The organism is Rhodopseudomonas sp. P1 (assembly GCF_039642825.1).
GTDB classification, from domain to species: domain Bacteria; phylum Pseudomonadota; class Alphaproteobacteria; order Rhizobiales; family Xanthobacteraceae; genus Rhodopseudomonas; species Rhodopseudomonas palustris_H.
This window is the reverse complement of the sequence record NZ_CP088006.1, coordinates 5,102,501-5,217,843: the sequence shown is the minus strand read 5'-3', so window position 1 is coordinate 5,217,843 and position 115,343 is coordinate 5,102,501. Positions and strand designations below refer to the sequence as shown.

At 65.4% G+C, this 115,343-nt stretch carries 94 protein-coding genes, 3 tRNA genes, 2 rRNA genes and 1 pseudogene (2 of these 100 running past the window's edge); 49 read left to right on the top strand and 51 right to left on the bottom strand.

The annotated features are described in order from the left end of the window. From LRC39_RS24115 to LRC39_RS24100, 4 genes are all read left to right on the top strand, one after another. On the top strand, positions 1-520 hold the 3' portion of the coding sequence (locus tag LRC39_RS24115) for a cob(I)yrinic acid a,c-diamide adenosyltransferase (protein WP_346295900.1). 53 nt of this gene lie to the left of the window's left edge; only the last 520 of its 573 coding nucleotides appear in the window; its start codon lies off the left edge, out of view; it ends in the stop codon at positions 518-520. A gap of 105 nt (positions 521-625) precedes the next feature. After that, the gene (locus LRC39_RS24110; protein WP_107346281.1) at positions 626-1,375 is read left to right on the top strand and encodes an electron transfer flavoprotein subunit beta/FixA family protein; all 750 of its coding nucleotides are present in this window, start codon (positions 626-628) and stop codon (positions 1,373-1,375) included. Further along, the gene (locus LRC39_RS24105; RefSeq protein ID WP_263989976.1) at positions 1,375-2,319 is read left to right on the top strand and encodes an electron transfer flavoprotein subunit alpha/FixB family protein; all 945 of its coding nucleotides are present in this window, start codon (positions 1,375-1,377) and stop codon (positions 2,317-2,319) included. The genes LRC39_RS24110 and LRC39_RS24105 overlap by 1 nt, the downstream gene beginning before the upstream one ends. 163 nt (positions 2,320-2,482) lie before the next feature. Beyond that, positions 2,483-3,364 carry a 3-hydroxybutyryl-CoA dehydrogenase gene (locus tag LRC39_RS24100; protein WP_346295899.1) on the top strand — a complete coding sequence of 294 codons (882 nt, stop codon included), beginning with the start codon at positions 2,483-2,485 and terminating at the stop codon, positions 3,362-3,364. Between the two features lie 140 nt (positions 3,365-3,504). Here LRC39_RS24100 and LRC39_RS24095 read toward each other — a convergent pair whose 3' ends face one another. Next, complete coding sequence (locus LRC39_RS24095) at positions 3,505-4,419, bottom strand: LysR family transcriptional regulator (protein WP_346295898.1); 915 nt, start codon at positions 4,417-4,419, stop codon at positions 3,505-3,507. 94 nt (positions 4,420-4,513) lie between these two features. On the opposite strand from LRC39_RS24095, the gene LRC39_RS24090 reads away from it, so the two are divergent. Both LRC39_RS24090 and LRC39_RS24085 read left to right on the top strand, forming a co-directional pair. Continuing rightward, a complete protein-coding gene (locus LRC39_RS24090) occupies positions 4,514-5,314 on the top strand; it encodes an NAD(P)H-dependent oxidoreductase (RefSeq protein ID WP_346295897.1) in 801 nt (266 codons plus the stop codon). A gap of 96 nt (positions 5,315-5,410) precedes the next feature. Beyond that, positions 5,411-5,611, top strand: coding sequence for a hypothetical protein (locus tag LRC39_RS24085; protein WP_041810112.1), 201 nt, complete (start codon positions 5,411-5,413; stop codon positions 5,609-5,611). A gap of 154 nt (positions 5,612-5,765) precedes the next feature. Here LRC39_RS24085 and tlpA read toward each other — a convergent pair whose 3' ends face one another. Beyond that, positions 5,766-6,452 carry a thiol:disulfide interchange protein TlpA gene (gene tlpA / locus LRC39_RS24080; RefSeq protein WP_346295896.1) on the bottom strand — a complete coding sequence of 229 codons (687 nt, stop codon included), beginning with the start codon at positions 6,450-6,452 and terminating at the stop codon, positions 5,766-5,768. Positions 6,453-6,547: 95 nt separating this feature from the next. Here tlpA and argH point away from each other — a divergent pair, with 95 nt between their 5' ends. Genes argH through lysA form a run of 3 tightly spaced genes read left to right on the top strand, consistent with a single transcriptional unit; the run spans position 6,548 to position 9,555 of the window. After that, entirely contained in the window at positions 6,548-7,945 is a 1,398-nt protein-coding gene (gene argH / locus LRC39_RS24075; RefSeq protein ID WP_264053676.1) for an argininosuccinate lyase, read from the top strand. 54 nt (positions 7,946-7,999) lie between these two features. Further along, positions 8,000-8,281: an LPS translocon maturation chaperone LptM gene (gene lptM / locus LRC39_RS24070; RefSeq protein ID WP_107346274.1), complete on the top strand. Its 282-nt coding sequence runs from the start codon at positions 8,000-8,002 to the stop codon at positions 8,279-8,281. Between the two features lie 8 nt (positions 8,282-8,289). Next, entirely contained in the window at positions 8,290-9,555 is a 1,266-nt protein-coding gene (gene lysA, locus LRC39_RS24065; RefSeq protein ID WP_346295895.1) for a diaminopimelate decarboxylase, read from the top strand. Positions 9,556-9,798: 243 nt separating this feature from the next. Here lysA and LRC39_RS24060 read toward each other — a convergent pair whose 3' ends face one another. After that, complete coding sequence (locus LRC39_RS24060; RefSeq protein ID WP_263989971.1) at positions 9,799-10,179, bottom strand: carboxymuconolactone decarboxylase family protein; 381 nt, start codon at positions 10,177-10,179, stop codon at positions 9,799-9,801. A 159-nt stretch (positions 10,180-10,338) separates the two neighbouring features. On the opposite strand from LRC39_RS24060, the gene LRC39_RS24055 reads away from it, so the two are divergent. Next, the gene (locus LRC39_RS24055) at positions 10,339-12,900 is read left to right on the top strand and encodes a TIGR02302 family protein (protein WP_346295894.1); all 2,562 of its coding nucleotides are present in this window, start codon (positions 10,339-10,341) and stop codon (positions 12,898-12,900) included. A gap of 182 nt (positions 12,901-13,082) precedes the next feature. Here LRC39_RS24055 and LRC39_RS24050 read toward each other — a convergent pair whose 3' ends face one another. Both LRC39_RS24050 and LRC39_RS24045 read right to left on the bottom strand, forming a co-directional pair. Then, the gene (locus LRC39_RS24050; RefSeq protein ID WP_346295893.1) at positions 13,083-13,460 is read right to left on the bottom strand and encodes a response regulator; all 378 of its coding nucleotides are present in this window, start codon (positions 13,458-13,460) and stop codon (positions 13,083-13,085) included. A gap of 59 nt (positions 13,461-13,519) precedes the next feature. Beyond that, positions 13,520-14,416 (bottom strand): MJ0042-type zinc finger domain-containing protein, encoded by an 897-nt coding sequence (locus LRC39_RS24045; RefSeq protein WP_346295892.1) that lies wholly within the window; start codon positions 14,414-14,416, stop codon positions 13,520-13,522. Between the two features lie 143 nt (positions 14,417-14,559). On the opposite strand from LRC39_RS24045, the gene ftsE reads away from it, so the two are divergent. The 4 genes from ftsE to LRC39_RS24025 all read left to right on the top strand — a co-directional run bounded on the left by ftsE (position 14,560) and on the right by LRC39_RS24025 (position 17,904). Then, positions 14,560-15,219 carry a cell division ATP-binding protein FtsE gene (gene ftsE, locus LRC39_RS24040; protein ID WP_011160268.1) on the top strand — a complete coding sequence of 220 codons (660 nt, stop codon included), beginning with the start codon at positions 14,560-14,562 and terminating at the stop codon, positions 15,217-15,219. Next, positions 15,212-16,198 (top strand): cell division protein FtsX, encoded by a 987-nt coding sequence (locus LRC39_RS24035; protein ID WP_199851776.1) that lies wholly within the window; start codon positions 15,212-15,214, stop codon positions 16,196-16,198. The genes ftsE and LRC39_RS24035 overlap by 8 nt, the downstream gene beginning before the upstream one ends. 157 nt (positions 16,199-16,355) lie before the next feature. Further along, positions 16,356-17,081 carry a YdcF family protein gene (locus LRC39_RS24030; protein ID WP_264053671.1) on the top strand — a complete coding sequence of 242 codons (726 nt, stop codon included), beginning with the start codon at positions 16,356-16,358 and terminating at the stop codon, positions 17,079-17,081. Between the two features lie 13 nt (positions 17,082-17,094). Further along, positions 17,095-17,904 carry a lysophospholipid acyltransferase family protein gene (locus LRC39_RS24025; protein ID WP_346295891.1) on the top strand — a complete coding sequence of 270 codons (810 nt, stop codon included), beginning with the start codon at positions 17,095-17,097 and terminating at the stop codon, positions 17,902-17,904. Between the two features lie 16 nt (positions 17,905-17,920). On the opposite strand, the gene LRC39_RS24020 is transcribed toward LRC39_RS24025, so the two are convergent. Further along, positions 17,921-18,499 (bottom strand): gamma-glutamylcyclotransferase, encoded by a 579-nt coding sequence (locus LRC39_RS24020; protein ID WP_346295890.1) that lies wholly within the window; start codon positions 18,497-18,499, stop codon positions 17,921-17,923. A 160-nt stretch (positions 18,500-18,659) separates the two neighbouring features. Here LRC39_RS24020 and LRC39_RS24015 point away from each other — a divergent pair, with 160 nt between their 5' ends. Together LRC39_RS24015 and LRC39_RS24010 are read left to right on the top strand one after the other, a co-directional pair. Continuing rightward, entirely contained in the window at positions 18,660-19,853 is a 1,194-nt protein-coding gene (locus tag LRC39_RS24015; RefSeq protein WP_346295889.1) for a DUF2125 domain-containing protein, read from the top strand. An 88-nt stretch (positions 19,854-19,941) separates the two neighbouring features. Beyond that, positions 19,942-20,865, top strand: a complete 924-nt coding sequence (locus LRC39_RS24010) for a DUF6615 family protein (RefSeq protein WP_346295888.1) — start codon at positions 19,942-19,944, stop codon at positions 20,863-20,865. 2 nt (positions 20,866-20,867) lie between these two features. Here the strand turns inward: LRC39_RS24010 and LRC39_RS24005 are convergent, their stop codons facing one another. The 4 genes from LRC39_RS24005 to LRC39_RS23990 form a co-directional block, all read right to left on the bottom strand. Further along, entirely contained in the window at positions 20,868-22,487 is a 1,620-nt protein-coding gene (locus LRC39_RS24005) for an ABC-F family ATP-binding cassette domain-containing protein (RefSeq protein ID WP_346295887.1), read from the bottom strand. Between the two features lie 219 nt (positions 22,488-22,706). After that, a complete protein-coding gene (rocF, locus tag LRC39_RS24000) occupies positions 22,707-23,690 on the bottom strand; it encodes an arginase (protein ID WP_346297550.1) in 984 nt (327 codons plus the stop codon). Positions 23,691-23,745: 55 nt separating this feature from the next. Further along, on the bottom strand, positions 23,746-24,579 hold the full coding sequence (locus tag LRC39_RS23995) for an acyl-CoA thioesterase (protein ID WP_264074902.1): 834 nt from the start codon (positions 24,577-24,579) through the stop codon (positions 23,746-23,748). Positions 24,580-24,859: 280 nt separating this feature from the next. Continuing rightward, on the bottom strand, positions 24,860-27,406 hold the full coding sequence (locus tag LRC39_RS23990) for a glycogen/starch/alpha-glucan phosphorylase (protein WP_164573206.1): 2,547 nt from the start codon (positions 27,404-27,406) through the stop codon (positions 24,860-24,862). A 285-nt stretch (positions 27,407-27,691) separates the two neighbouring features. On the opposite strand from LRC39_RS23990, the gene LRC39_RS23985 reads away from it, so the two are divergent. Further along, positions 27,692-28,123 (top strand): hypothetical protein, encoded by a 432-nt coding sequence (locus tag LRC39_RS23985; RefSeq protein ID WP_107357183.1) that lies wholly within the window; start codon positions 27,692-27,694, stop codon positions 28,121-28,123. Between the two features lie 202 nt (positions 28,124-28,325). Here LRC39_RS23985 and LRC39_RS23980 read toward each other — a convergent pair whose 3' ends face one another. Next, positions 28,326-29,069, bottom strand: a complete 744-nt coding sequence (locus tag LRC39_RS23980) for a DUF2865 domain-containing protein (RefSeq protein WP_346297549.1) — start codon at positions 29,067-29,069, stop codon at positions 28,326-28,328. Between the two features lie 156 nt (positions 29,070-29,225). Then, on the bottom strand, positions 29,226-29,789 hold the full coding sequence (gene pyrE, locus LRC39_RS23975; RefSeq protein WP_013504533.1) for an orotate phosphoribosyltransferase: 564 nt from the start codon (positions 29,787-29,789) through the stop codon (positions 29,226-29,228). A 419-nt stretch (positions 29,790-30,208) separates the two neighbouring features. On the opposite strand from pyrE, the gene LRC39_RS23970 reads away from it, so the two are divergent. Next, positions 30,209-31,171: an IS5 family transposase gene (locus LRC39_RS23970; RefSeq protein ID WP_264074900.1), complete on the top strand. Its 963-nt coding sequence runs from the start codon at positions 30,209-30,211 to the stop codon at positions 31,169-31,171. 272 nt (positions 31,172-31,443) lie between these two features. Here the strand turns inward: LRC39_RS23970 and polA are convergent, their stop codons facing one another. Further along, the gene (polA, locus tag LRC39_RS23965) at positions 31,444-34,512 is read right to left on the bottom strand and encodes a DNA polymerase I (RefSeq protein ID WP_346295886.1); all 3,069 of its coding nucleotides are present in this window, start codon (positions 34,510-34,512) and stop codon (positions 31,444-31,446) included. A 129-nt stretch (positions 34,513-34,641) separates the two neighbouring features. Between polA and LRC39_RS23960 the strand changes: the two genes are divergently transcribed. Further along, positions 34,642-34,977 carry a DUF6968 family protein gene (locus tag LRC39_RS23960; RefSeq protein ID WP_346295885.1) on the top strand — a complete coding sequence of 112 codons (336 nt, stop codon included), beginning with the start codon at positions 34,642-34,644 and terminating at the stop codon, positions 34,975-34,977. A gap of 198 nt (positions 34,978-35,175) precedes the next feature. Here LRC39_RS23960 and LRC39_RS23955 read toward each other — a convergent pair whose 3' ends face one another. Together LRC39_RS23955 and LRC39_RS23950 are read right to left on the bottom strand one after the other, a co-directional pair. Next, positions 35,176-38,010 (bottom strand): sulfide/dihydroorotate dehydrogenase-like FAD/NAD-binding protein, encoded by a 2,835-nt coding sequence (locus LRC39_RS23955; RefSeq protein ID WP_346295884.1) that lies wholly within the window; start codon positions 38,008-38,010, stop codon positions 35,176-35,178. After that, complete coding sequence (locus tag LRC39_RS23950) at positions 38,007-42,998, bottom strand: 2-oxoacid:acceptor oxidoreductase family protein (RefSeq protein WP_346295883.1); 4,992 nt, start codon at positions 42,996-42,998, stop codon at positions 38,007-38,009. Before LRC39_RS23950 ends, LRC39_RS23955 begins: the two co-directional genes overlap by 4 nt. A gap of 482 nt (positions 42,999-43,480) precedes the next feature. Between LRC39_RS23950 and LRC39_RS23945 the strand changes: the two genes are divergently transcribed. Further along, on the top strand, positions 43,481-44,050 hold the full coding sequence (locus LRC39_RS23945) for a DUF2478 domain-containing protein (protein ID WP_346295882.1): 570 nt from the start codon (positions 43,481-43,483) through the stop codon (positions 44,048-44,050). Positions 44,051-44,094: 44 nt separating this feature from the next. On the opposite strand, the gene LRC39_RS23940 is transcribed toward LRC39_RS23945, so the two are convergent. Then, entirely contained in the window at positions 44,095-44,304 is a 210-nt protein-coding gene (locus LRC39_RS23940) for a TOBE domain-containing protein (protein ID WP_110786639.1), read from the bottom strand. Between the two features lie 98 nt (positions 44,305-44,402). On the opposite strand from LRC39_RS23940, the gene LRC39_RS23935 reads away from it, so the two are divergent. From LRC39_RS23935 to LRC39_RS23915, 5 genes are all read left to right on the top strand, one after another. After that, entirely contained in the window at positions 44,403-45,194 is a 792-nt protein-coding gene (locus LRC39_RS23935) for a TOBE domain-containing protein (RefSeq protein WP_264074877.1), read from the top strand. 159 nt (positions 45,195-45,353) lie between these two features. Continuing rightward, on the top strand, positions 45,354-46,127 hold the full coding sequence (modA, locus tag LRC39_RS23930; RefSeq protein WP_107346251.1) for a molybdate ABC transporter substrate-binding protein: 774 nt from the start codon (positions 45,354-45,356) through the stop codon (positions 46,125-46,127). A gap of 178 nt (positions 46,128-46,305) precedes the next feature. Beyond that, positions 46,306-46,959 (top strand): molybdate ABC transporter permease subunit, encoded by a 654-nt coding sequence (gene modB / locus LRC39_RS23925; RefSeq protein WP_263989936.1) that lies wholly within the window; start codon positions 46,306-46,308, stop codon positions 46,957-46,959. Then, positions 46,956-48,077, top strand: coding sequence for a molybdenum ABC transporter ATP-binding protein (modC, locus tag LRC39_RS23920; RefSeq protein ID WP_346295881.1), 1,122 nt, complete (start codon positions 46,956-46,958; stop codon positions 48,075-48,077). Before modB ends, modC begins: the two co-directional genes overlap by 4 nt. Before the next feature lie 146 nt (positions 48,078-48,223). Further along, positions 48,224-48,826 carry a DUF2478 domain-containing protein gene (locus LRC39_RS23915; RefSeq protein ID WP_264053661.1) on the top strand — a complete coding sequence of 201 codons (603 nt, stop codon included), beginning with the start codon at positions 48,224-48,226 and terminating at the stop codon, positions 48,824-48,826. Here LRC39_RS23915 and LRC39_RS23910 read toward each other — a convergent pair. Then, positions 48,799-49,530, bottom strand: a complete 732-nt coding sequence (locus LRC39_RS23910) for a peptidase (protein ID WP_346295880.1) — start codon at positions 49,528-49,530, stop codon at positions 48,799-48,801. The genes LRC39_RS23915 and LRC39_RS23910 overlap by 28 nt on opposite strands. Positions 49,531-49,583: 53 nt before the next feature. On the opposite strand from LRC39_RS23910, the gene LRC39_RS23905 reads away from it, so the two are divergent. Beyond that, on the top strand, positions 49,584-49,901 hold the full coding sequence (locus LRC39_RS23905) for a hypothetical protein (protein ID WP_346295879.1): 318 nt from the start codon (positions 49,584-49,586) through the stop codon (positions 49,899-49,901). Positions 49,902-50,012: 111 nt separating this feature from the next. Then, positions 50,013-51,761 carry a tetratricopeptide repeat protein gene (locus tag LRC39_RS23900; protein WP_346295878.1) on the top strand — a complete coding sequence of 583 codons (1,749 nt, stop codon included), beginning with the start codon at positions 50,013-50,015 and terminating at the stop codon, positions 51,759-51,761. Between the two features lie 52 nt (positions 51,762-51,813). Here the strand turns inward: LRC39_RS23900 and LRC39_RS23895 are convergent, their stop codons facing one another. The 18 genes from LRC39_RS23895 to LRC39_RS23810 all read right to left on the bottom strand — a co-directional run bounded on the left by LRC39_RS23895 (position 51,814) and on the right by LRC39_RS23810 (position 67,107). Further along, a complete protein-coding gene (locus LRC39_RS23895) occupies positions 51,814-52,542 on the bottom strand; it encodes a hypothetical protein (RefSeq protein WP_346295877.1) in 729 nt (242 codons plus the stop codon). 123 nt (positions 52,543-52,665) lie between these two features. Beyond that, the gene (locus LRC39_RS23890) at positions 52,666-52,920 is read right to left on the bottom strand and encodes a hypothetical protein (RefSeq protein WP_107346244.1); all 255 of its coding nucleotides are present in this window, start codon (positions 52,918-52,920) and stop codon (positions 52,666-52,668) included. 189 nt (positions 52,921-53,109) lie between these two features. Beyond that, positions 53,110-53,883: a thioesterase family protein gene (locus LRC39_RS23885; protein WP_107346753.1), complete on the bottom strand. Its 774-nt coding sequence runs from the start codon at positions 53,881-53,883 to the stop codon at positions 53,110-53,112. 153 nt (positions 53,884-54,036) lie between these two features. Further along, the gene (locus tag LRC39_RS23880) at positions 54,037-55,005 is read right to left on the bottom strand and encodes an NAD(P)H-dependent flavin oxidoreductase (protein ID WP_107346243.1); all 969 of its coding nucleotides are present in this window, start codon (positions 55,003-55,005) and stop codon (positions 54,037-54,039) included. Between the two features lie 145 nt (positions 55,006-55,150). Beyond that, positions 55,151-55,825, bottom strand: a complete 675-nt coding sequence (locus LRC39_RS23875; RefSeq protein ID WP_346295876.1) for a hypothetical protein — start codon at positions 55,823-55,825, stop codon at positions 55,151-55,153. Between the two features lie 52 nt (positions 55,826-55,877). Next, positions 55,878-56,459, bottom strand: a complete 582-nt coding sequence (locus LRC39_RS23870) for a YqaA family protein (RefSeq protein WP_346295875.1) — start codon at positions 56,457-56,459, stop codon at positions 55,878-55,880. A gap of 101 nt (positions 56,460-56,560) precedes the next feature. Continuing rightward, complete coding sequence (hisE, locus tag LRC39_RS23865) at positions 56,561-56,956, bottom strand: phosphoribosyl-ATP diphosphatase (protein ID WP_346295874.1); 396 nt, start codon at positions 56,954-56,956, stop codon at positions 56,561-56,563. Between the two features lie 104 nt (positions 56,957-57,060). Continuing rightward, the gene (locus tag LRC39_RS23860) at positions 57,061-57,459 is read right to left on the bottom strand and encodes a hypothetical protein (protein ID WP_346295873.1); all 399 of its coding nucleotides are present in this window, start codon (positions 57,457-57,459) and stop codon (positions 57,061-57,063) included. 186 nt (positions 57,460-57,645) lie between these two features. Beyond that, positions 57,646-58,605, bottom strand: a complete 960-nt coding sequence (locus LRC39_RS23855; RefSeq protein ID WP_346295872.1) for a Gfo/Idh/MocA family oxidoreductase — start codon at positions 58,603-58,605, stop codon at positions 57,646-57,648. A gap of 1 nt (position 58,606) precedes the next feature. After that, the gene (locus LRC39_RS23850; RefSeq protein ID WP_346295871.1) at positions 58,607-59,461 is read right to left on the bottom strand and encodes a class III extradiol dioxygenase subunit beta; all 855 of its coding nucleotides are present in this window, start codon (positions 59,459-59,461) and stop codon (positions 58,607-58,609) included. Further along, complete coding sequence (ligA, locus tag LRC39_RS23845; protein ID WP_346295870.1) at positions 59,461-59,850, bottom strand: protocatechuate 4,5-dioxygenase subunit alpha; 390 nt, start codon at positions 59,848-59,850, stop codon at positions 59,461-59,463. Before ligA ends, LRC39_RS23850 begins: the two co-directional genes overlap by 1 nt. A 157-nt stretch (positions 59,851-60,007) precedes the next feature. Then, on the bottom strand, positions 60,008-60,922 hold the full coding sequence (locus LRC39_RS23840; protein WP_346295869.1) for an amidohydrolase family protein: 915 nt from the start codon (positions 60,920-60,922) through the stop codon (positions 60,008-60,010). 251 nt (positions 60,923-61,173) lie between these two features. Then, positions 61,174-62,109, bottom strand: a complete 936-nt coding sequence (locus LRC39_RS23835; protein ID WP_346295868.1) for a DUF1932 domain-containing protein — start codon at positions 62,107-62,109, stop codon at positions 61,174-61,176. Further along, positions 62,109-62,804 (bottom strand): 4-carboxy-4-hydroxy-2-oxoadipate aldolase/oxaloacetate decarboxylase, encoded by a 696-nt coding sequence (gene ligK, locus LRC39_RS23830; RefSeq protein ID WP_346295867.1) that lies wholly within the window; start codon positions 62,802-62,804, stop codon positions 62,109-62,111. The genes LRC39_RS23835 and ligK overlap by 1 nt, the downstream gene beginning before the upstream one ends. A 2-nt stretch (positions 62,805-62,806) precedes the next feature. Next, the gene (locus LRC39_RS23825; RefSeq protein ID WP_346295866.1) at positions 62,807-63,835 is read right to left on the bottom strand and encodes an amidohydrolase family protein; all 1,029 of its coding nucleotides are present in this window, start codon (positions 63,833-63,835) and stop codon (positions 62,807-62,809) included. 168 nt (positions 63,836-64,003) lie between these two features. Then, entirely contained in the window at positions 64,004-65,122 is a 1,119-nt protein-coding gene (locus tag LRC39_RS23820) for a 4-oxalomesaconate tautomerase (RefSeq protein ID WP_346295865.1), read from the bottom strand. A gap of 126 nt (positions 65,123-65,248) precedes the next feature. Further along, a complete protein-coding gene (locus LRC39_RS23815) occupies positions 65,249-66,151 on the bottom strand; it encodes a LysR family transcriptional regulator (RefSeq protein ID WP_346295864.1) in 903 nt (300 codons plus the stop codon). A 20-nt stretch (positions 66,152-66,171) separates the two neighbouring features. Further along, a complete protein-coding gene (locus LRC39_RS23810; RefSeq protein ID WP_346295863.1) occupies positions 66,172-67,107 on the bottom strand; it encodes a tripartite tricarboxylate transporter substrate binding protein in 936 nt (311 codons plus the stop codon). A gap of 228 nt (positions 67,108-67,335) precedes the next feature. Between LRC39_RS23810 and LRC39_RS23805 the strand changes: the two genes are divergently transcribed. Beyond that, a complete protein-coding gene (locus LRC39_RS23805; protein WP_346295862.1) occupies positions 67,336-68,499 on the top strand; it encodes an NADH:flavin oxidoreductase/NADH oxidase in 1,164 nt (387 codons plus the stop codon). Positions 68,500-68,686: 187 nt separating this feature from the next. Here the strand turns inward: LRC39_RS23805 and LRC39_RS23800 are convergent, their stop codons facing one another. Both LRC39_RS23800 and LRC39_RS23795 read right to left on the bottom strand, forming a co-directional pair. After that, complete coding sequence (locus LRC39_RS23800; RefSeq protein WP_107346226.1) at positions 68,687-69,064, bottom strand: hypothetical protein; 378 nt, start codon at positions 69,062-69,064, stop codon at positions 68,687-68,689. A 148-nt stretch (positions 69,065-69,212) separates the two neighbouring features. Next, on the bottom strand, positions 69,213-71,183 hold the full coding sequence (locus LRC39_RS23795; protein WP_346295861.1) for a methyl-accepting chemotaxis protein: 1,971 nt from the start codon (positions 71,181-71,183) through the stop codon (positions 69,213-69,215). A 733-nt stretch (positions 71,184-71,916) separates the two neighbouring features. Here LRC39_RS23795 and LRC39_RS23790 point away from each other — a divergent pair. Further along, a complete protein-coding gene (locus LRC39_RS23790; RefSeq protein WP_346295860.1) occupies positions 71,917-72,375 on the top strand; it encodes a hypothetical protein in 459 nt (152 codons plus the stop codon). A gap of 173 nt (positions 72,376-72,548) precedes the next feature. Next, positions 72,549-73,148, top strand: coding sequence for an SCO family protein (locus LRC39_RS23785; RefSeq protein ID WP_346295859.1), 600 nt, complete (start codon positions 72,549-72,551; stop codon positions 73,146-73,148). A gap of 1 nt (position 73,149) precedes the next feature. Here LRC39_RS23785 and LRC39_RS23780 read toward each other — a convergent pair whose 3' ends face one another. Beyond that, positions 73,150-75,201, bottom strand: a complete 2,052-nt coding sequence (locus tag LRC39_RS23780; RefSeq protein ID WP_346295858.1) for a glycosyltransferase — start codon at positions 75,199-75,201, stop codon at positions 73,150-73,152. Between the two features lie 76 nt (positions 75,202-75,277). On the opposite strand from LRC39_RS23780, the gene LRC39_RS23775 reads away from it, so the two are divergent. Both LRC39_RS23775 and LRC39_RS23770 read left to right on the top strand, forming a co-directional pair. Then, positions 75,278-76,198, top strand: coding sequence for a transporter substrate-binding domain-containing protein (locus tag LRC39_RS23775; protein WP_346295857.1), 921 nt, complete (start codon positions 75,278-75,280; stop codon positions 76,196-76,198). Positions 76,199-76,231: 33 nt separating this feature from the next. Then, on the top strand, positions 76,232-77,869 hold the full coding sequence (locus LRC39_RS23770; RefSeq protein ID WP_107357153.1) for a lysine--tRNA ligase: 1,638 nt from the start codon (positions 76,232-76,234) through the stop codon (positions 77,867-77,869). Positions 77,870-77,899: 30 nt separating this feature from the next. On the opposite strand, the pseudogene LRC39_RS24600 reads toward LRC39_RS23770, so the two are convergent. After that, a pseudogene (locus LRC39_RS24600) lies at positions 77,900-79,583 on the bottom strand (methyl-accepting chemotaxis protein). A 554-nt stretch (positions 79,584-80,137) separates the two neighbouring features. Here LRC39_RS24600 and LRC39_RS23755 point away from each other — a divergent pair. After that, on the top strand, positions 80,138-80,392 hold the full coding sequence (locus LRC39_RS23755) for a superinfection immunity protein (RefSeq protein WP_107357151.1): 255 nt from the start codon (positions 80,138-80,140) through the stop codon (positions 80,390-80,392). A 61-nt stretch (positions 80,393-80,453) separates the two neighbouring features. Here LRC39_RS23755 and LRC39_RS23750 read toward each other — a convergent pair whose 3' ends face one another. The 7 genes from LRC39_RS23750 to LRC39_RS23720 form a co-directional block, all read right to left on the bottom strand. After that, entirely contained in the window at positions 80,454-81,344 is an 891-nt protein-coding gene (locus LRC39_RS23750) for an efflux RND transporter periplasmic adaptor subunit (protein ID WP_346295856.1), read from the bottom strand. Between the two features lie 81 nt (positions 81,345-81,425). Next, positions 81,426-83,243 (bottom strand): AsmA family protein, encoded by a 1,818-nt coding sequence (locus LRC39_RS23745; protein ID WP_346295855.1) that lies wholly within the window; start codon positions 83,241-83,243, stop codon positions 81,426-81,428. A gap of 43 nt (positions 83,244-83,286) precedes the next feature. Then, a complete protein-coding gene (locus LRC39_RS23740; protein ID WP_346295854.1) occupies positions 83,287-86,439 on the bottom strand; it encodes an efflux RND transporter permease subunit in 3,153 nt (1,050 codons plus the stop codon). After that, the gene (locus LRC39_RS23735; RefSeq protein ID WP_346295853.1) at positions 86,439-87,326 is read right to left on the bottom strand and encodes an efflux RND transporter periplasmic adaptor subunit; all 888 of its coding nucleotides are present in this window, start codon (positions 87,324-87,326) and stop codon (positions 86,439-86,441) included. Before LRC39_RS23735 ends, LRC39_RS23740 begins: the two co-directional genes overlap by 1 nt. 159 nt (positions 87,327-87,485) lie before the next feature. Beyond that, positions 87,486-88,136 (bottom strand): OmpA family protein, encoded by a 651-nt coding sequence (locus tag LRC39_RS23730; RefSeq protein WP_346295852.1) that lies wholly within the window; start codon positions 88,134-88,136, stop codon positions 87,486-87,488. Positions 88,137-88,260: 124 nt separating this feature from the next. Then, positions 88,261-89,676 (bottom strand): caspase family protein, encoded by a 1,416-nt coding sequence (locus LRC39_RS23725; RefSeq protein WP_346295851.1) that lies wholly within the window; start codon positions 89,674-89,676, stop codon positions 88,261-88,263. A 178-nt stretch (positions 89,677-89,854) separates the two neighbouring features. Next, entirely contained in the window at positions 89,855-90,352 is a 498-nt protein-coding gene (locus LRC39_RS23720; protein WP_107357144.1) for a MarR family winged helix-turn-helix transcriptional regulator, read from the bottom strand. A gap of 126 nt (positions 90,353-90,478) precedes the next feature. On the opposite strand from LRC39_RS23720, the gene LRC39_RS23715 reads away from it, so the two are divergent. From LRC39_RS23715 to fahA, 6 genes are all read left to right on the top strand, one after another. After that, positions 90,479-92,095: an FAD-dependent oxidoreductase gene (locus LRC39_RS23715; RefSeq protein WP_346295850.1), complete on the top strand. Its 1,617-nt coding sequence runs from the start codon at positions 90,479-90,481 to the stop codon at positions 92,093-92,095. Next, positions 92,092-92,307 carry a DUF2783 domain-containing protein gene (locus LRC39_RS23710; protein WP_264074862.1) on the top strand — a complete coding sequence of 72 codons (216 nt, stop codon included), beginning with the start codon at positions 92,092-92,094 and terminating at the stop codon, positions 92,305-92,307. Before LRC39_RS23715 ends, LRC39_RS23710 begins: the two co-directional genes overlap by 4 nt. 227 nt (positions 92,308-92,534) lie before the next feature. After that, entirely contained in the window at positions 92,535-93,488 is a 954-nt protein-coding gene (locus LRC39_RS23705; RefSeq protein ID WP_346295849.1) for an MBL fold metallo-hydrolase, read from the top strand. Positions 93,489-93,545: 57 nt separating this feature from the next. Then, on the top strand, positions 93,546-94,892 hold the full coding sequence (hmgA, locus tag LRC39_RS23700) for a homogentisate 1,2-dioxygenase (RefSeq protein ID WP_346295848.1): 1,347 nt from the start codon (positions 93,546-93,548) through the stop codon (positions 94,890-94,892). After that, the gene (maiA, locus tag LRC39_RS23695) at positions 94,889-95,545 is read left to right on the top strand and encodes a maleylacetoacetate isomerase (RefSeq protein ID WP_346295847.1); all 657 of its coding nucleotides are present in this window, start codon (positions 94,889-94,891) and stop codon (positions 95,543-95,545) included. Before hmgA ends, maiA begins: the two co-directional genes overlap by 4 nt. Before the next feature lie 205 nt (positions 95,546-95,750). Further along, a complete protein-coding gene (gene fahA, locus LRC39_RS23690) occupies positions 95,751-97,019 on the top strand; it encodes a fumarylacetoacetase (protein ID WP_346295846.1) in 1,269 nt (422 codons plus the stop codon). A 130-nt stretch (positions 97,020-97,149) separates the two neighbouring features. Here the strand turns inward: fahA and LRC39_RS23685 are convergent, their stop codons facing one another. The 5 genes from LRC39_RS23685 to leuA all read right to left on the bottom strand — a co-directional run bounded on the left by LRC39_RS23685 (position 97,150) and on the right by leuA (position 104,271). Then, positions 97,150-98,265, bottom strand: coding sequence for a CaiB/BaiF CoA transferase family protein (locus tag LRC39_RS23685; protein WP_346295845.1), 1,116 nt, complete (start codon positions 98,263-98,265; stop codon positions 97,150-97,152). 186 nt (positions 98,266-98,451) lie between these two features. Then, positions 98,452-99,252, bottom strand: a complete 801-nt coding sequence (locus LRC39_RS23680; protein ID WP_114356765.1) for an FAD binding domain-containing protein — start codon at positions 99,250-99,252, stop codon at positions 98,452-98,454. Positions 99,253-99,360: 108 nt separating this feature from the next. Beyond that, entirely contained in the window at positions 99,361-101,715 is a 2,355-nt protein-coding gene (locus tag LRC39_RS23675) for a xanthine dehydrogenase family protein molybdopterin-binding subunit (protein WP_230762548.1), read from the bottom strand. A 110-nt stretch (positions 101,716-101,825) separates the two neighbouring features. Further along, on the bottom strand, positions 101,826-102,311 hold the full coding sequence (locus tag LRC39_RS23670) for a (2Fe-2S)-binding protein (protein WP_012497796.1): 486 nt from the start codon (positions 102,309-102,311) through the stop codon (positions 101,826-101,828). A 298-nt stretch (positions 102,312-102,609) separates the two neighbouring features. Further along, positions 102,610-104,271: a 2-isopropylmalate synthase gene (gene leuA, locus LRC39_RS23665; RefSeq protein ID WP_346295844.1), complete on the bottom strand. Its 1,662-nt coding sequence runs from the start codon at positions 104,269-104,271 to the stop codon at positions 102,610-102,612. 336 nt (positions 104,272-104,607) lie between these two features. Here leuA and LRC39_RS23660 point away from each other — a divergent pair, with 336 nt between their 5' ends. From LRC39_RS23660 to LRC39_RS23615, 10 genes are all read left to right on the top strand, one after another. Then, positions 104,608-105,375, top strand: a complete 768-nt coding sequence (locus tag LRC39_RS23660; RefSeq protein ID WP_346295843.1) for an AraC family transcriptional regulator — start codon at positions 104,608-104,610, stop codon at positions 105,373-105,375. Positions 105,376-105,472: 97 nt separating this feature from the next. Beyond that, positions 105,473-107,515 (top strand): methyl-accepting chemotaxis protein, encoded by a 2,043-nt coding sequence (locus LRC39_RS23655; RefSeq protein ID WP_346295842.1) that lies wholly within the window; start codon positions 105,473-105,475, stop codon positions 107,513-107,515. 179 nt (positions 107,516-107,694) lie between these two features. Continuing rightward, positions 107,695-109,185: an MFS transporter gene (locus tag LRC39_RS23650; RefSeq protein ID WP_346295841.1), complete on the top strand. Its 1,491-nt coding sequence runs from the start codon at positions 107,695-107,697 to the stop codon at positions 109,183-109,185. After that, a complete protein-coding gene (gene otsB, locus LRC39_RS23645) occupies positions 109,185-109,982 on the top strand; it encodes a trehalose-phosphatase (RefSeq protein ID WP_346295840.1) in 798 nt (265 codons plus the stop codon). The genes LRC39_RS23650 and otsB overlap by 1 nt, the downstream gene beginning before the upstream one ends. Before the next feature lie 156 nt (positions 109,983-110,138). Then, positions 110,139-111,632, top strand: a complete 1,494-nt coding sequence (gene otsA / locus LRC39_RS23640) for an alpha,alpha-trehalose-phosphate synthase (UDP-forming) (protein WP_346295839.1) — start codon at positions 110,139-110,141, stop codon at positions 111,630-111,632. A 200-nt stretch (positions 111,633-111,832) separates the two neighbouring features. Continuing rightward, positions 111,833-111,922: transfer RNA gene (locus LRC39_RS23635), tRNA-Ser, on the top strand. An 822-nt stretch (positions 111,923-112,744) separates the two neighbouring features. After that, a 16S ribosomal RNA gene (locus LRC39_RS23630) occupies positions 112,745-114,233 on the top strand. 200 nt (positions 114,234-114,433) lie between these two features. Further along, a tRNA-Ile gene (locus LRC39_RS23625) sits at positions 114,434-114,510 on the top strand. 33 nt (positions 114,511-114,543) lie between these two features. After that, positions 114,544-114,619: transfer RNA gene (locus LRC39_RS23620), tRNA-Ala, on the top strand. Between the two features lie 470 nt (positions 114,620-115,089). Next, positions 115,090-115,343: ribosomal RNA gene (locus tag LRC39_RS23615) — 23S ribosomal RNA — on the top strand; it runs 2,563 nt beyond the window's last position. Together the 16S and 23S rRNA genes with 2 tRNA genes alongside form the textbook arrangement of a ribosomal RNA operon.

Genomic DNA, 115,343 nt, shown 5'->3' with positions numbered 1-115,343 from the left:
CCTCGGCTCCGGCGAGCGGCGGCCGAAGTCCGATCCGCGGATCGCGGCATACGGCACGGTGGATGAGACCAATGCGGCGCTCGGCGTGGTGCGGCTGCATTTGTCGGAGTTGCCGGAACTCGACGCCATGATCGGGCGTATTCAGAACGATCTGTTCGATCTCGGCGCCGATTTGGCGGTTCCGGAACGCGAAGGTAAGGCCGAACGGCTGCGGGTGCTGTCGAGCCAGGTCGAGCGCCTGGAGCGCGATATCGATCAGCTCAACGAAGGCTTGGCGCCGCTCACATCTTTCGTGCTGCCGGGCGGCAAGCCGGCAGCCGCTTACCTGCATGTGGCGCGGACAATATGCCGCCGTGCGGAACGGGCCATAGTGGAACTGTTGGCCCTGCCGAACGAGAAAATCACCCCGGCGGCCGTCCAATACGTCAACCGGTTGTCCGACTTCCTGTTTGTCGCCGCCCGCACGGTGAACGACGGTGGCGCCCGCGACGTGCTCTGGGTGCCGGGCCAGAACCGCTAGGGAACAAGGCGGTTTTTGGCTTTGCCGCGTTGACCGCGGTTAGGAGGGGCTTTAGGTTCCGCCGCCACAATAAACAATTACCCACCGCAACACGAAAGAGGATCGATGAAGGTTCTGGTGCCGGTCAAGCGCGTGGTCGACTACAACGTCAAGATCCGCGTCAAGAGCGACGGGTCGGGCGTTGAACTCGCCAACGTCAAGATGTCGATGAATCCGTTCGACGAGATCGCCGTCGAAGAAGCGCTGCGCCTCAAAGAGGCCGGCAAGGCGACCGAAGTCGTCGTGGTCTCGATCGGACCGGCGCAGGCGTCGGAAACCCTGCGCACCGGCCTCGCCATGGGCGCGGACCGCGGCATCCTGGTCAAGGCCGACGGCGTCGTCGAACCGCTGGCGGTCGCCAAGATTCTCAAGGGCGTTGCCGACGAAGAGAAGCCGGGACTGATCATTCTCGGCAAGCAGGCGATCGACGACGACAGCAACCAGACTGGCCAGATGCTGGCCGCGCTGCTCGGCTGGGCGCAGGCGACCTTCGCCTCCAAGCTCGACGTCGACGGCTCCGACTTCACCGTCGCGCGTGAAGTCGACGGTGGCTCGCAGACCGTCAAGCTCAAGGGTCCGGCGATCGTCACCACCGATCTGCGGCTGAACGAGCCGCGCTACGCCTCGCTGCCGAACATCATGAAGGCCAAGAAGAAGCCGATCGCGGAGAAGACCGCGGCTGACTACGGCGTCGACGTTTCGCCGCGCCTGGAAGTTCTGAAGACCGTCGAGCCGGGTGGCCGCAAGGCCGGCGTCAAGGTCAAGGACGTCGCCGAACTGGTTTCGAAGCTCAAGAACGAGGCGGGTGTACTCTGATGGCCACGCTGCTGATTGCCGAACACGACAACGCCCACCTCAAGGACGCCACCAACAAGGCGATGACCGCCGCTGCCGCGCTCGGCGGCGAGGTGCATATCCTCGTTGCCGGCCAGGGCTGCAAGGCCGTGGCCGATGCGGCTGCCAAGCTGCAGGGCGCCACTAAGGTGCTGCTCGCCGAAGCGCCCGCCTATGAGCACGATCTCGCCGAGCCGCTGGCCGCGCTGATCGTCTCGCTCGCCGGCAGCTACGACGCGATCGTCGCCCCGGCGACCTCGCGGTTCAAGAACGTGATGCCGCGCGTCGCCGCTCTGCTCGACGTGATGCAGGTGTCGGAGATCATCAAGGTTGTCGCGCCCGACACCTTCGAGCGTCCGATCTACGCCGGCAACGCGATTCAGACCGTGAAGTCGAAGGACGCCAAGAAGGTCATCACCGTCCGCACCTCGACCTTCCAGGCGACGGGCGAGGGTGGCAGCGCGGCGATCGAGACCGTCGCGGCGGCGGCCGATCCGGGTCTGTCGAGCTTCGTCGGCGAGGAAGTCGCCAAGAGCGATCGTCCGGAACTGTCGTCGGCCAAGATCATCGTGTCGGGTGGCCGCGCGATGCAGAGCCGCGAGAACTTCACCAAGTACATCGAACCGCTCGCCGACAAGCTCGGCGCCGGTGTCGGCGCCTCGCGCGCCGCGGTCGATGCCGGCTACGCGCCGAACGACTGGCAGGTCGGTCAGACCGGCAAGGTTGTGGCGCCGGAGCTGTACATCGCGGTCGGTATCTCGGGCGCGATCCAGCATCTCGCCGGCATGAAGGACTCCAAGGTGATCGTCGCGATCAACAAGGACGAAGACGCGCCGATCTTCCAGGTCGCCGACTACGGCCTGGTCGCCGACCTCTACCAGGCGGTTCCGGAGCTGACCGAAGAGCTCGGCAAGCTCGGCAAGTAAACGCCTTCGCGGCGGACGAACCCGGCCCTCGGGCCGGGTTCGTTGCAGAAGCTTTAAGCGTTCACCGGCTAACTGTCCGGGCGCCGAACCACGGACAGCGGCGCGGGAATGTGCGAAGATGCACCGGCCGCGCGACGCGGCTGTGCTCCGAACGAGATGAGAGATGGCGGCAGCAATCAAAAAAGTCGGCGTAATCGGCGCGGGGCAGATGGGCAACGGGATCGCTCACGTGGCCGCTCTCGGCGGGTTCGACGTGATCCTGAACGATGTCTCCGCCGACCGGCTGAAATCGGCGATGGCCACCATCAACGGCAACCTGTCGCGCCAGATCGCCAAGAAGCTCATCACCGAAGACGCCCGTAAGCAGGCCCTGGCGCGGATCACCGCGACGGAGAAGCTGGACGGGCTGTCCGACTGCGACCTCGTGATCGAGACCGCGGTCGAGAAGGAAGAGACCAAGCGCAAGATCTTCAACGAGCTGTGCGCGGTGCTGAAGCCGGAGGCGATCGTCGCTTCCAACACCTCGTCGATCTCGATCACCCGTCTGGCCGCTTCGACCGATCGGCCGGAGCGCTTCATCGGCATTCACTTCATGAATCCGGTGCCGGTGATGGAGCTGGTCGAGCTGATCCGCGGCATCGCCACCGACGACGCCACCTTCGAAACCGCGAAGACGTTCGTCACCAAGCTCGGCAAGCAGATCGCGGTGTCCGAGGATTTCCCGGCGTTCATCGTCAACCGCATCCTGCTGCCGATGATCAACGAGGCGATCTACACGCTGTACGAAGGCGTCGGCAACGTCGAAGCCATCGACATGGCGATGAAGCTCGGCGCGCATCATCCGATGGGCCCGCTGGAGCTGGCCGACTTCATCGGCCTCGACACCTGTCTGTCGATCATGCAGGTGCTGCATGAGGGTCTCGCCGACTCCAAGTATCGGCCGTGCCCGCTGCTGGTGAAGTACGTCGAAGCCGGCTGGCTCGGCCGCAAGACCCAGCGCGGTTTCTACGATTACCGCGGTGACAAGCCGGTCCCGACTCGCTGAGCGTTGCGACGGCGGCATCGTAGTTACTTCCGTCATGGCCGGGCTCGTCCCGGCCATCCACGCCTTTTCCCTCGTTTCCGTCAGCAAGGCGTGGATGCCCGGGACAAGCCCGGGCATGACGAATTATCAGGGGGCATCGCTCATTCGATGCCCGGCACGCTCCGGATCTGCTCGGCCAGGAAGTCGATCAGTAGCCGTACGCGGGCGATGCCGGCGCGCTCCGGCACGATCAACAGATTGAGCGGCACCGGCGGCAGCCGATACTCCGGCAACAGCACTTCGAGCCGCCCCGCCGCCAGCAGATCGTCGACCAGCCAGCGGTGTGACGCCGCAATGCCGCACCCTGCGATCAGCGCTTCGCGCGCCGCGAGCCCATGGTCGACCCTGAGCCGGCCGCCGAACGGCACCCGGTGGGTCTCCTGATCCGGCCCCTGCAAGACCAGCATGTCGCTGCCGGCGACGTTCACCATGCGCACCCCTTGATGGTGCGACAGCTCCTGCGGCGATGCCGGCCTGCCATGCGCGTCCAGATAGTCAGGCGAGGCCACCAGCAGGCGATGGCTGTGGCCGAGCGTGCGCAGCTTCAGCGAACTATCGGCGAGCGGGGCCAGCCGGATCGCCAGGTCGACGCCTTCGCGCACCAGATCGACCCGATGATCGGTGAGGCCGAAGTCGATCCCGATCTCCGGATAGCGATCCTGGAACGCGAAGATCAGCCGGCTGGCATGCAGCACGCCGAACGAGGCCGTGCAGGAGATCCGGATGCTGCCGGCGGGTGCCCCCGACGCGCCGAGCGCCTCGTCGCCGGCCTGGTCGAGCAGACGCAGGATCTGAATGCAGCGCGCGTAATAGCGGCTGCCTTCCTCGGTGAGCGTTACCCGGCGGGTGGTGCGGCTCAACAGCGGTGCACCGACCGCGGCCTCGAGCTCCTGCAACTGCCGGGTGACGGTGGATTGGCCGACATTGAGGTCGCGCGCGACCGCCGACAGGCTGCCCCGCTCGGCAATGCGAACGAAGGTGCGGATGCGCTCGATCGTGACGGCTGATCTATCCATTTTTCGGAATAATCATATCGATACTCCGCGGCTACTGGAATAGTCGCCGCGGGGGTACCTGCAGGGTCTGATCATCACTGCAGGGAGCCTGGCCGTGAAAGTCCTTCTGGTATTCGCCCACCCCGAACCGCGCTCGTTGAACGGAGCGCTGCGCGACGTCGCGGTCGCGGAGTTGCAACGCCTCGGCCACGAGGTGCAGGTCTCCGATCTCTACGCCCAGGGCTGGAAGCCGGCGGTCGACCGCGCCGATTTTCCGGGCCTAGCACCCGGCGAGCGGCTGCTGCCGACCGTGGCGTCGAAGGCGGCGTTCGACGCCGGAGAGCTGACCCAGGACGTCCGCGACGAGATCGACAAGCTGCTGTGGGCCGACGCCGTGATCCTGCAATTCCCGTTGTGGTGGTTCACCATGCCGGCGATCCTGAAAGGCTGGGTCGAGCGGGTGTTCGCCTGCGGCTTCGCCTATGGGGTCGGCGAGCACAGCGACAAGCGCTGGGGCACTCGCTACGGCGAGGGCGTTCTGGCCGGCAAGCGCGCGATGCTGATCGTCACCACCGGCGGCTGGGAGCAGCATTACGGCCCGCGCGGCATCAACGGCCCGATCGATGACCTGCTGTTTCCGATCCATCACGGCATTCTGTTCTATCCGGGCTGCGAGGTGCTGCCGCCCTACGTGCTGTATCAGGCCGGCCGGCTGGACTCGGCCGGGTTCGAAGCCGCGGCCGAACGGCTGCGGCAGCGGATGCGCACGCTAGCCGAGACGCCGCCGATTCCGTACCGGCGCCAGAATGGCGGCGACTACCTGATCCCGACCATGGAGCTGCGGCCGGAGCTGGGCGTGCCCGGTGCCGAAGGCTTCGCGGTTCACCTGAGCGACGGGGCCGGCTCCACGGCTTGATCGCAGCCGTGCAGGCCGCGGCGCGATCGATGCAATTTCATCGAATCCGCGCCGCCTCGCTTCGGATTGTTAACGGTTTGCTGCCAGACTACGGCGATGGACATGAGCATGATCAGCGCGGCGCTCGCCATGCAGGCCAGCAGCACGCAGATGCAGATCTCGACGACGATTCAAGCGTCGGCCGCTCGCACCGAGCGTGAGACGGTGCAGACGCTGCTCGGCATCGGGCAGGGCGGCTCGCCCTCGCTCGCCAATGTCGGCCCCGGCGTCGGCGGCAACCTGAATATCAGCGCCTAATCCGAGCTCTTTAAGCAGTCATTGCCATTGAGCAGTCATTCCGGGGCGCGCCGTCAGGCGCGAATCCGGAATCTCTTTTTGCAACAACCTCTGGATTCCGGGTTCGGGCGCAGCTTCGCTGCTCCCGCCCGGAATGACCGCTGGTGGCTGCCGGTTACTTGCTGCCCGCCGCGACCGGCTTCACCGCGGCCTTGATCAGCGTGGTGGCGTCGTTGCTGTCCCACTCGGCCGGACCGGCGATCGTGGCAATCTCACAGCCTTCGCGGTCGACCAGCACGGAGGTCGGCATCCCGAGCGCGCGGCCGACCGCCTTCAGATCCTGAAACACCTTGGCGGAGGCGTCGGTGAACACCGACAGGTGGGTCAGCTTCTCGTCGTCGAGGAATTTCTTCGGCTTGGCCGGATCGCGGGTGTCGATGTTGATCGCCACCACTTCGAAATCCGAGCTGCCGAGCTTGGCCTGCAGGTTGTCGAGCGCCGGCATCTCCTTGCGGCACGGCACGCACCAGGTCGCCCACAGGTTGACCAGCACGGTCCGGCCGCGGAAGTCGGACAGCTTCTTGGCCTGGCCGGCATCGTCGGCGAACGTCAGGTCCGGCAGCCGCAGCGGCGCCGCTGCGGGCGTCAGCGCCGCGACTTCGCCGCGCACCAGAGGCTTGAGCTGCTGCGCCAGCGACACCGCCGGCCGGCACACCGGATCGCCACCTGCATTGCGCTGCAGCCCGCCAATCCCGTATATCCCGGCGGCGCCGGCGACGACGAGCACGGCCATCGTGGCCAACAGGATGGTCAGGCGGCCGGCACGGCGCGGCGGGACGGGATTCGGCTGGGATTCGGTCATCGAACAATCAGAAGACGGCAGGCCGCGCAGGTTCGCGGGCGGCTGCCGATGATGAGATGTGATTGGGACGCGAGCATGATCGTGAGCGGCGACAGATGAGCAACAAGATGTGGGGCGGCCGATTCACCGATCGCCCCGACGCGATCATGGAAGAGATCAACGTCTCGATCGACGTCGATCGCCATCTCTACGCCCAGGACATCACGGCGTCCAAGGCGCATGCAGCCATGCTGGCCGCGCAGGGCATCATCACCGCGAACGATGCGAAAAATATCGGCAAGGGTCTAGACACGATTCTGTCAGAGATCACCGCCGGCAAATTCACGTTCAAGCGTGCGCTCGAAGACATCCATATGAATGTCGAGAGCCGGCTCGCCGAACTGATCGGCCCCGCGGCCGGGCGCCTGCACACCGCGCGCTCGCGCAACGATCAGGTCGCGACCGATTTCCGGCTCTACGTCCGCGATGTGCTGGACGAGACCGACGCGGCCCTGGCGGCGTTGCAGCTGGCGCTCGCCGAACGCGCGCTCGAGCAGGCCGAGACGGTGATGCCCGGCTTCACCCATCTGCAGACCGCGCAGCCGGTGACCTTCGGCCATCATCTGATGGCCTATGTCGAGATGGTGGCGCGCGATCGCGGCCGGTTCCAGGATGCCCGCAAGCGGCTGAATGAAAGCCCGCTCGGCGCCGCGGCGCTGGCCGGCACCTCGTTCCCGATCGACCGCCACGCCACCGCCGCCAAGCTCGGCTTCGACCGGCCGATGGCGAACTCGCTGGATGCGGTGTCGGACCGCGACTTCGTGCTGGAGACGCTATCGGCGGCCTCGATCTGCGCCGTGCATCTGTCGCGCTTCGCCGAAGAGATCGTGATCTGGACCTCGCCGCTGGTCGGCCTGATCCGGCTGTCGGACAAGTTCACCACCGGCTCGTCGATCATGCCGCAGAAGCGCAATCCGGACGCGGCCGAGCTGGTCCGCGCCAAGACCGGCCGGGTGATCGGCGCGCTGAACGGCCTGTTGATCGTGATGAAAGGCCTGCCGCTCGCCTATCAAAAGGACATGCAGGAAGACAAACAGGGCGCGATGGAAGGCTTCGCTGCGCTGTCGCTGGCGATCCGCGCGATCACCGGCATGGTTCGCGACCTCGAGCCCGAGCCGGAGCGGATGAAGGCGGCTGCGGGCGAGGGCTACGCCACCGCCACCGATCTGGCCGACTGGCTGGTGCGGACGCTGAAGATGCCGTTCCGCGAGGCGCATCACGTCACCGGCCGGATCGTCGGGCTCGCTGCCAAGAAGGGCGTGGCGCTGCACGAATTGCCGCTCGCCGAGATGCAATCGGTCGAAAAGCGCATCACCAAGGACGTGCTGGCGGTGCTCAGCGTCGAATCCTCGGTGAAGAGCCGCACCTCGTACGGCGGCACCGCGCCGAAGAATGTTCGCAGCCAGGCCAAGGCCTGGCTCAAGCGGCTCGCCAAGGACAGCAAAACGCGCTGAGGGCGGCCGCCGTCCGGCGGTTTCGGGGGCTCGCCAGCGCGGCGCAATCTCGGTATGGTGCCGCGCCAATTGGGGATATTCGACGTGAATCGCGTGACCAACCCATCGCGATGGGCGCTTCTGGTGATTGTGGCGGCAACGCTGGCGCTGTCGGGCTGCGGCCGTAAAGCCGGCCTCGATCTGCCGCCGGGGGCTGCCGACACGCCGTCGGCCGCGCCGGCGACCAAACCGGAGGCCAAGGGCGACGTGTTCGATTCGTCCTACGGCACCAACGCGCCGCCCTCCGCCGCCAAGGGGCGGAAGCGAAGCATCATTCTCGATCCGCTGCTGGACTAAGCGCCAAGATGCGTCATTTCGACTATCGCGACGGCGTGCTGCACGCCGAAGGCGTCAGCCTTGCTTCGATCGCGCAAGACGTCGGCACGCCGTTCTACTGCTATTCGACCGCCACGCTGGAGCGGCACTACCGGGTGTTCACCGAGGCCTTCGCCGGCCTTGATACGCTGGTGTGCTATGCCATGAAGGCCAATTCCAACCAGTCCGTGCTGCGCACCCTGGCCAAGCTCGGCGCCGGCGCCGACGTGGTGTCGGGCGGCGAGTTGCAGCGCGCGCTGGCGGCCGGGATTCCGCCGAGCAAGATCGTGTTCTCCGGCGTCGGCAAGACCGAGGCCGAGCTGCGCGCCGCACTCGCCCACGACATCAAGTGCCTCAACGTCGAATCCGAGCCCGAGCTCGAACTGCTGTCGCGGCTCGCGGTCGAGACCGGCCGCACCGCGCGGATCTCGCTGCGGGTCAATCCGGACGTCGATTCCGGCACTCACGCCAAGATCTCCACCGGCAAGTCCGAGAACAAGTTCGGGATTCCGATCCGCCACGCCCGCGAAGTCTATGCCCGCGCCGCCAAGCTGCCGGGCATCCAGGTCACCGGCGTCGATGTCCATATCGGCAGCCAGATCATCGACCTGGCGCCGATGGAAGCGGCGTTCCGCATCGTCGCCGAATTCATTCACGTGCTGCGCGGTGACGGTCACACCGTCAGCCACGTCGATTTCGGCGGCGGTCTCGGCATCCCGTACTACGAGGATCGCGACGCGCCGCCGGAGCCGTTCGCCTATGCGGAGATGGTCAAGCGCGTCACCCACAATCTCGGCTGCACGCTGCTGTTCGAACCGGGGCGGATGATCGTCGGCAATGCCGGCATCCTGGTCGCCAAGGTGATCTATGTGAAGCACGGCGACGGCAAGACCTTCGTGATCATCGACGCGGCGATGAACGACCTGATCCGCCCGACGCTGTACGAGGCGTATCACGAGATCCTGCCGGTGGCGGAGCCTGCGCCCGGTGCCAAGATGATGGTGGCGGATGTCGTCGGTCCGGTGTGCGAGACCGGCGATTACCTCGCGCTCGACCGCAAGCTGCCCGAGCTGAAGGCCGGCGATCTGATTGCGATCATGACGTCGGGCGCTTATGGCGCCGTCCAGGCGTGTACTTACAACACCCGTGCGCTGGTGCCCGAAGTGCTGGTGAAGGACAATCAGGTCGCAGTGGTGCGTCCGCGCATCGAGGTCGAGCAACTGATCGCGATGGACAAACCGGCGCCCTGGCTGTGAGTCGGTCTCTCTCCTGAAACAAAGGGGTGGGACCGCCAGACGCGGCGTACAAAAATAACTGGCGGTCCCGATCGCGCTTAAAATCCGCAGCGGTGAACATGCGGCTTCACCGGCCACGCGCGCGACGGCCGACCGTAGCGAACCGGCAAATCCGAGCAATTTGAACTGTTTTTTAACCTAACCACTCAACCTTAACGCGGCGGCCCGAACCGCCGCGCCGGTTGGCTGGTACCAATTTTCGCCTCAGCCGTTGTCGATCTCTGCGAACACTTCGCGGGCGATCCGGAAGCTGTCGACGCCGGCCGGGATGCCGGCGTAGCAGGCGACCTGCATGAAGATCTCGCGGATCTCGTCCTTGGTGACGCCGTTGGTCAGCGCGCCCTTGATGTGCGCGCGCAGCTCGTGCGGCCGGTTGAGGATCGCGATCATCGCCAGGTTGAGCATGCTGCGGGTCTTCTTCGGCAGCCCGTCGCGTCCCCAGATCGCGCCCCAGCAATACTCGGTGACGAGTTCCTGGAACGGCTTGTTGAAGTCGTCGGCGTTTTTCAGCGCGTTCTCGACATAGGCCTCGCCCAGCACCGCCTTGCGGATCTCCAGCCCCTTGTCGTGCGTCGTCTTGTCCATTGCGCGTCCTCTGGTGGGAAGTTCGCCGGAACACTACGGGGCACCGGCTGTGGCGTCACGCGTTCGTGTCGCGGTGTGATGCGCGCAGTGGTGGCGCAGGGCGGTGCCTCATTGCCGCCGTTGTGCTACGCTCGTGTGAGCAGCAACCCGGAGAGATGGTTGAGCGGCAGCATTCCCGATCCGTCGCAGGCCCCGCACGATGAAGAGGCGGTCGCGCGGCTGCATCTGGACAAGGCGATCGGGCGGGCCACGCTGGCGATTGCCTGGGAGCGCGCGTGGCCGCATCTGGCGCGGCTGATGAGCGTCGTGGGCCTGTTCCTGGCGCTGTCCTGGGCCGGGTTGTGGCTGGTGCTGCCGTTCTCGGCGCGCATCGCCGGCTTGGTGTTGCTCGCCGCCCTCGCGCTCGGCGCGCTGATCCCCGCCATCAGGTTCCGTTGGCCGAGCCGCGACGAGGCGCTGGCGCGGCTCGACCGTAATACCGGCCTGAAGCACCGCCCGGCCACGGCGCTCGGCGACACGCTGGCGTCCGGCGATCCGGTGGCCCGCGCGCTGTGGCAGGCGCAGCGCGACCGCACCCTGGCGACGATCCGCGGCCTCAAGCCCGGCCTGCCGTCGCCGCGGCTGCCGATCCACGATCCCTGGGGGCTCCGCGCCCTGGTGGTGATCCTGCTGGTCGCGACCTTCTTCGCCGCCGGCGAGGAGCGCACCCCGCGGGTGATGGCGGCGTTCGACTGGAAGGGCGCGATGTCGCCGTCGACCGTCCGGGTCGATGCCTGGGTGACGCCGCCGGTCTATACCAACAAGCCGCCGATCATTCTCACCGCCGCCTCCAATAAGGACCTCGGCACCCCGGGCAGCGGCCCGCTGCCGGTGCCGGTCGGCTCGACTCTGCTGGTGCGCTCCAGCGGCGGTGATCTCGACATCGCGGTCGGCGGCGGCGTGGTCGAGGTCAAGCCGGACAGCGAAGCCCCCAAGGGCACCAGCGAACGGCATTTCCGTATCACCGGCGACGGCACCGCGCGGGTCCGAGCGCCGTCGAGCGAAGCGCCGTGGAGCTTCACCGCAACCCCGGACAAGGCGCCGGCGATTGCGCTTGCCAAGGAGCCGCAGCGCCAGGCGCGCGGTTCGCTGCAGCTGTCCTACAAGCTCGAAGACGATTACGGAGTGACCGAGGCCGAGGCGCAGTTCGCCGCCGCCCCGCCGGCCAAGGCTCCGGGCACGAAGTCCGCGGATGCGCCGCGGCCGCTGTTCGAAGCGCCGCAGTTCAAGCTGGTGCTGCCCAATGCCCGCACCCGCGCCGGCGTCGGTCAGACCGTCAAGGACTTCAGCGAAGATCCCTATGCGGGCGCCGAAGTCACGCTGACCCTCACCGCCAAGGACGAGGCCGGCAATCAGGGCCACAGCGAGCCGTTCGCGATGCGGCTGCCGGAGCGGCTGTTCACCAAGCCGCTGGCGCGCGCGCTGATCGAACAGCGCCGCATCCTGGCGCTCGACGCCAATGCCAATAGCCAAGTGTACGCCGCGCTCGATGCGCTGCTGATCGCGCCGGAAGTGTTCACGCCGGATGCCGGCCAGTATCTCGGGCTTTACACCATTGCGGATCAGCTCGAACGCGCCCGCACCGACGATGCGTTGCGCGAGGTGGTGAGCAATCTGTGGTCGCTGGCGGTGTTGATCGAAGACGGCGATGCGTCGGATGCCGAGAAGGCGCTGCGTGCCGCACAGGACGCGCTCAAAGACGCGCTGGAGCGCGGTGCGCCCGACGACGAGATCAAGCAGCTCACCGATAAGCTGCGCGCCGCGCTCGACGCCTATATGCGCCAGCTTGCCCAGCAGCTTCGCAATAATCCGCAGCAGCTCGCCCGCCCGCTTGATCCCAACACCAAGGTGATGCGGCAGCAGGATCTCGAGAACATGCTCCAGCGGATGGAGCGGCTGTCGCGCTCCGGCGACAAGGAAGCCGCCAAGCAATTGCTCGATCAGCTCGCCCAGATGCTGGAGAACCTGCAGATGGCGCAGCCCGGCCAGGGCGGCGACAGCGGCGACATGGAGCAGGCGCTCAACGAGCTCGGCGACATGATCCGCAAACAACAGCAGCTCCGCGACAAGACCTACAAGCAAGGCCAGGATCAGCGCCGCGACCGGATGCGCGGCCAGGACGGCGAGCAGAACCTCGGCGACCTGCAGCAGGATCAGCAGAACCTGCACGACCGGCTGCGCAAGCTGCAGCAGGAGCTCGCCAAGCGCGGCCTCGGGCAGAGCCCGCGCGGTGACAAGGGCGAGCAGGGTCAGCAAGGGCAGCAGGGCCAGCAAGGCGAGGGCGGTCTCGACCAGGCCGACTCCGCGATGGGCGATGCCGAAGGCCGGCTCGGCGACGGCAATGCCGACGGCGCGGTGGACTCACAGGGCCGCGCCCTGGAAGCGCTGCGCCAGGGTGCGCAGAAGCTCGCCGAAGCGATGCAGCAGGGCGACGGCGACGGTCAGGGCGATGGCCAGGGCAACCGCCCCGGCCGCCAGCAGAGCGGCGCCAATCAAACCGATCCGCTCGGCCGCCCGCTGCGCGGCCGCGATCTTGGTGATGATCTCACCGTGAAGATCCCCGGCGAAATCGACGTCCAGCGCGTCCGCCGCATCCTCGAAGAACTCCGCCGCCGCCTCGGCGACTCCGGCCGCCCGCAGATCGAACTCGACTACATCGAGCGGCTGCTGAAGGATTACTAAGTCGGCTTCTTTGCCTGCCACGTCATTCCGGGGCGCTCGCGCAGCGAGCGAACCCGGAATCCAGAAGTTGGAGCGCCGGGCGGCCCCCAAATAGGAAACTCACTGCCTGCGTCGCCCTCACCCCAGCCCTCTCCCGCAAGCGGGAGAGGGGGCGCGCTGCGAAGCGGGGATGGCGTTGGTGATTAGTTTCTCTTCTTCGCCGTCAGCGCATCCGCAACTGCGGTGCGGATGTCGGCCACCGAGAACGGCTTGGTGACGACGTCGTGCACGATGGCGTCGAGGCCGAAGGCGCGTTCGCGCTGATCGGCGAAGCCGGTCATCAGCAGGATCGTCAGCTCGGGGAAGTCGCGCGCCGCGGCGAGCGCCAGCGCGATGCCGTCCATGATCGGCATCTTGATATCGGTCAGCAGCAGGTCGAACTTGCCGTTCTGGCTGGTGAGAATTTCCAGCGCTTCGCTGCCGTCTTCGGCCGTGACGGTCTCGTGGCCGTCCATGCCGATCGCACGGGCGACCAGCAGGCGCATCGACTCTTCGTCGTCGGCGATCAGGATGCGCGCCATCGTGTTATTCCCTCGTCGCGGCCGGCACCGGGCCGCGCGCAACCACACTGATCATGATTTCAAGCCCCGCCGGCCGCAATGTCGCGCCGGTTGAAGAAGCGCACGTCGATCGCGCGCGCCTCCGCCGGCGGCGAGGCGAGGCGCGTTCTGAACCAGGCGATCTCGCCCGGCCGCAGCGCCTGTTGTTCGAGAACCGCGTTCCAGGCGTAGATCTCGGTGCCCTTGGCGTCACGCACCGAGAACCGCAGCCGCGGCACGTCGACGGGCTTCTTGGCTTGGCCGATGATCACGCCCTGGATCACCAGCACGGGTTTGGATTCCACGGTCTCGCGGCTGATCCGCACGTCCTTGATCGCCAGCCCGCGCAGGTTCACCTCGAAGCCGATCAGCCGATAGAACGCCGCCGTCTGCGGCATCAGCCGGACGATGTCGGCGCGCCAGATCAACAGACCGAGCGCCACCGAACCGAACACCGCGATCGCGAGCGGCGCGGTAAAGAGACCCTTGGCGGCTTTCAGCGGCTCCTTGCGGAATTCCGCCAGCCGCTCCTTCATGCTGCGCGGCTTGCGCTTGCTTCCGAACGACGGTTTGCGCTTGCGCCGTGGCGGCAGCGGCTCTTCTTCGTCGCCCGGCGCAGGCTCGTGGGCCAGCGCGCGCGTGAACGGATCCTGGTCGCCTTGACCCGGCAGGTCGGCGGTAATCGGTGGGCTCTCGACGACCGGGGTGTCCTGCTCGTCCTCGGTCACGCCCCATCCGGGATCGTTGGCGAGGTCGTCGGTGGCCGGCTGCTGTTCTTCGACCGTCATGGCGGCGACACGGACGTCGCTCTGCACGTCTTCGGGCCGCGCCAGCCAGACTTCCTTGCACCGGGAACAACGCACCGTCCGGCCGGCATCTCCCAGTTTGGCCGGATCGATCGCATAGGATGTCGTACAATGCGGGCAGACGATATGCATGGCGAATCGCTGGCTATAAGGTTCGTCCGATCGTACCGGCCGTCCGTTAACGAATCGGAAACCATAACCGCCTCACAACGGCGGCACGGGCAGATGGCGTGGCGTGCCCTTTCTCCCCGCGCCGATCGAAATCGGAGCTGAACGTGGTCCGCTTCGAAAATGTCGGCCTGCGCTATGGGCTTGGTCCGGAGATCCTCCGCGACCTCAATTTTGCAATTCCGGCGCACTCGTTTCAGTTCCTGACCGGACCGTCCGGCGCGGGCAAGACCTCGCTGCTCAGGCTGCTGTTCCTGTCGCTGCGGCCGACCCGCGGCTTGGTCAATCTGTTCGGCAACGACGTGTCGCTGCTCGGCAAAGACGAGGTCGCGGCGCTGCGCCAGCGCATCGGCATCGTGCTGCAGGACTTCCGCCTGCTCGACCACATGACCACCTATGAGAACGTGGCGCTGCCGTTTCGGGTCACCGGGCGCGACGAGTCGAGCTATCGCAAGGAGGTCATCGACCTGTTGAAGTGGGTCGGGCTCGGCGACCGCATGGACGCGCTGCCGCCGGTGCTGTCGGGCGGCGAGAAGCAGCGGGCCGCGATTGCCCGGGCGGTGATCGGCCGGCCGCATCTGCTGCTCGCCGACGAGCCGACCGGCAATGTCGATCCGACGCTGGGACGCCGGCTGCTGCGGCTGTTCGTGGAATTGAACAAGACCGGGACCGCGGTGGTGATCGCGACCCATGACATCAATCTGATGGACCAGTACGAAGCGCGCCGCCTGGTGCTGCACCAGGGCCGGCTGCACGTTTATGAATAGGCAGGGGCCGTTGCGCAGAGCCGACGAACGCGACGTCATGGTGGACCTCGGGCATGAACGCCCGCAGGTGCCGCCGAAGGCGCGCAATGCGTCGCCGATCGTGCCGCGCGCCTCGATCTCCGGCCGTGCGCTGGTCGCCGTGGTGGCGATCATGACGTTCCTGGCCTCGATGACCACCGGCGTGGTGATGCTGATCAGCGCTTCGGCGGCGGAGTGGCAGTCCGAAGTGTCGAGCGAGCTGACCGTGCAGGTGCGCTCGCTGCGCGGCCGCGATCTCGACCGCGATGCCGACCGCGTCGCCGACGTTGTGCGCAGCCAGCCCGGCGTGGTCGAGGTGCGGATCTTCACCAAGGACGAGTCCGCCAAGCTGCTGGAGCCGTGGCTCGGCACCGGACTGTCGCTCGACGAACTGCCGGTGCCGCGGGTGATCGTGGCGCGCGCCGCTCCGGGCAGCGGGCTCGATCTGGCCGAATTGCGCCGCCGCGTCACCGAGGCCGCGCCCAGCGCGACGGTCGACGACCATCGTGCCTGGATCGAGCGAATGCGGTCGATGACCGGCGCCACGGTGTTCGCCGGTATCGGCGTGCTCGGCCTTGTCATCGTCGCCACCATCATCTCGGTGTCGTTCGCCACCCGCGGCGCGATGGCGGCCAACCGGCCGATCGTCGAAGTGCTGCACTTCGTCGGCGCCAGCGACAGCTACATCGCCAACCGCTTCTTCCGCCACTTCCTGCTGCTCGGCCTGCAGGGCGGACTGATCGGCGGCGGCGCAGCGATTTTCGTGTTCGGCTTTTCGGAATCGGTGGCGACGTGGTTTTCCGGCACGCCGGTCGGCGACCAGTTCGCGGCGCTGCTCGGCACCTTCTCGCTGCGCCCCACCGGCTATCTGGCGCTGGCCGGCATGGCGGTGCTGATCGCCGGCATCACCGCCTTGGCCTCACGCCGTACGCTGTTCAGCACGCTGAACTCGATCGAATGAGCCGGAGATTGATCCGCGCGCTACCGCCGCACCGCTCCGGCCGTTCGACCATCCGGCGGACTCCCTTTCGCCCGAAATCGCATTAGAGTCCGGGCAGCTTCCGCAACCGCCGCCAGCGGTGCACAAGGCTCGTGAAACGAGGTCTATCGCACGTCCCATGTCGTCGTCGTCCGATCGCAGTGAGCTGTCTTCGTCGCCCGGCCGTCCGGCCGGACGCGGCGGGCGGCTGCGCGCCACCATCGTGGCGGTGCTGGCGCTCGGCTTCGTGATTGGTGCCGGCGGGTTCGTGGCGTTTCTGGCGCAGCTGCATGGCGCCGAGCAGCAGCCGCGGCGCAATGCCGACGGCATCGTGGTGTTGACCGGCGGCTCGTCGCGGGTGTCGGACGCGGTCGAATTGCTGGCGGCCGGCTACGGCAAGCGGCTGTTGATCTCTGGCGTCCACCGCACCAACGGCGCCCGCGACATCTCGCGTTCGGTGCCGGAGAGCCGCGACTGGTTCACTTGCTGCGTCGATCTCGACCGCTCGGCGGTCGACACCCGCAGCAATGCCTCCGAAACCCGGCGCTGGGTGCAGGAACGCGGCTTCCGCTCGCTGATCGTGGTGACGTCGAATTACCATATGCCGCGGGCGATTGCCGAAATGTCCCACGCCATGCCGGACGTCGAATTGATTCCGTTCGCGGTGATCGGCGACAAGTGGCGCGACGAGCCGTGGTGGACCAGTGGCGGAACGCTGCGGCTCTTGCTATCGGAATACGCCAAATACCTCGCGGTCGAGCTGCGGGTGCGCCTGTCCAAGCTCGGCATCGAGGTGATGCCCGAACCGGCCGATCAGGCCGAACCGACCGGCGCCCGCAAGCCGGCGACCGCTGCCGCCAACTGATCGGACCGTTCCGATGTTCGTGATCTTCCTGCGTTCGTTGATCTTCAACGTGCTGTTCTACGTCGTGCTGGTGGGCTGGGTGTTGGCCGCGACCGTGGCGGCGCTGTTCTCCGGCCGCGCGGTGGTGAAGGTCGCCAAGATGTGGGGCCAGAACAGCATCTGGCTGATGCGCCTGATCTGCGGCACCAAGGTCGAATTCCGCGGCCTCGAGAAGATCCCGCAAGGGCCGCTGATCGTCGCGCCGAAGCATCAGTCGATGTGGGAAACCTTCGCGCTGCTGCAGTTCTTCGACGAGCCGCTGTACATCCTCAAGCGCGAACTGACCTGGCTTCCGGTGTTCGGCCAGCTTCTGCTGCGCGGCGGCATGATCGCGATCAACCGCGCCGCCGGCGTCAAGACCCTGGTGGAGATGGCGCGCCGCGCCCGCGAGGAAGTGCGCCGCGGCAGGCAGCTGATCATCTTTCCGGAAGGCACCCGCCGGCCGGTCGACGCGCCGCCGAACTACAAGAGCGGCGTCGGCCAGATCTATGTCGATTGCGGCGTGCCGTGCCTGCCGGTGGCACTGAACGCCGGGCTGTTCTGGCCGCGGCGCCAGTTCATGCGCTACCCGGGCACGATCGTGGTCGAATTCCTCGATCCGCTTCCGGCCGGCCTCGATCGCCGCGAGTTCCTCAGGCAGCTCAGCGACGTGGTCGAAACCGCCACCAACCGCCTGGTCGCCGAAGCGCGCCTAGAGCAGGCACAGCTGTTCGGCCGCGTCCCCAGCGCCCAACCGCAGCAGGCGGAGCCGGCGCCGAAGCCGGAGAGCGAACAGGTCGGCTGATCCGTTTGCTGGCGCGTCAGCGGGGCGTCGGTGCTTCGTCGCGCAGCGCTTCGGCGAGTTGGTGCAGCGGCACGTCGCGGCAGCCCTGGGTTTCCAGTGCCTTCACGGTGGCGATCACGTAATCGCGGTTCGGGCCGGAGCGGCCGTGGCCCTGGCGGACATGGCGAAGCTGCTCGGCGTAAGAAAGCCGGCCGGCATATTGCGCGTGGCCGCGGTCGACCACGTAAGTGAGCGCGCTGATCCGGCGCCGGGCGTCGTCCTCCAGCCACACCGAGCGCTTGACCTCGCGATACACGCTGGTGACCTGCTCGCGCTCACGCAAATAAGCCACCGTCACCATCCGGTGCGCGTCGGCGACGCGGAACGCGATGCCGCGGCAGGCGCCACCGCGGTCGAGCCCGAGCACCAGGCCGGGCTGTTCCGGCGTGCCGCGGTGGACGAACGAATACACGCACAGCGCCCGGTGCTCGCCGATCAGCCGCGCCGGCACCCGCTCGACGAAGTCGAAGCCGGGATTCCACATCAGCGAGCCATAGCCGAACACCCAGAGGTCGCCCTCGGACAGTTCGGATTCAGTGAGCGTTTTGGCGGACATGCGTGCAGGCGGGCTATCGTGCAAATGACAAATTCAGTCCTTACCCCATCGGGCCATGAAGCGTGAGCGGTTTGCCGCGCGGGTCGGCCGCGTTCGCGGCATGGCGTGCGGCAGCCGGTCGCGGATTCCCTTTTCGGGCTTCTCCCCTTAAGTAGGCGCGATGGCAGATTTCCCAATTTCCTCCCGCCGCCCGTTGTGGCCGGTGCTGTTGCTCCCCGGCGTGGTGGTGCTGGCGGCGCTCGCCTGGAGCGCATTCTGGCTGTTCTCGGCAAGCCAGGTCGACCGCATCGTCGACCAGTGGCGCGCGCGCGAGGCGGCGGCCGGCCGCAGCTATGATTGCGGCCAGCGCTCGGTTGCGGGCTTTCCGTTCCGGCTGGAAGTTCGCTGCGAGAACGCCAGCGTCGCGCTGACCTCGCAGACCGCGCAGCAGGCCGCGACCCAGACCCCGGTGACCGCCAAGCTCGGCGAGATCCTGGTGGTGTCGTCGCTGTATCAGCCGAGCCTGCTGATCGCCGAGTTCAAGGGCCCGGCGAGCTTCGCCGACCGCGGTCAGCCGGTGTCGATGGAGCTGAACTGGAAGACCGCGCGCAGCAGCGTGGCCGGACTGCCGGGCACGCCGGAGCGCGTCGCCCTGGTGTTCGACGAGCCGGCGCTCGACGGTTTCCGCGGCGACACCCGCGTGCCGCTGGCGCGCGCCCGCCATGCCGAGCTGCACGGCCGGCAGCGTGAGGCCACCGGCGCCGAGCCCCGCCAGCTCGAAGTCGATCTCAGCCTCGACGGCACCTCGGTGCAGGACCTGCATCCGCTGCTCGCCGATCCGTTCGATGCGCATCTGCGTCTGTTGATCAGCGGCCTGAAGGATTTCCGCCCGAAGCCATGGCCGCAGCGCTTCCGCGAGATCCAGGCTGCCGGCGACCGCATTCAGTTCGAGCAGGCGCGGATCCAGCAGGGTGACATGGTGGCGGTCGCGACCGGTTCGCTCGGGCTGACCGCGCAGGGCTATGTCGACGGCGAATTGCAGATGGTGGCGACCGGGCTCGACCAGGTGATCCCCAAGCTCGGCATCGACAAGATGCTGGAGCAGGGCGTTTCGCAATCGACGCTCGACCGGCTGGCGCCCGGCGTCCGCGCCAAGGACGTCAACAACGTGCTCGGCGCGCTCGACCGCGCCATTCCGGGCCTCGGCCAGGTGGTGCGCAAAAATGCGAATGTTGCGGCCGTCGCCGGCATCGACGCGCTCGGCCAAGAGACCACGCTGGAAGGCCGTCCCGCCCGCGCCTTCCCGCTGCGCTTCGTCGAAGGCGCCGTGATGCTCGGCCCGCTGAAGGTAGGGCAGACCAAGCCTTTGTTTTGAGGCGCTCTCGGTTGATAGGCTGAAAGAGTATCGACAGCCCTGCTTTTGGAGTTAGTTTGAATATTTCTTGTCTAGAGTGGATTATCAGATGCTTTGTGAGTTAGCCTACGCATTTCCTCCTCGCGTTGCCGACTTTTTGGAGCGCGATCGAAATCTCAAGCGTAATTTTCGCGAAGAGTCTGTGACGGACCTATTGATAGCAAGTCTGACTGCCTTAGAGAAATTTGGAGTGAGGGTTGATTTGCCGGATGAGCCCACTACCGGTGGCGACATGGAGTGGATTTATGTCGCCCCGAAGGAGATCGGGGGCGGACGGTATCTTCGATTAATTATTCAAGCAAAACGGGCGCAATACTGTCGCAGTAATGGCGGCTATTGGTACTACCATCACCTTGATCACGGCGTTCCGCCGGGCAATCAGGCTCAAGTGCTGATGTCCTATGCGGCTAGTTCTGCGGTCGGAGCAGCTACACTCCCGCTCTACATGTTCTATCATCCGGCCAGCGCGCTGGTTGCAGCCCAGAATAATCGGCCAGCGATCGAGGGGGTCAATGTAGTTTTTGCTCGTCTGGTTGCGCCAATTGTGCAGGGCGGCTGTAAAAGGTCAGCGAAGAGAGTTGATTCTTGGCGAGACAATTTCATGCCATTGGCAGAACTGCTTTGTTGGCCAGTTCAGGTGCTGGGAGCGTCCGACCCAAAAGCCCCCTCAGCGACGAATTTCATGTTGGGGACACAGGATTTTCGACTACCCACGCTGGGTGCGGCTTTTCATCCCGACTTGGTGGCCGGGCGGATGAGAAGGCAGGCAAACCGATTCGGCGCTTCACGTTCCATGCCTCAAATCGAACCGGCCGAAGGATTGCCAGAAGATATTCGGCGTGGGGTCGAGGGAGTTAGTACAAAAGAAGATAGGAAGGTCCTTCACCGCCCTAGAGTCATTTTCACTACAGAAATATTACGGGGCAGTCCGGAGTTCGCGGCTGCGGACGAGATAAGCCGGCAAAGAGGCTAGGGCTAATGCAGCCCCGGCGCTTCATGGCCGGTGCGGGCGACGTATTCGGTGTAGCCGCCGCCGTATTTGTGCACGCCCTCCGGCGTCAGCTCCAGCACGCGGTTCGACAGCGCGGCCAGGAAGTGGCGGTCGTGCGACACGAACAGCATGGTGCCTTCGAAGTCGGCGAGCGCCTTGATCAGCATTTCCTTGGTGGCGATGTCGAGGTGGTTGGTCGGCTCGTCCAGCACCAGGAAGTTCGGCGGGTCGTACAGCATTTTGGCCATCACCAGCCGGGCCTTCTCGCCGCCGGACAGCACCCGGCAGCGCTTCTCGACGTCGTCGCCGGAGAAGCCGAAGCAGCCGGCGAGCGCGCGCAATGAGCCCTGGCCGGCTTGCGGAAACCACTCTTCCAGCGACTGGAACACGGTGAGTTCGCCGTCGATCAGATCCATCGCGTGTTGGGCGAAGTAACCCATCTTGACGCTGCCGCCGATGGTGACGCTGCCGTCGTCCGGCGCGGTGGTGCCGGCGACCAGCTTGAGCAGCGTCGACTTGCCGGCGCCGTTGATACCCATCACGCACCAGCGCTCACGGCGGCGGATCGCAAAATCGAGATCGTCATAGATGACGTGACTGCCGTAAGCCTTGCGGACATGGCTGAGGCTGGCGACGTCTTCACCCGAGCGCGGCGCCGGCGGGAAGTCGAACGCGATGATCTGGCGGCGGCGCGGCGGCTCGACCTTCTCGATCTTCTCCAGCTTCTTGACCCGGCTCTGCACCTGGGCGGCGTGCGAGGCGCGCGACTTGAAGCGCTCGATGAACGCCACTTCCTTGGCGAGCATCGCCTGCTGGCGCTCGAACTGCGCCTGCTGCTGCTTGTCGGCGAGTGCGCGCTGGCCTTCGTAGAATTCGTAGTCGCCGGTGTAGCTGGTCAGCGTGCCGGCATCGATCTCGACGATCTTGTTGACGATGCGGTTCATGAAGGCGCGGTCGTGCGAAGTCATCAGCAGCGCGCCCTCGAAGCCCTTGAGGAACTGCTCGAGCCAGATCAGGCTTTCGATGTCGAGATGGTTCGACGGTTCGTCGAGCAGCATCACGTCGGGCCGCATCAGCAGGATGCGAGCGAGCGCCACGCGCATCTTCCAGCCGCCCGACAGATTGCCGACGTCGCCGTCCATCATCTCCTGCGAGAAGGAGAGACCCGCCAGCACCTCGCGGGCGCGGCCTTCGAGCGCATAGCCGTCGAGTTCTTCGAAGCGGTGCTGCACCTCGCCGTAGCGTTCGAGGATCTGCTCCATCTCGTCGGCGCGGTCCGGATCGGCCAGCGCGTGCTCCAGCTCCTTCAGCTCGGCCGCGACTTCGCTGACCGGGCCGGCGCCCTCCATGGTCTCGGCGACCGCGCTGCGGCCGCTCATCTCGCCGACGTCCTGGCTGAAATAGCCGATGGTCAGGCCGCGATCGACCGACACCTGGCCCTCGTCCGGCTGTTCCTGGCCGGTGATCATCCGGAACAGCGTGGTCTTGCCGGAGCCGTTCGGCCCGACCAGCCCGATCTTCTCGCCCCGCAGCAGCGTCGCGGAGGCTTCGATGTAGAGGATCTGGTGGCCGTTCTGCTTGGAGATGTTGTCGAGACGGATCATGGGCTCACGCGGGGGGAGAAATGCTGCGGCGCGTTTAGCGGAAACAGACGCAATGCGCCAGACACGGCCAATCCAAGCCGGTCATTCCGGGGCGCGCAGCGAAGCTGCGCGAACCTGGAATCCCGAAGAGTTCTGCGATTCTGTCGTTCCACAACTGCAAGATTCCGGGTTCGCTTGCTAGCGCAAGCGCCCCGGAATGACGAGCGCGAGGGAGGGCACTCATCCCTCCGGCAGCACCGCGTTGCTCGGGGTCACCCGGTCGGTGATCTGCATGCCGAACAGGCTGCCGATCAGCTCCACCGCGACGCGGGCGGTGCGGCCGCGTTCGTCGAGGAAGGGGTTGAGTTCGACGATGTCGACCGAGCGCACCAACCTCGAGTCGTGCAGCAGCTCCATCACCAGATGCGCCTCGCGATAGGTGGCGCCGCCCGGCACGGTGGTGCCGACGCCGGGCGCGACCGAGGGATCGAGCACGTCGACGTCGAACGACAGATGCAGCACGCCGCCGGCGGCACGGACGCGGTCGATGACGCGGCGGATCAGCACCCCGACGCCGAATTCGTCGATTCCCCGCATGTCGACCACCGGGATCGCGCGGGCGCGCACCAGCTCTTTCTCCAATGGATCAATCGAGCGGATGCCGAACAGGTCGAGCCGGCTCGGCGGGACAGAGACCCGCGGCTCGTCGCCGAGCAGATGGTCGAGCCCCGGCTCGCCGCACAGGAACGCCGCCGACATGCCGTGCATGTTGGCGGTCAGCGTCGTTGCCGGGGTGTTGTAGTCGGCATGGGCGTCGAACCACAGCACGAACAGCGGCTTATTTTGCTCCTGCCAATAGCGCGCGACGCCGTTGACCGATCCCATCGACAGGCTGTGATCGCCGCCCATGAACAGCGGCACCGCGCCCGACTTTGCCAGCTCATAGGCGCGCGCTGAGATCGCCCCGACCCAGCTCTTCACCTCGCTGTAGTAATTAGCGTTGGCCGGCACCGGATCGTTGCCACCATCGAGCGCCGGGCGCATCATGTCGCCGTGATCTTCGACCGCAAAGCCGAGCTGATCGAGCACGCGGCCGATCCCGGCGGTGCGCAGCGCGGCCGGTCCCATCAGCGTGCCGCGCAGGCCGGCGCCGATCTCGATCGGTACGCCGAGCAGCGCGACGCGCCGCGCCGGCTCGCTGTGAGCGACTTCGGTCTGCGACATCGCCATGACGCCCCTTCAAATGCGCGCGTGACGCGCGCCGGAGCGCCGCGTCAGCTCAGGCTTTGAAATAGGTGATCTGATGCGTGGTCGCCAGCAGCCGCCCGCTCGGCGACCACAATTCGCCGGTCTGGTCGGAGAAGCTCTTGTGAAACACGTTGGCGTCGGCAACGCCGAGCACGGCGGTGATCGGCTCAGCGGCGAGATCGGCGGCGTCGACATGGAAATACGTCGTCATCGACACTGTGCCGATCGGCAACAATTCGCCGCGGACGTGGAAGATCCGCGCGAAGAACGCGTCCGCAATCGCCGACAGCGACAGCAAATCGAGCGTGCGCGGCACGGCGTGGCCGATCCACGCCTTGGTGTGCGGGCTCGCCGGCTCCGGCAGCGGGCCGTCGCCGAAGTTCGGCTCGTTCTCGACGAAGCGAAACTCGAACTGACGGATCCACGACGCCGCAACGGCGCCGCGCTCATACACCGGAGCCTCATCGTAGGTGGCGGTCTTCGGCATCTCGGCCGGGCGGTGCGTCCAGGTCTCGCGGCGCTGGGCGAACACTGCGGTGGCGAACACTTCGACGCCGGCGTCGCCTTGGCTGAGTTCAATGCCCCAATGCTGGGTCGAGCGCGTCGCCTTGATCAGCCGCGGCGTCAGCTCGAAGCTGCCGGCGCTGATCGGCGCGCAGAAGTTCACCGTGAAGGCCAGCGGATCGCCGGCGCGCTCCGGCTGCTGCATCAGGGCGCGCAGCAGCGTCGCCGCGGTGGCGCCGCCGAACTGGCCGACGAAGGCGTGGTAATCGTCGCTGGTCGCGCCCTGCCAGCGCCCGCCTTCGAAATCCACGCGCGTCGCCGCATCGAACGGATGCGGCGTTTGCTCGACCTTGGCGTCCATGGTGCGCTTCCCGTGTTGTTGCTCTTGTTGTGGCGCCAGCTTGCACCGCGGCGCAGCCGGGCGCAATGGCTGTCGGTCATCATGTGATGAGAGCAGGGCTGCGGCGGCGCGCATGCCACACGCGCTCGTCATTCCGGGGCGCCGCGCAGCGGCGAACCCGGAATCTCGGGGGTGTTGGAAAAACGTTCGCTACAAGCTCGGGATTCCGGGTTCGCGAGCTGCGCTCGCGCCCCGGAATGACGGGCTTGGGTCGGAGTGCGCTCGCTCCGCAGTACGTCGACTATCCCGCCTGCCGCGCCGGGGAGGGCTGGGTTGCCGGCTTGGTCGGCACGTTCCAGATCTCTTCGGCGTATTCGCGGATGGTGCGGTCGGATGAGAACCACGCCATCCGGGCGACGTTGAGGATGCCGGCGCGGGTCCAGGCGGAGCCGGCGCGCCAGCGTGCGTCGATGCCGCGCTGGGCCTCGTAGTAGCTGTCGAAGTCGGCGCTGACCATGTAGTGGTCGAGGTGGCGCAGCGCGTGCGCCACCGAGGCGAACCGGGCGCGGTCGTCGGGCGAGAACACGCCGGAGTCGATTGCGCGGATCGCGTTGGCGAGCTGCGGCGAACGGTTGATAACGTCGGTGGCGTCGAGGCCCTGGGCGCGGCGCGCCACCACTTCGAGCGCTTCCATGCCGAAGATCGCGATGTTCTCCGGGCCGACCAGATCGCGGATCTCGATATTGGCGCCGTCGAGCGTGCCGATCGTCAGCGCGCCGTTCAGCGCCAGCTTCATGTTGCCGGTGCCGGAGGCTTCCATGCCGGCGGTCGAGATCTGCTCCGACAGGTCGGCGGCCGGAATGATCACTTCGGCGAGGCTGACATTGTAGTCGGCGAGGAACACCACCTTCAGCTTGCCGCCGATCGAGGCGTCGTTGTTCACCACTTCGGCGACGTCGTTGATCAGCTTGATGATCAGCTTGGCGTAGCGATAGCTCGCGGCGGCCTTGCCGGCGAAGATCTTGACGCGCGGCACCCAGTCGCGGTTCGGCTCGTCCTTGATCGCCTGATACAGCGCGATGGTCTCGAGCACGTTGAGCAGCTGCCGCTTGTATTCGTGGATGCGCTTGATCTGGACGTCGAACAACGCACTCGGATCGATCCGGATGTTGTTGCGCTCACCGATCAGCCGCGCCAGCGCCACCTTGTTGCGATGCTTGACGGAGCGGAACTGCTGCTGGAATGCGCTGTCGCCGGCGAAGGCTTCGAGCCGCTCCAGCCGGGTCGGATCGTCCAGCACCTCGTCGCCGGCCACCGAGCGGACCAGATCGGTCAGGCCCGGATTGGCCAGCGTCAGCCAGCGCCGGAAGGTGATGCCGTTGGTCTTGTTGGTGATGCGGCCGGGGTAGAGGAAGTTGAGATCGTGAAACACGGTCTCCTTCATCAGATCGGAATGCATCGCCGAGACGCCGTTGACACGATGCGAGCCGATGAAGGCGAGGTGGCCCATCCGCACCCGGCGGCCGGCCTTCTCGTCGATCAGCGACACCGAGGCGCGGAATTCGATATCGCCCGGGCTGCGCGCCTCTGCGAGGCCGAGATGCGCCTCGTTGATCCGGTAGATGATTTCGAGGTGGCGCGGCAGCGTGCGCTGGAACAGGTCGAGCGGCCAGGTCTCCAGCGCTTCGGGCAGCAGGGTGTGGTTGGTGTAGCTCAGCGTCGCGACCGTGATGTTCCAGGCGTCGTCCCAGCGCAGCGCGTGGACGTCGACCAGGAGCCGCATCAGCTCGGCGACCGCGAGGCTCGGATGGGTGTCGTTGAGCTGGATCGCGGCCTTCTTGGCGAGGTTGCGGATCTGGCCGTCGGAATCCAGGTGCCGCTTGATCAGGTCCTGCAGCGAGGCGGAGACGAAGAAATATTCCTGGCGCAGCCGCAGCTCGCGGCCCGCCGGGCTCTCGTCGTTCGGATACAGGAATTTGCAGATTGCCTCGGCGCGCGCCTCGTGCGCGGTGGCGCCGAGATAGTCGCCGGTGTTGAACACGTCGATCAGCAGCGGGTCCGGCGCGCGCGCCGACCACAGCCGCAGCGCGTTGACGTGCTCGCCGCGCCAGCCGACGATCGGGGTGTCGTAGGCGATCGCCTGCACGGTCTCGCCCGGCGTCCACACCGCGCGGGTGTAGCCCTTGGCATCGGTGACCTGGTCGACATGGCCGCCGAACTTGACCTGATAGACCACCTCCGGCCGCTGCAATTCCCACGGGTTGCCGAAGCTCAGCCACTCGTCGGGGAATTCCTGCTGCCAGCCGTGGTTGATGATCTGGCGGAACAGGCCGTAGTCGTAGCGGATGCCGTAGCCGTAGGCCGGGATCTCCAGCGTCGCCATGCTTTCCATGAAGCAGGCGGCGAGCCGGCCGAGGCCGCCATTGCCGAGCGCGGCGTCGGGCTCGCATTTGCGCAGGTCGTTGAGGCCGACGCCGAGGTCGCCGAGCGCGGCGTCGAACTGCGCCAGCAGGCCCATATTGTTCAGCGAGTCGGTGAACAGCCGGCCGATCAGGAATTCGAGCGACAGGTAATACACCCGCTTGCGGCCGGCGTCGTAGCTCTCCTTCTCGGACACCAGCCAGCGGTGCACGATCCGGTCGCGCAGCGCCAAGGCGGAGGCCTTGTACCAGTCGTGCTTGGTGGCGTGCGCGGCTTCCTTGCCGATCGCCAGGGTCAGCTTGGCGAGGATCGCGCTCTTGATCTCCGCGAGCGCCAGCTCATCCAGAGGCGCCGACTGGGAGGAATTTTTTTCTGGTAACGACTGCACGGGCAAGTGACCATTCCAAGCGGATGAGACCACGACCATACAAACAATAGTCCCGGATCGAAACCCATGACGAGGGCATCGTTGCGGCGGGATGCCCGGCTTTTGTGCAAAGTCACGCGACTCGGGCTGCCTGCTCTGCAGGCGTGGTGCAGGTTTCAAGGCGGGAACACGCCTGATGGGCCAGAGGTGCGGGCCAAGGTTGCCGCCTCGTGCGCCATGCGATAAGAACAAATTTAGAACATTCTGCAAGATCTTGAGTTATCATCACGATTCGGCGCGGTGCGCCGTCTATATCTATGGTCTCAGCAAGCTTCCGAGGACGAGATGTCCACCATCGCCTTCGATCAGACGGCGCTCACCCGGATCGCCGATTTCGCCCGCTCCTTGTCGCGGCTGCATCAGCTCGCCCGCCGGCAATGGGTCGATGACGATCAGCTCGACCGCGAGTTCAACGCGGTGTGCGTGTCGATCTGGGGTTACTGCCCGGACGATCTGGTCGACGAGATGTTCGATCCTGCTGATCTGAGCTGGCTCGACACCCTCGACGAGGGCACCGCGCGGATCTTCGCCGCCGAGCACGGCTATGACCTGGTCGACGACACCGGCATGCTCAGCGACTGGTGGGGCTATTGCTGGATGATCCTGGCCGAAGCCCGCGGCCTGCTGACCGCCGAAAACCGCGCCGCCGCCCGCGCCCACCTCGAAGAATCCTACCGCGCCGCCCCGAACGTGATCGGGGTGATCGTCGGCAGGTAGGCGTCCGAGCATTGCGTGGGCAGCGTAGCGCTTCAGCCCCAGGTGTCATTCCGGGGCGCTCACGCAGTGAGCGAGCCCGGAATCTCGCGGTTGTTTGGTCGATAAGCCTCCCCGAGCCGCGCCGCCGCGGTGCCCTGAATCTCCGGATTCCGGGTTCGCGCCTGCGGCGCGCCCCGGAATGACGGGGAAGGAGGCGAACCTCTCAATTGACCGCGGCGCGGCGGCCGTGGGGGATGGGCTTCGGAGTCTCGACCGGCAGGGAGACGTCGCGGCCGAGTGCCGGGGGCGCCTGTTCGGCGATCTGCTCGTTGACCGGAGCGACCTTCATCTCGCCGAGGCGGGCGCGCAGGCTGGGAGTCAGGCCCGGATAGTCGGCGACCGGGGTGAAGTCCGGCGTCTGCTCGACGCCGAGACGGACGCCCGTATAGGCGGCGAGGCCATCGGCGGTGGCGACGATGTCACCGGCACGCAGCGAGGTGTCCTGCGACAGGTCGATCTGCGCAAGGCCGGCCGGATCGCGGCCGTTGCAGGTGCAGTCCGCCTTCAGCGCTTTGCGATAGGCGAACGCATTCGGCGAGTCGGCATAGCGCTCGCCGCTCGCCGAGCGGGCGCCGTCGATCTGGCTGCCGTAGTAAACCTTGGCATTGCCGGCCGGGCAGAACGCCTGGCACATCTGCGCCGGACTGGCGCCGGCGCGGAGTTGCAGCGGGAAGTACTTGCCGTCGCAGCTGCGCACGCAGAATGCCGGACCGCCGCCGGCGGAGGCCTGGCGCTGCGGTTGCGGCTGCTGGTTTTGCTGATTGAGGCCGAACGGGTCGGCGAAAAAGTTGGCCTGGGCCGGGGCGCCGTGCTGCGGCCGTTGCGGGCCGGCGCCGCCGAACAGGAACTCCAGCAGGTTCTGCGCCGAGGCGATCTCAGGAGCGGCGAGCAGCGGCAGAGCCAGCATCGCGCCGAGAGCGAGAACGCGGCGCCGCAGGCGTGAACTGGTAAGCACTTGACGCAAACGCCACTCCACCGACGCAACCACCCGCGGCAAGCCCGCTGTTGGTCGCGACTTTAGGATAGGATGGTAAACGCCGGGTTTCCGGCGGCGTCCGCGGCTTTAGGTGTTGAGGAACTCGCTGGCCTTGTACAGCGACCGGAACGGCAGCCCGGCTTCGGCGAAGGCTTCGGTGGCGCCTTCCTCGCGGTCCACCATGGTCAGCACCAGCACGATCTCGGCGCCGGATTCTTTCACGGCTTCGACCGCCTTGATGGCCGAACCGCCGGTGGTGGTGACGTCCTCGACGATGACGCAGCGTTTGCCGGCCAGGCTCTCGCCCTTCGCCAGGCCTTCGACCGACAGCCGCGCGCCGTGCTCCTTCGGCTTCTTGCGCACGAAGAACGCCGCGATCGGATGGTTCTTCAGCCACGACAGCTGCGCGATCGCGCCGGCCAGCGGCACCGCGCCCATCTCCAGCCCGCCGACATAGTCGACCTTCTCGTCGCGCAGCGCCTCGTAGGTCAATTCGGCCAGCAGCGCCGCGCCCTCGGGATCGAGCATCGTCGGCTTCAGGTTGAAATAGAAGTCGCTCTTGCGCCCCGACGCGAGCGTGATCTCCCCCCGGCCGAACGAACGGGTGCGGATGATGTCGGCAAGGCGGGCGCGGGACGCGGATTTGGACACGGGCGGACTCTCTGGGCTTTGGCTCTGCGAAAAACGCCGCAATCTAGCCCCGAGACCGCGCCGATGCCAGCGGCGCGGTGGAGGTATTAACCGCCGGACGCCTCACCTGCGCGGCATTCTGGATCGCAGCCGCCCCACCAAGCACAGCGCGCTCCCTCTCCCGCCCGCGGGAGAGGGTTGGGGTGAGGGCGCCCCGAGCAGTGCGTCCGCGTATTGTGGAGAGGAGTGCCCTCACCCGCCGCGCTTCGCGCGTCGACCTCTCCCGCAAGCGGGCGAGGTTGGGCAGTGCCCGCTGCGGATCAGTATTTCCCGACGAGCTACGGGTACAGCGCGCTCCCTCTCCCGCAAGCGAGACCTCTGCAAAACCTGACTGTTCTATCCAGATGTGATTCACTTGCGCTTAGTCGGAGGTGAACGGGATGGCGCAGGACAGTTTCATTGAGGCTTTGCTGCCGGCGGGCTTTGGGCGCAACGAGCGGCTGGAGCGCATTTCGGGCCTGCTCGATTGGGGCCGTCTTGCCGTCCTGATCCGGAAGGTGCGGCCGGGCGAGACCGGTCGGCCGCCCTACGAGCCGCTGACAATGTTCAAAGCCTTGTTGCTGCAGCAGTGGTACGGACTGTCCGACCCCGGTCTCGAAGAGGCCCTGCTCGACCGAGTTTCGTTCCGGCGCTTCTGCGGGTTCGCGCTGGATGCGCAGACACCCGACGAGACGACGCTTTGCCGGTTTCGCAATGCCTTGCAGCAGGCCGGCCTGGGAGACGCCCTGTTTCAGGAAGTTCTCCGGCAGCTCGAAGCGGCTGGATATGTCTTGAGGACAGGGACTTTGATCGACGCAACCCTGGTTCAAAGTTCAGGGCGGACGCCTGCCTCGGGATCGACCCCGCGCGAGGTCGAGAGCCGCTCGTCACACGATCCGGAAGCCAACTGGACAAGGCAGGGCCCCAAGCGCCAGCTGTTCTTCGGCTACAAGGCGCACATCGCAATCGATCAGGGATCGGGGCTGATCCGGGCCCGCAAACTGACCGGGGCGAAGACGTATGAGAGCCAAGTCGCCGACGATCTCGTCCTCGGCGACGAGAAGGCGGTCTATGCCGACAAGGCCTACGAGAAGCGTGCGCGCCGCCAAGCCCTCAAAGCTCGTGGCATCAAGGATCGCATCCAGCATCGTCGCAACAAACACCAGAAGACGCTGCCGCGATGGCAGGCCGTACGCAACAAGCTGATCGGGCGCGTGAGGCAGGCGATCGAACGGACCTTCTCGCAACTCAAAGGCCGCTACGGCTTCACCCGCATGCGCTACGCCGGCATCACCGCCAACGCATTCCACCTCGATCTAATCTCGATCGCCTACAACCTGCGAACCGCAGCCGCCATCCGCTGACCAATCTCCGGCCACGGCGGCCGAAACCGCCGCTCGCAGCCAAATCGCATCACGCCATCACCCCTCCAGCTGCCAACTCGCCAAATCAACAAGTTTCGCAGAGGTCTCGCTTGCGGGAGAGGGTTGGGGTGAGGGCGCTCCGAGCAGTGAGTTCGCGTGTTGTGGAGAGGAGTGCCCTCACCCGGATCGCTGCGCGATCCGACCTCTCCCGCAAGCGGGAGAGGTTACTCGGTGCCCGCTGCGGATCAGTGTTTCCCAACGAACGGCTGGTACTAATGCGCTTCGTCCCAATTATCCGCCGCCCGCGCATCGACCTGCAGCGGGACGTTGAGGATCACCGCCGGGAACGGCGCGTCCTGCATCACGCTGCGCACGACCGGGAGCGTCGCTTCGACCTCGGCTTCCGGCACTTCGAAGATCAGTTCGTCGTGGACCTGCAGCAGCATCTGGGCGCTGAGCTTCTTTTCGGCCAGCGCCTCCTCCATCCGCACCATGGCGCGGCGGATGATATCGGCGGCGGAGCCCTGTAGCCGGGCGTTGATCGCGGCGCGTTCGTTGAAGGCGCGGATCGACGGATTCGAGGCCTTGATGTCCGGGTAGTGGCATTTGCGGCCGAACAGCGTGGTGACGTAACCATGCGTGCGGCAGAAGTCGCGGGTCTCGTCCATATAGGCGCGGATGCCGGGGAAGCGTTCGAAGTAGCGCTTGATGTAGGCGCCGGCTTCCTCGCGCGGGATGCCGAGCTGATTGGCGAGGCCGAACGCCGAGATGCCGTAGATGATGCCGAAGTTGATCGCTTTGGCGCGACGGCGGATCTCCGACGGCATGCCTTCGACCGGGACGCCGAACATCTCCGACGCCGTCATGGCGTGAATGTCGATGCCGTCCTGGAACGCCTTGCGCAGCGCCGGGACGTCGGCGACTTCGGACAAGAGCCGCAGCTCGATCTGCGAGTAGTCCGCCGACACCAGCTTGTTGCCCGGTGTCGCCACGAAGGCGCGGCGGATTTTTCGCCCGTCCTCGGTGCGCACCGGGATGTTCTGCAGGTTCGGCTCGTTCGACGACAGCCGGCCCGTCGTCGTCGCGGCGAGCGCGTAGGTAGTGTGGACACGATGGGTCTGCGGATGCACGTAAGTCGGCAGCGCATCGGTGTAGGTCGAGCGCAGCTTGCTGACCTGCCGCCACTCCAGAATCTTCTTAGGGAATTCATGGCCCTGCTCGGCGAGTTCGTCCAGCACCTGTGCCGAAGTCGACCACGCGCCGGTCTTGGTCTTGCTGCCGCCCGGCAGGCCCATCTTGCCGAACAGGATATCGCCGAGCTGCTTCGGGCTGCCGATGTTGATGTCCTCGCCGGCGAGCTCGCGGATCTCGGCCTCGATCCGCGCCGCGGTCTGGGCGAAGTCGGACGACAGCCGCGACAGCACCTGCCGGTCGATCGAGATGCCGCGCCGCTCCATCCGCGCCAGCACGCCGACCAGCGGACGTTCCAGCGTCTCATACACCGCGGTCATGCCGCCTGCGACGAGGCGCGGCTTCAGCACGCGCGCCAGCCGCAACGCTACGTCGGCGCGCTCGGCCGCATAGGCGGTGGCGCGGTCGATTCCGACCTGATCGAAGCCGATCTTGTTTTTGCCGGTGCCGGTCAGCTCGGTCAGCGTGTGCAGCGTATGGCCGAGATTGCTCTCGGACAGCGCGTCGAGCCCATGGCTGCCGCGGCCGGCATCGAGCGCGTAGGACATCAGTTGCGGATCGTCGATGTTGCGCAAGGTCAGGCCATGCTGCGCCAGCAGCACTGCGGCAAACTTGATCGCGAAGCCGACCTTGGCGATTCCTGCGGATTCGAGGACCGGTTGCAGCGCATCGAGCGCGTCGCGGGTGCCGAGCTGATCGGGCGCGAGGCCGGCGGCGAACAGGCCGTCGCCATCGCCGGCCTGCTTGTGGCCGAGCGGGATGTAGCAGGCGTCGTTCGGGCCGAGCGCCAGCGCAACGCCGGTCAGCTCCGCCTGCATCGGATCGATCGAGGTCGCGACCGCTTCCAGCGCCACCACGCCGGTGTCGCGGATGCGGGAGATGACAGCGTGCAGCTCGTCCAGCGTGCGCAGCGTTTTGTAGGCGGTGCGGTCGACCGGGATCTTGCGGGCGGCTTCCGCCCGCGCGGCCACCAGCGCCTCCGGCGACAGCACGACGCCGGGCTTGCCGTCGCGGCCGCGTCCGGCATTGAGTGGCCCCGAGGCCGGCGCGCTCCCTCTCCCGCTTGCGGGAGAGGGCTGGGGTGAGGGCTCTTGCCCCGCAAACAAATCGTCGCTCGCGGCAACGCCTTTTGCCAGCGGCGGCACCGCCGACTTGAGCGCCGTCTCTGCCTCGACATCCGACGGATCGATCTGCGCATACTCCGCAACGCGCCGCGTCAGCGTGGTGAATTCCATCGCCTTGAGGAACGCCACCAGTTTTCGCGCGTCGGGCTCGTGCACCGCCAGCTCTTCCAGCGGCACCTCTAACCTCACATGGTCGTCGAGCAGCACCAGCTTGCGCGAGATCCGCGCTTTCTCGGCATTCTCGATCAGCGCTTCGCGCCGCTTCGGCTGCTTGATCTCAGGTGCGCGGGCGAGCAGGGTTTCGAGGTCGCCATATTCATTGATCAGCTGCGCCGCGGTCTTGATGCCGATGCCCGGCACGCCCGGCACGTTGTCGACGCTGTCGCCGGCCAGCGCCTGGACCTCGACGACCTTATTGGGCGGCACGCCGAATTTCTCGATCACCTCGGGCACGCCAATGCGGCGGTCCTTCATGGTGTCGTACATCACCACGCAGTCGGTCACGAGCTGCATCAGGTCCTTGTCGGACGACACGATCGTCGCCGTGGCCCCAGCCTCGCAGGCCTCGCGCACGTAAGTGGCGATCAGGTCGTCGGCCTCGAAACCGGACTGTTCCAGGCACGGCAGATCGAACGCCCGCACCGCCTCGCGGATCAGGCCGAATTGCGGGATCAGATCCTCCGGCGCCGGCGGCCGGTGCGCCTTGTATTCGGGGTAGAGCTCGTTGCGGAAGGTGACTTCCGACTTGTCGAAGATGATCGCCAGATGCGTCGGCCGATTCTCCGGCGGCATGTCGCGGAGCAGCTTCCACAGCATGTTGCAGAAACCGAGCACGGCATTGACCTGCAGCCCGTCCGATTTGCGGTTCAGCGGCGGCAGCGCGTGATAGGCGCGGAAAATGTAGGACGAGCCGTCGACCAGGAACACATGGTCGCCCTTGCCGGGCGGCTTGACGCCGGCCGGGGCAGGGGGCGTGGCGGAGGAAGCGGCAGGCGTCGCAGCGGCGGACTTGGTCGTTTTCGGCATGGCCGCAACTTAAGGCGTCCGGAGGCGTTTGGCACCCCTTCGTGGGGGAGCCGGGGTAAATTTCAACCCGAGGAATCGACCGACCAGCGCCTGTTTGAGCAGCCGACCGATTTTCATCGAGGCTTTGACATGGAAGAATTCGTAGCCCGCACATTGACGGTCAACGCGAAAGAAGGCTGCCAGACACTTACTGTCCGGATCTTTCGGCCCATGGTTGCACAGGTCTCCTGGGAGTGCCCGTGGCAGATCGAGTGGCCCGATCGAACGCGCACGAACTCGGGTCATGGCGTCGACAGCGTGCAAGCCGTCTTGCACGCCATGCAGATGGTCGGCTCAGAGCTCTATACGTCCGAAGAACATCGCTCAGGACATCTGACTTGGAAAGAGGGATACAGCGGATACGGCTTCCCCGTCCCGGCTCGCATCCGTGACCTGTTACTTCGCGACGATGCGAGGTTTTTGTAGGGGCGGGCGAGTAGCTCGGCCGAGTGGATCGGCGATGATCCGTGCCATCTAATAATCACTCTCTCGCCGCCCTGGCGAGGAGCGAAACGACGAAGCAATCCAGGGCCGATGAGAGACTGGATTGCTTCGCTGAGCGTGTGCCCGGACGGCGCGGGGCGCCGGTCCGGATGGTCGTGACGATCGGCTGCGACTTCGCGCTTACGCGAAGCCGTGCTTCTTCTTGCTCTCCAGTTCCTGCGTCTTGAAGGCGTTGAAGCGGGGCAGGAACTTGTCCCAGTCGATGATGTGGGCGTCGATTTCGGGGCCGTCGATGCAGGCGTGCTTGCGGACCATCTTGCCGTCGATGGTCACCGGCACCATGCAGGCGCCGCACATGCCCGTGGCATCCACCATGATCGAGTTGAGGCTCGCCACGGTCTTGACGCCGTAGGGTTTGGTGAGGTCGCTGACCGCCCGCATCATCAGCGGCGGGCCGATCGCCACCACCTCGGCGATGCTGCGGCCTTTGCCTTCCTGGTTGGCCTTCATCATCTCCTCGAGCGGGCCGGTGACGAAGCCTTTGACGCCGTAGGAGCCGTCGTTGGTGGTGTAGATCAGCGACAGCTGGTCGCCGAACTCCTGCTTGAGCTTGCCGACGCGCTCGTCGTCGCCGGTCCAGAACAGGAACTCCTTGGCGCGGAAGCCTGAGATCAGCGTCACGTGGTTGCCGAGCCGCAGGTGCTCGCGCATGATCGGATACACCGGCGGCAGGCCGACGCCGCCGGCGCAGAACACCACGGTCTGGTTGCCCTCGTAGCGGTGCAGTTCCGAGGCGCGGCCGAGCGGACCGGCGATGCCGGAGAACGCATCGCCGATCGCCATCCGGTTGATCTCCAGCGACGAAGTGCCCATGCCCTGCACGACGAGGTCGATGGTGCCTTTCTCGGCGTCCCAATCGGCCAGCGTCAGCGGGATCAGTTCGCCCTTCTCCCACGGCAGCACGCGGACGAATTGTCCGGCCTGGGCCGAGCGCGCCACCATCGGGGCCCGCACGGTGAACTCGACGATGCCGCCGGCCAGCGGCACCTTGTTGACGATGGTCTGCGCCACCTGGCCGAGTTCGGTGTACTTCGCGGCGCGTTCGACGCGGTCCTTGATCTCGGCCGGCGTGAACGGAATCTCGCCGACGATCTCGCGCGCCGCCGCCTGGCCGTCGCCGGCCGCGCGGATCGCGGTGGAGCCGCCGCGGGCGGCGTCGCCGCCGGTGTAGACGTCCTTGATCGAGGTCCGCTGCGAGCCTTCTTCGACCTCGATGGTGCCCCATTTGTTGGTCTTCAGGCCCGGCTCGGCGTCCTTCATGATCGGGTTGGCGGTGTTGCCCAGCGCCATGATCACGAGGTCGACCGGCACCCGCTCGATCTGTCCGGTCGGCTTCGGGCTGCGGCGGCCGGACTTGTCCGGTTCGCCGAGCTCGTTGACGTCGAGCAGCGCGTGGGTGACGAAGTGGGTGTGGTCGTCGCCGATGAATTCGCGCGGCGCGCGCAGCACCGCGAGATTGATCTCCTCTTCCAGCGCGTGATGCAGCTCCTCGACGCGGGCCGGCATCTCGCTCTTGGTGCGGCGATACACGATGGTGACGTTGCCGCCGAGCCGCTTGGCGGTGCGCGCCGCGTCCATCGCGGTGTTGCCGCCGCCGATCACGAACACGTTCTTGCCCTTCACCTCGGGCAGCGGCGTCTCGTAGCGGTCGTCCAGGCCGCGCATCAGGTTGACGCGGGTCAGGAACTCGTTGGCCGACATCACGCCGAGCAGATGCTCGCCCGGCACGTTCATGAAGGTCGGCAGGCCCGCGCCGGTGCCGACGAAGATCTTCCAGAAGCCCTCGGCCTTGAGGTCTTCGAGCGTCGCGGTCTTGCCGACCACGAAATTCTTCACGAAACGGCCGCCGAGCAGGATGATCTTTTCGACGACGTCGTCGATCAGCGTGTTGGGCAGGCGGAATTCCGGAATGCCGTAGCGCAGCACGCCGCCGAGGTCGTGGAACGCCTCGAAGATCGTGACCGGGAAGCCTTCGACCGCCAGCAAGTACGCGTTGATCAGACCCGACGGACCGGAGCCGACCACCGCGATCGGCGGCTTCACCGCCGCGGCCCACGGCGAGATCCGGCCGGCGAACCGCTCATTGGCGTTCGGATTGGTGAGCTTCTGATGCTCGGGCAGATACCATTCGAGCTGGCCGATTTCGATCGGCCGCTTGGTATGGGTGCAGACGCCCTGGCACTGCAGTTCCTGCGGGCAGACGCGGCCGGTGACGTTCGGCAGCGGGTTGCAGCTTTCGATCAGCTCCAAGGCTTCGCGATGCTTGCCGTTGCCGAGCAGGTCCAGCATCTCGGGGATGTGGATCTTCACCGGGCAGCCGCCCTTGGCTTCCTTCCGGCCCTGGATCAGCACGCCGAGCTCGCACGGCTTGTCGTCGCACTGCTTGTCGCGCATCACCTCTAACCAGACGAACAGCTCGCACTCTCGCAGCGAGTAGCCGATCGACTGGTAGCCGAGATAGCCCTGGTTCACGAGTTCGAAGTCGATCGCGCGCTCTTCGGCCGGACGGATGTAGGGCGGGATGAACGCTTCGCCCGGCCAGCCTTCCGACAGGTTCTCGAACATCGGGTAGCGACCGCGCAGGTGCACGTCGATCGCCTTGATGAACTTGCGCTTGAACTTCAGCGGCAGCGCCCAGATGAAGCGCTGCAGGATCGTCGACATGTCGTCGCCGCGGGCGAGCAGATTCCACAGCGTGGTGGTGAAGGCTTCACCGAGCTCCGGCTGCTGGAATTCCCAGATGATCGCCTGGGTGCCGTCCGCGATGAACATGTTGCGCAGCGACGCCGGGTCGTTGACCAGGCGCTTCTGCAAGAGCGCGAGCTGCTTCTGGAAGATGCCGACAGCTTCGCTGTTCTGCAGCTCTTCCAGCTCGCTCTTGGAGCTTTCCAGCGTGCTGCGCGCCTGCTGGTAGCGCAGCACGTCGCTGGAGACCGTTCCGGTGATGTCGCTCATCGAATGATCTCCGCATCGCAGTTGGCCGCTGCGCGGCTCAGTTTGGCCGACAGTTCAGGCGTGACCTTGAGCTTGCTGAACACGCCCGGGATGACGTGGGCGACGTCCTTCGGGGCGCCGTCGACGACGATCTTGGTGAGTTCGAACACTTCCGGCACGTCCTGGTAGCAGCTCTTGCAGTTGGTGCACTTGCCGAGGTCCGCATCGTCGATGTGGATCGGCTCGGCGCCGTTGCCGTTCGCCTGCTTGGCGCCGTTGGTCTGCGCCGCCGCGGCGGCCGGGGCGGGCGCCAGCCCGGCCATCAGGCCGGCGAGCCCACCGGCGGCCGGCGCGTTCGAAGAGGCCGCCAGCTCGCTCATGCCGCGCGCGATCTGATCGAGCGAGCTTTCGCGGGCCTTGACCTGTTCGTCGTACTGGTGCTGCAGCGCCGCCAGTTCGGCGCTATGCGCTTCGTCGAGCGCACGGACGTCGAAGCCGCCGAGATATTGCAGCGTGCGCCAGTACTTCCGCCGCTCTTCCACCAGCGCCACCACGGTCTCGCCGACCGACAGCTTGATCAGCTTCTTGTCGGCATCGGTGGCGTAGATGAACGGCGTCTTGCCGGCCCGCGCCGCCGGGTCGAGCGCGACATATTCGTCGATCGGCAGCGCGTCCGCATCCTTCTTCAGCGGCTTGAACTGCTTGCGGAAGCGGACTTCGGTGTGGGCGAAGTCGGCCGGCGTCAGCTTGGCCTTCAGAAGCTGCGGCTTGCCGTTCTCATCGACGTACTCGATCGTCTTGGTGGCCCAGTCCTGGTCGGCCTCGGGGTTGCCGTCGAGCGAGAACCAGTTGTTGAGCTTGCTGCCCTTGCGCGGGTCGTGGACGAACACCGGATTCATCCGGCTTTCGATTGCAAGACGCGCCTGGCGGTTGGCGACGGCGTCGCCGATGCCATGCTCGGCCTGGCACGGCGTATAGACGTCGAGCACCGCCGGCGACGAGGTGTGGTTCAGGAACTCCATCACGTTCTTCAGGAAGTGGCCCTGCAGCGCGGTCGCGGTCTGCACCACGAACACGTTGGGATGGAACGAGGCGATCAGGCCGAGTTCCTTGCGGGATTCCTGCTTGCCGTGCTGGGCGATGCCGAACCGCGACAGGTCGCTGTCCTGGCCGGTGAGGCTCGCCGTCGAGGTCTGGCCGCCGGTGTTGGAATAGGCGCCGGTGTTCAGCACCACGACCTTGATCGGGGTCTTGGTGGCGAGCAGACGCGACAGCGCGCCGAAGCCGATGTCGTAGGTGGCGCCGTCGCCGCCCATGCTCAGCACGGTCGGCAGCATCGAGCGCTCTTCCGGCGTGAATTCGCTCCAGCCGAAGTAGCGGAAGTAGCCGTCGTGCTTGGCCGCATCATAGGCGTCGGCCAGTTCGAGCTTGGCGACGCGCAGCGCTCGGAAGTCCTCCGAGGCCTTGGCGGTGAGACCTTCGAAGATGCCCTTCGCGACGGCAGGGGTGTCCTGGAACAGGCTGTTCACCCACGGATCGGTGTAGGGGTTGAACGGGAAGGTCGACGCATAGACGCTCGAGCAGCCGGTGGCGTTGGCGATCACCATGCCGGACGGGCCGTTGCCGGTCGGGCCGCTCTCATAGAGATACAGCCGCTTCTCCAGCGTCTTCAGGGTCTGGTCGATCCGGGCGGCGCGCGCCTCGTCGCCGGCCACCAGCGCCCGCTTGGCATTGAGCTGGTCGATCAGGGTTTCCAGCTCGCGGATGTGATCTTTGCGGCGCTTGTCGTGGATCGCGTGGTTGGTCGAGGTGACCAGACGGATCGCGGTGACTTCGCCGCAGCCGCGGCAGGCGCCGTGGCCGCCGGTGGTCGCGTAGTAGTTGGCGCGATCCAGCATCAGGCGCTTGGTCTCGCCTTCCGGCTTGGTCGCGCTCTCGGTGAATCGCGCCGGGGTGTTCGGAGTGCGGCTGAGGAATTCGAACCGCGCCTGGAGCTGCTCCAGCATCGGCTCGTCCTGCTCACGATCGACCAGCGCGCCGGGGCCGCAGACGTCGATACATTCGAGACAGCCCGAGCACTTCCACGGGTCGACGCTCACCGAATACAGGCCGCCGGTGCCCGGCTGGCTCTTCTCCATTGCGTCGAAGAACGGCCGGGTGCGGGCCACCGGATACACCGACAGCGCCGCCGCCAGCTTGCCGAAGTTGCGGTTCAGCGTGGCGTTGTCGAGCTTCAGCGCTTCGGCTGCCTGCGCCACGATGTCGTGGAACGGCTTGTCGTCCTTAGCCTGGCGATACACGTCACGGATCGCCTCGGTCAGCGCCGGCACCTTCTCGCGCAAGCTGTCCTGCTGGGCGGGCGCGATGTCGAGCTGCTTGATCGCGGTCAGCAGCAGTTCGTGGATGTCGTGCACCGCGTTCGGGATCGCGGCATCCGGGCAGACCAGCGCGCATTCCATACAGCCGGTGCAGAGGTCGGCCTTGAACTCCGGCACGTTGCGGCGGAACAGGCCCTTGTCCTTGGCGGCGGCGGAGCCGGCCGGCATGAACATGCCGATGCCCGGCAGCACCGGCGCTTCGGCGATGGTGCCGTCGCGGAACGGCGCGGCGAGCACGTCGTCGTAGTACTCCGGATCGAGGAAGCCCGCGGCCGAAGCCGGCGCCGCGACGCGGCACATCGAGGCCGAGATCGAGGCGTCGCGCTTGGCCTTCGGGGCGGCCTTGATGGCGTCCTCGCCGAATTCGGCGGCGTCGTAATCGACCTTGTGGGTGGCCTCGAGACCCTCGCGGATCACCGCCATGTTGCCCTCGACGATGTCGCCGCCCTTGGCGCCGAACTTCTTCGAGATCTGCTGGCGGATCTTGTTGAGCATCGCGTCCTGCGAGGCGTCGGCGACCACGCGGTCGACGTTGCCGCACACCGCGCCGATGAAGGCGATGCCCATCATGCGGGTTTCGAGTTCGGCGGTCGGCGCGTGGCGCTTGGCCACCGCGAAGGCGTCGATCACGTAGAACTTGATCTTCTTGTCGCGGATGGTCTGGCGCGCCTTGGCCGGCAGATCACGCCACACTTCGAGCGGCGACAGGTTGGTCTGCAGGATGAAGGTGCCGCCCGCCACCAGGCCGCGCAGCGGGTTGGTGTGCACGAACACCTTGTGGTCCGGCGAGATCACGATCTCGACGTCTTCCAGCTCGGCGTTGGTGATCTTCACCGGCTCCGGCGACAGCGTGATGTAGTAGTTGGTCGGCGCGCCGCTCTTTTCCGAGCCGTATTTCGGCGCCGACTTCGAATGCATGTCGAGCGCGCCGGCCAGGATGTCGGTGAGCAGCTTGCCGGACGCGATGGTGCCGTAGCCGCCGATCGAGTGGAAGCGGATGCGGAACGCGGAGGGCGGCAGCAGGTTCGGGTTCTGCCCCGTCGGCAACGCCATGAACTGGGTTTCCGGATACGCCGCCTTCAGCCGGTTCTGCAGCGCTTCCATCCGCGGCGACGGGTTCTCGGTGAAGAACTTGGTGCCGAGATACACGAACGGCGCCGAGTCCTGCTTCTCCATATTGGCGTAGCAGGCGATCAGGTCGCGCGGCTGCAGATCGTGGCCGCCGAGGCCGAAGATCGCGGTGGTGATTTTCGGCAGCTTGGTCAGCGCCGGGATGCCGGCGTGACGCACGCCGGCGTCGCCGTTCTCGCGGGCCTTGCAGAGCGCCTGGGTGACGAGCTGGGTCAGCGCGGTGACTTCCGAACGCTCCAGCACGGTGACGGCGGTCTTGCCCTTCAGCGCTTCGACCAGTTCGGCTTCCGGGAACGGCTGCAGCATCTTGACCGACACCACGCCGACCTTCTTGCCCTGCGAGCGCAGATAAGCCGCGACCGCTTCGGCGTCGTCGGTGACCGAACCGAGGCCGACCACGACGTGCTCGGCGTCGTCGCACATATAGGTCATCACCGGCTTGTATTCGCGGCCGGTCAGCGCGGCGTATTCGGCCATCGCTTCGGTGACGAAGCGCGGCACCGAATTGGCGAAGTGCGTGCGGTGGTCGACCGCGCCGGCTTGGAAGTCCGGCTGGTTCTGCACGCCGCCGGTCAGGCCCGGATTGTCGATGTCGACCAGCGCCGGCACCAGCTGGCGGGTGCCCTTCTCGGGCGCGTTGATCCACTGCCGCTTCCACTGGCCGCGCAGCTCTTCCGGCACGTAAGCGAGGGTCTCGACCACGATGGTACCGGCGTTATCGGTCTCGATCGTGTCGGCGTTGTCGTCGAGGAATTTCCTGAGCGAGGCGAGGTCGGTCGGCATGAAGTCGGCTTCGTGCCGCAGCAGATACTGCTTGAGCTGGAACACGCGGCCCTTGGCACCGAACAGCATCTCCTGCGCCACGGTCGGGCACTTGATGCGGCCAGCCGGGTCGCCGAGGAATTCGCGCAGCAGGTCCGGCTCCGGCATCAGCGCTTCGGACAGCATGTGCGAGGTCGCAAAGCCGTCCATCGCGTTGGCGACCGGGATCAGCGACATCGCGGCGACCTTATAAGAGATCGCGGCGAGGTCGGCGGCTTCCTGCGGATTGGAGCCGAACAGAATCGTGTAGCCCGACGACAGCAGCGCATAGACGTCGTCATGGCCGGCCATCACGTTCAGCGAGTGCTTCGACACCACGCGCGCGGCGACCTGCAGCACGAAACCGCCGACCTTCTTGCCGACGGTGACGTAGTGCGACTCCAGGCCGTACAGGATGCCCTGGGACGACGAAGCGTTGGAGATGAACTTGCCGCCGGTCAGCGCCGCGCCGAGCGCGCCGGACTGCGCCGAGTGTTCGCCTTCCGGTTCGAAGAAGAACGGATGCTTGCCCCAGACGTTGCAGCCGCCGGACGAGCGGAACGCCTCATAGATTTCCGAGATCTCGGTCGAAGGCGTGATCGGGTAGCCGATGACGCCGCCGCAGACATGCCCCATCACCTGCGCCACCGCGCCATTGCCGTGGATCACTGAGGGAATGCCAGGATATTTTGCGTTCATGGGGTCCGTCCGTTTTTGCGTGTCTGCGTTGGATCGGCGGAGCGAACCCGCCGTGTTGCGTGGGGCCATCTCAGGGGAAAGGTGTATCGATGCCGGGCGGCTGCTGAGCAGCGGCCGGGCAGAACCTCCTCGTGGCCTTGTGATTGACTGCTCGCGAGGTATCAGGGCCTCGCTGGCAGAGATGTTGCGTTGTGTGCGGTGCAGTAGCACGCAGGGGAAACCCCTGATTTGACGCGCATCAAAGCGCAAAAAATATGGATCAGGGAGCAATAAAATTACGCATCGCCCAAACAACAGGCGGTGCTAGTTGCGTTTGCATCCGCTCCTCGGTCGCATCTTTTCCATTGGTCCAAAAGCAGAATTTCTGCTGGCGCGGGATCGTTATATACTGTCATATATGACGATGGCGGAGCGCAGGGGTATCTGCCCGCCGCTCGTGCTCTCTCGACAGAGGAGCGCCGCCAAGCCGCGGCGATGGGCCGATGACCTTCGACTCCCAATGCGATCTGGCTGCTCTGGTCTATGAACGCGGCGAGGACCCGGATCGGGTGCTGAGCGAATTCGCCGCCGACCTCAATTCACAAGGATACCGCGCCGTCGGCCTGGTGCAGGTCGGGCCGCGCGGTGACGAGACCCGCGGGCTGTCCGCCAGGCTGGTGCATTCCGGCGAGCAGATTTCGCTGTATCAGGATCTCGGCCCGATGGCCGAGGGCTGCCGGCTCGATCCGAGCCGCCTGCTCGATGCCGGCGCGCGGGTCGCGTGCGCCCTGGCGCAGGGCGCGGACCTTTTGATCATCAATCGGTTCGGCCAGCAGGAGAGCGAAGGCAAAGGCTTGCTGCACCTGATCGTCGAGGCGCTCAGCGCCGACGTCCCGCTGGTGATTGCGGTGCCGAGCCATCGCTTCGACGCCTGGATCAAATTCGCCGACGGCATGAGCGTCCGGCTGAAATGCGAGCGGCGCGCGCTCGATCAATGGTGGGGCAAGCTGCATGGCCGCAGCTTCCGCCGTCCCGCCCACCCTCACGTCAGCATCTGCGAGGCACTGAAGTAATGGGTGGGCGCGACCTGTTGTCGCTTGAATCGATCGCGACCGGCTTAGTCGACGGCGACCAGCACGTCCGAAGCCTTGATCACGGCCATCGCCGGCTGGCCCTTGGCGAGCTTCAGTTCTTCGGCGGATTCGTTGGTGATCGAAGCAGTTACGATCGCTCCGCCGCCGATGTCGATGCGTACATGCGAGGTAGTCGCACCTTTGATGACGTCGACAATGGTGCCCTTGAGCTGATTGCGGGCGCTGATTTTCATGGCTGTGGTCTCCTTCGTTGAGGTTGGCCGGATCGGGTTTACCGTTATATAGTTCCTGCACATGACGACCAGTCCGACCAAATGACGAGGCTGCCTGGATGTCCATAGAGGCAACCGTCACACTGAAAACAAAGGAGATTTCCGGGGTCGGCCGCGACCGCATCCGGTTGCTCCAGGCGGTGGCGCGCGAAGGCAGCATTACCGCCGGCGCCAAGGCGGCGGGCCTCAGCTACAAGGCCGCCTGGGATGCGCTCGACGCGATGACCAACTTGTTTGGTCGGCCGCTGTTGGAGACCCGCACCGGCGGCAAGGCCGGCGGCGGTGCGCAACTGACCCCGACGGGCGTCAAGGTGATCGAAGCTTTCGGCCGGCTCGAGGCCGAGATGGCGCGGGTGTTCCGCAACCTCGAGCCCGAACTCGCCGGCAGCGGCATCACCCCGATCAATCTCGTCTCCGGATTCTTCATGAAGACCAGTGCCCGCAACGCCCTTCGCGGTGTCATCACGGACATCAAGGCCGATACGCTCAGCGCCGAAGTCGCCGTGACGGTGTCGCCCGAGACCACGATCTACGCGCTGCTGACCGCCGAGAGCGTGCGCAGCCTCGGTCTCGTGGTCGGTCGTGAGGCGATCGTGCTGATCAAGGCGCCATTCGTGATGATCGCGCCGGGCCATCAGCCGCCGCTGGTCTCGGCGCGCAATTGCGTGCGCGGCATCGTGCGCCGCGCCGACATCTCGGCCGTCAACGCCGAGATCGTGCTCGATATCGGCGGCGACAAGACGCTGGCGGCCTCGGTCACGGCGCGCAGCGCCGAAGACCTCAAGCTGGCCCCCGGTGATCCGGCCTGCGCGGTGTTCGACGCCGCTCACGTCATCGTCGCGATCGACTGACGCGATGCACCGACCATGTTCGTCCCGATCTCATCATTCCGAGCGGAGCGACATCATCCCAAACGAGGCTTGATCACCAAACGAGGCTTTGGCCGCTTCGCACCGTTCGCCTTGTCGCCATCACCATCAATGCGGACTTCAACCAGTAGGAGACTTCCCTTGAAAGCCATTGCCACTCTCAAGCTCGCCCTGTTCGGCGCAGCTTTTGCCGCCGGACTTGCCTCTGTGCCGGCGCTCGCCGATTCCGCCAAGGTCGCGGTCGCGGCGAATTTCACCGAGCCGGTGAAGGAGATCGCCGCGGCGTTCAAGGCCAAGACCGGGCACGAGGTGGTGCTGTCTTTCGGCGCCAGCGGTCAGTTCTACACCCAGATCACTCAGGACGCGCCGTTCGAAGTATTCCTGTCGGCCGATTCGGCGCGGCCGAAGAAGCTCGCCGAAGAAGGCCTCGGCGTGAAGGACAGCGTGTTCACCTACGCGGTCGGCAAGCTGGTGCTATGGAGCAAGTCGCCGGGCGTGGTGAAGGGCGAAGAGACCCTGAAGCAAGCGTCGATCGCCAAGGTGTCGATCTGCAATCCGGCCGCCGCGCCCTACGGCGCCGCCGCGGTCGAGACCATGCAGGCGCTGAAGCTGTACGACGACCTGAAGCCGAAGCTGGTCGAAGGCGCCAACATCACCCAGGCCTATCAGTTCGTGCAGACCGGCAACGCCGAGATCGGCTTCGTGGCTCTGTCGCAGGTGATCGGCGACAAGGACGGCTCGCGCTGGATGGTGCCGCAGAACCTGTACAAGCCGATCACCCAGGACGCGGTGCTGCTGAAGAAGGGCGAAGCCAACGCCGCCGCCAAGGCGTTCCTCGACTTCCTCAAGGGCCCGGAGTCGCGCGCCATCATCGAGAAGTTCGGCTACGAAGTCACCACGCCGAAGGCGAGCTGACGTTCTCATGCTGAAGCCTCTCCGTCATTGCGAGGAGCGTAGCGACGAAGCAATCCAGCTCGGTGCTCGCCGCATGGATTGCTTCGCTTCGCTCGCAATGACGGAGGAAGGTCTCGTTTCCTTCACCACATCAGTCCTGAGAACGTATGCATAGCCTCCCCCCGACATCTGGCAGCCGGTGTGGCTCACCATCGAGCTGGCGGCGATCACCACGGTGATCCTGCTGATCGTCGGCACGCCGATCGCATGGTGGCTGGCGCGCTCCAGGGCGTGGTGGAAGGAAGGCATCGCGGCAGTGGTGGCGCTGCCGCTGGTGCTGCCGCCGACCGTGCTCGGGTTTTATCTGTTGGTACTGATGGGGCCGGACGGGCCGGGCGGCGCGCTGGCGTCGCTGTGGGGCGGTCGCACCGTGGCGTTCACCTTCGGTGGCCTGGTGTTCGGCTCGGTGATCTATTCGATGCCGTTCGTGGTGCAGCCGATCCGCAATGCATTCGATGCGATCGGCGATCGTCCGCTGGAAGTTGCCGCGACGCTGCGCGCGTCGCCGCTGAAGGCATTCTGGACGGTGGCGGTGCCGCTGGCGCGGCCGGGCTTTCTGGCCGGCGCGGTGCTGGGTTTCGCCCACACCGTCGGCGAGTTCGGCATCGTGCTGATGATCGGCGGCAACATTCCGGGCAGCACCAAGGTGCTGTCGGTGGCGATCTACGACTACGTCGAGACCTCGCAGTGGCGTGAGGCCAACATTCTGGCCGGCGGCATGGCGGCGTTCGCCTTCGTGGTGATCCTCACCATGATGATGCTGGAAAAACGAACCGCGCGGATCCGGGCATGAGGGCGCTGTCACCTCCCACCATTCGGGCGGCGTTTCGCGGCCGGCTCGGCGGCTTCAAGCTGGATGCCGCGTTTACGGTGCCGGCCACCGGAATCACCGGCCTGTTCGGGCCCTCCGGCTGCGGCAAGTCCAGCGTGCTGCGCTGCCTCGCCGGCCTGCAGCATCTGCCGGGAAGTAGCTGCGAAGTCAGCGGCGAGGTGTGGCAGGACGATACGACCTTCCTGAAACCGCATCATCGGCCGATCGGCTATGTGTTTCAGGAAGCCAGCCTGTTCCAGCATCTCTCGGTAAGAGCCAACCTGCTGTACGGCGCGCCGCACGAGCCGGTTAAGGCCCATGCCGATGCGGTCGAGTTCGACGAAGTGATCGAGCTGCTCGGCCTTGCGAAGTTGCTGGAACGCTCGCCGCGCAATCTGTCCGGCGGCGAGCGTCAACGCGTCGCGATCGGACGGGCGCTGCTGTCGCAGCCGAAACTCTTGCTAATGGACGAGCCGCTGTCGGCGCTGGATCGGCTCACCAAGGACGAGATCCTGCCGTTCCTGGAGCGGCTGCATGCGCGGCTGTCGCTGCCGGTGGTTTACGTCAGTCACGACATCACCGAGATCGAACGGCTCGCCGATCATCTGGTGCTGATGCAGGCCGGCAAGGTGCTGGCGGTCGGGCCGCTCGCCGAGCTGCAGAGCGATCCCAAGCTGCCGCTGGCGATTGCACGGGACGCCGCGGTGAATTTCGACGCCGAGGTCGAAAGCTACGATTCCAGCTATGGCCTGGTGACGCTGCAGATCGACGGCGGGCGGCTGCTGGTGCCGTCGGCGCCGGCGGCGAGCGGCGAACTTCGCCGGGTTCGGATCGCCGCCAGCGACGTCAGCCTGGCGCGCGAGCTGCCGCAGGCGAGCTCGATCCTCAACGCGGTGGCGGCACGGATCGTGACCACTTCGCCGGTCGGCGCCAACGAGATGCTGGTGGTGCTGGCGCTCGGGCGCGAAGGCGATGGCGGCCGGCTGCTGGCGCGGCTGAGCCGACGGTCGTGGGATCTGCTTCGGCTCGCCGACGGCGTCGACGTCTATGCGCAGATCAAGGGCGTCGCGCTCGCGCCGGGGCGCGACGGCCACGCGTAGTTGGCGGCGATGAGGTGCCGCGAGCCGGCACGAACTTCGCATTCTCTTTGCTGATCGCTGCAACGGCGGCGCTGACGACTACGCGACTACCAGTCGTGTCGGGTCAGCGACGACGTACGTCCGTATCCCATGGAGGAGAATCGACAATGTCGTTCGAAAGCAACCAACTGATGCCGATCGCGGCGCTGCGCGGCGGCCCGGGGACGCCGGCCGCCGACGTGCTCACGGCGTTTGCGCTACGCCGCAAGGCCGAGGGCATCGACGTCGTCGGCGTGATCGTGCCGCCGGAAGATACCGGCCGCGGCCATCAGGGACACGGGCATGGGCATGGTCACGGTGAAGGCCATGGCGGCGGTCACGAGGGCTGCGAGTGCCGCAGCGAGCTGATCGATATCGCGACCGGCGACCGCTATGCGATGCATCAGGATCTCGGCTCGGGATCGCAGGCCTGCAATCTCAATTCGTCGTCGCTGGCTTTGGCGGCGGGGGCGGTCGAACGCGCGGTGGCGCGCAAGCCGGCGCTGGTGGTGCTGAGCCGGTTCGGCGGCCAGGAGGCGGTGCGCGGCGGGTTGATGTCGGCGTTCCAGGCGGCGATCGCGGCCGGCGTGCCGGTGGCGTGCGTGGTGACGCCGAAGGCCGAGGACGTCTGGAACGACTTCGCCCAGGGGCTGTCGGTGTCGCTGCCGCCGGAGGCGGATGCGCTGGAAGCGTGGTGGCAGGATCACGCCCGCGGACGAAACGCGGCGTGATCCGACCGGGTCGCGCCCGCCCGGGCGCGATACCAGGTTTCAAACAGGCTGGACGCGTAGGCGCTCTCGTAGCGCCCCGTCAGGTAGGCGGCGGCGGTCTCCAGGCTCTTGCGGCCGGTCCAGGTCGCCGGGTAATCGGATCCGCCGAGCGCGCCTCGCGGTGTCGCGGTCATCCGGATCGCCTCGGCGACCGCCCCTGGATCGCGCGCCCCGCCCGCCCTGCACAACACGCCCAACAGCACCGCCGCCACCCCCGCCCCCATCCCCGCCGCCACATTTGGGTTGCTTCGCTGCACCACTCGGCCTTCCAGGGCCGCGCCCGATACGCTGGTGCCGGGAATGGCGATCCCGATGTCGCCGAGGTCGCGGCATTGGCCGCCGAGGAGCTGGCCGACGCTGTCGAGAGCTGCGACCGGCAGCAGGTTCAAAGCGCCGCAACGCCGCAGCAGAGTGGTGCAGCCTTTGCTGCCGGCGCTGGTGACAATCAGCGTGTTGCTGGCGTTGCACTTGGCGACCGCGTCCGCCAACGCGAAGCCCGGATACCAAGGGCGTTCGAACGCTCCGGCACCAATCAGGATAATGTCGGCGCCGTGATCGAGTGCCCGCGTGATCGCGTCGGCCAGATCGGCCTGTCCGCACACAGATCGGGCATCACTGAAGATCGGTGCCAGCAGCCCGCGGCACATCGGCGCGATGCCCTCCACCGACCGGCAGGGTTGCCCGAAGAGGAGGCTGGCCAGATGGGTGGCTTGGGCGCTTGGGGGGCGTCGTCGCCGGTGTGCTGGGCGACTGCGGTGTTGAGCGGCTTGAGGGGCGCGCCGATGAAACAATCATGGGTGCGGTCGACCAAACCGTCGAGCAGGGCCACGGTAACATCGCGCTCGCCGCCGCCGAACGCGAACAGAAGCTCCTGGTGGAGCTCGCTTCCAGTCACGCTAACCATAACCCCGCCCGTATCTTCCGCCGTTTCACATACGATGCACTCGCATGTCGTTGCCTGCTCGCCCGCTGCAACCGACGGTATATGTCTCTTTGTTACTCAATTTTTCAATCGGTCAAGAGACATCTTGCATAATCCCTTATTGGGTCGAGTTCCGCCTCCTTATCGATGGGCCCCCATCGTGAAAATGGCGTGATAGACGCGTGAAAAGTGCTATTTTGAACGAAGCGGCAGGAAGGATACGGGATGACGGCGGCAAATTCGGAGCGGTACGCGCTTCGGCTGCTTGGACCCTTCGAACTCACGGCACCCAGCGGGCGCCGGGTCGAGATCACCAGCAAGAAGGGCATCGCCGTCGTCGCAATGCTCGCCTTGTCGCGTGATGGCGCGCGCACCCGCGGCTGGCTGCAGGATCGGCTGTGGGGCAGTCGGCGCAAGGCCGAAGCTGCCGGCAGTCTGCGCCGCGAGCTATCGAACCTGCGCAAGCTGCTGAACGCGAACGGTGCCGAGCTGCTGCTCAGCGATCGCGATCGTGTACGTCTCCGCACCGACCTGATCGACATCGACCTGTTTGCCGCGCGTCCTGGCCGGGCGATCGGAGAATTGCTGGAAGGTGTCGATATTCCGAGCGAGCTTGGATTCGGCCAATGGCTGCGTGAGCAGCGCGACGCCCTCGTGCCGCCCGCGAACGATATCGTGGTTTCGGCGGTGGCCGGCGGCGCGACGACGCTGCCGACCCATATCGTCGACATCTCGACGCCGCCGGTGGGCTTCGCCGGCCGTCCCGCGATCGCGGTGCTGCCGTTCGCCAACGCCACCGGGGATGAGGCGTTGGACTACGTAGCCGAGGGCATCGGCGAGGAACTGATCGTCGGGCTGTCGCGCATCCGCTGGCTGCCGGTGATCTCGCGCAACTCCAGCTTTTCGTTCACCGAGCGGGACGACCGCAAGCTGATCGGCCAGCGCCTCGGGGCGCAGTACCTCGTCGAGGGCCGGCTGTATCGCGCCTACGACTCCTATGGGGTGTCGGCCTCGCTGGCCGAGGCGATCACCGGCTATTCGCTATGGTCGCGGCGGTTCACGCTGCAATCCCCGGCGGCGCATGACGAGCTCGTGCAGTTCGTCAACGAACTGGTGGCGCAGCTCGAAAGCCGGATCGACCACGCCGAGCAGATCCGCATTCGCGGCAAACGGCAGGACAAGCTCGGCGTCAGCGATCTGATCTGGCGCGGCCGCTGGCATCTCAACCGTCTGACGCGCGCCGATTCCGAAATGGCGCAGAAACTGTTCGCCGAAGCGCTGGCGCTCGATCCCAATTCACCCGAAGCACTGATCCAGGCGACGGCGGCGCTGGCGTGGTCGATCTGGGCCGGCCGCCAGCCGCAGGATCAGATCCTGCGGATGCGCAAGCTGGCGCAGCAGGCGATGCTGGCCGATCCCGACGACGGTCGCGGTTTCATGCTGGCCGGCATCGCCGAGATGTGGCTGCGGCATCCCCTCGAAGCGAAGAACCTGTTGAAGCAGGCGATCACGCTGACGCCGAGCCTAGCGCTGGCGCATGCTCAGCTCGGCGGTTGTTTCAATCTCGCCGGCGAGCCCGATCGGGCGATCGTTCAGCTCAAGACGGCGATGCGGCTGTCGTCGAACGATCCCAATATCTTCTATTCGCTGGGCGAACTGGCGCTCGCCTACACCATGCTGGGACAATGGCCGGAAGCGATCGAACATGCCACGCTGGCGCTGGCACGGCGCCCTGCCTATTGGTACGCGCATGTTCTGAAGATCAACGCGCTGGTACGGATGGGGCAGCTCGACGCGGCACGGATCGCCTGCGACGAGCTCCTCGCCATCAAGCCGAACTTCTCCAAACGCTTTCTGGACTGGCTCCCCTTCGTCGATCGCACCTGGGTCGATCACTTCGTCGAAGGGCTGAAGTTGGTTCCCGGTCGGCCTGCGAATTGGCCGGAGCGGGAAGCCCAGGAAACCGCTGCGTAGTAGCAATCTGGCTAACAGGAGCAGAGGCGCATTCGCGCCGCTGCTATCTGCGTCAGATCTGTTGTGCAACCTGTTCGAGGCCCATGGCACGGGCGAGCTTACGAACTTCCTGCTTCTGATCTTCGCGCAGCTGGAACAGCAGCGGCATCGCGGCGTATTTGAGCTGCTGCACTTCGGCGCTGTCCGGATCGATCGCCGGGGTGCTGCGGTCGTGGCCGCGCGCGGTGGCATGCAGCTTGCGGCCGATGGCGCGCAACGCCTGCTCGACCGACGGCCAATAATATTCCTGGGACGACGACAGATTGAGGCGGGTCTTGATCTGTGCGATCTGGCCGTCGCTGAGCAGCGCTTCCTTCGCGGCCGGCTTGGGCTTCGGCTTTTGGACCGGAGTTGTCGCGATCACCGGCGGCAGCTTGGTGACGGCTTTGGGCGCGGCGACGCTTTGCTCCGAAGGGGCGGCCTCCGGGATTGCTGCAACCGGCAGATCATCGGCCGCGAAGGCGAGCTGCAGCGGCTTGGCCGGCACGGTCGCGTCCGCCGTGGTGGTCGCGGCCGGATCGTTGGCGGGCTGGTCTTGCGCGGCTTGAACCTCAGCTTCGTCCGGCTGCAGCGCTACTTCGAGCTTGTCGGCCTTGAATTCACGGTTGCTGACGGGACGCTCGACCGCGGCCACGCCGGCCAGTCCCGCGGCGGGAACGCTGGCGCGGGCCAGAATGCTGGCGGCAGACGCGCTCGCCAGGAGCACGCACACCAGCGCAGAAAGAGTGACGGTCTTGGTCAAGCTGATCTCCGTCGCGGCGACGAATGAGGTTCGTATCGCGCAAGAATGCAGAGGAAATATGGCTGTTAGTGGTAACTATGAGCAGTTCCGCGGGGCGTCTGGTTCCGTATCCCGGGCGTTCGATCAGGCTGCCGCATACATCGGCATCTCGGCCAGCTCATAGGCTTCCTGAATATCAGCGACGATCTCGGAAGCTTCCCACAGCGCATCGGGCGCGACCGACTGGATACTAATCGTCCAGTTGCCGCCCTTGCGGGTGCGCGGCGTCCCGACGATTTCGAAGCGCACGTCGCGGCACAGCGGATGGCGATGCAGCGCGTGAGCGACCCGGATGCGGAGTTCGTCGAGGGTCGCGGAAGTCTTTTCGACATGCAGCATGGCGAGGTCCACTTCGGCTGTGGTGTACGCCAACGATGCAGAATCGGTTGTCAGACAGGCCCGCATCGCGGCGGCCCTATTGATGTGCCGAGGATGGTTAATGCGGTGTTAAACTGATTCTGAGGGCTTGGCCGCCTCGTTGAAATACCTGGAGTGATCCCTGCTATCCACAGGCCGGTTGCGATCAGCTCAGCGCTGTTCGACCACGAGGTTCTGGATCGCGCGCCCGAAATAACCGTGGACGTCGGCGAGCTTCGACGATGCGATCCCGGCGCCGTCCGGCCCCAGCCACATCTCGGAATTCAGCAGCACCCAGTCGCCGACCGGCTGCCGCGCGAAGAACACGTTGAGGTCGGCGTTGATGAAGGTCCAGTGCTTGAAGTCGAGGATCGATGAGGTGGCGTTGCTGAAATCAGAGGCGACCACTGCCCGCATCGCCTGCGAGGTAGGCTGCCCTTCGACCAGGGCGCGGTCGGCGCGATACCAGGTTGCGCCGGGGCCGATCTCGCCGAAGCCGCCGTAGACTTTGCGCAGCGACATGCCGCCGACGAACGGATTGCGGGTAAAGCCGGGGTCGAGCACCGGGCAGTCGTCGGGATGCGGCACGTCGAGCGGCGGATGCTCAATATCGTCCGGCAGATCCGGCGGGGCGACGCGGATCTTCAGCACCGTAGCGCCGACCACGATGACACCCTTCGAGAGCAGCCGCACGGCGCAGAGCTGAATCTTGCGGCCTTCGCGCAGCACTTCGGTTTGGTAGGTCAGCGGCCCCACCGGGACCGGGCGCAACAGGTCGACGGTCACCCGCGAGATCTGCATCGGCGACGGGGTGGGGATCTGTTCGGCGAGGTAAGTAACCAGGGCAGACGGCGGAGAGCCGTGCTGCATCGTCGGATCCCACGGTCCGGCCGCGTTCGGGCTGGTTTCGATATTGATGCCGTCGATGCGGTAGATGGAGTCCATGCGGTGACTTCCACGAGCTGAGCTGACGAGATCGAAGCTCCCGTCATTACGAGCGAAGCGAAGCAATCCAGGGCGCGGTGCACGGAGCTGGATTGCTTCGTCGTTTCACTCCTCGCAATGACGGGAGTAGCAGAAGAGACGATGGTTATTGCCTCACAGCGGCGGGTCGATCGCCTCGTCGTATTCCTTCTTGAAGCGGGCGATCAGTTCGCCGGCCGGCAGCACGTCGTTGATGCTGCCGATGCCCTGACCGGCTCCCCAGATCTCCTTCCAGGCCTTCGGCTTGGCACGCTCGCCGGCCTCATCGGTGCCGAAGTTCATCTTCGACGGATCGGACTGTTCGAGATTGTCCGGGTCCATGCCGGCCGCAACGATCGACGGCTTCAGGTAGTTGCCGTGCACGCCGGTGAACAGGTTGGAATACACGATGTCGTCCGCGCCGGAGGTGGTGATCATCTCCTTGTAGCGGTCGACGGCGTTGGCTTCCTTGGTGGCGATGAAGGCCGAGCCGATATAGGCGAAGTCGGCGCCGAGCACCCGGGCGGCGCGGATCGCGCGGCCGTTGGCGATCGCGCCGGACAGCGCGATCGGGCCGTTGTACCAGGCGCGCGTTTCGGTGACGAAGGCGAACGGCGACTGCGTGCCGGCATGGCCGCCGGCGCCGGCCGCGACCAGGATCAGGCCATCGGCGCCTTTCTCGACCGCCTTGTGGGCGAACTTCTGGTTGATGACGTCGTGGAAGACGATGCCGCCCCAATTATGCGCGGCCTGGTTCAGCTCTTCGCGGGCGCCGAGCGAGGTGATCAGCATCGGGACCTTGTGCTTTTCACAAAGCGCGAGGTCGGCATCGAGCCGGTTGTTGGATTTGTGCACGATCTGATTGACGGCGAACGGTGCCGACGGACGCTCGGGATGCGCCTTGTCGTAGGCGGCGAGCTCTTCCTTGATCTGGTGCAGCCACTCGTCGAGCAGCGCGGCGGGACGCGCATTGAGCGCCGGAAACGACCCGACCACGCCGGCCTTGCATTGGGCGATCACCAGCTCGGGACCCGAAATAATGAACAACGGTGAGCCGATCACCGGGACCGAGAGGCGGCCCTTGAACAACGCAGGCATGGGCATTTCGAGTTTCTCCTTGTTTGTTGTGTTTGGCGGCGCGGCCGCGGCGACACAAAAGCAAGCGAGGAACAGACCTGCAAGGTGGGATTTGGCGAATTCGTAGCGTTTCGGCGCAAGCGCACGTTTCGTCGCAGTGATCAGCCGCGGACTACTGGCACCATGCCCGCGTGACGAAATTTTCCGTCCGGCAATCGCCCGGTTCGCGCGCCCGCCCGGGGATCAGCACCTTGGCCGAACACTTCTCGGTCGCATCGACGCCGAGGCTCTTGCCGCCGCCATAGCCCTTCGACCGGCACAGGATGTCGGCGGCGGCCTGGCAGTCGGCACCGCTGCCCGGCGCCGCGGGACAGACCTGACGTCCGCTGACCATCGAGGGCACGATCGGTGCCGATGATGCAGCCGGAGCAGGCGGCGCAGGCGGAGGGGGCGGCGGCCTGCCGCCGGGAGGTGGCGGAGGCGGTGGGGAAGCTGCCTGCGACGATGCAGGTGGGCCTGCCGGACTCGGTGGTGGCGGAGGCGGCGGGTTCGGCGGCGGAGGCGGCGGCGCGTCTTTGCTGTCACTGCCGAACGACGGCAGCAGTGACGTCGATGGCAGGAGCGACGACGGCGTCTTCAGCAGCTTCTGGATTTCATCGACCAGGCCCGGATTGTCCGAGCGCGCCGGTGGAGGCGGCGGCGGAGGCCGGTCGGCCGGCGGCGGGGGCGTGTAATTCTGCGCCAGCGCGGGGCCGCCGAGCAGAGCTGTGGCGAATATTGCGGCTGTGAAAATGCCGACGCGGCGCGGCACGAGGCGCCAGCGCAAGCTGCGGTTCGAGATGGGCATGGCCCAGCCTACGCCGATGCGCCGGCGGAGAGAAGGCTATTCGCCGTCTCCGCTAGACCAGTTTGAAGGCGATGACGAAGCCGAGCACCAGCACCACGGCGCCGATCGTCACCCACAGGCCGAGCCGCTTCTCGATCTGCTCGCGGATCACCGCGCCGTAGCGGTTCAGCACGACCGCGACGATGAAGAACCGGCCGCCGCGGGCGATGATCGAGAACAGGATAAACAGCCAGATGTCGTAGCCGGCAAAGCCCGACGTGATGGTGACGAGCTTGTAGGGGATCGGGGTGAGACCCTTGAGCAGGATGATCCAGGCGCCCCATTCGGCGTAGCCGGCGCGAAACGCCTCGACCTTGTCGCCATAGCCGTAGAGCTGGATCAGCCAGTGCCCGACCGAGTCGTACAGCAGGGCGCCGATCGCATAACCGACCACGCCGCCGGCCACCGACGTCACGGTGCACAGCGCCGCGTAAAACCAGGCGCGCTGCGGCCGCGCCAGCGACATCGGAATCAGCATCACATCCGGCGGCACCGGAAAAAATGAGCTCTCCGCAAACGAGACCAGCCCGAGAATCCAGAGGGCGTAGGGCTTGTGGGCGGCGTCGATGCACCAGTCGTAGATTTTGCGCAGCATGGAGCGCGATCAACCATTCCGTCGCCGGTTTGTCCATGGCGCAAAAGGCACAGATGCTGGAGAACGGGATGCCGGAGACCGAGTGGAGAGAGGACGTGAGTTTAGTGACGCTTGCGCACCGCGCGGGCGTCCTGCGCGACCACGGGGCGTCGAGTGGCATGCGGCGTCGGCGGCTTGCCGATGCGCGTCTTCGGCAGCTTCTCGGCAATCCCGAGCAGATTTTCGCGGCGGCGCATCTCGGTCCAGACGTCCTCGGGGCGGACGCCGGCGGAAGCCCATAGCACCGTGAGATTGTAGAGCAGGTCGGCGCTTTCGCGGATCACCGCCTCGCGGTTGCCGTTGACCGCGTCGATCACCACTTCGATCGCCTCTTCGGCGAGCTTCTTGGCCATCTTGCCGGAGCCGCGTTGAAACAGCCGAGCCGTCCGCGACGTCGCTGGATCGAGATCCCGCGCCGCGAGCACGGCGTGATAAAGGCGCTCAAGCGAATCAGCCATTTCAACAGCTTAGCTGATTTCGATGTCAGTCGTGTTAACGCAACTCAGGCGCGATATCCAACCTTAGAGGCAGGATGAGCGCGCCTGAGCGTCGGTTCGGTGCGTTAATAGCCGTAGTAGTACGGTTGCGGGCCATAGGGTGCGCCATAATAGCGCGGTCCCCCGTAATAACCCGGGCCGCCATAGTAGTAGCGGTACCGACTCTCATACGCGTCGCGCTGCGCCTGCGCGGCAGCGATCGCTCCGATGGTGCCGACGATCCCGACAAAGGCTGCGGCAGCCGCGGCATTGCCATTGCCGCCACGCCTAGCGTAGCGGCGCTTGCGCGCGCTGACATCGGTCAGCGGCGCGGCCTCGGTCGCCGGTGCAGCGGTTTGAAGCTTGGTCGTGGGAGCGGCAGCGAATGCTGCAGTCGGCTCGAGCGCCGGCACGGCCAGCGCCATAGCGGTGACGATCGCGACGGTCCGGCCGCCCGACGACCACAAGGATTTGCGCTTCTGCATCTGTATCCTCCGCCTGACGGGTGTGTCTCGGTAATCCGCCGAGACAACCGTCATGATGCGGCTAAGGTTCCGCTTCGGAAACACAAGGCCGGACTGCGTTCGCGCCGATGGTTCCGCGCTTCAAAGAAAAATGGCCGGGACGAGCCCGGCCATTGCGCAGCAATGCGGCGAAGTAGGTGCGGAGGATCAGCCCTTGGCGAGCTGCTGATCGAGATCGTGCAGCACCTGGTAGCAGGGCAGCACCTGGGCGACCGAGGCGTTCGGCTCGCGGCCTTCGCGGATCGCGGCGAAGAACTCGCGGTCCTGCAGTTCGATGCCGTTCATCGACACGTCGACCTTGGAGACGTCGATTTTCTCTTCCTTGCCGTTCACCAGATCGTCGTAGCGGGCGATGTAGGTGCCGTTGTCGCAGATGTAGCGGAAGAAGGTGCCGAGCGGGCCGTCATTGTTGAACGACAGCGACAGCGTGCAGATCGCACCGTTGGCGGCCTTGAGCTGGATCGACATGTCCATCGCGATCCCGAGGTCGGGATGGATCGGTCCCTGCACGGCGTTGGCCTTCACGATCGGCGAGCCGGCCTGATAGGCGAACAGGTCGACGGTGTGGGCGGCGTGATGCCACAGCAGATGATCGGTCCAGCTGCGCGGCTGGCCGAGCGCGTTCATGTTGGTGCGGCGGAAGAAGTAGGTCTGCACATCCATCTGCTGGATGTTCAGCTCGCCGGCCTTGATCTTCTTATGCACGTACTGATGGCTCGGATTGAAGCGGCGGGTGTGGCCGCACATCGCCACCAGCCCGGTCTGCTTCTGCAGATCGACCACCGCCTGTGCGTCAGCCAGCGAATCCGCCAGCGGGATTTCGACCTGGACGTGCTTGCCAGCGCGCAAACAGTCGATGCCTTGCTGCGCATGCATCTGGGTGGGCGTGCAGAGGATAACCGCATCGACCTCTTTGATCGCCAGCGCGTCGGACAGTTCGGTCGAGACGTGGTCGATGCCGTACTTCTTGGCGACGTCCTGCGTCTGCTCCAGCCGGCGGCCGATCAGCGACACCACCTCGACGCCGTCGATGTTCTTGATGCCGTCGAGATGCTTGATGCCGAACGCACCCGCTCCCGCGAGGGCGACCTTGATCGTCTTTGCCATGTCAGGCGTTCTCCAGAATGAGGTGGCCGACCGCAGTGTTGCTGGCCGGGACGTGGTAGAAACGGTGGGCGACCTTGGGCTTGGGGCCGCCTGCGACATCGCTCATCGCGCCGCGCGCGATCAGCCACATCACCAGCTCGATGCCCTCGGAGCCGGCCTCGCGGACGTAGTCGATATGCGGCTTCTTCGACAGCGCATCCGGATCGGCGATCAGCTGGTCGAGAAAGGCGTTGTCCCACTCGCGATTGATCAGCCCGGCACGCGGTCCTTGGAGCTGGTGGCTCATGCCGCCGGTGCCCCAGATCTGCACGTTGAGATCCTCGTCGTAGGAGCGGATCGCCTTGCCGATCGCCTGGCCGAGCATGTAGCAGCGCCGCCCTGACGGCACCGGATATTGCACGACGTTGACGGCGAACGGGATCACCGGGCAGGGCCAGGCCTGCGGCTCGCCGCACATCAGGCTGAGCGGCACGGTGAGGCCGTGGTCGACATCCATCTTGTTGACGATGGTGAGGTCGAAATCGTCCTGGATCACCGACTGGGCGATATGCGCGGCGAGCCGCGGATGGCCGATCACTTTCGGCACCGGCCGCGGTCCCCAGCCTTCATCGGCCGGCTGATATTCGGCCGCGGTGCCGATCGCGAAGGTCGGAATCAGGTCGAGGCTGAAAGCGGTGGCGTGATCGTTGAAGACCAGGAAGATCACGTCGGGCTTCTGGTCGTTCAGCCACTGCTTGGAGAACTCATAGCCCTTGAATACCGGCTTCCAATAATCTTCTCCGGTCTTCTGCATGTCGATCGCCGCACCGATCGCCGGAACGTGCGAGGTGTAAACGCTGGCGGTGATCCGGGCCATTATTTCTTCTCCCCGACGTAACGGTTGCCTTCGATCGGGCGGCCGCCGCCGACCATCATGGCGCGATACTCTTCTTCGGTCATTCCGGTCATCGAGCCCGCCATCTGCTGGAAGCTCTTGCCGTCGGTGGCGCCGATCTTGGCGAGGAAGTAGATGTTGCCGCCGAGCGCGATGCAGCGATTGAGGTCGCGATCGAGCACCGCCTGCTTCTGCTCCTCGCTCATCGGCCATTCGTCGAGATAAGCGCGCTCGTCCGCCTTGAAGCGGGCGCGGTTCTCGGCCTTCATCAGCGACATGCAGAACTGGTTGAGATGATAGCCCTGGCGCGACATGTCGGCATCGAAGATCGTGGTGCCGGGCACGTCGGTATAGGGTTTGTCGAGGGGCATGGCGGGGTCTCCTCTAAGACTTGTTAGTTGCGAAACGGGCGGCGGCCGCTCCCTCTCCCCGCGCGCGGGGAGAGGGGTGGGGTGAGGGGCGCCTGAGCCGCTCGGCTTCGTGGGCGCGCCCCCTCACTCGACTGGCGTCGCTGCGTGGAAGCTCTGTTCACTTCTCCTCCGGCCAATACAGCCGCATCGGGTTGTCGACCAGCAGTTTGCGCTGAAGTTCCGGCGTCGTCGCGATGTGGGGGATGAAGTCGACCAGCAGGCCGTCATCCGGCATGTGGTCCTTCAGGTTCGGGTGCGGCCAGTCGGTTCCCCACAACACGCGATCCGGGAAGGTTTCGACGATGCGGCGGGCGAACGGGATCACGTCGCCGTAGGCGTTCTGTTCGCCGTTCAGCGCCGGCGGACCGGACACCGACAGCCGCTCCGGGCAGCTCACCTTCGACCAGACATTGGCATGCTCGCGCATGAACTTGACGAACAGCTCGAATTCGGGGCCGTCGACCGGCTTGGTGACGTCGGGGCGGCCCATGTGGTCGACCACCACGGTGGTCGGCAGGCTGGTGAAGAAATCCCACAGCTCCGGCAGATCGACCGCCTCGAAATAGATCACGACGTGCCAGCCGAACTGCTTGATCCGTTCGGCAATCTCGACCAGTTCGTCCTTCGGCGTGAAGTCGACCAGCCGCTTGACGAAGTTGAAGCGCACGCCGCGGACGCCGGCATCATGCATCGCCTGCAGTTCGGCATCTGTGACGCTGCGCTTCACGGTGGCAACGCCGCGAGCCTTGCCGCCGGAGTTCACCAGCGCATCGACCATCGCGCGGTTGTCTGCACCGTGGCAGGTCGCCTGCACCACGACGTTGCGGGAGAAGCCGAGATGATCGCGCAGCGCATAAAGCTGCTGCTTCGACGCATCGCACGGCGTGTATTTCCGTTCCGGCGCGAACGGAAACTCGTTGCCCGGCCCGAACACATGGCAATGCGCGTCCACAGCGCCTGCCGGCACCTTGAACTGCGGCTTCGAGGGGCCTTGGTACCAATCCAGCCAGCCCGGGGTCTTTTCGAAGGTCATTCGGTTACTCGTCTCAGTCCGTGTTGGTCTAATTCAGCGCGAATTCGGGTTGGTGCGGGCTCAAGTCAGCAGTTCAAATCAGTCAGTGTTTCGCCTCGGCCTCTCATCTCCCCTCCCCCTTGCGGGGAGGGGTCGGGGTGGGGGGCCCAGGCACTGCTACTCGTGGCCCCCCACCCCGGCCTCCGCTTTGCTCGGCCGACCCTCCCCGCAAGGGGGAGGGGTACCACGAGCGCTGCGGCTACAGATTCAGGTCAAGACTTCCGTTCTTGATCGTCCTTCACCTTCGCCAGAATCCGATCAGCCTCCGTGCGCCAATCAGGGCTCCGGGCGAAGGCCTTGTCGCCGCGTTTCCCGAACAGTCCCTCGTCCGCCAGATCCGCCACCCAGGCTTGCCGCTCCGCGGTGCCTTGCGCGGACCACGGCGTCAGGCCGGCTTCGCGCACCGTCTCGGCGACTTCGCGGACTTCCTCGGCGCGGCGGCGGCCGTGTTCGATCACGCGCTGGAAAAAGTAGGCGCCCTGCTTCTCCCAATCGATCGACGGAAACGTCTCCTGCAGTGAGGCGATCACCGCGTCCTCGACGCCGTAGGCCCGCGCGGTGGTGAAGCTCTCGATCACCATCGCCTCGAGGCCCTTGATCATGATGCTGCGGCACATCTTGGTGGCGGAGGCGACGCCGAGCTGGTCGCTCGCCGGCTTGGCGGCGAAGCCGAGCGTATTGATCAGCGGCGCCAATTCGGCTGCGTGCGCGCCGCCGAGCAGCAGCGGCACCTTGATGCGATATGGCGGCACCGAGGTCATCACCGCGCCTTCGACATAGCGCCCCTGAGCCCCGTCGATCAGCGAAGCGGCGCGCTGTTTGGCGCCGGGCGAGGCGGAGTTAAAATCGAGAAACCAGGTGCCTTGATTGATCGCGCCGGCGCAGGCCTCGGCGACAGCGACAGTCTGGCTCGCCGTCACCGCCGAGATGATGAAATCGCTGCGTTCCGTAAGCTCGGCATGCGACGTCGTCAGCGTCACGCCGTGGCGGCTGGCATGCTCGCGCAGCGGCCCGCCACGATCATCGGCGAGCTTGACGTCATAGGCCGTGACCTTGACGCTCTGGGCGCGCAGATCCTCGGCGAGAATCTTACCGACCTCGCCGTAGCCGACGATCCCGATACGCCACTGTTTCGGATCTCTGCTCATCAGTCGATGTACTTCAGACCGGCTTTTTCCAGGGGCTCGCGCATCTTGTACATATCGAGGCCGAGCACGCCGCTCGCCAGCTTGGCGCGCTTCTCGGCCTCGTTGGCCTCGCGCGCTTCGGCCGCATCGGCCGCCATCGGCGCGACCGCGGCGGGCACCACCACGACGCCGTCGTCATCGGCAATCACCACGTCACCGGGCGTGATATGGGCGCCGGCCGCCACCACCGGGATGTTGACGGAGCCGAGCGTCGCTTTCACCGTGCCCTTGGCATGGATCGCCTTGGACCACACCGGAAACTTCATCTCGGTGAGATCGCGGACGTCGCGGACGCCGGCGTCGATGATCAGGCCGAGCGCGCCGCGGGCGCGGAAGCTTGTCGCCAAAAGATCGCCGAAGAAGCCATCGGTGGAGTCCGCCGTGCAGGCCGCGACCACGACGTCGCCGGGCTGAATCTGTTCGGCGACCACATGCATCATCCAGTTGTCGCCCGGCTGCAGCAGCACGGTGACGGCGGTGCCGCAGATATGCGCGCCGGGATAGATCGGCCGCATATAAGGATGCATCAGGCCGACGCGGCCCATCGCCTCGTGCACGGTGGCGACGCCGAACCGCGACAGTTTTTCGACCGCAGCCTTGTCGGCGCGAGCGATGTTGCGCTTGACGATGCCGAGATCGTTCATCCGCACGGTCATTGTTATTTACCCTTCGCCTTGAGCGCGGCATCGAGCCGCGGATAGACGCGGCGGGCGTTGCCTTCGTAGATCTGCTGCTTCTCTTCCGGCGTCAGAATGGTCGACGCCTCAATGTAGCGCTTGGTGTCGTCGTAGTAGAAACCGGTTTTGGGATCGATGCCGCGCACCGCGCCGATCATCTCCGAGGCGAACAGCACATTCTCGACCGGGATCACGGTGTTGAGCAGGTCGATGCCCGGCTGGTGATACACGCAGGTGTCGAAGAAGATGTTGTTGAGGACATGGTCCTCGAGCAGCGGCTTCTTCATCTCCTGCGCCAGGCCGCGGAACCGGCCCCAGTGATACGGCACCGCACCGCCGCCATGCGGGATGATGAATTTCAGCTCGGGGAAATCCTTGAACAGATCGCCGGCGACGCACTGCATGAACGCGGTGGTGTCGGCATTGAGATAGTGCGCGCCGGTGGTGTGGAAGCAGGCGTTGCAGCTGGTCGAGACGTGGATCATCGCCGGGATCTCCAGCTCCACCATCTTCTCGTAGATTGGGTACCAGTGCCGGTCGGTCAGCGGCGGCGAGGTCCAGTGCCCGCCCGACGGATCGGGATTGAGGTTGATGGCGACGAAGCCGTAATCCTTGACGCACTTCTCCAGCTCAGGGATGCAGGTCTTCGGATCGACGCCCGGCGATTGCGGCAGCATCGCCGCGCCGATGAAGTTGTCGGGGAACAGCTGTGCCACGCGGGCGCACAGCTCGTTGCAGATCGCTGCCCAGGTCGATGAGACGTTGAAGTCGCCGATATGGTGCGCCATGAACGAGGCCCGCGGCGAGAACACGGTCAGGTCGCTGCCGCGCTCCTGCATCTTCTTCAGCTGGTTCTCGATGATCGAGGCGCGCAGCTCGTCGTCCGAAATCTTCAGCTCGGACACTTTCGGCATCACGGACGGATCCTTGATGCCGGCGATCTGCCGGTTGCGCCAATCCTCCAGCGCCTTCGGCGCTGTGGTGTAGTGGCCGTGAATGTCGATGATCATCGGGTGTCCCTAACTGCTTGTTCTTCGTCATTGCCGGGCTTGACCTGGCAATCCATCGCTCTTCTGAAGATGGATGCGCGGGTCAAGCCCGCGCATGACGCCTGTTGTTGTTGCTGCGCTTGCTACCTAAGCAAGCTTCGTTGTTACATTATCTATCTCTTCGACGCCTCACCCCGCCCGTCGCAGCGCTGCGTCGCTGGTCTGCTTCCCGTCCCACACCGAGCCCGGCACCATCGCTTCGCCGCGCATGATCAGCCGGGCGGTGCGCAGCAAGGCGGCGCGGGTGACGTTCTGCGGGTTGGCTGGATCGACTTCGATTTCGACCGAGAATTCGCCGGTCGGGTGCTCCACCGAGCTCTGCTTCACATTTCCATCCGGCACCTGCGCGATGCCTTCGGTGACGCTGCCTTTCAGCACGCAAGCGGTCGCCACCGTCACGGCGGCGAGCACGCCGATGGCGTCGTGGCAGACGTGCGGAATGAAGCTGCGGGTCGAGATGCTGCCGCCGGCGCGCGGCGCCGAGATCAGGGTCATCTTCGGATAGTTCTTCGATGTGACGTCGCCGAGCCGCATCGCGTGGCCGCAGGCGATCCGCAGCTTTTCCAGCCGCGCCTTCAGTTCGGTGTCGGCGTTGAGCTGGGCGACGCCCTCATAGCCGGTGCGGCCGACCGCCTCGGCGCGAAACATCACCAGCGGCATGCCGTTGTCGATGCAGGTCACCTCGACGCCGTCGATGATATCGCGGACGTTGCCGGTCGGCAGCAGGCTGGGCGCCACCGAACCCGCGGTATCGAGGAAGTTGATCTTGATCGGCGCCGAGGTGCCGGGCGCGCCGTCGATCCGCGCGTCGCCTTCGTAATCGACATGGCCATTCGGCGTCTGCACCGTGATGTCGCACTGCATGTCGGTGTTCAGCGTCAGCACCCGCAGCGTGGTGGTCGGCCCTTGCGGCTTCACCAGCCCGGTTTCCAGCGCGAACGGCACGACCGCGGCCAGCATGTTGCCGCAGTTCGGCGTGGTATCGACCGTGTCTTTCTCAGGCTGGAGCTGGGCGAACAAGAAATCGAGATCGACGCCGGGCTTCGATCCTTTGGAAACGATGCCGACCTTGCTGGTGAGCGGATGAGCGCCACCGAGGCCGTCGATCTGGCGGCGATCGGGCGAGCCCATCACCGCGCGCAGCACCTTGTCGCGGGTGGCGATGTCGCTCGGCAGGTCGGCTGCATTGAAGAAGGGGCCGCGTGAGGTCCCGCCGCGCATGAACAGGCAGGGAATGGCGGTTTGCATTCGTTTCCTTCCGGATTGTTATTGCTATTTTGGCCGGGCGGCCTGATCGGCGCCACGGCGGGTGGTCTATAACAGCTATCGGCTTCCGGCATGGCAACCGCCCGTGCCGAAAACCGTGAGCCGGAATCAGGTGGGGAGCGTCCGCACCAGCTCGGTCAATATCCGCATGCTGTGCTGCGCCAGCGGCGTCGGCCGCCGCGTCGCGGACACCACGAGGCAAAGAGCGCTCGCCGGTGCGGGCTCGATCAGCGGACGCATCACCAGCTCGGCCGCCCGCGGCGAGGCGGCCACCCCGCTTCGCGTCAGCACCGCGTGGCCGTAGCCGGCGCAGACCAATTCGATGATCGACGGTACGCTCGAGACTTCCCAGGCGATGTCGAGCTTGACGCCGGCCAGCGCCGCCTCGTTCTCCAGCAGCCGTCGCATCGCGTGCACCCGTTCGGGCACGATCAGCGGATATTTCGACAGCTCTTTGAACGGCAGCGGTGCCGCGGCGGTGCGGCGTTTGCCGGCGGGTGCGTAGCTGACCAGTCCGAGCGGTTCCTGCAGCAGCGGCGTGATTTCGATGCCGGACTGGGCGTCCGGATTGTAGACGAGGCCGACATCGGCGCGGCCGGTGGTGACCCATTCGATGATGTGCGACGATAGGCCTTCGACGATCGCCAACCGGGCCGACGGCAGGGTGCGCTTGAAGTGGTCGATCAGCGGCAGCGTCAGTTGCCGCGCAATCGACGGCGGCAACCCGATGGTGACGCGGCCGACCGGCGCGTCGCGGCTGGCGCCGAGATCCTCGCGGGCATGCGCGACCATCTGCATGATGGCGACGGAGTGATCGAACAGCCGCCGCCCGGCTTCCGTCAGCGCCACGCCGCGGCCGTTACGCAGAAACAATTGCTGGCGCAGTTCGGTCTCCAGCCCGCGCACCTGCCGGCTCAGCGCCGGCTGGGCGACATCCAGCACCATCGCGGCCTTGCTGAACGAGCCGAGCTCGGCGACATGCATGAAATATTCGAGCTGCTTGAGGTTCATCGTTGGTCGCGGGCCCGCCGCTATTGCCGCTCGATGCCGGACTGCTCGATCACGGCGCGCCATTTCTCGATGTCGGCGCGCAGCCGTGCCGCCAACTGGTCCGGCGTCGACGGTTTGGCGTCGATGCCAAGTTCGAGCATCTTCTTCTTGAGGGCGGGCTCGGCCAGGATTTCCTGCAGCGCCGTGTTCAAGGCGCCGATCACGCCGGGTGGCGTGCCGGCCGGCGCGAACAACCCGTTCCAGGATTCGATGCTGGCCTCGATGCCGCTTTCGCGCAGCGTCGGGATCTCGGGCGTGATCTTCGAGCGCAGCGGCCCGGTCGCTGCCAGCGCCCGGATCTTGCCGTCGGCGAGATTGCCCTTCAGCGCCGAATAGCTATCGATCGTCAGATCGACGCTGTCCTGCAGCAGCGCCACCAGCACTTCCGGCGTTCCGCGAAACGGAACAATCACAAAGTCGACCCCGGCCGCAGTCTTGAACAACGCCGCAGCGAGGTTCTGCGTGCTGCCGGTGTTGATGGTGCCGACATTGAGCGCGCCGGGCTTCTGCTTCGCCGCCTTGATGATGTCTTCCAGCGTCTTGAACTTGGACTCGGCGCGCACCGCGAACAGGAAGTCGAAGGTGCCGAGGCTGGAGATCGGCGCGAAATCCTTCACCGGGTCGAACGGCAGCTTCTTGAACAGCGACACGCTGATCGCGGTGCCGTTCGACAACAGCGCCAGCGTGGTGCCGTCCGGCGGCGATGAGATCACCGTGCGCGCCGCGGCGATGCCGCCGGCGCCCGGCTGGTTCTCGACATAGAAACGCTGGCCGAGTTTGGTGCCGAGCTGATCGGCGATCAGGCGCGCTGTGATGTCGGCGACACCGCCGGCCGCGAACGGCAGCACGATCCGCACCGGGCGGGTCGGATACAGGCCCTGCGCCACCGCGAGCGACGGAATCCTCGCCGTCGCCAAGGCTGCGGCAGCGGTGGTCAGGACGGCCCGGCGAGACAAAACAATACGTCGGATCAAGCTCATGGCGCGACGATAGTCCAACTGAACCGGATTTCACAGCGACCGCTGCAATTGACCTGATGCGGCCGGACCGTCAGAATCGTGCGTAACGAACGGGAGGGGCTCGCGCCTGCGCCGAGCTGTCCGCCCGACTGAAGAAGTCTTTCCGAGGAACGTTGTGGAGTCCCGATGTCACAGCCGCCGCTGTTTCGCCCGTTCACCCTGCGCGGCATCACCGCCAAGAACCGCATCCTGATCTCGCCGATGTGCCAGTATTCCGCGGTCGAGGGCGTGGCCAACGACTGGCACCTGGTGCATCTCGGCAAGTTCGCCCAGGGTGGCACCGGCATCGTGATGGTCGAAGCGACCGCGGTAACCGCCAACGGCCGCATCACCCATGGCGATCTCGGACTGTGGAACGACGACCAGATCCGGCCGCTGGAGCGGATCGCCGCCTTCCTGCGCGACAACGGTGCGGTGCCCGCGATTCAGCTCGCGCATGCCGGCCGCAAGGCGAGCATGCAGCGGCCATGGTACGGTAACGCGGCGCTGACCGCGGAGGACATCGCCCGCGGTGATCAGCCGTGGGACATCGTCGCGCCGAGCGCGATCCCGATGGACGAAGGCTGGCTGACACCGCAGGAACTGACCGACGACGATCTCGATCATCTGCTCGAGGCTTGGCGCAGCGCGACGCTGCGCGCGGTCGAAGCCGGGTTCGAGATGCTCGAAGTGCACTGCGCCCACGGCTATCTGCTGCACTCGTTCCTGTCGCCGCTGTCGAACAAGCGTACCGACGCGTATGGCGGCGACCGCGCCGGGCGGATGCGGTTTCCGCTGGAGGTGATCGAGACGGTGCGCGCCGCCTGGCCCGACACGCTGCCGCTGGCGGTGCGGGTGTCGGCGGTCGACGGCGTCGATGGCGGCATCGAGCTTGCCGACTCGGTGGTGTTCGCGCGCGAGGCCAAGGCGCGCGGCGCCGATATCATCGATTGTTCGTCGGGCGGACTGCTCGGATCGGCCACCGCCAACCGGATTCCCCGCGGCTACGGCTTCCAGGTGCCGTTCGCCGAAACCATCCGGACCGAAGCCGAGATCCCGACCATCGCGGTCGGCCTGATCATCCATCCCGATCAGGCCGAGAAGATCGTCGAGCAGGGGCAGGCGGATCTGATCGCGATCGGCCGCGAGGCGCTGTTCGATCCGAACTGGGCGCTGCATGCGCAGCTCGAACTCACCGAAGGCGACGAGGTGTTTGCCGACTGGCCGAAGCAATACGGCTGGTGGCTGGAGCGCCGCGAGTCGGGCCTGCGCAAGCTCGACGGGCCGAAGCTGCCGTTCCGGCGAAGCTGAGAGAGCAGCCGCGCGGTCTGAAAACGCGGATGGCCGGGACGAAGCCCGGCCATGACAAATCCGTTCAAAACGCGGCCACTATGCGGGGCGGTAGGATGGGCGAGCGCAAGCGAAACCCATCGAACCCGTCGTCGCGTCAGGGTGGCACTCGCTAAAGCTCACCCCATCTGACGACGTTAACGAGTCGTTACCAGCCGCAGCCGCCGCAGCGCGGACGAACCGGTGCGTAGTAGCTGTAACCCGGCGACACCATTTCGACGCGTTCGCGGGTGGCGTATTGCGGCGGAATGCGCTCGTATTCAACGCCGCCAGGAGAGACCATCACGGTCTTCGGCACCATCACGGTGCGATACTGCGGCGGAACGCGGTGGGCGACCACGCGGCCCGGGTTGACCATCACCGTCTCCTCGACGGTGCGGTACTCCGGAGCAACGTATTGCTGCTGATAGCAGGTGTAGCACGGCGGCGGGGCGCAGCCGTAACAAGCGGAGGCTGCGGTCGGCAGCGCGACGGCCGCGCCGGCGACGACGGCGGAAGCGAGCAAAGCGGCGGACAAACGAGACATGGACGATCCTCAGCGCCAATGAAATATCGCCGCATGTTTGGTTGTGATCACGACGTCCGTCAACGATCGAGCAGAATCAACCTTTACGAAGATTATTAACGGTGCGGCTTGGTAACCACTTGGTTATCAATCCGCCGCCCGCCGCGAACTACGCCGCCCGCACCGTTCGGAGGAAGCGGACGACTTCGTCTTTCAGCCGGGTGCTGTCATGCGCCAGCGACTGCGCCGCGGACAGCACCTGCGCCGAAGCCGAGCCGGTCGCCGAGGCGCCGCGCTGGACTTCGACGATGTTCACCGAGACCTGATGGGCACCTTCGGCGGCGTGGTGCACGTTGCGCGAGATTTCCTGGGTCGCGGCGCCCTGTTCTTCGACCGCGGAGGCGATCGTCGCGGCGATCTCCGACATCCGCGCGATGGTCTCGCCGATCTGCCGGATCGCGCTCACCGACTGGTCGGTGGCACTCTGGATGCCGCCGACCTGCTGGCTGATCTGGTCGGTGGCCTTGGCGGTCTGTTCGGCGAGCTGCTTCACTTCGGCCGCCACCACGGCGAAGCCACGGCCGGCTTCGCCAGCGCGCGCCGCCTCGATCGTGGCATTCAGCGCCAGCAGGTTGGTCTGCGCCGCGATGGTGTTGATCAGTTCGACGACGTCACCGATCCGCGATGCGGCTTCTGACAGATGGCTGACGCGCTCATTGGTGGCCTGCGCCTGCGTCACCGCCTCGCTGGCAATCCGCGCCGACTCTTGCACCTGGCGGCTGATCTCGTTGACCGAGGACGACATCTCTTCGCTGGCCGACGCCACCGATTGCACATTGGTGGAGGCCTCCTCGGAAGCTGCGGCGACCAGGGTGGTGAACTGCTGGGCGTGATCGGCGGTCGAGGTCAGGGTGGTCGCCGAAGCTTCCAGCTCGGTCGAGGCCGACGACACGGTCTCGACGATCTCGCCGACTGCGTCTTCGAATTTGGCGGCGAGGGCGATCATCTCGCCCTTGCGCTGCTGGGCGGCCAGCCGGTCCTGCTCCGCCTTGGCGGCGGCTTCTGCTGCGGCACGCTCTTCGGCCTTCAGCTTGCAGGACTCCACCGCCCGCGCCATGTCGCCGATCTCGTCGCTGCGCTGCAGGCCCGGCAGTACCAGATCGAGTTCGCCATCGCCGAGGCGGCGGATGCCGGCGTTCAGCCCGCTGAGCGGCTTGGTGATCGACCGCGCGATCCAAATGCCGAGCACCATCACGGTCAGGATGATGGCGATGATCGCGATCTGCATGCGCTGCTCAGTGGCCCGCCGCGCGGTGGCGGCCATCGTCTTGGCGAGTTCCGCCTGCTGACGCACCGTGCCGGAAAGCTCGTCGAGCGCGGGCTGCAGTGCCCGGTAGGTCGTCACCATGTCCTTCTCGGCACGGTCCAACGCAAGCGCATTCTCCATCCAGGCGGAGAAGTCGCGCTGATAGGCGGCGAGCTTTTGCGTGATTTCGGCCTTGGCGGTTGGCGGCAGGTCGGAGGCTGCGAGCAGCTTGGCGAATTCGGCGGATTGCTTCTTCATCCCGTCGCCGTATTTCGGATGACGGCGGAGCATGAAATCCTTCTCGTGCCGGCGCATCATCAGCATCTGGACCATCAGGGCCGGGGAGTCGAAGCTGCTGATCGTCTTTTCGACATCGTGCACCGACGCCCGCAGGCTGCCTTCGAGTCCAAGGTCCTCCTTGAGCCCGAGCTTCACGGTGGCGTCGGCGAACCTGCCGAATTGGTTTTGGTAGTTCTCGAAGCCGTCTTGCACCGACTTCAAACTGCGCGTTAGGTCGGTCTGACCGGCCACCTCAGTCTGCCGGATCAAATCGGCGAGCATCTCGGCTGCGGCGCGGCCGCTCTGCTGAAACAGCCCAAGATACTGCTCTTCCTTGCGCAGCATGAAGTTCTTCTCGGCACGGCGCTGCTCGAGAAGGGCGATCTGCAATTTCGCGTTGCTGTCGCCGAGTGTTCGGGCCCGGTCGTCGATCAGCCTCGCTGCATCCTGTGACGATGTCCCGATCATGTACAGCGCGCCGAGGGCGAGAACGCCGATGATGCCGACCAGAGCGATGGAATTGATCTTGGACGTGAGGCCGAGACGAAGAGACATGGGAGATCCCGAGTTTCAGACGATTCGCTTGGACGATGATGTGTGAGTTGTGGATGTGCTTGTTGGTGAGGCAGGCAATCTGCACAAACACTGAGCAATTTGCGACGTAGTCGATCGCTGGTCCGATGAGGCTCCAGATTCGAATCTTGACGTAATAACTAAGCTTGGACGAGCCGGTACTAAGTTTGCCTTAAGATCTCTCGCGACACGGAAGGCCTGGTACTTATCCGAATCGGATTGATTAGTTGTCGCGAAGCTTTCGCAAAACGGGTATGACGCTTCGATGACGATCGTCGGGAATTTCATGCAGACGCCGGATCGGAGGCGATCGATTACTAACAGAGGTGCGAGCGATAGAATCCGGTTCGGCGTTCTCGTGCGGTGTCGAGAGATTGCGCCCGACGCGATCGGTCGTAGTGACGCACGTCAGCGCATCTCGCGGGTCCCGTGGCTGGCCACGGACCTGCTTCATGCGGTCTGCGTCCAGGCATCGGCCGCGGGTGCCGGCGGGCATCCGTCATGGAACCGAATCGGCGTTCCGCCACGACGTGTCGAACCGTCCTGTTTCAGTTTGGGACCCCACCAACCGCAGTGCATCCTGCGGGCAACACTCGATTTGAAATTGGCCCGAGGCGGGCCGTCGATCTGGACAAAGCCTTGATCGGAAATCACCCTGACGCTGTTTCGAGGGCGCGCGGTCTGCGGCTTCGCGACGGGGATCGTTGGGGGAGCCATGAGACTGTTCACGGGGATGCTCGCGGCCATGCTGCTGGTCGCCAGCGTGGCGTCGAGCCAGGCGATGGTGCGAATCGCCGACGATCGTGGCGGCCGGATCGGAACCTATGTGGACCGCTACCAGTCGCTGCGCAGCTCCGGCGAAACCGTGATGATCGACGGCCTGTGCGCCTCGGCCTGCACCATCGTGCTGGGTGCGGTTCCGCACGATAAGATCTGCGTCACCTCCCGGGCCAATCTCGGCTTCCATGCCGCCTGGGATCTCGGCTCCAACGGCAGCGTCATCACCAATACCGAAGCGACGCAGATGCTGTACACGATGTACCCGACCAGCATCCGCCGCTGGATCGCCAAGCGCGGCGGCCTGACCCGTCACATGATCTTCCTGCGCGGCAAGCAGCTGATGTCGATGTACCGGCCCTGTTACATGGACGCGCAGGCTCAGGCTGGCCGCTGATTCCGCGCCCGCGATCCATCCTCCGGATGACGTGATCAGTGCGACGGCGTCGCGGCTTGCCGGGCGCCGCCGCTGGCTCTATTGGGGGCAACCGTGCGGCGAGTGCCGCACATCGCAGTGGCCGGGCTGAAAACAGCGAACCAGCTGCTCCGAAGGTTGCGAGGTGTCTGCCGATGTCTGCACAAGCCAAATCCATCCGCCCGCTGGTCGTGATCGCCGCGTTTGCCGGCAGCCTGATCGTCGGCCTCGTGGTCGTGCTGTGGCTGCTCGGCGGTTTGCAGAAGATCTCGGCACCGGCGACGATCGGTGGTCCGTTCCGCCTCACCGACCAGAACGGCCAGGTCATCACCGAACAGAGCATGAAGGGGAAGCCGACCCTGATCTTCTTCGGCTTCACCCGCTGCCCGGACGTCTGCCCGACCTCCCTGTTCGAGTTGTCGCAGGTGCTCGGCGCGATGGGCCCCGATGCCGAGCGGATCAATGCCTATTTCGTCTCGGTGGATCCCGAGCGCGACACTCCGCAGTCGATGAAGGACTATCTGTCGAGCTTCGATCCGCATCTGAAGGGGCTGGTCGGAACCCCGGAGGCCACCGAGAAGATCGAGAAGGCCTACCGGGTCTACGCCAAGAAGGTCCCGCTCAAGGACGGCGACTACACGATGGATCACACCGCGCTGATCTATCTGATGGACAAGTCGGGCAATTTCGTCTCGCCGTTCAACATCAAGCGCAAGCCCGAGGAGGCTGCGGCCGATCTGAAGCGGTATCTGTAGCTTACGCCGACAGCCGCCATCGCGACCGCCGGGCTTTTGGCTGCGGCGCCAGCGGATGCGGACGGCGGGCAACGCCGTGCTGAGTCTTGTCCCAGCGGTACGGACACCAGACGAATTGCGCCAGCGCGCGCCACGCCGCCACTGATAGGCACAGCCAATAGAGCGGCGTCAGCGCCAACGCCCCGGCGTGCCGCAACTGCCGCCGCCGGGCGAGGCCGAGCAGGCCGACCACCAATGTCGATGCAATGCCGGATGCGATCGTGAGCCAGTGCAGCGCGCTCGGCGCCGCGGGCTCCAGCCAGCCGCCGAGCCAGACCGACAACTGCTCCGGCCAATCGATTGCCGCCGCCACGGCGAGCCACACCAATAATGGGTAGGCCAGCGCCGACAGCACATTACCACCGACCACCAGGTTGAGGCCGATCACGCCACGCCAGCCGATCTCGCGCCACAGCCGGATCGGCTGCCGCATATGCACCTCCCAGGTCTGGATCCAGCCCTTCATCCAGCGTGCCCGCTGCGGCAGCCAGTTGCCAAACGCGATCGGGGCTTCCTCGTAGGTGGCCGAAGCAATGGTGACGCAGCGGTGGCCGAACCGGGCCAGCCGGAAGCCGAGGTCGGCGTCTTCGGTGACGTTGTGCGGATCCCAGCCGCCGATCGCGCGGAGCACATCGGTACGGAAATGGTTGGAGGTGCCGCCGAGCGGCAGCGGCAGGCCGAGCGCGGCAAGGCCCGGCAGAAACAGATCGAACTGGCCGGCATATTCGGCCAGGAATGTCCGCGACAGCCAGCTATGGGTCAGATTGTCGATGCACAGGCTGGCCTGGACGCAAGCAGTGTTGGGGCTCGCGGCATCGAACGCCGCCAACGCCGCCCGCAGCTGGTCCGGATCGGGGCGGTCTTCGGCATCGTACACCGCAATGAAGCTGCCGCGCGCGAAGGCGAGGGCGTAGTTCAGCGCTTTCGGCTTGGTTCTCGGCTCGACCGCCGGCGCGATCAGCACCCGCAGGTGCGGCCGTCGTTTGATCCGGGCCAGTGCCGCGCGGGTGGCGAGGTCGTCGAGCTCGATCACCAGGATCAGGTCGAGCTTCTCGCGTGGGTAATCGAGCGCGTCGAGGGCCTCGACCAGCGTTCCCACCGAGTCGGCCTCGCGATACAGCGCCGCCACCACCGTGTAGATCGGCAGTTCGGCGTCCGGCTTTCGCGGCGGCGTTGGCAAGGTCGGGCGCGGCCACAAGCAGGCCAGCAATCGCAATCCGGCAAAGCCGATGAACCAGGCCGCCAGCAGCGTCGTCGTGACGTCGGGATCAGGGAAGAACGGCAGCGCGAGCAGGACCGCCACGCAGGCTCCGCGCTTCAGGCGCTGCCGCCACACTGGACCGGCCTTGCGCGGTGCCGCCGACAGCATCGGATGGCGCTGGTGCAGATCGGCGCTGGCGATACTGGCCAGCGCGCGCTCGCCCTGCCGCGCCAGAAAGGTCTCCAGGTTCGCCGTCGAGGCCAATCGCAGCCGCGAGCGTGTGTCAGGATGGTCGTCCAGCAGCCTGCACAGCCGATGGCTCGCAAGATGTCGCGGCGCCACCACCCAGATCAATTCGCCATCGACCCGGAGCGGCACGATTCCGGTCGCAGTGGCAGACGAGATTTGCGTGTCCTCCAGCGGACAGTCAGCGCGGCCGAACGCGCCGAAGTCTTCGAAACTGAGGCGAAGCCAGCGGGCGAGATAGCGGAGATACGCTTCCTCCTCGATCAGGCCCTGCTGAATCAGGACGCGGTCGGCACCGATGTCGAGGTCTCTGGCGCGCCGCGCGGCGGCCTGCAGCAGTGCCGGCGACAGCACGCCGCGCAGGCAATCCAGCTCCGGCGCTGCGATCGCTTCGGATTGTCGGTCGGTAGCCCCGCGCCATTGCTCGTCCGGATAATTGTCGTTGCTGACGAGGGCAGGCCGGGCGGCGAGAAAGCGGGGCGGCCCGGGCCATGGGGCGATTGCCTCACCATCGCCGCGCCCGTCGCTCATAGTCTCGTGCAGTCCGGCGTGGTCGGTCCCGACCATAGCACGCTCTTACGCAAACGATACTCGCGTCTCGCGTCGGATGGTCTATAAGACCGCCGGTGCGGAACCCCTGACTATGCAACCACAGATTGCGATGTTGATCAATGGCCGACCGGCCGTCTGGCGCGCAGCCGTGGCGGCGCTGGCGCTCGCCGCGGCCGCGCTGCTGACGCCTGGCGTCGCGCGGGCCGCGGAGACCGCGCCCGAGGCGAAGGCGATTGCGGATGCGACCGCGCATGCGGTGCCGGGGTTTTGGGATCCGCGGCGGCGGCCGGAGCGGCCGGATATGTCACGCCTGACGATGATCCGGTTCCTGACCGAGGTCGATTACCCACCGTTCAACTTCACCGGGGCTGACGGCAATCCGGCGGGGTTCAACGTCGATCTGGCCCGCGCGCTGTGCGACGAGATCAAGATCACCTGCACGGTGCAGATGCGGAAGTTCGAGACCCTGCTCGACGCGCTCGCCGGCAATCGCGGCGACGCCATCATCGCGTCGCTGGCGGTGACGCCGCAGACCCGCACCAAGCTGGATTTCACCGATCCCTACTATCGCACGCCGGCGCGCTTCGTTGCCCGCAAGGATGCGGTGATGCGGGAGATGCGGCCGGAATATCTCGAAGGCCGCAAGGTCGGCGCGGTCGCTGGCTCGGCGCATGAGGCCTATCTGAAGGCGATGTTCACCGACGCCGAGCTGCATTCCTATCCGAATGCCGAGGCGCTGCGGACCGCGCTGAAGCGGGGCGAAGTCGATTTCATCTTCGGCGACGCGATCTCGCTGGCGTTCTGGATCAACGGCACCGACTCGGAGAACTGCTGCGCATTCTCCGGCGCTCCGTTCCTGGAGAGCCGCTATTTCGGCGAGGGCGTCGGCATCGCGGTGCGCAAGGGCAACGACACGTTGCGCCAGGCGCTGAATTGGGCGCTGTTCCGGGTTTGGGAAAAGGGCCAGTACACCGACTTGTGGCTCCGGTATTTTTCCGTCAGCCCGTTTTGAAAGACCCGCCTTCAAGGGCGGCTGGAGACCTGAATGACGACGATCGACCTTCCGAGCGCTTCCGAGCTGCGCACCCTCGCCGAACAATCCAATGCCTGGCCGTTCGAGCAGGCGCGCGCGCTGGTGAACCGGCTGAAGAAGCATCCGAAGGACGAGGTGCTGTTCGAGACCGGCTACGGTCCGTCGGGGCTGCCGCATATCGGCACGTTCGGCGAGGTCGCGCGCACCACGATGGTCCGCCATGCCTTCCGTGTGCTGACCGACGACAAGATCAAGACCAAGCTGCTGGCGTTCTCGGATGACATGGACGGCCTGCGCAAGGTGCCGGACAACGTGCCGAACAAGGAGCTGCTGGAGAAGAATCTCGGCAAGTCGCTGACCAGCGTGCCGGATCCGTTCGGCACCCATGATTCGTTCGGCGCCCACAACAACGCGCGGCTGCGCGCCTTCCTCGACACCTTCGGCTTCGACTACGAGTTCGCCTCAGCGACCGATTACTACAAGTCGGGCCGGTTCGATGCGACGCTGCTGAAGGTGCTGGAGCGGCTCGAGAAGGTGATGGCGATCATGCTGCCGTCGCTCCGCGAGGAGCGCGCCGCCAGCTACTCGCCATTCCTCCCCATTTGCCCGCGCACCGGCGTGGTGCTGCAGGTTCCGATCGTCGCGCACGACGTCAAGGCCGGTACGATATCTTACGACGATCCGGAAACCAATGAACGCATCACCGTTCCGGTCACCGGCGGCCATTGCAAGCTGCAATGGAAGCCGGACTGGGCGATGCGCTGGACCGCGCTCGGCGTGGACTACGAGATGGCGGGCAAGGACCTGATCGATTCCGTGAAGCTGTCCGGCAAGATCGCCCAGGCGATCGGCGGCACGCCGCCGGAAGGCTTCAACTACGAGCTGTTCCTTGACGACAAGGGCCAGAAGATCTCGAAGTCGAAGGGCAACGGCCTGACCATCGAGGAATGGCTGCGCTACGCGTCGCCGGAATCGCTGTCGCTGTTCATGTATCGCGAGCCGAAGGCGGCAAAGCGGCTGTATTTCGACGTGATCCCGCGCAATGTCGACGAGTATCAGCAGTTCCTCGATGGCTACGCGCGGCAGGATCTGAAGCAGCGGCTCGCCAACCCGGTCTGGCACATCCATTCCGGCAATCCGCCGCAGGCCGACATGCCGGTGACGTTCCAGCTGCTGTTGACGCTGGTGTCGTCGTCCAATGCCGAAAACGCCGATACGCTGTGGGGTTTCATCGGCCGCTATCGGCCGGGCGTGACGCCGCAGAGCCATCCCAAGCTCGATGCGATGGTCGGCTACGCGATCAATTACTACCGCGACTTCGTGGCGCCCACCAAAGTGTTCCGCGATCCGACCGACGCCGAGCGCGCCGCGCTGCAGGATCTGCGCGATGCCTTGTCACAGCTGCCGGCGGACGCGACCGCCGAGGCGATTCAGGACGTGGTGTACGAGATCGGCCGCCGCGAACCGTTCCTCGATCACAAGAAGACCGCCAAGGACGGCAAGCCCGGCGTCTCGCTGGACTGGTTCAACATGCTGTACCAGGTGCTGCTCGGCCAGGAGAAGGGGCCGCGGTTCGGCTCGTTCGTCGCCGTCTACGGCGTCAGCAATGCGGTGGCGATGATCGACGGCGCGCTGGCGCGCAGCGCGTAAGATCAACAAGCGCGGCGCCGGGCTATGCGATCAGGCCGCTCGCACCGCGGCCGAGAAACGATCGACCTCGGTCTTGAGATGGCGGCTTTCCGCCAGCAGCGCGGCGGCGAGATCGTGCACATGCGTGGAGGCCGCGCCGGTTTTCTCGGCGCCTTCGCGGACCGCCCCGATCGTCCTCGAGACTTCGGTCGCCGCATCCGCCGACTGCCGCACCGTGCTGGCGATCTCGCGCATCGCGGCGCCCTGGTGGTCGACAGCCGAGGCGGTCGAATCCGAAATCTCCGAGATCTGCAGGATGGTGTTGCCGATCGCCTCGATCGCCGACACCGAGGATTCGGTCGCCGCCTTCATCTGGGCGATCTGTTCGGTGATCTCGTCGGTCGCGCGCGCGGTCTGCGCCGCCAGCGCCTTCACCTCGGCGGCCACGACGGCGAAGCCGCGGCCCGCCTCGCCGGCGCGCGCGGCTTCGATGGTGGCGTTGAGCGCCAGCAGGTTGGTCTGTCTGGGACGCGACCGCGTTGATCAGATCCACCACATCGCCGATGCGCCCGGCCGCTTTCGACAGCTCGGCGATCCGCGCGTTGGTTTCCTGCGCCTGCCGGACGGCGGCCTGCGAGATGTTCTGCGATTGCCGGACCTGCTGACCAATCTGCGAGGCCGATGAGGCTACCTCGTTGCAGGACACGGACGCGGATTGCGCCGTTGCACAGGATTGCTGCGAAGCCGCCGCCACCGTCGTCGCCAAGTGCTGCGTCGTCTCGGCCCCGCTCTCGAGTTGTCTCGCTGCGGCTTCCATGTCGGTGGAGGTGGAGGTCACGGTCTGCACGATGCGGCCGATGGCGCGGTCGAGATCGTCGGCCATCTTGTGCATCTCGGCGCGGCGGTCGGCATCGGCTCGCGCCTTGATGCCCTGCTCGGACTCCATGGCTTCGACCCGCAGTGCGTTGTCCTTGAACACCTGAACGGCCCGCGCCATCGCGCCGACCTCGTCGCCGCGCTCGATCGCCGGAATCGCAACAGCCCGATCGCCGCTCGCCAGCCGCCGCATCACCTCGGTCATCCCGGTGATTGGGACGATCACCCCTTTGACGATCGCCGTCAGCCCCGCCACGAACAGCAGGAACACGATGCCGGACACGCCCCACAGCAGATAATTGAGGTCGGTCACCCGGACCGCCGTCGCGGCTTCGGTCGCGGCGTTGAGGTCGTTGGTGCGCTTGACGATATCGTCGATGATGGCGCGATGCGCCGTGTAGGCGGCGGTCAGATCCTTATAGGCCTGCATCGACGTGTCCGGGTCCTTGGCCTCGATCGCCGGAAGCAAGCTCGCATCGACGATGCGCCAGAATTTCTGCACCTCGCGGTCGGAATCGTCGATCAGCCGGGCCTTGATCGCCGGCTCCAGCGGTGCCTTGCTCCAGAAAGCGTGACGTTCCTGGTACTCCTTCTTGAGGCGGCCGAGCCGCTCGCGGTGAAGCGCGGAGGAGCCGGGGTCTTCCAGCGCCAGTGTCGCCTCCAGATAGGCTTCGATCACATAGGCGGGCGGCGGCAGGATATCGGCCACCAGATCGTTGCCGAGCTTGATCTGCTCATACAGCGGTCCGCCGACCTTGAGCTGGGAAAGGCCGTACAGGCTCGCCCCGAAAATCGCACCCAGGCCTGTGCCGATGATGAGGCCGAACATCAGAACCGCTCGGGTGATTGAAAGTCGCATCTAAGCCTCTCAGGTCGAAGCCGCATAATTCACTCACCAGCGGGAGATTGTGGAATCCCGGAGCGGCGTCTCGGTTCAATGAACGAGTTCCTAAATACCCCACGGTGCACCAGTTGCGTTACTCGTGGGACTACCAAGGCGGCAAATGCCGATGAGCGGGGCGGACCTGTGCTAACTACGCAGTCGCCTCTCGCGCCGTTGATGCGATTCGGGGCGGGGTTACGAGAAGAGGCGCAGTAGGGTGCAACAGGTGCGATGTGTCTCGGGTGTGGCAACTTTGCTGACTATTATTCCTGATATCAGTCGCGAACGGCGCGCTGATACCTGCCGTATGCCTTGATCTGGTATCACCGGCCTGTTGCCGCGTTGAAGTGCCGCAGCCCTTCGTGGTGCATTTTTGATTTCAAACAAAGTTTGCTGCGGTGCGTCTTTCGCACAGTCGACACAACGATAATCCCTCGTCGGGTTGCCGCTGGAGCGGCCCCGTCAGTTTGCTCGTCAGCTCCAAAGGGAAAGACAGTGCCGTTTCTCATCAGGTCTCATGGAGGAAGACAATGTCTGCACTGGCTGGACTGCCCTACGACGCCAATATGCCGGCGATCGTCTGGTCGATGTATCTCGTTGCTGCTGCGTTGTACTGCGCGCCAATTCTGATCGCGTTCGCGCGCGACGTCGAATACAAATGGGGGCTCTACGTCGGCAATCTGCTGCTCGGCTGGACCGGAATCGGCTGGGCCTACGCGTTGTACTACGCGGTGTTCGCCGACAAGGAGCGGGTGCCCCAGCCGCGCTTGTCCCTGGTTCGATAGCTCGTTGCCGTAACCCTTCGCGGCGGATCGGTCGCGGCCGAAGCCGTCAGGTGCTTCGGTGTTATTTCGCCGAGGCGCCTGCGGCCAGCACCGGGCGTACCGCATCGCCTTCGCGGAGCAGCGCGCCAGCGCGTTCGACCACGATGTCGCCTTCCTTCAGACCCTCGCGGATTTCGACGTTGCCGCCATTCATCAGGCCGATCTCGACCCGTCGGGTTTCGACCACCTGGCGCCGCACGACCTGCACGATGGTGCCGACCGGATTGTAGATCACCGCGGTGAGCGGCACCGAGATGTTGCAGCTCTCGCCGGTCTTGATGGTGGCTCGGCCGGAGGCGTTGGCGAGCAGGCGCTTGTCCGAGCTGATGCCGACGAACACGTTGCCGAGCTGGGTTTTCGGCTCCACCGTGGCGGAGATGCGGCGGACCTTGCCTTGCAGCTCGTTCTTGTCGCCGACCACCTTCACGGTCGCGGTTTGGCCGACCGACAGCCGCGGCATGTCGCGGGTCGGCACCTGTCCAACGAGATCGAACTCGCCGCGGCTGACGATGGTGAACAGCGCTTCGCCCTTGGGCGACGCCGGAGCGCCGATCAATGCGGTCGAGGCCGACACCAGGCCTGCGACCGGCGCCTGCACCGTGCTGCCGCCGTCGAGCTTCGCCAGGGCTTGGCCCTGGGTGACGGTCTCACCGGGGTCGACCAGCACGTCACTGATCTTGGCGCCGGGCCGGTCCGGTCGCACCGAGACTTCGTCGCGCGGGATCAGGAATCCCGACACCTCGACCACCGCCGGAAAGCAGGCCTTGGCGGCGGGAAAGACCGTGACGGTCTGTGCGGCGGTTTCGTTTCCCTGGGCGCTGACCGGAGATGTCAGCGCGGACGTGATCGCCAGAGCCAGCAGCGCTGCACGCTGGAGATCGGCACGGAGAGGATCAGTGATCGGTCGCGTCATGATGGATCCTTGCCTCGATGCCATCCAAGCTTTGCTCTCTCGCGTTCCGCTGGTCGTGATCTTGCCGGTTCGCATCGATCGTCACCGTCCGAACAGCTGCTTGATAATCGCGTTCACCGCTGCCCCGTTGTCGTCGCCGGAGCCGTCGGCGTCGCCTGAGTTGTTGCGATCGCCGCGGCTGCTGCCGAGCAGGCCGAACAGACCGCTGCCGATCTCGCGCAAACGCTGATACGCCGCATCAGGATCATCGAGCACGCCGGCGATATCGGGGAAGATGCGCGGCGCGATCCACGGTCCTTCGATCCTGACCGGAATGCCGAAGCCGATCGGCTCGGGGGCGGGCGCAACACTTCGCTCCAACGCGCTCTGTCCCTGCGTTGTCAGCACCAGCTTGGGCTCTACTTTGAGCGCCAGCGTTTTGGTCGGCAGGTCGATCGCTCCGGCGCCGGTCATCCGCACCAGCGGACCGGCGAGCTTCAGATCGGAGGTCTCGGCCTTGCCCTGGGCGATCTGGAACGAGGCGGCGAATTCGCTGAGATCGGTGGCGTCGGTCGGGGCGATCTGCCAGCCGTCCTGGGTATGCGCAGTCAGATTGCGGATGATCCGGGTGACGTCGATGCCTCGGATCGCGCCGTCGCGAAGTCCGACCGCGGCGCTGCCGCTGAGGCCGGATGCGATCGCGCGCGCGCTGCCCCCGCTGCTGCGCAGCGCCAGCTTGGCCTGCAGCCGGCCATCGAGCCGGTCGAAATCGGCCAGCCCGTCGAGCAGCGGCAACGCATGCACGCCGCTGAGATCGCCCTGCAGGTCGAATGTCGGCACCGCGCCGGAGGCGTCGATCGCCAGCGTCCCGGTCGCTTGTCCACCATAGGCGGCGAGACGGCTCGCTTGCACCGTGAGCACGCCGCCGGCGAGCTTGGCGTCGGCCGAGGCCGGTGCGACCCGAGCCGGACCGATGTTCAGCTCGGTGGCGGACAGCCGCAGTTCGGCATCGACGTAGTTCAGGCCGGCGAGATCAATCGGCGTTTCGCTCCATGGCGAGCCGGGAGGCGCGGTCCGGGTGATGGCGACGAGGTCGAGCCGCTGAAAGTCGAGGTCGAGCTTGACCAGCGGCTTGCCGGCGACGTCCACCGAGGCCCAGCCGTTGAACGGAGCATCGCCCAGTCTGCCGCTGACGCCGTTGATCGCCAGCGTGGTGCCGCGGAGCCGCGCTTCCGCTTTGGCGCTGAGCCGCGACGTCAGCAGCCCCGGCGCGTCGAGCGTGAGATCGATCAGCATCGGCTGCTTGTCATCGGCAGGCGGCGTGGCGGTGAGTTCGAACGACACCGGCGAGCGGCCGAGCGTTGCCGAGCCGCTGGCGGTGATCGGCCCGTCGGTATCCTCACGTTCGATGTCTGCCTGAATGCCGGCAATGCGGCGTTCGACGCGGTCGGCCGCACTCGTCATCACCACGACGCCGTCCTGAACCACGATCCGTTCGATGTCGGCGAGCTCGACGCGGCCTTTACGCGCGGGCGCTGGCGTGGCCGCGACCTCGTCGCGCCGGCGCCGCAGCGGCAGGTGGAGTTCCGGACTGATCAGGGTCAGTTCGGTGAGCCGCGGCGTCCCCGAGATCAGGCTGGTCAGCGGCAGTTCGGCGCGGACGGTGGCGATCTTCAGCCTCGGGTCGGTGGTGCGGCCGCCCGGCAATTCGGCACTGACATCGTGCAAGGTCAGCGCGACCGCCGGAAACAGCCGGACGGTGCCGGTCCCGGCGATCGTCACCCGGTAGCCGGTATCGCGCTCGATCCGGCTCTGGATTGCGCCGGTCAGCGCGCCGGCCGGAATCCCGATCGCGATCAGCAGCGTGGCCGCGACGAGGAGCAGAGCCGCCATGGCGCCTGCGATCCTGATCGGCTTCATCTCGGCTCCTTACGCATCCGGCTGCCCGCTGATCCGCGCCGTCCTAGCCACGCCAGAACGACGACTTCTTAGTCGTCGGCGCCGGCTCGGTGCCGGCCAATGGTGTCGCCGCCGCCGGCACGGCTTCGGCCGCGTCACGCGCGCTGCCGCTAAGCAGTCGCTTGCCGACCGCCCAGAAGCCGCGGCCGACGTCGTCCATCATCATGAACACCGCGGGCACGAAGATCAGCGACAGCACCGTGGAGAAAATCAGGCCGCCGATCACCGCCAGCGCCATCGGCGAGCGGAATTCGCCGCCGGCGCCGAATGCCAGCGCGCTCGGTGTCATGCCGGCCACCATCGCGATCGTGGTCATCACGATCGGGCGGGCGCGCTTCTGGCCGGCGTCGATGATCGCGGCGTCGCGGCTCTTGCCCTCGCGCATCGCCTCCATGGCGAATTCGATCAGCATGATGGCGTTCTTGGTGACGATGCCCATCAGCATCAGGATGCCGATCCACACCGGCGTGGTGAGCTGTTTGCCGGTCAGCAGCAACGCCCCGATCGCGCCGCCGATCGACAGCGGCAGTGAGAACAGGATGGTGATCGGCTGCAGGAAGGTGCCGAACAGCAGCACCAGCACCGCATAGACCATCATCAGGCCGCCGCTGATCGCGGTGGCAAAGCCGTCCGACAGTTCTGCGAGGTTCTCGGCATCGCCCGAGGGGCTGACTTTGACGCCCTTCGGCAGCGACTTCATCACCGGCAGCTTATTGATCTGCTTGGTGGCGTCGCCGAGCGCAGAATTGCCGACCAGGTCGGCCGCGACGGTCGCCTGGCGCAGCCGGTCATAGCGGTTGATGCTGGTCGGGCCCTGATCGAATTTGACGTCGGCGACGACCGACAGCGGCACCGCGCCGCGGCCGCCATAGATCGGCACCTGAAGCTGTTCGAGCGTGGCGAGCTCGCCGCGCGCCGAATCCTCGAGCTGCACCCGGATCGGCACCAGCCGGTCGCCGGCGTCGAATTTGGCGAGCGCCGGGCCGACGTCGCCGATGGTCGCAACCCGGATGGTCTCGGACAGGCTCTCGGTCGAGACGCCGAGCCGGGCGGCGAGATCGGCGCGAGGGCGGATCCGCAATTCGGGCCGATCCAGCGCGGTTTCCGAGATCACGTTGGAGATCAGCGGAATCCGCTTCATCTGTGAGGCGAGTTCCTGGGCGACGTTGTTGACGACGGCGCTGTCGTCGCCGGTCACCACCAGCGAGATCGCGCGCAGGCCGTTCTCGTCGAGGAACCAGTAGCGGATGTCCGGCACCTGATCGAGCTGCCTGCTGATCGCGTGTTCGAGGTCGCGCTGGGTGATCGAGCGGTCGTGCTTCGGCGTGTAGTTGATGATCAGCGAGGCGCGGCGGACTTCCTGGATGCCCGGCGGCACCCGGCCGCCATCGACGAATACGCTTTTCACCTCGGGCCGCTCGCGCAGCAGCTTGACGATCGCCTCGGTGGTCTTCTCGGTGGTGCCGATTTGGGTGCCGGGCGGCAGTTGCATCGCCAGCACCGAGCGTGCGGTGTCCTGCGCCGGCAGGAAGCCCTGCGGCAGCAGCACGATGCTCCAGATCGAGGCGGCGAAGATGCCGAGCCCGATCAGCACTGTGATGTAATAATGGTGCACCGACCAGGTGACGACGTGCGTATAGGCGCGCAGCACACGGCCCGGCGGCTTCTCGACATGCGGATGATCCTTCAGGAAATACGCCGCCAGCACCGGCGTGACGAAGCGCGCCGCCAGCAGCGAGAAGAACACCTGCACCGAGACGGTGATGCCGAACTGCTTGAAGAATTGCCCGGCGATGCCGGACATGAAACTGGCCGGCGCGAAGATCGCGATGATGGTCAGCGAGATCGCAATCACCGCGAGGCCGATCTCATCGGCGGCCTCGATCGCCGCCTGATACGGCGACTTGCCCATCCGCATGTGGCGGACGATGTTCTCGATCTCGACGATGGCGTCGTCGACCAGAATGCCGGTCGACAGCGTGATCGCAAGGAAGCTGACGAGGTTCAGCGAGAACCCCAGCATGTCCATCGCCCAGAACGCCGGGAAGATCGACAGCGGCAGCGAGATCGCCGCGATCACGGTGGCGCGGAAGTCGCGCAGGAACAGGAACACCACGATCACGGCCAGGATCGCGCCCTCGAACAGCGTCGAGATCGCCGCCTCGTAATTGCCTTTGGTGTAGTCGACCGAGGTGTCGATCAGCTTCAATTCGACGTCGGGATATTGCGCCTTCAGCGCGTCGATCCGCTTCTGCACCGCCTCGGCGACCACGACGTCGCTGGCGCCCTTGGAGCGCTTGATGCCGAGCGCCACCACCGGCTCGCCGTTGAAGCGCGCGAAGGTGTGGCGCGCCGCGATGGTGTCGGTGACGGTGCCGAGATCGTCGAGCCGCACCTCGCCGCCGGCATTCAGGCTGATCATGGTGCCGGCGAGATCGTTGAGCGTGCGGGCGCCGGCGAGGGTGCGGATCGCCTGATCGTTGTTACCGATCTCGGCGCGGCCGCCGGCGAGATCGACATTGGTGCCGCGCAGCCGGCGCGACACGTCGAGCGCGGTCAGCCCTGCGGCTTTGAGCCGGTCGGGATCGAGCGATACGAGAATCTCTCGCTCGACGCCGCCGATGCGCTCGACCTGCGCGACGCCGCGCACGCCCTGCAGCGCGCGTTTGACGACATCGTCGACGAACCAGGACAGTTGCTCCGGCGTCTTGCCGGGCGAGATCGCCGCGTAGGTGACGATCGGCAGGCCGATCACGTCGACGCGCTGGATCAGCGGCTCGTTGATATTCTGCGGCAGGTTGGCGCGGACCCGCGTCACTGCGTCTTTGACGTCGTTGAGCGCGCGGTCGGTGTTGGTTTCCAGCGCGAACTGGATCGTCGTCACCGACAGGCCGTCGGTGATCGAGGAAGCGATATGGCGGACGCCTTCGACGCCGGAGACGCCGTCCTCGATGGTCTTGGTGACCTGCGCTTCCAGCTCGGCCGGCGCCGCGCCGAACTGCGAAACCGCAACCGAAATCACCGGGATATCGGCGCTCGGCAGCCGTGTCACCGCCAGCTTGGTGAAGCTGATCCAGCCGAGCGCCAAGAGGATGATCGAGAACACGATCGAGGGCAGCGGATGCCGGATCGACCAGGAGGAAACGTTGAGGCCCATCAGCGCGCTTTCGGTCGCTCGGAATCGTCGGTGAAGATCGGCTTGATGCGGTCGCCGTCGTGCAGCGAGGTGCCGGCGTCGGCCACCACGATCTCGCCTTCGCGGATCCCGTCGATGATCTCGATCGCTTGATCGGAGGTCAGGCCGACTTTGACCGCGCGGGTTTCGACGATGTTGTCCTTCACAACCTGCACGGTGGCGTGGTCGATCGCCGAGCGCGGAATCGCGACGCCGCAGCTTCGCCGCGCATCTATGGTGACGCGCGCGAACATCCCGACCTTGAGGGCGGGTGAGGCGGCGAGCGCAATCCGCACCTGGCCGAATTGAGTCTTGCGGTCGATCTGCGGCGCGGCGAGCCGCACCGTGCCGGTGAGGTCGGTGCCGTCGTCACGGCTGATCCGTGCGGTGGCACCGGGGCCGACCTTGAGGGCGTGAATGCTCGGCACTTCGGCATCGATTTCGAGGTCATTGCCGACCGCGATCCGCAACATCGGTCCTGCGAGCGGCGAAGCAGGTGCGCCGGGGATCGTCCGCACCTCGGTGATCAGGCCGGCGGCCGGCGCCTTCAGCGTCCTGTTGCCGCCGGGGCCAGTCACTCGAACGAGATCCTGATTGTCGGTGACGACATCGCCCTCGCGCACCAGCACGTCGGTGACGCGGCCGTCGCTATCGGCGATCACCACCGCTTCCTTGCGCGGCACGACGAAGCCGGTGACTCGAACCTTGTCGGAGAAGCAGGCGCTGGTCGCCTTGGCGACGATGACCTGCACACCGGCATTGCCGGCAGGCTGATCCGCACGAGCCATCGTGACCAGGCCACAGAGCAGGCCGGCGGCGATCGCAGCGCGTGCCGGCGACAGGTTCGGGCGGATCCACGCATTGATCATCTTGGTACTCGGCGAACTTTCGACAGGCCTTGCGTTAGTCCGGTTTCGCGCGCGGGCGCGCCGGGCCCTCTATACACCGACCAATAGTGACAAAACAGCGAAGGCGTCCCGCGGCAGCGGAACGCCTTGAAGCGACGCCGGTATCAGCTGGAACGCTGCTCATTTGGCCGCGGCGCTCTGATCCGACATGTTGACCACCTGCACCCGGCGATTGACGCCGCTGTCGGGATGCGCCGGATCTTTCAGCCGGCTCTCGCCGTAACCGACGGTGACGAGGTCGGCGCCCGCGATGCCGTACTTCTCGACCAGCACCCGCTTGATGGTATCGGCGCGACGTTCCGACAGGTCCTGATTGAACGTGTCGCTGCCGACGCTGTCGGTATGGCCGGCAACCACGAAGGTTGCGCCCTTCAGATTGGCGCTGGACAGTGCCTTGCCGAGTGCTTCGACCGCCGGCGCTGCCTGACGGCTGATCGTGGCGGAGTTGTAGTCGAAGGTGATTTCGAGATCGATGTTCGGCTTGTCCTTGGTGATCTCGGCGATCTGGGTGCGTTCGGCGGACGACAGCGATCGTGTCGGCCGGTTGCGCAGACCGTCGACGAACTTAGCCTGAGTTGGATCGGTGGTCGCAGCAACGGGCTGTGCGGCCGACAGGCTGCGGGTCAGCGGCTTGTTTGGCGTCAGCGCCCGCACGATCTGGTCCGACGTCACCTCTCCGGCTGATGCGGCGCCAAACGGGAGAACTGCGCCGAGACCGAGGATTAAAGCGCCGAGCAGAGCGCGGTGTCGGGCTGCGGTCTTCCTGGTCATCGTTCGGTCTCCTGCGATTGGCGGGCGTTCGCTGGCGGAGGATCTGGATCGCGTGTTTCCTGATCGTCGCGCCATCGCGGCGGCAGGTTCAACGCCGGGAGACGGTGAAGCGAAACTGTCACGCCTACTTCACACCGTAGCCGGCGAACTCCTTGCTGATATTGGGATCGAGCTTTTTGGCGGTGGTCAGGTCGATCTCGCCTTCGGAGGCCAGCCCGATCCGCTTGCGCGCCAGCCCGCGGCCGTACAGCGACGAAGTCAGACGTGGATTGATCTTGAGCGCGGCGTCGAAGTCGGCGATCGCGGCTTTGTCGCGGCCGCTCTTCAGATGCAACAGCCCGCGGCTATCCAGCGCATCGACGAAGTTCGGACGCAGCAGCAGGGCCTGATCGCAGTCGGCGAGCGCGGGCTCGAGTTCGCCGATCACGGTCCGCACCCAGCAGCGGTTGTTGTAGGCTTCGACGTCCTTGCCGTTCAGCCGGATCGCTTCGTCGAAGTCCTTGATGGCGCTCCGGTAGGCACCCTTGCTGGCATAGACCTGACCCCGCCGGTAATACGCATTGCCGTCGGACGGCTTGTCCACAATCTGCGCGGTCAGCGATTTCACCGTCGGATCGCTGGCGAGCGCCAGCACCAGCTTGTCGTCGTCGCCGCTCGCCGGCTTTGCTTCCGTGGTCTGCGGGGGCTTGGCCTCCAGTGGTGCTGGTGCCGGCTTGGCGGCTTCCACCGGCGCAGTGGCGGCCGTCGGTTTCTCTGCGGTCGGTTTCTCTGCCGTCGCGGCGCCGGGGACGAAGATGAAATCTTCAGCCAATGAGGACGAGATCCACGGCACCTGCTCGCCGCGCGAGGCCCGGGCGACCGCTGTCCGGGTGCGATTGAGCGCCTCCTCGGCGGAGAGCCCCGGCACGCGGATTTCCTCGCGCAACGCGCTGACGAACGGGCTATGCGCACTGTCATTGTCGGTGACGACCGCGCTCAGTGCGGCGGCGTACATCACCAGCGAGCCGCTCGGAGCGATCACCGGAGCGAGGCCGGCGGAGAAACTGCGAAAGCGGCGCTCGAACGGATTGCGGCGCGAGGCGTCGACCAGCGCAATTTTGACCGATGCGCCGCGACTATTCAGCTCATTGAGAACACTCTCGAGCGCGATGCCGTCCCGCCGCACGTCGGGCTCGGTCCAGATCTGCGCATCGACCGGGATCAGGTAGCTCTGCCGGCCCGACTGGATGCCGAAGCCGCTGAAAAACACCAGCGCGGCTGCGCCGGGTTTGGTCCGCTGATACAGCCGGTCGAACGCGCGTCGCATCGCATCGCCGCTCAGGTCCTCGCCGAGTTCGGCATCGAAGCCGGCACGCTTCAGCTCGTCTGCAAATTCGCGGGCATCGCCGACCGCCTGGCTTAGCGGCTTGTCGGCATCCGGATATTTGCTGTTGCCGATCACCAGCGCGACCCGCGGCGCCGAACTATCCGCCGCAGAGGAGCGCGGCGCCGCAATCATCGCGGCGAGTACAAGCACGATCAAACCGAGACGGATCTTCATGCGATGCGGGACCTGCAGAGGCGGGGCTGCGTGGACGAGACGATCAACTCAGTTTTGTGCATCGCATCTCACCTCACCTCACCTCGCCGTCGCTGCGCCTGTCAATCATCCCCGGTGGCGGCTCCTATCGTCCTAGCAGCCCGGTATTTCCAGATCGCGACGCGTGGACCGGGAAGCGCTATCCGACCGACGCCGGCAGCTTTGCCGGCGCCGTCTCGGAATGGTCGTGGCTGGCCTGGATCAGGTTCAGATGCCGCTCGATCTTGCCGAGAGCTGTGGCCAACTGGTCGCGCTCCCGCGCGGACAGGCAGGACAGGATCTCCTGTTCCTTGCGTTTCAGCCGCGGCACCAGCTCGTGATACAGCGCGCGGCCCTTCTTGGTGAGGCGCAGCCGAAACTCGCGGCGGTCATCCTCGTTCTCGACGCGTTCGATCAGTTCGCGCTCTAACAGGCCGGTTACCGCACGGCTGATGGTCGATTTGTGGGTGCGTGTGCACTGCGCAATGAACTGCGCCGTGCAGGCATCGTTGCGGAAACCGAGGGTCGCGAGAATGCGCCAGCCGGGAATATCCAGCCCGTAGCGCTGCTGATACTCCTCCGACAGCGCGGCGCTGACTTCCGCGGCCAGCCGGTTGAGCTGAAACGGCACGAACGAGAACAAATCGAGCTTCGTCAAAAAAATCTCCGGGGCCGGGTTGCGCGGCGCGACGACTGCGGCTTAGATAGTTGCAAATGAAACTATCACGCAGGAGGACGCCTTGACCAGCGCTTTGCACGGGACGGGTCGGCAGGGCTGAGGCCGATGGCCCATCAGGAGCATTTTCAGTTCGGCTATCGCCGGCACCCGGATCAGGATCGTCAGGCCCCCGCGCGCCATCCGGTCGTGGTGGTTGGCGCAGGCCCGGTCGGATTGTCGCTCGCGATCGATCTGGCGCAGCGCGGCCAGAACGTCGTGCTGCTGGACGATGCCGACCGGATCGGCGAGGGCTCGCGCGCGATCTGCTTCTCCAAGCGTGCGCTTGAAGTCTGGGACCGGCTCGGCGTCGGCGCGCAGATGGTCGAGAAGGGCGTGGTCTGGCAGGTCGGCAAGATCTTTCGCCGCGACGAGATGGTGTACCGCTTCGACCTGCTGCCGGAGACCGGCCACAAGATGCCGGCCTTCATCAATCTGCAGCAATACTACGCCGAGGCGTTCCTGGTCGGCCGGGTGCAGCAACTGCCGGGAATCGATCTGCGCTGGCGCAACAAGGTGACGGCGCTTGCCCAGCACAACGACCATGCCGAGCTGACGATCGAGACGCCGGATGGGCCGTATCGGCTCGCCGCCGACTATGTGATTGCCTGTGACGGCGCCCGCTCCAGCCTGCGCGGCATGGTCGGCGCCGAGTTCGCCGGCGAAGTCTTCGAGGATCAGTTCCTGATCGCCGACGTGAAGATGACGGCGGAGTTTCCGACCGAGCGCTGGTTCTGGTTCGATCCGCCGTTTCACTCCGGCCAATCGGCGTTGCTGCATCGCCAGCCCGACGACGTCTGGCGGATCGATCTGCAGATCGGGCCCGAGGCCGATGCCGCGGTCGAGCGGCAGCCGGAGCGGGTAAGGCCGCGGATCGAGCGGATGCTCGGACACGGCGATTTCAGCTTCGAGTGGATCTCGATCTACAAGTTCCAATGCCGGCGGATGCAACGCTTCCTGCACGAGCGGGTGATCTTCGCGGGCGACTCGGCGCATCAGGTGTCGCCGTTCGGCGCGCGCGGTGCGAACTCTGGTCTGGAGGACGGCGAGAACCTCGCCTGGAAGCTCGATCTGATATTGCGCGGGCAGGCGCCGGCGAGCCTGCTCGACAGCTACGATATCGAGCGCAGCCAGGCGGCCGACGACAACATCCGTCACTCCACCCGCTCGACCGATTTCATCGCGCCGCATTCCAAGCAGGAACGCCGGCTGCGCGATGCGGTGCTGGCGCTGGCGCACGATGTCGAATTCGCCAAGCGGATGGTCAACGCCGGGCGGCTATCGACGCCCTCGGTCTACGACTCGCCGCTCTCGACCCGCGACACCGATGTGTGGACCAGCGGGCCCGAGCCTGGAGCCGCGATGCGCGATGCGCCGCTGAAGACGGCCGACGGCGCGCCGATCTATCTGACCGAAGCTTTCATGCAGGCCGGCGGCGGCTTCGTGCTGCTGGAGCGTGCCAACGGTAGCGCGGCGCCGGTGCCGCAGGGCGTCCGCAGTCTCCGGATCGGCGGTGACGCGCCGCTGCGCGACGACGACGGCGTCTTTGCCGTGCGCTACGACGCGACACCCGGTGCCGCCTATCTGCTCCGCCCCGACGGCTACGTCGCCGCCCGGTTCCGCCATCCGACGCAAGCTGCAATCGACGCAGCGCTGGCGCGGGCATGTGGGAGGGCTCTGCCATGAGGGCCGTGCTGTCGACCAAAAGCAATTTCGCCGATCCCGATGCCGCCTATCGGCTGATCGTCGAGGCGCATCGCGGCCTCAGCGACGAGCAGAGCGCCTCACTCGACGCCGCGCTGGTGCTGATCCTCGCCAACCACCTCGGCGATCTCGATCTGCTGCGCGAGGCGACAGCGCTGGCGAAGCGGAGCGTGGTGGAGGGGCAACGGGAGTGAGCGGCGTCAACGAAACCGCGCGGCGCAAGCTCATCGCCCCAAGCTTCGTCATTCCGGGGCGCGCCGTCAGGCGCGAACCCGGAATCTCGAAGTGATGGTGAGAAGCGGCGGTCGCAGAACAGCTCGGGATTCCGGGTTCGTTCGCTGCGCGAGCGCCCCGGAATGACGAACCTGGAACGATCAGCGCGCAAGCGCGTGAACGAGTCGACAACTAACAAGGACCCCACATGGCCAAAGGCTTTGCCTCCACCACCGACCTCGCCGAGAAGAAGGTGACGTTTTCCGAGATCGGGCTCGATCTGTACGCGTTCACGGCGGAGGGTGATCCGAATTCGGCAGTGATCGTCGGCGACGATGGTTGTTTGGTGTTTGACGCGCAAGCGACGCCGGCCATGGCCAATAAGGTGATCGAGCGCGTCCGTAGCGTTACCGACAAGCCGATCAAATATGTGGTGCTGTCGCACTATCATGCGGTGCGGGTGCTCGGCGCGTCCGCCTATCAGGCGCAAGGCATCATCGCGTCGCAGGAGACCTATCGGCTGATCGAGGAGCGCGGCCAGCAGGATTGGGATTCGGAATACGGCCGGTTTCCGCGGCTGTTCCAGGATGCCGAGAGCATTCCGGGGTTGACCTGGCCGACGCTGGCATTCGACGGCGAGATGTCGGTCTTCCTCGGCAAGCGTGAGGTGCGGCTGATGCAGCTCGGCGCTGGCCATACGTCAGGTGACATCGTCGCCTGGGTGCCGGACGCGCAGGTGATGTTCACCGGCGACCTCGTTGAGTATCACTCGGCCTGCTATTGCGGCGACGCGTACTTGCGCGAATGGCCCGCGACGCTGAACGAAATCCGTGAGTTCAATCCGAAGGCGATCGCGCCCGGGCGCGGGGACGCGCTGAAGGGGCTGGAGACCACGCGCGAGGCGATCGCGATGACGCGCGATTTCGTCGGCACGCTGTACGGCGCTGCCGAGCTCTCGGTCGCCAAAGGCCGCAGTCTGAAGGAGACCTGGGACGCCACCCGCGAGGTGATGGACCCGAAGTTCGCGTCCTTCGCCATCTACGAGCACTGCCTGCCGTTCAACGTGTCGCGCGCGTTCGACGAAGCCTCCGGCATCGACGATCCGGTGATCTGGACTGCCGAGCGCGATCGCGAAATGTGGGCCGCCCTGCAGGGCGGTTAGTCCGAACCGCGAGCGCGGCTTCGGCCGCGTCCCTCGCCAACCGATCGGAGGACGACCATGAACATCAATGCCGCGCCGCAGATCCTCGGCAGCTCATCGCAAGGCATCACGCCCGGCTACATGTCTGGCTTCGGCAATTCGTTCGAGACCGAGGCGCTGCCCGGCGCATTGCCGGTCGGACGCAATTCGCCGCAGCGCTGCGCCTATGGTCTCTACGCCGAGCAATTGTCCGGATCGCCGTTCACTGCACCGCGCGGCGCCAATGAGCGGAGCTGGCTGTATCGCATCCGCCCGTCAGTGAAGCACTCCGGCCGCTTCGCCAAGACCGATATGGGGTTGTGGCGTTCAGCGCCGTGCTTCGAGCACGATCTGCCGATCGCGCAGCTGCGCTGGGACCCGCCGCCGATGCCGAGCGAGAAGCTGACCTTCCTGCAGGGCGTGCGCACCATGACTACCGCCGGTGACGTCAACACCCAGGCCGGGATGGCGACGCATCTCTATCTGATCACCCAGTCGATGGTCGATCAGCATTTCTACAATGCCGACGGCGAGATGATGTTTGTGCCGCAGCAGGGCAGCCTGCGCCTCGTCACCGAATTTGGCGTCATCAGCATCGAGCCGGCGGAGATTGCCGTGATCCCGCGCGGCGTCAAGTTTCGGGTCGAACTGGTCGATGGCCCGGCGCGCGGTTATCTGTGCGAGAACTATGGCGGCGCGTTCACGCTGCCGGAGCGCGGTCCGATCGGCGCCAATTGCCTCGCCAATTCGCGCGATTTCCTGACGCCGGTCGCCGCCTATGAAGACAAGGACACACCGACCGAACTGTATGTGAAATGGGGCGGCTCGTTGTACGTGACCAAGCTGCCGCACTCGCCGATCGACGTCGTGGCCTGGCACGGCAATTACGCGCCGTACAAATACGACCTGCGAACCTATTCGCCGGTCGGCGCGATCGGCTTCGACCATCCCGATCCGTCGATCTTCACCGTGCTGACCTCGCCGTCCGAGACGCCGGGTACCGCGAACATCGACTTCGTGATCTTCCCCGAACGCTGGATGGTGGCCGAGAACACGTTCCGGCCGCCGTGGTATCACATGAACATCATGTCGGAGTTCATGGGGCTGATCTACGGCGTGTACGACGCCAAGCCGCAGGGCTTCGTGCCCGGCGGCGCGTCGCTGCACAACATGATGCTGCCGCACGGGCCCGATCGCGAGGCGTTCGATCATGCCAGCAATGGCGAATTGAAGCCGGTGAAGCTGACCGGCACGATGGCGTTCATGTTCGAGACCCGCTATCCGCAGCGCGTCACCGAATACGCCGCGACCTCCGGTCTGTTGCAGGACGATTACGCCGACTGCTGGAACGGCCTCGAAAAGCGCTTCGATCCGAACCGGCCATGACCAAAGCTCAGGATCACGACGCCGCGGTGCTGTACGGCTATTTCCGCTCCTCCGCGGCGTATCGGGTGCGGATCGCGCTCAACCTGAAGAACATCGTGGTGGCGCAGCGTTACGTGCATTTGCGCAACGGCGAGCAGAATCTCGAAGCGTTCCGCTGGATCAATCCGGCCGGCCTGGTGCCGTATTGGAGCGAGGGCGAGTTCAACGTCGGGCAATCGCTGGCGATCATCGAGTATCTCGATGAGACCCACCCCGAGCCGCCGCTGCTGCCGAAAGATCCAAAGGCTCGCGCCATCGTGCGCGAGATCGCCTATGCGGTGGCCTGCGATATCCATCCGATCGGAAACCTGCGCATCCTGAAGCGGCTCAGCGAACTCGGCGTCGACGAGATCGATCGCGCCCGTTGGTCGAAAGAATGGATCGAGCAGGGCTTTGCGGCGATCGAGGCGCGGCTGGCGCAGACGCCGGGGCCGTTCGCATTCGGCCATCGGCCGACGCTCGCCGACATCTGCATCGTCCCGCAAGTGTTCAACGCCCGCCGCTTCGATGCCGACCTCGCCCCATTCGAACGCATCCGCCAGATCGAAGCCGAAGCAATGAAGCTCGACGCCTTCGTCGCCGCTGAGCCGGGCCGGCAGCCGGATGCGGAGTGAACGTGACGAATACCCTCCCCTGGAGGGGGAGGGGCGCTCGCGTCAGCGAGCGGGGTGGGGTGGCGAAGAGTTCATCCGCCGTGCCCGCGGCACCCCCCACCCCGTCCTGCATCCCGCTGCGCGGGCTGCGTGCCGACCCTCCCCCTCCAGGGGAGGGTGAAGAGCTCCGCGATCGACCGAACCGTTCAACGTCCCAGGACCCTTCATGCATCCCAACGACCCGCGTCTGCGCTCCTTCATTGAGGTGAAGGCTGAATCCGACTTTCCGATCCAGAACCTGCCTTACGGTGTGGTCTCGACCGCAGATCATCCATCGCCGCGGGTCGGGGTAGCGATCGGTGATCATGTGCTCGATCTTTCAGCATTGCAGGCTGCGAAGCTGCTCGATCTGCCGGAAGGCGTGTTCGCGCAAAGCTCGATCAACGCCTTCATGGCGCTCGGGCCGAACGTGTGGCGCAGCACGCGGGCGCGGATCAGCGCGCTGCTCCGGCACGACAATGCCGAACTGCGCGACAATGCGGAGTTGCGCGCCAAGGCGCTGCTGCCGGTGCGCCAGGTGAAGCTGCATCTGCCGCTCCGCGTCGAGGGCTTCACCGATTTCTACTCGTCGAAGGAACACGCCACCAATGTCGGCACGATGTTCCGCGACAAATCCAATCCGCTGCTGCCGAACTGGCTGCACATTCCGATCGGCTACAACGGACGTGCCTCGACCGTCGTGGTCAGCGGCACGGCGATTCACCGCCCGCGCGGCCAGCTCAAGCCGCCGTCGGCTGAGCTGCCGAGCTTCGGGCCTTGCAAGCGGCTCGATTTCGAACTCGAGATCGGCGTGGTGGTCGGGCAGTTCTCGGTGATGGGCTCGATGCTCACCGAAGCGCAGGCCGAGGAGATGATCTTCGGCTTCACTTTGCTCAACGACTGGAGCGCGCGCGACATCCAGCAATGGGAGTACGTGCCGCTCGGGCCGTTCCAGGCCAAGGCGTTCGCGACCTCGATCAGCCCATGGATCGTCACCCGCGAGGCGCTGGAGCCGTTTCGCGTGGCTGGGCCGGCGCAGGACCCGGCGCCGCTGCCGTATCTGCAGCAGAAGGGCGCCAACAACTACGACATGGCGCTGGAAGTCGCGTTGCGGACGCCGGCGATGCCGCAGCCGGCGCGGATCAGCGCCACCAATTTCAAATACATGTACTGGTCGTCGGTGCAGCAGCTCGTGCACCACGCCTCGAGCGGCTGCGCGATGAGCGTCGGTGATTTGCTCGGCTCCGGCACGGTGTCGGGCCCGCAGAAAGACCAACTCGGCAGTCTGCTGGAATTGAGCTGGAACGGTGCAGAGCCGTTGCAGCTGCCGGGTGGCGAGAGCCGCAGCTTCCTCGAAGACGGCGACAGCCTCGTGATGCGCGGCTGGTGCCAGGGCGACGGCTACCGCGTCGGCTTCGGCGAGGTCGAGGGCACGGTGCTGGCGGCGAGCGAGTAGTTCCTTGCAGCGTCATTCCGGGGCGCGCCGCCAGGCGCGAACCCGGAATCTCGAGGTGATGATAACGTCTGGATTCCGGGTTCGCTCACGTTCGTGAGCGCCCCGGAATGACGGTGCCTGAAGGCGGCGGTTACTTCCCGCCCCAGGCCTTCACCACGTCGCCGATCTGCGCCTGCACCGGCGGGCGGGCGGCCGAGGGGGTGCGGGAGAAGCGCGGGGCGGGGGCTGGCTGTGTGTGGCCCTCGTGATTGATGAACACCTCGCGCGCCACCATGTGCGGATGCTTGGTGGCTTCGGACATCGTCAGCACCGGGGCGAAACAGACGTCGGTGCCTTCCATCAGCTTGCACCATTCGTCGCGGCTCTTGGTCTTGAACACCGCGGCGAGCTTCTGCTTCAGCGCCGGCCATTGCTTGATGTCCATCTGGGTGTCGTAGTCGGCGTCGGTCAGCCCGGCGATCTGGCGCAGCAGCGCGTAGAACTGCGGCTCGATCGAGCCGATCGAGATGAACTGGCCGTCAGCGCATGCATAGGTGCCGTAGAAGTGCGCGCCGCCATCGAGCATGTTGCTCTCGCGGCCTTCCTTCCAGCGGCCCGCCGCGGTCATGTCGAAGAACATCGTGATCAGCGAGGCGGCGCCGTCGCACATCGCAGCATCCACCACCTGGCCCTTGCCGGACTTCGACGCTTCGAACAGCCCGGCGAGGATGCCGACGACGAGATACAGCGAGCCGCCGCCGAAATCGCCGACCAGGTTGAGCGGCGGCACCGGCCGCTCCTTCGGGCCGATCGCCGCGAGCGCGCCGGTGATCGAGATGTAGTTGATGTCGTGGCCGGCGGCCTGCGCCAGCGGGCCGGTCTGGCCCCAGCCGGTCATCCGCGCGTACACCAGCTTCGGATTGCGCGCCATCACCACGTCGGGGCCGAGGCCGAGGCGCTCCATCACGCCGGGGCGATAGCCTTCGATCAGCGCGTCAGCGCCATCGAGCAAATTCAGCACCTCGGCGACCGAGGCTTTGTCCTTCAGGTCGACGGTGACGACGGTGCGGCCACGCGCGGCGGCGCCCTGTGGCTTCTGGCCGGCGCGCACCAGTGTGATCACCTCGGCGCCCATGTCGGCGAGCAGCATCGAGCCGAACGGGCCGGGCCCGATGCCGGCGAATTCGACGATGCGGGTGCCGGAGAGCGGCCCGCTGGCGTTGGCTTTCGTGGTCGGCTTGGGGGAGGCGGTCACTGTGTCTTGCACCTTGGGTGTCCATTGTTGTTGTCCGCGCGCGGCGCGGAGCGGTTGTTGTCAGGATCAATCACCATGCCCGGTGTGCTCCGGGCAAGTGACTTTTCGTCCCAGCGCCGCATGCCGCCATGCTGCGGCACCGCACAAAAAACAAAGCGGCGCGCCACCAGCGCGCCGCTTGCCGTGGAGTGGAATTACTCAGCCTGCGGCCTGGACCGCGCGCTGTGCCATCACCTTGATCAGGTTGGCGCGGTAGTCGGAGGTGCCGTGGATGTCTTCGATCAGGCCATCGTCGGAGACCTTGATGCCGTCGAGCGCCGACGCCGACCAATTCGCCTTCAATGCGTCTTCGATCACCGGCACCCGCATCACGCCGTCCTGCGACGCGCCGGTGGCGGCGGCGCGGATCTCGCCGCTCTTCAGCTTGGCGACGAACACGCCGGTCAGCGCGAAGCGCGAGGCCGGATTGCGCATCTTGGCGTAGCCGGCCTTCTCCGGCACCGGGAACGAGATCGCGGTGATCATCTCGTTGTCTTCCAGCGCCGTCATGAACAGCCCCTTGAAGAACTGATCGGCCGGGATCTCGCGCTTGTTGGTCTTGACCGTGGCGTTGAGCGCCAGGATCGCGGCCGGATAGTCCGCGGCCGGATCGTTGGTGGCGACCGATCCGCCGATGGTGCCGCGATAGCGCACCGCCGGATCGCCAAGCACAGAGGTGAGATGCGCGATCGCCGGGATCAGCCGCTTCACGTCGGCATTGTGCATGATGTCGTAATAGGTGGTCGCCGCCTTGATGGTCAGCGTGTCGCCGCTGGCCTCGATCCCGATCAGCGCCGGGATTTTGGCGATGTCGACGAGATCGCCCGGCGCTGCGAGCCGCTGCTTCATCACCGGCAGCAACGTGTGGCCGCCGGCGAGGAATTTGGCGTCGCTGCCCTTGGCGATCAGCGCCACGGCTTCGTCGACCGATGAGGCGCGGTGATAATTGGTGGAATACATGGGTATCTCCTGTCAGAGATCGATTGTTTGTCTGTCCAACAAGCTCTCCGTCATTGCGAGGAGCGAAGCCTCTGGATTGCTTCGCTGCGCTCGCAATGACGGGGCGTGTTACTCCGCCGCCTGTTGCAGTTGCATCGCGTGCCACACCCGGTCGGGCGTCGCCGGCATTTCCAGCCGGTTGTTGCCGATCGCGTCGGTGATAGCGTTGATCACCGCCGCGGATGCGCCGATCGCGCCGGCCTCGCCGCAGCCCTTGACGCCGAGCGGATTGCCCGGACACAGCGTCGTGGTGTGCGAGATCTGGAACGACGGCACGTCGTCGGCGCGCGGCATCGCGTAGTCCATGAACGAGGCGGTCACGAGCTGGCCGCTATCGTCGTAGATCGCGTTCTCCAGGATCGCCTGGCCGATGCCCTGCACCAGGCCGCCATGGACCTGGCCCTCGACGATCATCGGGTTGATCAGCCTGCCGAAGTCGTCGACCGCGACGAAGTTGACGAACGAGGTCTTGCCGGTCCCCGGATCGACCTCGACTTCGCAGATGTAGGAGCCGGCCGGGAAGGTGAAGTTGGTCGGATCGTAGAACGCGCTTTCCTTCAGACCCGGCTCCATGCCGTCCGGCAGGTTGTGCGCCGTGTAGGCGGCGAGCGCGACCATCGGCAGCGCGATCGCCTTGTCGGTGCCGGTGACCTTGAACTCGCCGTTCTCAATGACGATGTCGTTCTCGCTCGCTTCGAGCTGATGCGCCGCGATCTTCTTGGCCTTGGCTTCGACCTTCTCCATCGCCTTGAAGATCGCCGACATGCCGACGGCGGCCGAGCGCGACCCGTAGGTGCCCATGCCGAACTGCACCTTGTCGGTGTCGCCGTGCACGATCGACACCTGGCCGATCGGGATGCCGAGCCGGTCGGCGACCAGTTGGGCGAAGGTGGTCTCGTGGCCCTGGCCGTGGCTGTGCGAGCCGGTCAGGATCTCGATGGTGCCGACCGGGTTGACGCGGACTTCAGCAGATTCCCACAGGCCGACGCCGGCGCCGAGCGAGCCGACCGCCTTCGACGGCGCGATGCCGCAGGCCTCGATGTAGCAGGACAGGCCGATGCCGCGCAGCTTGCCTTCGCTCTTGGCCTTGGCCTTGCGGGCGGGGAAACCTGCGTAGTCGATCGCCTTGAGCGCGGCATCGAGCGACGCGTTGAAGTCGCCGGTGTCGTACGCCATGATCACCGGGGTCTGATGCGGGAACTGGGTGATGAAGTTCTTGCGCCGCAGTTCGGCCGGATCGACCTTGAGCTGCCGCGCCGCAGTCTCGACCAGCCGCTCCAGCAGATAGCAGGCCTCGGGCCGTCCGGCGCCGCGATAGGCGTCGACCGGCGTGGTGTTGGTATAGACGCCCACCACCTCGGTATAGATCGCCGGAATGTTGTACTGGCCGCTGAGCAGCGTGGCGTACAGATAGGTCGGCACCGACGACGAGAACAGCGACATATAGGCGCCGAAATTGGCGTAGGTCTTCACCCGCAGGCCGAGCATCTTGTTGTCGGCGTCGAACGCCATCTCGGCTTTCGACAGATGATCGCGGCCGTGCGCGTCGGTGACGAAGGCTTCGTTGCGGTCACCGGTCCATTTCACCGGGCGGCCGGTCTTCTTCGAGGCCCACAGCGCCACCATTTCTTCCGGATAGATGAAGATCTTGGAGCCGAAGCCGCCGCCGACATCGGGCGCCACCACCCGCAGCTTGTGCTCGGGGGCGATGTTGTAGAACGCCGACAGCACCAGCCGCGCGACATGCGGGTTCTGCGAGGTGGTGTAGAGCGTGAAGTGCTCTTCGGCCGGATTGTACTCGGCGACCGCCGCGCGCGGCTCCATCGCGTTCGGCACCAGCCGGTTGTTGGTGAGTTCGATCGAGACGACGTTGGCGGCCTTGCTGAACGCCTCGTCGGTCGCCTTCTGGTCGCCGATCTCCCAGTCGTACACGATGTTGCCGGGCGCTTCGGGGTGAAGCTGCGCTGCACCATCGGCAATCGCCGCCTTGATGTTGGCGACGGCCGGCAGCTCCTCGTAATGCACCACCACGGCCTCGGCGGCGTCGCGGGCGAGGTTCTTGCTCTCGGCGATCACCACGGCGACCGCCTGGCCGACGAAGCGCACCGTTTCCGGCGCCATCGCCGGCCACGCGCCCATCTTCATCGCCGAGCCATCCTTGGAATGGATCGCCCAGCCGCAGATCAGGTTGCCGACCTTGTCGTCGACGATCTGCTGGCCGGTGAGCACGTCGATCACGCCTGGCATCGCCTTGGCGGCGTCGAGCTCGATGCCGGTGATCTTGGCGTGCGCGTGAGGGCTGCGCACGAAATGCGCGTAGGTCATGCCCTGCAGCTTGATGTCGTCGACGTAGCGGCCGCGGCCGGTGATGAAGCGGCGGTCTTCCTTGCGCGCGACGCGCGCGCCAATACCCTCGATGCCCATGTGCAATTCTCTCCCTTCGACTGCTTCAGCCGCGCGGATTCGGAACGTCGCGGGTCGCAGCCATCATTCGAACGTGTGGTCGGCGACGAAACGGCAGGCGGGCAGGCGGCCTATTCGGCGGCCTGCGCCACATTCATGCGGGAGGCGGCGTCGAGCACCGACTTGACGATGTTATGATAGCCGGTGCACCGGCAGATGTTGCCTTCGAGCTCGTGGCGCACGGTCTCTTCGTCGAGATTGCCGCCGTAGCGGTGCACGATGTCGATCGCCGACATGATCATGCCGGGCGTGCAGTAGCCGCACTGCAAACCGTGATTGTCCCGGAACGCCGCCTGCATCGGATGCAGTTCGTCGCCCTTGGAGATTCCTTCGATGGTGGTGATGTTGGCGCCGTCGACCTGGCCGACCAGCGTCGTGCACGACTTCACCGCACGGCCGTCGATATGCACCACGCAGCAGCCGCACTGGCTAGTATCGCAGCCGACATGGGTGCCGGTCAGGCCGAGGTGATCGCGCAGCAGATGCACGAGGAGTGTTCGATCCTCGACATCCGCCGTCACGAGCTTGCCGTTGACGGTCATTGAGACTTTGGACACGCGTCAGTCCTCCCGATGAATTTTTAATTGTTCCAATTAGAAGCGCGGCAGCCGGACTTTGCAACTGGGATTTTCGCTGCTCGGAGTGGCGCGAGCGTCAACCGTCGATGACGGTTTGGTGACCGCAGCAAACTAAGCGGTCGGTTGCCATGCCGGATGACCCCGGCGGCCCCAGCTGGCTGTTAGCTGGAACAGGAACTTCAAAATCTCTGCGGCTTACGTTGCGGTGCAGCGAAAGAAACTGTGCGATGCACCGGCTGAGATATCAGCCGATGCATCTAAGGTGAGGCGCAATCGATCAGGCGTTGTTAGCCGCGTGCAAAAGCGCACGGACCGAAGCCGTGGCGACGTCCGGATCGATCCCGGTGCCGAACACCGTGCGGCCATCGGAGGTGCGGCATTCGACATAAGCGGCGGCCTGCGCGGTAGCACCGGAGCCGATCGCGTGCTCCTGGTAGTCCGCGACGTCGAGCACCGGACCGCCGGCGTCTTGCAGCGCTGCCACCACGCCGGAGATCAGGCCGTTGCCGCGTCCCGACAGCGATCGGACCTCGCCATCGATCGCGATCCGGCCGATGAACGTCCGCTGCCCCACCGGCCCGGTCTCCTTGTAGTCCACCAGCACGAACCGGTCGGACGGACGCTGCAAATAGCAGCTGGCAAAGCACTGCCAGATGTCGGAGGTGTTGAGCTCGCGGCCGAGATCGTCCGCCAGTTTCTGGACGTGCGTGCTGAAATCCGCCTGCATCCGCTTCGGTAGCTTCAATCCCTTGTCCTGTTCCAGCACCCAGGCGACGCCGCCCTTGCCGGATTGCGAATTGACCCGGATGACGGCCTCGTAGGTTTCGCCGATGTCCGCCGGATCGATCGGCAGATACGGCATCTCCCACAGACCGTCGTTGCGCTGCGCGTGCGCGGCGAAGCCCTTGCGGATGGCGTCCTGATGCGAGCCGGAGAACGCCGTATGCACCAGCTCGCCGGCGTAGGGATGCCGCGGATGCACCGGGAGTTCGGTGCAGTGCTCGACCGTGTTCACCACCTCGCGCAGCGCCGGGAACGACAGTCCGGGATCGATCCCCTGGGTGTAGAGGTTCAGCGCCAAGGTCACGAGATCGACGTTGCCGGTGCGCTCGCCATTGCCGAACAGGCAGCCTTCGACCCGATCCGCCCCGGCGAGCAGGCCCAGCTCGGCCGCCGCAACCCCGGTGCCCCGGTCGTTATGCGGATGCAGGCTGATGACCACGGACTCGCGCCGCGAGATCTGGCGGCAGAACCACTCGATCTGGTCGGCATAGACGTTCGGCATCGCGACTTCGACGGTCGCCGGCAGGTTCAGGATCGCCGGGCGCTCCGGGGTCGGCTGCCAGACGTCGAGCACGCGCTCGCAGATCTCCAACGCAAAGTCCGGCTCGGTGAAGCAGAAGGTTTCGGGCGAATACTCGAAGGTCCAGTCGGTGCCGGGGCGTTTCAGGCTCTCCTCGAGCATCGCCGTGACGCCAGTGATCGCCAGATCGACGACGTCGCGCCGCTCCATGCCGAACACCACGCGCCGGAACAGCGGTGCTGTGGCATTGTACAGATGCACAATGGCGCGCTGCGCCCCCTCCAGCGACTCGAAGGTCCGAGCGATCAGGTCGGTGCGCGATTGGGTGAGAACCTGGATCGTGACGTCGTCGGGGATCCGGTCGTCGGTGATCAGGCTGCGGACGAAATCGAACTCGGTCTGCGACGCCGACGGAAACGCGACCTCGATCTCCTTGAAGCCGATCGCGATCAGCATGTCGTAGAAGCGCTGCTTGCGTTCGACCCCCATGGGATTGGCGAGCGACTGATTGCCGTCGCGCAGGTCGGTGGACAGCCAGCGCGGCGCCGACGTCAAACGACGGGACGGCCATTGCCGGTCCGGCAGGCCGACCGGCGTGACAAAGGGGCGGTATTTGGTTTCGGGATTCTTCAACATGATCGATATCCGTTGCGCGCGGAGGAAAGGTCAAAGCGGGCACGGCTGGATACGGCCGCCAGGCTGCCGTCAGTCCCGGCGACCGCCAGTAAGTCGAAGCGCAACGGACAGAAGCTGGTCGTGGTGAGCCGGCAGGGCGCGGGTGCTCGGACCGCAGGTCTCGACAGCCGCCGACACCGCGCAAAGCGGTCGGGCAAGGCTGGGGACGATAGGAGCGATCGAGAACACGGGGGTATCCACGGACCTGTGTGGGGCTGTCCCCTTACTTAAATCAAGACACTCGTGATAATCTCGCGCGGAAAGATCAATCATCGTCGCGAAAGGATCAGGTGGGCGATGCGGGCGCAGGCGGTCACCGATCATGTTGCCGTCGTCAGCCAGGATGCGCTGCGCTTCGCCAGCCGCCGTCATTCCCATCCGCAGGCGCAGCTGATCTACGCCATCACCGGCGTCGTTTCGGTGACCACCGCCGATGGCACCTGGGTTGTGCCGCCGAGCCGCGCCGTGTGGGTGCCGGGCGGTGTCGAACACGACACCAGAAGTCATTCGGCCGTCCAGTTCCGCTCGCTGCTGATCGACCCGGCGGAAGTTGCGGGACTGCCGGTCGTCTGCACCGCAATCGAAGTGACGCCCTTGCTACGCGAATTGATCCTGCGGCTTGTCGCCGTTGCGGAGGCGCCCGAGCGCGTGGAACTCAGGGACGTTGTCACGCAGCTCCTTTTGATGGAACTCGCAAGTCTGCCGGTCGAGCCGCTCAGTCTTCCGCGGCCTCAGCATGCGCAGTTGGCTCGGTTTTGCGAGCAGATCCGCGACGAGCCTGCTGCTGCTGTGTCGCTCGAACAAGCCGCCCGTGCGCTGCATATGAGCCGGGCGAGCTTCATGCGGCTGTTTCAGCGTGAAACTGGGATGAGCTTTCTGCGCTGGCGGCAGCAGGCGCGCCTGTTGCACGCCTTGTCGCTGCTGGCCGAACGACAGTCGATTCTGAACGTGGCGCTGGCGTGCGGCTATGACAGCCCGAGTGCTTTCTCGGCGATGTTCCGGCGAGTCCTCGGGAAATCACCAAGTGAGTACTTCGATCCCGTTGAACTAAAGTCGATGTCTTGAGCCTCGGGCCTCGATTTACGCAGCCTTAGACAATGCCGCGTAGTTTCGGAGTACCCGGTACGGTTCCGGGGTAAGTCGTTTTCGACGGGGTAATCAAGTGAGTGGTACGACAGCCGCCGGAGCGCGGGATCAATCCTTTGCGCTGCCGGCTTTGCGCTTTCGTGGTAAGGTGACGCTGGGCTTTGCGGTGGTGCTCGGTATTACCGCCATCAGCATGGGGCTGGCCTACCTCGGGTTCGAACGAGTCTCGGATGGCGTGGTCGCCTACCGTGACGGCGTTCGGCAGTCGGATCTTGCCCGCAACATCGATCGCGAGATGGTCGGCTACGAGGCGCGTGCGCGCTACTACGTGCTGACCGGCAAGGAAGACGATGCCAAAGCGGCGCTTGCCGCCGAAGCCCGCCTCAAAGACGCCATCGCCGCGTCGCTGCAGGGCGCGACCAAACCGGCGCAGCGCGAGGCGCTGACCCGCCTGTCCACTGAGTTTTCCACCTTCACCAAACTGTTCGCCGACATCGTCGCGCTGAAGACCGACAGCGCCCTGGTGATTCAGAACGGGGTGACCCGCGGCGGCCTGAACCTGCGCTACAAGTTCGACGATCTGGTGAGCGCAGCCAGCGACCGAGAGGATTCGAGCGCTGAGCTCGGCGCCAAGCGCGCTGCGGAGCAGTATGCCGGCGCGATGACGCTGGCGAATACATTCGCGATCAATTCCAGCATTCCGGTCGCCGACAACGCGCTGGCGCGGCTGAAATTCGTCGAAAACTCACTGAACATCGTCAAGGCCGACGGCGAGATCGCCGCAGCCGTGAATGAGATTTTCACCATGCTGGGCGAGTACCGCCAAGCGTTGATCAAGCTCTCCGACAACGTCAAGGCGATCGACGCCAAGGGCGCCACCATGGTCGGCTCCGCCGCGGCGATCATCCGCGCTGCCGAAGCGATCAAGGCAGACCTGCTCGCCGATCAGCAGCGGCTCGAGCGGGAGTCCGACGCAACCGTCACCACTACCGAACGCATGGTGGCGATGCTCGGCATCGGTGGCTTCCTGCTTGGCGCGGTGCTGGCGGTGCTGCTCGGCCGCGGCATCTCGCGTCCGATGCAGGCGATGTGCGCGGCGATGCGCCGGCTGGCCGGCGGCGACTTCAACGTGGTGCTGCCGGGGCTCGGACGCCGCGACGAAATCGGCGAGATGGCGGCCGCGGTCGAGGAATTCAAAGTTCAGGCGGGCCGAAAGGCCGAGCGGGACGCGATTGCCCGCGAGCGCGAGGCGGAGGCGGGCCGCGAAGCCCGCCGTGCCGAACTGATCGGCTTTGCTAGTGAGTTCGAAAGCGCGGTCGGCGCGATCGTGGCGCATGTTTCCGATGCTGCAGCCCAGCTCGAAAGCGCCGCGGCGACGCTGACCCGCACCGCCGAAACCACCCAGTCACTCTCCGGCCAGGTCGCTGGCGATTCCCAGCAGGCGTCGTCCGGCATGCAGGCGGTGGCTTCGGCGACCGAAGAGCTGTCGGCCTCAGTCGGCGAGATCGGTCGCCGGGTCGGACAGTCGAGCGCGATCGCCGAAGCGGCGGTGGCGCAGGCGCACGAGACCGACGACCGCATCGGCAAGCTGACCCAGGCGGCGCAGCAGATCGGCGAGGTGATGCAGCTGATCACCACGATCGCCGAGCAGACGAATCTGTTGGCCCTCAATGCGACCATCGAAGCCGCGCGGGCCGGCGAAGCCGGGCGTGGCTTTGCCGTCGTGGCGGCCGAAGTGAAGTCGCTCGCCACTCAAACCGCGAAGGCGACCGACGAGATTTCTTCGCAGGTCGCCGAGATGCAGGAAGCGACCCGCGATTCGGTGACGTCGATCCAAAAGATCGGCAGCACGATCGCCGAGATCTCAACGATCTCCGCGTCGATCGCCAGCGCCGTCACGCAGCAGGACGCCGCGACGCGGGAGATCGCCAGCAGCGTTCAGGGCGTGGCGCAGGGAACCCAGCGCGTCGCCGGTAATATCGCCGAGGTCAATCGCGGCGCCGCCGAAACCGGCGCTGCTTCCGCGCAGGTGCTGCAATCCGCGCGCAGCCTATCGTCCGAAAGTGCGCGGCTGCGCACCGAACTCGATCGATTCATGGCGAACATCCGCGCTGCCTGATCGCTTCCTTCCGCGCGCAGGCCTCCTGAGCTTGCGGCAGGCCGCCGCAGGTTCGGCGCGTGCATTGGAACCGTTCCGGCGCTCTTCCGTTGACCTGACGCAAATCGGTCCATCGCTTGCCGGTGGATCGCCACGTTCGGCGCTGGCGGCGTGGCACACCGCAGCCGGAGTGGGAGTGTATGGCCGACAGCGTCAGTGCCGCGATCAACGAGCCGCCGCAGGCTCCGGTCCTGGCGACCGCCGACGGCCGGGTGATTGACACCGATATCCCGGTCCGCCTCGATGGTCTGCTCTGGAGCAGCTTTCATACCCGGGTGGTCGGCGCGCTCGGAATCACCTGGATCCTCGACGGTCTCGAAGTCACGCTCGCCGGAGCGCTGGCGGGTGCGCTCAAGGACAGCCCGAGCCTGCGCTTCTCCAATCTCGACATCGGGCTCGCCAACAGCGCTTATCTGGCCGGCGCGGTGATCGGCGCGATCGGGTTCGGTTGGCTGACCGACCGGATCGGACGCAAGAAGCTGTTCTTCATCACGCTGGCTTTGTACCTCGCCGCCACCGCGGCGACGGCGACATCTTGGGACGTGATGAGCTACGCGCTGTTCCGGTTTCTTACCGGTGCCGGTATCGGCGGCGAATACACCGCGATCAACTCCACCATCCAGGAGCTGGTGCCGGCGCGCTATCGCGGCTGGACCGATCTGGTGATCAACGGCAGTTTCTGGATCGGCGCAGCAATCGGCGCGGTCTGTGCCATCGTGCTGCTCGACCCTGTGGTGATCGATCCGGATTATGGCTGGCGGCTGGCTTATCTCACTGGCGCGATCATCGGCCTCGTGGTGTTCGCGATGCGCTGGTGGATTCCAGAGAGTCCGCGCTGGCTGATGATCCACGGCCAACCCGAACGCGCCGAAGCGATCGTTGCCGATATCGAGCGGCATGCACGCCACGCACCCGATCGGCCGCGCGCGCTGCCGACCATCAGGCTGCGGATGCGCACGCACACGCCGATCCTGGAAGTCGCGCGGACGCTGTTTTCGACCTATCGGCAACGTTCGCTGGTCGGGCTGGTGCTGATGGCCGCGCAGGCGTTTTTCTACAACGCGATCTTCTTCACCTACGCGCTGATCCTGACCGACTTCTTCGGCATCCCGGCCAATCACGTCGGCTGGTACATCCTGCCATTTGCGGCAGGTAACTTCCTGGGGCCGCTGTTGCTCGGCCGGCTGTTCGATACGCTCGGCCGCCGCACCATGATCGGCTTCACTTACGGCGTGTCGGCGATTCTGCTAGCGGTGTCAGGCTATCTGTTTTCGATCGGCGCCCTCAGCGCGCAGAGCCAGACGGTTGCCTGGATGGTGATCTTCTTCTTCGCCTCGCCGGCGGCGAGTGCCGCCTATCTCACCGTCAGCGAGACGTTTCCGCTCGAAGTCCGTGCGCTGGCGATCGCAATTTTCTACGCGATCGGCACCGGCATCGGCGGCGTCGCGGGGCCGGCGCTGTTTGGTGCGCTGATCGACACAGGTTCGCGCTCCAGCGTGTTCGCCGGCTATTTGTTCGGCTCGGTGCTGATGATGGGCGCCGCCGTCATCGGCTGGCGCTATGCTATCGCGGCTGAGCGCCGTTCCCTTGAACAGGTCGCGCGGCCGCTGGCCGCTACAGAGGATACTTAATGACGACGAAGATCGAACAACCGTCCAAGCCGGCCACCTCGGACCAGGTTCCGGTTCCGGGCGCCTTGGTACCGCATCTCGATAAGTGCGCGTTGTTGCTCGATATCGACGGTACGCTGCTGGACCTGGCGCCGACACCGCGCGAAGTCTGGGTGCCGCCGGAACTGGAGCAGACGCTGAAAAATCTGCTCGGCAGAACGTCGGGGGCGTTGGCTTTGGTCAGTGGCCGCTCGATCAACGACATCGACCTGATTTTCGCGCCGATGCGACTGCCGGCGGTCGGCGGTCATGGTGCGGAAATGCGACTGTCGGGCAATGGCGACGCAGTTGCGACGCAAGCACCGCCGCTCGATCCGGAACTCAAGAGCCGGCTCGCTGCGATTGCGCGGATCAGTCCTGGTATCTTGTTGGAGGACAAGGGCTACTCATTGGCGCTGCATTATCGTCTCGCACCGCACACTGAGAAAGCGATCTACGAATCAGTTGCGGCGATTCGCGCTGAGAATCCCGATGCGCCGCTCGAAGTGCTGCCTGGCAAGGCTGTGTGCGAGATCAAACATTCAGGCTTCACCAAGGCAACCGGCGTGCTGGAACTGATGAAATACGCGCCATTCAAAGGCCGCCGGCCGATTTTCATTGGTGATGACGTCACCGATGAGACGGTATTCGCCATCATGCCGGAACTCGACGGCCTCGCATTTTCTGTCGGACGTCACAGCGAACTCACCGCTGGTCACTTCGACGAGCCGCGAGATGTGCGCAATTGGCTCGCACGTCTGCTCGAACCGAGCAGTTAGTTCGCGCGTTGAGTACGGTTCCGGACCAAAAAACATCGCAAAACGCTTAGTTCTCAGAAAAGTTCCAGACTTGCCATGGAACGATCACGATGAATGGATGTTAATCTCCGCAGCGTCGCATAGACGCACCAGACAGTTGGGGAGTCGGAGGGAAACGTGAACCTGGTCGTGGTTTCGAACCGAGTTGCCCGAGCGTCGGGAAACGAGCCGATGACGGGAGGGTTGGCAGCAGCGCTGCTGCCGGTGGTGGAAAAATCCGGAGCGATCTGGGTCGGCTCCAGCGGTCGGGTTCGTGATGGTGTTCATCGCGAACCTTTCGCTGAGATCGAGCCGCTCGGCACTGGTGCGCTCGCGATGCTCGATCTGCCCGCCGCGCATTACGGCGGTTACTACGAAGGCTTTGCCAATTCGGCGCTGTGGCCGGCGCTGCACTCCCGCCCGGATCTGATCCGGGTTTCCCATGATGATTATCGATCCTACCGCGAAGTGAACGCCTTCATGGCGCGGGCGCTGCTGCGCTTTCGCAAGCCGGACGCGGCGTTCTGGATCCAGGATTACCACTTCCTCGCGCTCGGTGCGGAACTGCGCCAGCTCGGCGTCCAGCATCCGATCGGGTTCTTTCTGCATACGCCGTGGCCGTCGCGGGCGACCATCGGCTGTGTGCCGCATCACCGCGAACTGATCGAGGCGATGCTGGCCTACGATTTGATCGGGTTCCAAACCGAAGAAGATCGCGGCAATTTCCTCGGCTATGTCGCCTCCGAGCTCGGCCTGAAGGTAACAGGCGGCGTTGTGACAACCGCACACGGCACCACGCGCTGCGACGTGTTCGCAATCAGCATCGACGCCGACGCATTCGCCACCCAGGCGCAGAAGGCGATGACTCACCCCGAAGTCTCGCGACTCCGGAAAAGTCTGCACGGCGAGAAGCTGGTGATTGGTGTCGATCGGCTCGACTACTCGAAGGGTCTGATCAACCGCGTCAAAGCGTTCGACAAGATGTTAAGCGACCGGCCTGCGTTGCAGCGGGCGGTGTCACTGCTGCAGATCGCGACTCCGTCCCGCGGCACGATCGAGGCCTATGGCAATCTGCAGGGCGATCTCGCCAAGCTGGTCAGCGACGTCAACGGCCGGCTCGGCGAGGTCGACTGGACCCCGATCCGCTATCTCAACAAGGGTTATCGCCAGAGCGTGCTGGCTGGCCTCTACCGCTCGGCCCATGTCGGACTGGTCACGCCGCTGCAGGACGGCATGAACCTGGTGGCCAAGGAATACGTCGCCGCGCAGAACCCGATCGATCCCGGCGTGCTGGTGCTGTCGAAATTCGCCGGCGCCGCCAACGAGCTCGATACGGCCCTGCAGGTGAACCCGCACGACATCGACGGAATGTCGCGCGTGATCGCCACCGCGCTGGCGATGCCGCTGACCGAGCGGCGACTGCGCTGGGAGGCGATGATGGCCAAGCTGCGCGACAACAGCATCCGCCGCTGGTTCGCGGATTTCGTCGCTTCGCTGGAAGGCGCGCACGCCGCCAATCGCAGCGTCGGACCGATTCCGCTGGCGCCCCCGGCGCAGCCGTCCTCGATCATGATGGCAGGCGGCTGGTCGCGTCGCACGCCCCGGGCCGTTGGCGGCGCAGTGCTCCAATAGGGGAGCGCGTGGGGCTGGCCGGAGAGGCGAGGCGGATCTCGCCGTCCGCCGCCACCGGCCATCCGGACCAGCGAGCCTCGCTCTGGCGGGTCGTTGAAGATCCGTTCAGTGCCATTTCCGGCATTATTTGACGTGAAATCCGCCGCCGGTTGGCGCAACCGCTTGCCAAATCCGCGCGGCGCGGTCATGAGAGGGCACCCGGAGAGGTGGCCGAGTGGTTGAAGGCGCACGCCTGGAACGCGTGTATACGGGAAACTGTATCGAGGGTTCGAATCCCTCTCTCTCCGCCATTTCGGCCCCGGTGCCGGTTTTTCCTCCATCGCTGTTCTGATGTCGGCTCGTTCCCGGGCGCTTGATGCGCTTGCCGGAGGGCGCTCGCCCGACCACGGTCTGCGCGCAATCTTCCCGCCGACGACGCCATGCGAAAAATTTCGTCCCTTCTTCCGGCCTAGGAACCTTGCGAGGGCGGGCGCGTCTACTCCTGAGAACGGAAAAATCGAGGACCCTCCCGCCACTTTTTTACGGACCCGGCCGGCGAATGGAGCCGAGTTCCTAATTCCTGCTTTGCGGAACACCCTGAAAAGTCCTTCGTTTTCAGAGGCTTCGGAGGGGCAAATTTTGAATTTCGCGAAACCTTCATTTTTCGCTTGCGGTCCCGGAAGTGGGGGGCTATAGAAACACCCACACGCCGCCCGCGGGTCGGGCTTCTCTCTCTTGGCTCTCAGCCGAGGGAGAAATTGGCGCCTCTGACGCTCCTCACTTCGTTGAGTGACGCAACAGCCGATAGTTGTCGGTTGGAGCCTCTCTTCGTCGTCGAAGGGTGTCCTGCTCTCTCTTTGTAGAGAGTGTGAGATCTTCGGATCTCGGGCTGTTTGACAAGTGAAGAAGAAGAAAGAGAAACGTGGACGGCGAAGTCCTTGCGGGTCTCGGTTTTGGGAAGCTTCGGCTTTCTGGGGTTGGGGCCGGACGAAAGACTTCGGCGGTACACGTTTTCAAGGAAACACCATGTTCGCGAGCGCTGTGAAGCGCTGCGACGAACTGGCGATCTTCGGATTGCTGGTGATGGTGGGACCTCGTCAAACGTTGTGATCAGCCGGTTCAAAGTTCAAGTCCAACTTGAGAGTTTGATCCTGGCTCAGAGCGAACGCTGGCGGCAGGCTTAACACATGCAAGTCGAACGGGCGTAGCAATACGTCAGTGGCAGACGGGTGAGTAACGCGTGGGAACGTACCTTTTGGTTCGGAACAACACAGGGAAACTTGTGCTAATACCGGATAAGCCCTTACGGGGAAAGATTTATCGCCGAAAGATCGGCCCGCGTCTGATTAGCTAGTTGGTGAGGTAATGGCTCACCAAGGCGACGATCAGTAGCTGGTCTGAGAGGATGATCAGCCACATTGGGACTGAGACACGGCCCAAACTCCTACGGGAGGCAGCAGTGGGGAATATTGGACAATGGGCGAAAGCCTGATCCAGCCATGCCGCGTGAGTGATGAAGGCCCTAGGGTTGTAAAGCTCTTTTGTGCGGGAAGATAATGACGGTACCGCAAGAATAAGCCCCGGCTAACTTCGTGCCAGCAGCCGCGGTAATACGAAGGGGGCTAGCGTTGCTCGGAATCACTGGGCGTAAAGGGTGCGTAGGCGGGTTTCTAAGTCAGAGGTGAAAGCCTGGAGCTCAACTCCAGAACTGCCTTTGATACTGGAAGTCTTGAGTATGGCAGAGGTGAGTGGAACTGCGAGTGTAGAGGTGAAATTCGTAGATATTCGCAAGAACACCAGTGGCGAAGGCGGCTCACTGGGCCATTACTGACGCTGAGGCACGAAAGCGTGGGGAGCAAACAGGATTAGATACCCTGGTAGTCCACGCCGTAAACGATGAATGCCAGCCGTTAGTGGGTTTACTCACTAGTGGCGCAGCTAACGCTTTAAGCATTCCGCCTGGGGAGTACGGTCGCAAGATTAAAACTCAAAGGAATTGACGGGGGCCCGCACAAGCGGTGGAGCATGTGGTTTAATTCGACGCAACGCGCAGAACCTTACCAGCCCTTGACATGTCCAGGACCGGTCGCAGAGACGTGACCTTCTCTTCGGAGCCTGGAGCACAGGTGCTGCATGGCTGTCGTCAGCTCGTGTCGTGAGATGTTGGGTTAAGTCCCGCAACGAGCGCAACCCCCGTCCTTAGTTGCTACCATTTAGTTGAGCACTCTAAGGAGACTGCCGGTGATAAGCCGCGAGGAAGGTGGGGATGACGTCAAGTCCTCATGGCCCTTACGGGCTGGGCTACACACGTGCTACAATGGCGGTGACAATGGGAAGCTAAGGGGTGACCCTTCGCAAATCTCAAAAAGCCGTCTCAGTTCGGATTGGGCTCTGCAACTCGAGCCCATGAAGTTGGAATCGCTAGTAATCGTGGATCAGCATGCCACGGTGAATACGTTCCCGGGCCTTGTACACACCGCCCGTCACACCATGGGAGTTGGCTTTACCTGAAGACGGTGCGCTAACCCGCAAGGGGGGCAGCCGGCCACGGTAGGGTCAGCGACTGGGGTGAAGTCGTAACAAGGTAGCCGTAGGGGAACCTGCGGCTGGATCACCTCCTTTCTAAGGATGGGTCTTCAACAGCTTGCTGTTATCGACCTGTTTTAGAAACATCAGAGGCTCTAAGTCATACGAGCCTCATTGGCGGGATTTCGCCGTCTTCGTTTCTCTTTCTTCGCGGACGAACACGCGCCTGGGGTGCGCGCAAGTCGATCGGCCTGGCGCCAGCCGGCCGGTGGTTTGCTTGCGGCCTCTCGTGCTGAGGGCTTGTAGCTCAGTTGGTTAGAGCGCGCGCTTGATAAGCGTGAGGTCGGAAGTTCAAGTCTTCCCAGGCCCACCATTTTGTCGAGCGCTGCATTCGTCTTCTGGTTACGGGGCCATAGCTCAGCTGGGAGAGCGCGTGCTTTGCAAGCATGAGGTCGTCGGTTCGATCCCGTCTGGCTCCACCAGCCTTCGCTGGCGGGACGCCAGTTACGGCTCGGCTGGCCTTCGAAGGCTGCCGCGGCGAAGCTCTTTGGAGCGTAGCCGGGCTGATCGCCATGACCATGCTCGCGCCTCGTTGCTGTCATCCGGACAGCGACGATGGCTCATCGTCCGCAACTTGTATTCGCCGGCTTTGCGCAATGCGCAGCCTGGCGGGTTTTCTGACATCGTGAAGAGGAGATCGATCCGGGTTCGGGTCTTGTAGAGCAATCTGCGGGGCGCCGTTCGCGTATCTCCAGATCGTTTTCGGCGCATGCCGGTCGCAAGACCTGCGTGTTGTAAAACGGTCTTTGTTGGCGAGCTTGACCGCACGCCATCGGTTCGATCTTACGAAGCAATAACTGGTCTTTTCATTCAATGTCCGTTTGCAAGGTGCGTCCTTCGGGATGGCTTGCAAGTACATTCTGCCGAGTGTGTGGACATTGATAATGAGAGCAATCAAGTGCCTTAAGGGTGTTCGACGGATGCCTTGGCGCTGAGAGGCGATGAAGGACGTGCTACGCTGCGATAAGCCATGGGGAGCTGCGAAGAAGCTTTGATCCGTGGATTTCCGAATGGGGAAACCCACCTTCGATAGCCGGAACTCCAAGGCCTTGCGTTTCGAAAGAGACGTGAGGGTTTGGATTTCCGGTTATCAAGAGAAGGTATGAGATCTCTGAATACATAGGAGGTTTCAAGCGAACCCAGGGA

Excerpts from the sequence above, each read along its gene's own strand:
- polA (WP_346295886.1), bottom strand. The coding sequence starts at position 34,512 with ATGCCGAAAACGACCAAGTCCGCCGCTGCGACGCCTGCCGCTTCCTCC.
- LRC39_RS23675 (WP_230762548.1), bottom strand. The coding sequence starts at position 101,715 with ATGGGCATCGAGGGTATTGGCGCGCGCGTCGCGCGCAAGGAAGACCGC.
- LRC39_RS23935 (WP_264074877.1), top strand. The coding sequence starts at position 44,403 with ATGTCCATAGAGGCAACCGTCACACTGAAAACAAAGGAGATTTCCGGG.
- LRC39_RS23960 (WP_346295885.1), top strand. The coding sequence starts at position 34,642 with ATGGAAGAATTCGTAGCCCGCACATTGACGGTCAACGCGAAAGAAGGC.
- LRC39_RS24015 (WP_346295889.1), top strand. The coding sequence starts at position 18,660 with ATGGCAGATTTCCCAATTTCCTCCCGCCGCCCGTTGTGGCCGGTGCTG.
- ligA (WP_346295870.1), bottom strand. The coding sequence starts at position 59,850 with ATGCCCCTCGACAAACCCTATACCGACGTGCCCGGCACCACGATCTTC.
- LRC39_RS23840 (WP_346295869.1), bottom strand. The coding sequence starts at position 60,922 with ATGACCTTCGAAAAGACCCCGGGCTGGCTGGATTGGTACCAAGGCCCC.
- LRC39_RS24095 (WP_346295898.1), bottom strand. The coding sequence starts at position 4,419 with ATGGATAGATCAGCCGTCACGATCGAGCGCATCCGCACCTTCGTTCGC.
- LRC39_RS23940 (WP_110786639.1), bottom strand. The coding sequence starts at position 44,304 with ATGAAAATCAGCGCCCGCAATCAGCTCAAGGGCACCATTGTCGACGTC.
- LRC39_RS24085 (WP_041810112.1), top strand. The coding sequence starts at position 5,411 with ATGGACATGAGCATGATCAGCGCGGCGCTCGCCATGCAGGCCAGCAGC.
- LRC39_RS24045 (WP_346295892.1), bottom strand. The coding sequence starts at position 14,416 with ATGCATATCGTCTGCCCGCATTGTACGACATCCTATGCGATCGATCCG.
- LRC39_RS24035 (WP_199851776.1), top strand. The coding sequence starts at position 15,212 with ATGAATAGGCAGGGGCCGTTGCGCAGAGCCGACGAACGCGACGTCATG.
- LRC39_RS23985 (WP_107357183.1), top strand. The coding sequence starts at position 27,692 with ATGTCCACCATCGCCTTCGATCAGACGGCGCTCACCCGGATCGCCGAT.
- LRC39_RS24025 (WP_346295891.1), top strand. The coding sequence starts at position 17,095 with ATGTTCGTGATCTTCCTGCGTTCGTTGATCTTCAACGTGCTGTTCTAC.
- LRC39_RS23955 (WP_346295884.1), bottom strand. The coding sequence starts at position 38,010 with ATGAGCGACATCACCGGAACGGTCTCCAGCGACGTGCTGCGCTACCAG.
- LRC39_RS23710 (WP_264074862.1), top strand. The coding sequence starts at position 92,092 with ATGAGGGCCGTGCTGTCGACCAAAAGCAATTTCGCCGATCCCGATGCC.
- LRC39_RS23650 (WP_346295841.1), top strand. The coding sequence starts at position 107,695 with ATGGCCGACAGCGTCAGTGCCGCGATCAACGAGCCGCCGCAGGCTCCG.
- LRC39_RS23885 (WP_107346753.1), bottom strand. The coding sequence starts at position 53,883 with ATGGACTCCATCTACCGCATCGACGGCATCAATATCGAAACCAGCCCG.
- LRC39_RS23890 (WP_107346244.1), bottom strand. The coding sequence starts at position 52,920 with ATGCTGCATGTCGAAAAGACTTCCGCGACCCTCGACGAACTCCGCATC.
- LRC39_RS23850 (WP_346295871.1), bottom strand. The coding sequence starts at position 59,461 with ATGGCCCGGATCACCGCCAGCGTTTACACCTCGCACGTTCCGGCGATC.
- LRC39_RS23735 (WP_346295853.1), bottom strand. The coding sequence starts at position 87,326 with ATGATCAATGCGTGGATCCGCCCGAACCTGTCGCCGGCACGCGCTGCG.
- LRC39_RS23780 (WP_346295858.1), bottom strand. The coding sequence starts at position 75,201 with ATGGTCGGGACCGACCACGCCGGACTGCACGAGACTATGAGCGACGGG.
- LRC39_RS23745 (WP_346295855.1), bottom strand. The coding sequence starts at position 83,243 with ATGAAGCCGATCAGGATCGCAGGCGCCATGGCGGCTCTGCTCCTCGTC.
- LRC39_RS23835 (WP_346295868.1), bottom strand. The coding sequence starts at position 62,109 with ATGAGCAGAGATCCGAAACAGTGGCGTATCGGGATCGTCGGCTACGGC.
- LRC39_RS23800 (WP_107346226.1), bottom strand. The coding sequence starts at position 69,064 with ATGTCTCGTTTGTCCGCCGCTTTGCTCGCTTCCGCCGTCGTCGCCGGC.
- LRC39_RS23705 (WP_346295849.1), top strand. The coding sequence starts at position 92,535 with ATGGCCAAAGGCTTTGCCTCCACCACCGACCTCGCCGAGAAGAAGGTG.
- LRC39_RS23740 (WP_346295854.1), bottom strand. The coding sequence starts at position 86,439 with ATGGGCCTCAACGTTTCCTCCTGGTCGATCCGGCATCCGCTGCCCTCG.
- LRC39_RS24030 (WP_264053671.1), top strand. The coding sequence starts at position 16,356 with ATGTCGTCGTCGTCCGATCGCAGTGAGCTGTCTTCGTCGCCCGGCCGT.
- LRC39_RS23770 (WP_107357153.1), top strand. The coding sequence starts at position 76,232 with ATGACGACGATCGACCTTCCGAGCGCTTCCGAGCTGCGCACCCTCGCC.
- argH (WP_264053676.1), top strand. The coding sequence starts at position 6,548 with ATGAGCAACAAGATGTGGGGCGGCCGATTCACCGATCGCCCCGACGCG.
- LRC39_RS23775 (WP_346295857.1), top strand. The coding sequence starts at position 75,278 with ATGCAACCACAGATTGCGATGTTGATCAATGGCCGACCGGCCGTCTGG.
- LRC39_RS23970 (WP_264074900.1), top strand. The coding sequence starts at position 30,209 with ATGGCGCAGGACAGTTTCATTGAGGCTTTGCTGCCGGCGGGCTTTGGG.
- ligK (WP_346295867.1), bottom strand. The coding sequence starts at position 62,804 with ATGACCGTGCGGATGAACGATCTCGGCATCGTCAAGCGCAACATCGCT.
- LRC39_RS23990 (WP_164573206.1), bottom strand. The coding sequence starts at position 27,406 with ATGGTCGTGGTCTCATCCGCTTGGAATGGTCACTTGCCCGTGCAGTCG.
- fahA (WP_346295846.1), top strand. The coding sequence starts at position 95,751 with ATGCATCCCAACGACCCGCGTCTGCGCTCCTTCATTGAGGTGAAGGCT.
- LRC39_RS23785 (WP_346295859.1), top strand. The coding sequence starts at position 72,549 with ATGTCTGCACAAGCCAAATCCATCCGCCCGCTGGTCGTGATCGCCGCG.
- LRC39_RS23680 (WP_114356765.1), bottom strand. The coding sequence starts at position 99,252 with ATGTATTCCACCAATTATCACCGCGCCTCATCGGTCGACGAAGCCGTG.
- LRC39_RS24020 (WP_346295890.1), bottom strand. The coding sequence starts at position 18,499 with ATGTCCGCCAAAACGCTCACTGAATCCGAACTGTCCGAGGGCGACCTC.
- LRC39_RS24050 (WP_346295893.1), bottom strand. The coding sequence starts at position 13,460 with ATGGCGCGCATCCTGATCGCCGACGACGAAGAGTCGATGCGCCTGCTG.
- modC (WP_346295881.1), top strand. The coding sequence starts at position 46,956 with ATGAGGGCGCTGTCACCTCCCACCATTCGGGCGGCGTTTCGCGGCCGG.
- LRC39_RS23660 (WP_346295843.1), top strand. The coding sequence starts at position 104,608 with ATGCGGGCGCAGGCGGTCACCGATCATGTTGCCGTCGTCAGCCAGGAT.
- tlpA (WP_346295896.1), bottom strand. The coding sequence starts at position 6,452 with ATGACCGAATCCCAGCCGAATCCCGTCCCGCCGCGCCGTGCCGGCCGC.
- LRC39_RS23860 (WP_346295873.1), bottom strand. The coding sequence starts at position 57,459 with ATGCAGAAGCGCAAATCCTTGTGGTCGTCGGGCGGCCGGACCGTCGCG.
- hisE (WP_346295874.1), bottom strand. The coding sequence starts at position 56,956 with ATGGCTGATTCGCTTGAGCGCCTTTATCACGCCGTGCTCGCGGCGCGG.
- LRC39_RS23730 (WP_346295852.1), bottom strand. The coding sequence starts at position 88,136 with ATGACCAGGAAGACCGCAGCCCGACACCGCGCTCTGCTCGGCGCTTTA.
- lptM (WP_107346274.1), top strand. The coding sequence starts at position 8,000 with ATGGTGCCGCGCCAATTGGGGATATTCGACGTGAATCGCGTGACCAAC.
- LRC39_RS23855 (WP_346295872.1), bottom strand. The coding sequence starts at position 58,605 with ATGGCAAAGACGATCAAGGTCGCCCTCGCGGGAGCGGGTGCGTTCGGC.
- LRC39_RS24010 (WP_346295888.1), top strand. The coding sequence starts at position 19,942 with ATGCTTTGTGAGTTAGCCTACGCATTTCCTCCTCGCGTTGCCGACTTT.
- LRC39_RS23950 (WP_346295883.1), bottom strand. The coding sequence starts at position 42,998 with ATGAACGCAAAATATCCTGGCATTCCCTCAGTGATCCACGGCAATGGC.
- LRC39_RS23870 (WP_346295875.1), bottom strand. The coding sequence starts at position 56,459 with ATGCTGCGCAAAATCTACGACTGGTGCATCGACGCCGCCCACAAGCCC.
- hmgA (WP_346295848.1), top strand. The coding sequence starts at position 93,546 with ATGAACATCAATGCCGCGCCGCAGATCCTCGGCAGCTCATCGCAAGGC.
- LRC39_RS24005 (WP_346295887.1), bottom strand. The coding sequence starts at position 22,487 with ATGATCCGTCTCGACAACATCTCCAAGCAGAACGGCCACCAGATCCTC.
- LRC39_RS24100 (WP_346295899.1), top strand. The coding sequence starts at position 2,483 with ATGGCGGCAGCAATCAAAAAAGTCGGCGTAATCGGCGCGGGGCAGATG.
- LRC39_RS23795 (WP_346295861.1), bottom strand. The coding sequence starts at position 71,183 with ATGTCTCTTCGTCTCGGCCTCACGTCCAAGATCAATTCCATCGCTCTG.
- LRC39_RS23755 (WP_107357151.1), top strand. The coding sequence starts at position 80,138 with ATGTCTGCACTGGCTGGACTGCCCTACGACGCCAATATGCCGGCGATC.
- leuA (WP_346295844.1), bottom strand. The coding sequence starts at position 104,271 with ATGTTGAAGAATCCCGAAACCAAATACCGCCCCTTTGTCACGCCGGTC.
- rocF (WP_346297550.1), bottom strand. The coding sequence starts at position 23,690 with ATGTCGCAGACCGAAGTCGCTCACAGCGAGCCGGCGCGGCGCGTCGCG.
- LRC39_RS24060 (WP_263989971.1), bottom strand. The coding sequence starts at position 10,179 with ATGGACAAGACGACGCACGACAAGGGGCTGGAGATCCGCAAGGCGGTG.
- LRC39_RS23820 (WP_346295865.1), bottom strand. The coding sequence starts at position 65,122 with ATGCAAACCGCCATTCCCTGCCTGTTCATGCGCGGCGGGACCTCACGC.
- LRC39_RS23875 (WP_346295876.1), bottom strand. The coding sequence starts at position 55,825 with ATGCCCATCTCGAACCGCAGCTTGCGCTGGCGCCTCGTGCCGCGCCGC.
- LRC39_RS23725 (WP_346295851.1), bottom strand. The coding sequence starts at position 89,676 with ATGAAGATCCGTCTCGGTTTGATCGTGCTTGTACTCGCCGCGATGATT.
- LRC39_RS23995 (WP_264074902.1), bottom strand. The coding sequence starts at position 24,579 with ATGGACGCCAAGGTCGAGCAAACGCCGCATCCGTTCGATGCGGCGACG.
- LRC39_RS24110 (WP_107346281.1), top strand. The coding sequence starts at position 626 with ATGAAGGTTCTGGTGCCGGTCAAGCGCGTGGTCGACTACAACGTCAAG.
- otsB (WP_346295840.1), top strand. The coding sequence starts at position 109,185 with ATGACGACGAAGATCGAACAACCGTCCAAGCCGGCCACCTCGGACCAG.
- LRC39_RS23750 (WP_346295856.1), bottom strand. The coding sequence starts at position 81,344 with ATGACGCGACCGATCACTGATCCTCTCCGTGCCGATCTCCAGCGTGCA.
- LRC39_RS24105 (WP_263989976.1), top strand. The coding sequence starts at position 1,375 with ATGGCCACGCTGCTGATTGCCGAACACGACAACGCCCACCTCAAGGAC.
- lysA (WP_346295895.1), top strand. The coding sequence starts at position 8,290 with ATGCGTCATTTCGACTATCGCGACGGCGTGCTGCACGCCGAAGGCGTC.
- LRC39_RS23715 (WP_346295850.1), top strand. The coding sequence starts at position 90,479 with ATGGCCCATCAGGAGCATTTTCAGTTCGGCTATCGCCGGCACCCGGAT.
- maiA (WP_346295847.1), top strand. The coding sequence starts at position 94,889 with ATGACCAAAGCTCAGGATCACGACGCCGCGGTGCTGTACGGCTATTTC.
- LRC39_RS23815 (WP_346295864.1), bottom strand. The coding sequence starts at position 66,151 with ATGAACCTCAAGCAGCTCGAATATTTCATGCATGTCGCCGAGCTCGGC.
- LRC39_RS23790 (WP_346295860.1), top strand. The coding sequence starts at position 71,917 with ATGAGACTGTTCACGGGGATGCTCGCGGCCATGCTGCTGGTCGCCAGC.
- LRC39_RS23915 (WP_264053661.1), top strand. The coding sequence starts at position 48,224 with ATGTCGTTCGAAAGCAACCAACTGATGCCGATCGCGGCGCTGCGCGGC.
- LRC39_RS23805 (WP_346295862.1), top strand. The coding sequence starts at position 67,336 with ATGTCACAGCCGCCGCTGTTTCGCCCGTTCACCCTGCGCGGCATCACC.
- LRC39_RS23900 (WP_346295878.1), top strand. The coding sequence starts at position 50,013 with ATGACGGCGGCAAATTCGGAGCGGTACGCGCTTCGGCTGCTTGGACCC.
- LRC39_RS23880 (WP_107346243.1), bottom strand. The coding sequence starts at position 55,005 with ATGCCCATGCCTGCGTTGTTCAAGGGCCGCCTCTCGGTCCCGGTGATC.
- LRC39_RS23980 (WP_346297549.1), bottom strand. The coding sequence starts at position 29,069 with ATGCTGGCTCTGCCGCTGCTCGCCGCTCCTGAGATCGCCTCGGCGCAG.
- LRC39_RS23825 (WP_346295866.1), bottom strand. The coding sequence starts at position 63,835 with ATGATCATCGACATTCACGGCCACTACACCACAGCGCCGAAGGCGCTG.
- LRC39_RS23945 (WP_346295882.1), top strand. The coding sequence starts at position 43,481 with ATGACCTTCGACTCCCAATGCGATCTGGCTGCTCTGGTCTATGAACGC.